General features: G+C 71.6%; 97 protein-coding genes, 1 tRNA gene and 1 pseudogene (2 of these 99 cut by a window edge). 41 read left to right on the top strand and 58 right to left on the bottom strand.

Features of this window, described 5'->3' with window-relative positions; translation table 11 throughout:
- Together NNW99_RS29080 and rpsA are read right to left on the bottom strand one after the other, a co-directional pair.
- Window positions 1-258: the start of a PAC2 family protein gene (locus NNW99_RS29080; protein ID WP_215122130.1), read on the bottom strand. It extends 681 nt beyond the left edge of the window; the window shows 258 of its 939 coding nt (coding positions 1-258); its start codon is at window positions 256-258; the stop codon falls past the left edge of the window.
- Between the two features lie 237 nt (window positions 259-495).
- Window positions 496-1,995 (bottom strand): 30S ribosomal protein S1, encoded by a 1,500-nt coding sequence (gene rpsA, locus NNW99_RS29075; protein ID WP_215122129.1) that lies wholly within the window; start codon window positions 1,993-1,995, stop codon window positions 496-498.
- A 313-nt stretch (window positions 1,996-2,308) separates the two neighbouring features.
- Between rpsA and NNW99_RS29070 the strand changes: the two genes are divergently transcribed.
- Both NNW99_RS29070 and NNW99_RS29065 read left to right on the top strand, forming a co-directional pair.
- A complete protein-coding gene (locus tag NNW99_RS29070) occupies window positions 2,309-3,208 on the top strand; it encodes a class I SAM-dependent methyltransferase (RefSeq protein ID WP_215122128.1) in 900 nt (299 codons plus the stop codon).
- 4 nt (window positions 3,209-3,212) lie between these two features.
- Window positions 3,213-5,334, top strand: a pseudogene (locus NNW99_RS29065) (ATP-dependent RNA helicase).
- Here the strand turns inward: NNW99_RS29065 and NNW99_RS29060 are convergent.
- From NNW99_RS29060 to NNW99_RS29050, 3 genes are all read right to left on the bottom strand, one after another.
- Window positions 5,324-6,316: a DUF3068 domain-containing protein gene (locus NNW99_RS29060; protein ID WP_215122127.1), complete on the bottom strand. Its 993-nt coding sequence runs from the start codon at window positions 6,314-6,316 to the stop codon at window positions 5,324-5,326. The pseudogene NNW99_RS29065 and the gene NNW99_RS29060 overlap by 11 nt on opposite strands.
- Window positions 6,317-6,341: 25 nt before the next feature.
- The gene (locus NNW99_RS29055) at window positions 6,342-6,476 is read right to left on the bottom strand and encodes an SPW_0924 family protein (RefSeq protein ID WP_215122126.1); all 135 of its coding nucleotides are present in this window, start codon (window positions 6,474-6,476) and stop codon (window positions 6,342-6,344) included.
- 138 nt (window positions 6,477-6,614) lie between these two features.
- Window positions 6,615-8,378: a lytic transglycosylase domain-containing protein gene (locus NNW99_RS29050; RefSeq protein ID WP_215122125.1), complete on the bottom strand. Its 1,764-nt coding sequence runs from the start codon at window positions 8,376-8,378 to the stop codon at window positions 6,615-6,617.
- A 315-nt stretch (window positions 8,379-8,693) separates the two neighbouring features.
- Here NNW99_RS29050 and NNW99_RS29045 point away from each other — a divergent pair, with 315 nt between their 5' ends.
- The gene (locus NNW99_RS29045) at window positions 8,694-9,551 is read left to right on the top strand and encodes a DUF4184 family protein (protein WP_215122124.1); all 858 of its coding nucleotides are present in this window, start codon (window positions 8,694-8,696) and stop codon (window positions 9,549-9,551) included.
- Here the strand turns inward: NNW99_RS29045 and NNW99_RS29040 are convergent.
- Window positions 9,469-9,939 carry a hypothetical protein gene (locus tag NNW99_RS29040; protein ID WP_215122123.1) on the bottom strand — a complete coding sequence of 157 codons (471 nt, stop codon included), beginning with the start codon at window positions 9,937-9,939 and terminating at the stop codon, window positions 9,469-9,471. The genes NNW99_RS29045 and NNW99_RS29040 overlap by 83 nt on opposite strands.
- 547 nt (window positions 9,940-10,486) lie before the next feature.
- Window positions 10,487-13,213 carry a DNA polymerase I gene (gene polA / locus NNW99_RS29035; protein ID WP_215122122.1) on the bottom strand — a complete coding sequence of 909 codons (2,727 nt, stop codon included), beginning with the start codon at window positions 13,211-13,213 and terminating at the stop codon, window positions 10,487-10,489.
- Window positions 13,214-13,368: 155 nt separating this feature from the next.
- Here polA and NNW99_RS29030 point away from each other — a divergent pair, with 155 nt between their 5' ends.
- The 7 genes from NNW99_RS29030 to NNW99_RS29000 all read left to right on the top strand — a co-directional run bounded on the left by NNW99_RS29030 (window position 13,369) and on the right by NNW99_RS29000 (window position 22,481).
- On the top strand, window positions 13,369-15,648 hold the full coding sequence (locus tag NNW99_RS29030; protein WP_215122121.1) for an FdhF/YdeP family oxidoreductase: 2,280 nt from the start codon (window positions 13,369-13,371) through the stop codon (window positions 15,646-15,648).
- Between the two features lie 57 nt (window positions 15,649-15,705).
- Window positions 15,706-16,194, top strand: coding sequence for a PaaI family thioesterase (locus tag NNW99_RS29025; protein WP_215122120.1), 489 nt, complete (start codon window positions 15,706-15,708; stop codon window positions 16,192-16,194).
- Between the two features lie 589 nt (window positions 16,195-16,783).
- Window positions 16,784-18,013 carry a branched-chain amino acid ABC transporter substrate-binding protein gene (locus NNW99_RS29020; protein WP_215124504.1) on the top strand — a complete coding sequence of 410 codons (1,230 nt, stop codon included), beginning with the start codon at window positions 16,784-16,786 and terminating at the stop codon, window positions 18,011-18,013.
- 137 nt (window positions 18,014-18,150) lie between these two features.
- The gene (locus tag NNW99_RS29015) at window positions 18,151-19,080 is read left to right on the top strand and encodes a branched-chain amino acid ABC transporter permease (protein ID WP_215122119.1); all 930 of its coding nucleotides are present in this window, start codon (window positions 18,151-18,153) and stop codon (window positions 19,078-19,080) included.
- Between the two features lie 4 nt (window positions 19,081-19,084).
- Complete coding sequence (locus NNW99_RS29010) at window positions 19,085-20,896, top strand: branched-chain amino acid ABC transporter permease (RefSeq protein ID WP_215122118.1); 1,812 nt, start codon at window positions 19,085-19,087, stop codon at window positions 20,894-20,896.
- A 5-nt stretch (window positions 20,897-20,901) separates the two neighbouring features.
- The gene (locus tag NNW99_RS29005; protein ID WP_215122117.1) at window positions 20,902-21,768 is read left to right on the top strand and encodes an ABC transporter ATP-binding protein; all 867 of its coding nucleotides are present in this window, start codon (window positions 20,902-20,904) and stop codon (window positions 21,766-21,768) included.
- Complete coding sequence (locus NNW99_RS29000) at window positions 21,765-22,481, top strand: ABC transporter ATP-binding protein (protein WP_215122116.1); 717 nt, start codon at window positions 21,765-21,767, stop codon at window positions 22,479-22,481. The genes NNW99_RS29005 and NNW99_RS29000 overlap by 4 nt, the downstream gene beginning before the upstream one ends.
- A gap of 69 nt (window positions 22,482-22,550) precedes the next feature.
- Here NNW99_RS29000 and NNW99_RS28995 read toward each other — a convergent pair whose 3' ends face one another.
- Window positions 22,551-23,207, bottom strand: coding sequence for an ANTAR domain-containing response regulator (locus NNW99_RS28995; RefSeq protein ID WP_215122115.1), 657 nt, complete (start codon window positions 23,205-23,207; stop codon window positions 22,551-22,553).
- Window positions 23,208-23,308: 101 nt separating this feature from the next.
- Here NNW99_RS28995 and NNW99_RS28990 point away from each other — a divergent pair.
- A tRNA-Leu gene (locus NNW99_RS28990) sits at window positions 23,309-23,392 on the top strand.
- An 89-nt stretch (window positions 23,393-23,481) separates the two neighbouring features.
- Window positions 23,482-24,261, top strand: coding sequence for a helix-turn-helix domain-containing protein (locus NNW99_RS28985; protein WP_215122114.1), 780 nt, complete (start codon window positions 23,482-23,484; stop codon window positions 24,259-24,261).
- 3 nt (window positions 24,262-24,264) lie between these two features.
- On the opposite strand, the gene pyk is transcribed toward NNW99_RS28985, so the two are convergent.
- Both pyk and NNW99_RS28975 read right to left on the bottom strand, forming a co-directional pair.
- Window positions 24,265-25,686, bottom strand: coding sequence for a pyruvate kinase (pyk, locus tag NNW99_RS28980; protein ID WP_215122113.1), 1,422 nt, complete (start codon window positions 25,684-25,686; stop codon window positions 24,265-24,267).
- Window positions 25,687-25,867: 181 nt separating this feature from the next.
- Complete coding sequence (locus tag NNW99_RS28975; RefSeq protein WP_215122112.1) at window positions 25,868-26,584, bottom strand: SIMPL domain-containing protein; 717 nt, start codon at window positions 26,582-26,584, stop codon at window positions 25,868-25,870.
- Between the two features lie 163 nt (window positions 26,585-26,747).
- On the opposite strand from NNW99_RS28975, the gene NNW99_RS28970 reads away from it, so the two are divergent.
- Entirely contained in the window at window positions 26,748-28,556 is a 1,809-nt protein-coding gene (locus NNW99_RS28970) for a bifunctional UDP-sugar hydrolase/5'-nucleotidase (RefSeq protein ID WP_215122111.1), read from the top strand.
- A gap of 21 nt (window positions 28,557-28,577) precedes the next feature.
- Here NNW99_RS28970 and NNW99_RS28965 read toward each other — a convergent pair whose 3' ends face one another.
- The 6 genes from NNW99_RS28965 to NNW99_RS28940 all read right to left on the bottom strand — a co-directional run bounded on the left by NNW99_RS28965 (window position 28,578) and on the right by NNW99_RS28940 (window position 35,700).
- The gene (locus NNW99_RS28965; RefSeq protein WP_215122110.1) at window positions 28,578-30,017 is read right to left on the bottom strand and encodes a lysine N(6)-hydroxylase/L-ornithine N(5)-oxygenase family protein; all 1,440 of its coding nucleotides are present in this window, start codon (window positions 30,015-30,017) and stop codon (window positions 28,578-28,580) included.
- Entirely contained in the window at window positions 30,014-31,417 is a 1,404-nt protein-coding gene (locus NNW99_RS28960) for an aminotransferase class V-fold PLP-dependent enzyme (protein WP_215122109.1), read from the bottom strand. The genes NNW99_RS28965 and NNW99_RS28960 overlap by 4 nt, the downstream gene beginning before the upstream one ends.
- Window positions 31,418-31,569: 152 nt before the next feature.
- Complete coding sequence (gene pepN / locus NNW99_RS28955; RefSeq protein ID WP_215122108.1) at window positions 31,570-34,062, bottom strand: aminopeptidase N; 2,493 nt, start codon at window positions 34,060-34,062, stop codon at window positions 31,570-31,572.
- A 68-nt stretch (window positions 34,063-34,130) separates the two neighbouring features.
- Entirely contained in the window at window positions 34,131-34,682 is a 552-nt protein-coding gene (locus tag NNW99_RS28950; RefSeq protein ID WP_215122107.1) for a two-component system response regulator, read from the bottom strand.
- Window positions 34,683-34,851: 169 nt separating this feature from the next.
- Entirely contained in the window at window positions 34,852-35,202 is a 351-nt protein-coding gene (locus tag NNW99_RS28945; RefSeq protein WP_215122106.1) for a chorismate mutase, read from the bottom strand.
- Between the two features lie 45 nt (window positions 35,203-35,247).
- Complete coding sequence (locus NNW99_RS28940) at window positions 35,248-35,700, bottom strand: GNAT family N-acetyltransferase (RefSeq protein ID WP_251057971.1); 453 nt, start codon at window positions 35,698-35,700, stop codon at window positions 35,248-35,250.
- Between the two features lie 121 nt (window positions 35,701-35,821).
- Between NNW99_RS28940 and NNW99_RS28935 the strand changes: the two genes are divergently transcribed.
- A complete protein-coding gene (locus tag NNW99_RS28935) occupies window positions 35,822-36,718 on the top strand; it encodes a hypothetical protein (RefSeq protein ID WP_215122105.1) in 897 nt (298 codons plus the stop codon).
- A 132-nt stretch (window positions 36,719-36,850) separates the two neighbouring features.
- Here NNW99_RS28935 and NNW99_RS28930 read toward each other — a convergent pair whose 3' ends face one another.
- On the bottom strand, window positions 36,851-37,774 hold the full coding sequence (locus NNW99_RS28930; RefSeq protein ID WP_215122104.1) for an SDR family oxidoreductase: 924 nt from the start codon (window positions 37,772-37,774) through the stop codon (window positions 36,851-36,853).
- A gap of 1 nt (window position 37,775) precedes the next feature.
- Window positions 37,776-38,516: an SDR family oxidoreductase gene (locus NNW99_RS28925; protein ID WP_215122103.1), complete on the bottom strand. Its 741-nt coding sequence runs from the start codon at window positions 38,514-38,516 to the stop codon at window positions 37,776-37,778.
- Between the two features lie 55 nt (window positions 38,517-38,571).
- On the opposite strand from NNW99_RS28925, the gene NNW99_RS28920 reads away from it, so the two are divergent.
- Genes NNW99_RS28920 through NNW99_RS28905 form a run of 4 tightly spaced genes read left to right on the top strand, consistent with a single transcriptional unit; the run spans window position 38,572 to window position 41,902 of the window.
- Complete coding sequence (locus NNW99_RS28920) at window positions 38,572-39,327, top strand: enoyl-CoA hydratase family protein (RefSeq protein ID WP_215122102.1); 756 nt, start codon at window positions 38,572-38,574, stop codon at window positions 39,325-39,327.
- Window positions 39,328-40,137, top strand: a complete 810-nt coding sequence (locus NNW99_RS28915) for a CoA transferase subunit A (protein WP_215122101.1) — start codon at window positions 39,328-39,330, stop codon at window positions 40,135-40,137.
- Window positions 40,134-40,853, top strand: coding sequence for a CoA-transferase subunit beta (locus NNW99_RS28910; protein ID WP_215122100.1), 720 nt, complete (start codon window positions 40,134-40,136; stop codon window positions 40,851-40,853). The genes NNW99_RS28915 and NNW99_RS28910 overlap by 4 nt, the downstream gene beginning before the upstream one ends.
- Window positions 40,850-41,902 (top strand): nitronate monooxygenase family protein, encoded by a 1,053-nt coding sequence (locus tag NNW99_RS28905; protein WP_215122099.1) that lies wholly within the window; start codon window positions 40,850-40,852, stop codon window positions 41,900-41,902. The genes NNW99_RS28910 and NNW99_RS28905 overlap by 4 nt, the downstream gene beginning before the upstream one ends.
- A gap of 25 nt (window positions 41,903-41,927) precedes the next feature.
- Here the strand turns inward: NNW99_RS28905 and NNW99_RS28900 are convergent, their stop codons facing one another.
- The 3 genes from NNW99_RS28900 to NNW99_RS28890 are packed head-to-tail and all read right to left on the bottom strand — an operon-like array spanning window position 41,928 to window position 44,527.
- Window positions 41,928-43,085 (bottom strand): acetyl-CoA C-acetyltransferase, encoded by a 1,158-nt coding sequence (locus tag NNW99_RS28900; protein ID WP_215122098.1) that lies wholly within the window; start codon window positions 43,083-43,085, stop codon window positions 41,928-41,930.
- A 23-nt stretch (window positions 43,086-43,108) separates the two neighbouring features.
- Window positions 43,109-43,723, bottom strand: a complete 615-nt coding sequence (locus tag NNW99_RS28895; protein WP_215122097.1) for a TetR/AcrR family transcriptional regulator — start codon at window positions 43,721-43,723, stop codon at window positions 43,109-43,111.
- A 15-nt stretch (window positions 43,724-43,738) separates the two neighbouring features.
- Window positions 43,739-44,527, bottom strand: a complete 789-nt coding sequence (locus NNW99_RS28890; RefSeq protein WP_215122096.1) for an SDR family oxidoreductase — start codon at window positions 44,525-44,527, stop codon at window positions 43,739-43,741.
- A gap of 48 nt (window positions 44,528-44,575) precedes the next feature.
- Here NNW99_RS28890 and NNW99_RS28885 point away from each other — a divergent pair, with 48 nt between their 5' ends.
- Window positions 44,576-45,715 carry an acyl-CoA dehydrogenase family protein gene (locus NNW99_RS28885; protein WP_215122095.1) on the top strand — a complete coding sequence of 380 codons (1,140 nt, stop codon included), beginning with the start codon at window positions 44,576-44,578 and terminating at the stop codon, window positions 45,713-45,715.
- The gene (locus NNW99_RS28880) at window positions 45,715-46,677 is read left to right on the top strand and encodes an acyl-CoA dehydrogenase family protein (protein ID WP_215122094.1); all 963 of its coding nucleotides are present in this window, start codon (window positions 45,715-45,717) and stop codon (window positions 46,675-46,677) included. The genes NNW99_RS28885 and NNW99_RS28880 overlap by 1 nt, the downstream gene beginning before the upstream one ends.
- On the opposite strand, the gene NNW99_RS28875 is transcribed toward NNW99_RS28880, so the two are convergent.
- From NNW99_RS28875 to NNW99_RS28865, 3 genes are all read right to left on the bottom strand, one after another.
- Window positions 46,649-48,307 carry a cytochrome bc complex cytochrome b subunit gene (locus tag NNW99_RS28875; protein WP_251057970.1) on the bottom strand — a complete coding sequence of 553 codons (1,659 nt, stop codon included), beginning with the start codon at window positions 48,305-48,307 and terminating at the stop codon, window positions 46,649-46,651. The two genes, NNW99_RS28880 and NNW99_RS28875, sit on opposite strands and share 29 nt — an antisense overlap.
- A 111-nt stretch (window positions 48,308-48,418) precedes the next feature.
- Window positions 48,419-49,162 carry a VWA domain-containing protein gene (locus NNW99_RS28870; RefSeq protein ID WP_215122093.1) on the bottom strand — a complete coding sequence of 248 codons (744 nt, stop codon included), beginning with the start codon at window positions 49,160-49,162 and terminating at the stop codon, window positions 48,419-48,421.
- A 12-nt stretch (window positions 49,163-49,174) separates the two neighbouring features.
- A complete protein-coding gene (locus NNW99_RS28865) occupies window positions 49,175-49,906 on the bottom strand; it encodes an ABC transporter ATP-binding protein (protein ID WP_215122092.1) in 732 nt (243 codons plus the stop codon).
- A 139-nt stretch (window positions 49,907-50,045) separates the two neighbouring features.
- Here NNW99_RS28865 and NNW99_RS28860 point away from each other — a divergent pair, with 139 nt between their 5' ends.
- Genes NNW99_RS28860 through NNW99_RS28850 form a run of 3 tightly spaced genes read left to right on the top strand, consistent with a single transcriptional unit; the run spans window position 50,046 to window position 57,074 of the window.
- Complete coding sequence (locus NNW99_RS28860; protein ID WP_215122091.1) at window positions 50,046-53,381, top strand: FtsX-like permease family protein; 3,336 nt, start codon at window positions 50,046-50,048, stop codon at window positions 53,379-53,381.
- Window position 53,382: 1 nt separating this feature from the next.
- The gene (locus NNW99_RS28855; protein WP_215122090.1) at window positions 53,383-56,121 is read left to right on the top strand and encodes an ABC transporter permease; all 2,739 of its coding nucleotides are present in this window, start codon (window positions 53,383-53,385) and stop codon (window positions 56,119-56,121) included.
- Window positions 56,118-57,074 (top strand): ABC transporter ATP-binding protein, encoded by a 957-nt coding sequence (locus NNW99_RS28850; protein WP_215122089.1) that lies wholly within the window; start codon window positions 56,118-56,120, stop codon window positions 57,072-57,074. Before NNW99_RS28855 ends, NNW99_RS28850 begins: the two co-directional genes overlap by 4 nt.
- A gap of 150 nt (window positions 57,075-57,224) precedes the next feature.
- Here the strand turns inward: NNW99_RS28850 and NNW99_RS28845 are convergent, their stop codons facing one another.
- The 3 genes from NNW99_RS28845 to NNW99_RS28835 all read right to left on the bottom strand — a co-directional run bounded on the left by NNW99_RS28845 (window position 57,225) and on the right by NNW99_RS28835 (window position 64,393).
- Window positions 57,225-58,685 (bottom strand): glutamate synthase subunit beta, encoded by a 1,461-nt coding sequence (locus NNW99_RS28845; protein ID WP_215122088.1) that lies wholly within the window; start codon window positions 58,683-58,685, stop codon window positions 57,225-57,227.
- Window positions 58,678-63,276 carry a glutamate synthase large subunit gene (gene gltB, locus NNW99_RS28840; RefSeq protein ID WP_215124501.1) on the bottom strand — a complete coding sequence of 1,533 codons (4,599 nt, stop codon included), beginning with the start codon at window positions 63,274-63,276 and terminating at the stop codon, window positions 58,678-58,680. Before gltB ends, NNW99_RS28845 begins: the two co-directional genes overlap by 8 nt.
- A gap of 385 nt (window positions 63,277-63,661) precedes the next feature.
- A complete protein-coding gene (locus tag NNW99_RS28835; protein ID WP_215122087.1) occupies window positions 63,662-64,393 on the bottom strand; it encodes a VIT1/CCC1 transporter family protein in 732 nt (243 codons plus the stop codon).
- Between the two features lie 214 nt (window positions 64,394-64,607).
- Between NNW99_RS28835 and NNW99_RS28830 the strand changes: the two genes are divergently transcribed.
- The 6 genes from NNW99_RS28830 to NNW99_RS28805 are packed head-to-tail and all read left to right on the top strand — an operon-like array spanning window position 64,608 to window position 71,483.
- Window positions 64,608-65,624: an ADP-ribosylglycohydrolase family protein gene (locus NNW99_RS28830; protein ID WP_215122086.1), complete on the top strand. Its 1,017-nt coding sequence runs from the start codon at window positions 64,608-64,610 to the stop codon at window positions 65,622-65,624.
- The gene (locus NNW99_RS28825) at window positions 65,621-66,835 is read left to right on the top strand and encodes an ADP-ribosylglycohydrolase family protein (RefSeq protein WP_370869166.1); all 1,215 of its coding nucleotides are present in this window, start codon (window positions 65,621-65,623) and stop codon (window positions 66,833-66,835) included. The genes NNW99_RS28830 and NNW99_RS28825 overlap by 4 nt, the downstream gene beginning before the upstream one ends.
- 7 nt (window positions 66,836-66,842) lie before the next feature.
- Complete coding sequence (locus NNW99_RS28820) at window positions 66,843-68,012, top strand: ADP-ribosylglycohydrolase family protein (protein ID WP_215122084.1); 1,170 nt, start codon at window positions 66,843-66,845, stop codon at window positions 68,010-68,012.
- Window positions 68,000-69,436 carry an ADP-ribosylglycohydrolase family protein gene (locus NNW99_RS28815; protein ID WP_215122083.1) on the top strand — a complete coding sequence of 479 codons (1,437 nt, stop codon included), beginning with the start codon at window positions 68,000-68,002 and terminating at the stop codon, window positions 69,434-69,436. The genes NNW99_RS28820 and NNW99_RS28815 overlap by 13 nt, the downstream gene beginning before the upstream one ends.
- A complete protein-coding gene (locus NNW99_RS28810) occupies window positions 69,433-70,662 on the top strand; it encodes a CaiB/BaiF CoA-transferase family protein (protein WP_215122082.1) in 1,230 nt (409 codons plus the stop codon). The genes NNW99_RS28815 and NNW99_RS28810 overlap by 4 nt, the downstream gene beginning before the upstream one ends.
- Window positions 70,659-71,483, top strand: a complete 825-nt coding sequence (locus tag NNW99_RS28805) for a CoA ester lyase (RefSeq protein WP_215122081.1) — start codon at window positions 70,659-70,661, stop codon at window positions 71,481-71,483. The genes NNW99_RS28810 and NNW99_RS28805 overlap by 4 nt, the downstream gene beginning before the upstream one ends.
- An 83-nt stretch (window positions 71,484-71,566) precedes the next feature.
- On the opposite strand, the gene lgt is transcribed toward NNW99_RS28805, so the two are convergent.
- The 11 genes from lgt to hisI all read right to left on the bottom strand — a co-directional run bounded on the left by lgt (window position 71,567) and on the right by hisI (window position 80,294).
- A complete protein-coding gene (lgt, locus tag NNW99_RS28800; RefSeq protein WP_215122080.1) occupies window positions 71,567-72,541 on the bottom strand; it encodes a prolipoprotein diacylglyceryl transferase in 975 nt (324 codons plus the stop codon).
- Window positions 72,542-72,625: 84 nt separating this feature from the next.
- Window positions 72,626-73,402, bottom strand: coding sequence for a thioredoxin domain-containing protein (locus NNW99_RS28795; protein ID WP_215122079.1), 777 nt, complete (start codon window positions 73,400-73,402; stop codon window positions 72,626-72,628).
- Window positions 73,403-73,488: 86 nt separating this feature from the next.
- Window positions 73,489-74,307 carry a tryptophan synthase subunit alpha gene (gene trpA, locus NNW99_RS28790; RefSeq protein ID WP_215122078.1) on the bottom strand — a complete coding sequence of 273 codons (819 nt, stop codon included), beginning with the start codon at window positions 74,305-74,307 and terminating at the stop codon, window positions 73,489-73,491.
- Window positions 74,304-75,590 (bottom strand): tryptophan synthase subunit beta, encoded by a 1,287-nt coding sequence (trpB, locus tag NNW99_RS28785; RefSeq protein ID WP_215122077.1) that lies wholly within the window; start codon window positions 75,588-75,590, stop codon window positions 74,304-74,306. Before trpB ends, trpA begins: the two co-directional genes overlap by 4 nt.
- A 62-nt stretch (window positions 75,591-75,652) precedes the next feature.
- Entirely contained in the window at window positions 75,653-75,865 is a 213-nt protein-coding gene (trpM, locus tag NNW99_RS28780; protein ID WP_215122076.1) for a tryptophan biosynthesis modulator TrpM, read from the bottom strand.
- A 21-nt stretch (window positions 75,866-75,886) separates the two neighbouring features.
- Window positions 75,887-76,696 (bottom strand): indole-3-glycerol phosphate synthase TrpC, encoded by an 810-nt coding sequence (gene trpC / locus NNW99_RS28775; RefSeq protein WP_184596632.1) that lies wholly within the window; start codon window positions 76,694-76,696, stop codon window positions 75,887-75,889.
- Window positions 76,697-76,835: 139 nt separating this feature from the next.
- Window positions 76,836-77,270 (bottom strand): DUF2752 domain-containing protein, encoded by a 435-nt coding sequence (locus tag NNW99_RS28770; RefSeq protein ID WP_215122075.1) that lies wholly within the window; start codon window positions 77,268-77,270, stop codon window positions 76,836-76,838.
- A gap of 84 nt (window positions 77,271-77,354) precedes the next feature.
- Complete coding sequence (locus NNW99_RS28765) at window positions 77,355-77,606, bottom strand: HGxxPAAW family protein (RefSeq protein ID WP_215122074.1); 252 nt, start codon at window positions 77,604-77,606, stop codon at window positions 77,355-77,357.
- Between the two features lie 125 nt (window positions 77,607-77,731).
- The gene (locus NNW99_RS28760; protein WP_215122073.1) at window positions 77,732-78,373 is read right to left on the bottom strand and encodes a TIGR02234 family membrane protein; all 642 of its coding nucleotides are present in this window, start codon (window positions 78,371-78,373) and stop codon (window positions 77,732-77,734) included.
- Window positions 78,374-78,414: 41 nt separating this feature from the next.
- Complete coding sequence (locus NNW99_RS28755; protein WP_215122072.1) at window positions 78,415-79,896, bottom strand: anthranilate synthase component I; 1,482 nt, start codon at window positions 79,894-79,896, stop codon at window positions 78,415-78,417.
- A gap of 11 nt (window positions 79,897-79,907) precedes the next feature.
- Window positions 79,908-80,294: a phosphoribosyl-AMP cyclohydrolase gene (hisI, locus tag NNW99_RS28750; protein ID WP_215122071.1), complete on the bottom strand. Its 387-nt coding sequence runs from the start codon at window positions 80,292-80,294 to the stop codon at window positions 79,908-79,910.
- An 83-nt stretch (window positions 80,295-80,377) separates the two neighbouring features.
- Between hisI and NNW99_RS28745 the strand changes: the two genes are divergently transcribed.
- Window positions 80,378-81,013 (top strand): TIGR03085 family metal-binding protein, encoded by a 636-nt coding sequence (locus tag NNW99_RS28745; protein WP_215122070.1) that lies wholly within the window; start codon window positions 80,378-80,380, stop codon window positions 81,011-81,013.
- A gap of 61 nt (window positions 81,014-81,074) precedes the next feature.
- Here the strand turns inward: NNW99_RS28745 and hisF are convergent, their stop codons facing one another.
- The 8 genes from hisF to hisD are packed head-to-tail and all read right to left on the bottom strand — an operon-like array spanning window position 81,075 to window position 86,788.
- Window positions 81,075-81,830, bottom strand: a complete 756-nt coding sequence (gene hisF, locus NNW99_RS28740; RefSeq protein WP_215122069.1) for an imidazole glycerol phosphate synthase subunit HisF — start codon at window positions 81,828-81,830, stop codon at window positions 81,075-81,077.
- Window positions 81,827-82,222 (bottom strand): RidA family protein, encoded by a 396-nt coding sequence (locus NNW99_RS28735; RefSeq protein ID WP_215122068.1) that lies wholly within the window; start codon window positions 82,220-82,222, stop codon window positions 81,827-81,829. Before NNW99_RS28735 ends, hisF begins: the two co-directional genes overlap by 4 nt.
- A complete protein-coding gene (gene priA, locus NNW99_RS28730) occupies window positions 82,219-82,959 on the bottom strand; it encodes a bifunctional 1-(5-phosphoribosyl)-5-((5-phosphoribosylamino)methylideneamino)imidazole-4-carboxamide isomerase/phosphoribosylanthranilate isomerase PriA (protein ID WP_215122067.1) in 741 nt (246 codons plus the stop codon). Before priA ends, NNW99_RS28735 begins: the two co-directional genes overlap by 4 nt.
- Window positions 82,959-83,603, bottom strand: coding sequence for an imidazole glycerol phosphate synthase subunit HisH (hisH, locus tag NNW99_RS28725; RefSeq protein WP_370869165.1), 645 nt, complete (start codon window positions 83,601-83,603; stop codon window positions 82,959-82,961). The genes priA and hisH overlap by 1 nt, the downstream gene beginning before the upstream one ends.
- Window positions 83,600-83,764 (bottom strand): hypothetical protein, encoded by a 165-nt coding sequence (locus NNW99_RS28720; protein WP_215122065.1) that lies wholly within the window; start codon window positions 83,762-83,764, stop codon window positions 83,600-83,602. The genes hisH and NNW99_RS28720 overlap by 4 nt, the downstream gene beginning before the upstream one ends.
- A complete protein-coding gene (gene hisB / locus NNW99_RS28715; RefSeq protein WP_215122064.1) occupies window positions 83,761-84,354 on the bottom strand; it encodes an imidazoleglycerol-phosphate dehydratase HisB in 594 nt (197 codons plus the stop codon). The genes NNW99_RS28720 and hisB overlap by 4 nt, the downstream gene beginning before the upstream one ends.
- Window positions 84,351-85,466, bottom strand: a complete 1,116-nt coding sequence (locus NNW99_RS28710; protein ID WP_215122063.1) for a histidinol-phosphate transaminase — start codon at window positions 85,464-85,466, stop codon at window positions 84,351-84,353. Before NNW99_RS28710 ends, hisB begins: the two co-directional genes overlap by 4 nt.
- Window positions 85,463-86,788, bottom strand: coding sequence for a histidinol dehydrogenase (hisD, locus tag NNW99_RS28705; RefSeq protein WP_215122062.1), 1,326 nt, complete (start codon window positions 86,786-86,788; stop codon window positions 85,463-85,465). Before hisD ends, NNW99_RS28710 begins: the two co-directional genes overlap by 4 nt.
- 178 nt (window positions 86,789-86,966) lie before the next feature.
- Between hisD and NNW99_RS28700 the strand changes: the two genes are divergently transcribed.
- The 4 genes from NNW99_RS28700 to ybaK all read left to right on the top strand — a co-directional run bounded on the left by NNW99_RS28700 (window position 86,967) and on the right by ybaK (window position 90,964).
- Window positions 86,967-88,544 carry an oxidoreductase gene (locus NNW99_RS28700; protein WP_215122061.1) on the top strand — a complete coding sequence of 526 codons (1,578 nt, stop codon included), beginning with the start codon at window positions 86,967-86,969 and terminating at the stop codon, window positions 88,542-88,544.
- Between the two features lie 121 nt (window positions 88,545-88,665).
- Window positions 88,666-89,697, top strand: coding sequence for a hypothetical protein (locus NNW99_RS28695; RefSeq protein ID WP_215122060.1), 1,032 nt, complete (start codon window positions 88,666-88,668; stop codon window positions 89,695-89,697).
- An 11-nt stretch (window positions 89,698-89,708) separates the two neighbouring features.
- Window positions 89,709-90,449: an LON peptidase substrate-binding domain-containing protein gene (locus NNW99_RS28690; protein ID WP_215122059.1), complete on the top strand. Its 741-nt coding sequence runs from the start codon at window positions 89,709-89,711 to the stop codon at window positions 90,447-90,449.
- Window positions 90,450-90,460: 11 nt separating this feature from the next.
- The gene (gene ybaK / locus NNW99_RS28685) at window positions 90,461-90,964 is read left to right on the top strand and encodes a Cys-tRNA(Pro) deacylase (protein WP_215122058.1); all 504 of its coding nucleotides are present in this window, start codon (window positions 90,461-90,463) and stop codon (window positions 90,962-90,964) included.
- A gap of 134 nt (window positions 90,965-91,098) precedes the next feature.
- Here the strand turns inward: ybaK and NNW99_RS28680 are convergent, their stop codons facing one another.
- The 4 genes from NNW99_RS28680 to NNW99_RS28665 form a co-directional block, all read right to left on the bottom strand.
- The gene (locus tag NNW99_RS28680) at window positions 91,099-91,812 is read right to left on the bottom strand and encodes a DUF2567 domain-containing protein (protein WP_215122057.1); all 714 of its coding nucleotides are present in this window, start codon (window positions 91,810-91,812) and stop codon (window positions 91,099-91,101) included.
- Window positions 91,813-91,868: 56 nt separating this feature from the next.
- Window positions 91,869-92,690 (bottom strand): ABC transporter permease, encoded by an 822-nt coding sequence (locus NNW99_RS28675; protein WP_215122056.1) that lies wholly within the window; start codon window positions 92,688-92,690, stop codon window positions 91,869-91,871.
- Between the two features lie 107 nt (window positions 92,691-92,797).
- Window positions 92,798-93,772 carry an ABC transporter ATP-binding protein gene (locus tag NNW99_RS28670; protein WP_215122055.1) on the bottom strand — a complete coding sequence of 325 codons (975 nt, stop codon included), beginning with the start codon at window positions 93,770-93,772 and terminating at the stop codon, window positions 92,798-92,800.
- Window positions 93,773-93,894: 122 nt separating this feature from the next.
- Window positions 93,895-95,103, bottom strand: coding sequence for an NYN domain-containing protein (locus tag NNW99_RS28665; protein ID WP_215122054.1), 1,209 nt, complete (start codon window positions 95,101-95,103; stop codon window positions 93,895-93,897).
- Between the two features lie 222 nt (window positions 95,104-95,325).
- Here NNW99_RS28665 and NNW99_RS28660 point away from each other — a divergent pair, with 222 nt between their 5' ends.
- Entirely contained in the window at window positions 95,326-95,493 is a 168-nt protein-coding gene (locus tag NNW99_RS28660; RefSeq protein ID WP_251057969.1) for a hypothetical protein, read from the top strand.
- Between the two features lie 96 nt (window positions 95,494-95,589).
- Here NNW99_RS28660 and dnaE read toward each other — a convergent pair whose 3' ends face one another.
- Window positions 95,590-99,132 (bottom strand): DNA polymerase III subunit alpha, encoded by a 3,543-nt coding sequence (gene dnaE / locus NNW99_RS28655; RefSeq protein ID WP_215124500.1) that lies wholly within the window; start codon window positions 99,130-99,132, stop codon window positions 95,590-95,592.
- Between the two features lie 215 nt (window positions 99,133-99,347).
- Here dnaE and NNW99_RS28650 point away from each other — a divergent pair, with 215 nt between their 5' ends.
- The 4 genes from NNW99_RS28650 to NNW99_RS28635 all read left to right on the top strand — a co-directional run bounded on the left by NNW99_RS28650 (window position 99,348) and on the right by NNW99_RS28635 (window position 104,150).
- Window positions 99,348-100,673 (top strand): DUF2252 domain-containing protein, encoded by a 1,326-nt coding sequence (locus NNW99_RS28650; protein ID WP_215122052.1) that lies wholly within the window; start codon window positions 99,348-99,350, stop codon window positions 100,671-100,673.
- An 81-nt stretch (window positions 100,674-100,754) separates the two neighbouring features.
- Window positions 100,755-101,450 carry a hypothetical protein gene (locus tag NNW99_RS28645; RefSeq protein WP_215122051.1) on the top strand — a complete coding sequence of 232 codons (696 nt, stop codon included), beginning with the start codon at window positions 100,755-100,757 and terminating at the stop codon, window positions 101,448-101,450.
- A gap of 118 nt (window positions 101,451-101,568) precedes the next feature.
- Window positions 101,569-102,387: a thioredoxin domain-containing protein gene (locus NNW99_RS28640; protein WP_215122050.1), complete on the top strand. Its 819-nt coding sequence runs from the start codon at window positions 101,569-101,571 to the stop codon at window positions 102,385-102,387.
- A 92-nt stretch (window positions 102,388-102,479) separates the two neighbouring features.
- Window positions 102,480-104,150 carry an alkaline phosphatase gene (locus NNW99_RS28635; RefSeq protein WP_215122049.1) on the top strand — a complete coding sequence of 557 codons (1,671 nt, stop codon included), beginning with the start codon at window positions 102,480-102,482 and terminating at the stop codon, window positions 104,148-104,150.
- A 4-nt stretch (window positions 104,151-104,154) separates the two neighbouring features.
- Here NNW99_RS28635 and NNW99_RS28630 read toward each other — a convergent pair whose 3' ends face one another.
- On the bottom strand, window positions 104,155-104,724 hold the full coding sequence (locus NNW99_RS28630; RefSeq protein WP_215122048.1) for a dienelactone hydrolase family protein: 570 nt from the start codon (window positions 104,722-104,724) through the stop codon (window positions 104,155-104,157).
- Between the two features lie 107 nt (window positions 104,725-104,831).
- Here NNW99_RS28630 and NNW99_RS28625 point away from each other — a divergent pair, with 107 nt between their 5' ends.
- Window positions 104,832-105,974, top strand: a complete 1,143-nt coding sequence (locus NNW99_RS28625; RefSeq protein ID WP_215122047.1) for a mechanosensitive ion channel family protein — start codon at window positions 104,832-104,834, stop codon at window positions 105,972-105,974.
- Window positions 105,975-106,040: 66 nt separating this feature from the next.
- On the opposite strand, the gene NNW99_RS28620 is transcribed toward NNW99_RS28625, so the two are convergent.
- The 6 genes from NNW99_RS28620 to NNW99_RS28595 form a co-directional block, all read right to left on the bottom strand.
- Window positions 106,041-106,781, bottom strand: a complete 741-nt coding sequence (locus NNW99_RS28620) for an SDR family NAD(P)-dependent oxidoreductase (protein WP_215122046.1) — start codon at window positions 106,779-106,781, stop codon at window positions 106,041-106,043.
- A gap of 56 nt (window positions 106,782-106,837) precedes the next feature.
- Window positions 106,838-108,424, bottom strand: a complete 1,587-nt coding sequence (locus tag NNW99_RS28615; protein ID WP_215122045.1) for a Na+/H+ antiporter — start codon at window positions 108,422-108,424, stop codon at window positions 106,838-106,840.
- A 95-nt stretch (window positions 108,425-108,519) separates the two neighbouring features.
- Entirely contained in the window at window positions 108,520-108,990 is a 471-nt protein-coding gene (locus tag NNW99_RS28610) for a GNAT family N-acetyltransferase (protein WP_215122044.1), read from the bottom strand.
- On the bottom strand, window positions 108,987-109,931 hold the full coding sequence (locus NNW99_RS28605; protein WP_215122043.1) for an RluA family pseudouridine synthase: 945 nt from the start codon (window positions 109,929-109,931) through the stop codon (window positions 108,987-108,989). The genes NNW99_RS28610 and NNW99_RS28605 overlap by 4 nt, the downstream gene beginning before the upstream one ends.
- Before the next feature lie 45 nt (window positions 109,932-109,976).
- Complete coding sequence (gene lspA / locus NNW99_RS28600; protein WP_215122042.1) at window positions 109,977-110,624, bottom strand: signal peptidase II; 648 nt, start codon at window positions 110,622-110,624, stop codon at window positions 109,977-109,979.
- An 88-nt stretch (window positions 110,625-110,712) separates the two neighbouring features.
- On the bottom strand, window positions 110,713-112,185 hold the full coding sequence (locus NNW99_RS28595; RefSeq protein ID WP_215122041.1) for a TraR/DksA family transcriptional regulator: 1,473 nt from the start codon (window positions 112,183-112,185) through the stop codon (window positions 110,713-110,715).
- A 616-nt stretch (window positions 112,186-112,801) separates the two neighbouring features.
- Between NNW99_RS28595 and ileS the strand changes: the two genes are divergently transcribed.
- A protein-coding gene (gene ileS / locus NNW99_RS28590) for an isoleucine--tRNA ligase (protein WP_215122040.1) crosses the window boundary here: on the top strand, window positions 112,802-114,195 show its 5' portion. It continues 1,750 nt past the right edge of the window; only the first 1,394 of its 3,144 coding nucleotides appear in the window; the start codon lies at window positions 112,802-112,804; its stop codon lies off the right edge, out of view.

Here is a 114,195-nt window from a genome sequence, read left to right as displayed (position 1 = left end):
CCAGCGGTCGCGCTTGAAGGTCAGCAGCGGGCGTCGGGCCCGGTAGTCCACGAGCCGGTCGTGGTCGAAGCGGGCGACGACCTGGTGGGGCAGCGAGTCGAGCAGCCGGTCGACGATCTGGTCGCCCGTCTCCCCCGCGTCGATGTATCCGTCGAAGTGGTAGAGCATGACAAGACCGGCCGACTCCTGGGCGAGCGCCATGTCGACGACAGCCAGCCCCTTCGGCTCCCATGCGTACAAACCCTGCGGATCAAGCACAGTGACCGCTCCTCCTCGTGTTCATACTCCACAACACCCTTGCGGCCGTGGGCATTCCCGGAGGAGGAGACTCATGATCTTGCCGGCGGGACGACGCCCTGAAGGGGCGCGGGGAACTGCGCGACCAGCCCCCACCGGGCCGGCAGCCGACATGCGACCGCCGCTCCCGAGCAGCACTGAGGGGCCGCACCTCGAAAGGTACGGCCCCTCAGTCAGGAGCTACAGCTCAGTGGGCGTTCAGCTCTGCCCACCGGCCAGCTTCTCGCGAAGCGCGGCAAGCGCCTCGTCCGAAGCCAGCGCGCCGGAGTTGTCCGGGCCCTCGGAGGAGTACGAACCGCCACCGCTCGCGGCCGGAGCCGCACCCGCGGTGTCGCCGCCCTCGGCCGCGGCAGCGGCGTCGGCCTCGCGGGACTTGATGACCTGCGCCTGGTGCTGCTCGAAGCGGGTCTGCGCCTCGGCGTACTGGCGCTCCCACTCCTCGCGCTGCTTCTCGTAACCCTCGAGCCAGTCGTTGGTCTCGGGGTCGAAGCCCTCGGGGTAGATGTAGTTGCCCTGGTCGTCGTAGGACGCGGCCATGCCGTACAGGGTCGGGTCGAACTCGACCGCGGCCGGGTCGGCACCGAAGGACTCGTTGGCCTGCTTCAGCGAGAGGCTGATGCGACGACGCTCGAGGTCGATGTCGATGACCTTGACGAAGATCTCGTCGTTGACCTGGACGACCTGCTCCGGGATCTCCACGTGGCGCTCGGCCAGCTCGGAGATGTGGACCAGACCCTCGATGCCCTCGTCCACGCGGACGAACGCACCGAACGGAACCAGCTTCGTGACCTTGCCGGGCACGACCTGGCCGATCTGGTGGGTGCGGGCGAACTGCTGCCACGGGTCTTCCTGGGTCGCCTTCAGCGACAGGGAGACACGCTCGCGGTCCATGTCGACGTCGAGGACCTCGACGGTGACTTCCTGGCCGACCTCGACAACCTCGGAGGGGTGGTCGATGTGCTTCCAGGAGAGCTCGGAGACGTGGACCAGACCGTCGACGCCACCCAGGTCCACGAAGGCACCGAAGTTGACGATCGAGGAGACCACACCGGAACGGACCTGACCCTTCTGGAGGGTCGTGAGGAACGTCTGGCGGACCTCGGACTGGGTCTGCTCGAGCCAGGCACGGCGGGACAGGACCACGTTGTTGCGGTTCTTGTCCAGCTCGATGATCTTGGCCTCGAGCTCCTTGCCCACGTAGGGCTGGAGGTCGCGAACGCGGCGCATCTCGACCAGGGAGGCCGGGAGGAAGCCACGGAGGCCGATGTCGAGGATGAGACCACCCTTGACGACCTCGATGACGGTACCGGTGACGATCCCGTCCTCTTCCTTGATCTTCTCGATGGTGCCCCAGGCACGCTCGTACTGGGCGCGCTTCTTCGAGAGGATCAGGCGGCCTTCCTTGTCCTCCTTCTGGAGAACAAGGGCCTCGATCTCGTCACCGACGGCGACGACCTCGTTGGGGTCGACGTCGTGCTTGATCGAGAGCTCGCGGCTCGGGATCACACCTTCGGTCTTGTAACCGATGTCGAGCAGGACCTCGTCCCGGTCGACCTTCACGATGACGCCGTCGACGATGTCGCCGTCGTTGAAGTACTTGATCGTCTCGTCGATCGCGGCGAGGAAGGCTTCCTCGTTACCGATGTCGTTGACCGCAACCTGCGGGGTCGTTGCGGTGGTCTCGGTGCTGCTCGTCATGTGGGAAAGGGCTCCGGTACGGACATTGAAGTCGTAGGTACTGCTACGCCGGAAGCCCGTTTCGCTCTGCAGAAGCCGGACAGCCAAGGAAGCGCCACAGAAAAACGGTGGCGCCTCGAGAACCGAGGGGACATACATACAGATGCGAGCGCAACCTGCTACGTCTGAGGTGCGCAGGCCCGCAGCGCAACTTGTAGCATACGGGGGCAGCCGGGCAGGGTCAATGCGCGAAGCCGCCCACCCGGGGCAGATCGCCGCATAACCGGCACAAGTCCTGTCTTCCGAGGCCACGCGGGCCCTGCAGCACCCCTTCGTGAAGCCACCGGAGCGAGCTGGACGGAAGAGTACGACGAGGGAGCCGATCATCCAAGAGTTCGAAACGTCCGAACCCGAGGCGACCCGGCGTGCCGCCGGGGTCGCGGAGAGCTCCCGCGCCAATCGTGGCTGGTGGGACCGTAACGCGGACGAGTATCAGGTCGAGCACGGCACGTTCCTCGGGGACGACCGGTTCGTGTGGGGCCCCGAGGGGCTCGACGAGGTGGAGGCCGAGCTGCTCGGCCCGCCGGAGGAGCTCAAGGGCAAGGACGTCCTGGAGATCGGCGCGGGCGCGGCGCAGTGCTCGCGCTGGCTGGCCGGCCAGGGTGCCCGGCCGGTCGCCCTGGACATCTCGCACCGGCAGTTGCAGCACGCGCTGCGCATCGGCGGCCCCTTCCCCCTGGTGTGCGCCGACGCCGGTGCGCTGCCCTTCGCGGACGGCTCGTTCGACCTGGTCTGCTCGGCGTACGGGGCGCTGCCCTTCGTGGCCGACCCGCGCCTGGTCCTGCGGGAGGTGCGCCGGGTGCTGCGGCCCGGGGGCCGCCTCGTCTTCTCGGTGACGCACCCGATCCGCTGGGCCTTCCCGGACGAGCCGGGGCCCGAGGGGCTGTCGGTGTCGGGGTCGTACTTCGACCGCACGCCCTATGTCGAGCAGGACGACGAGGGCCGCGCGGTCTACGTCGAGCACCACCGCACGATCGGCGACCGGGTCCGGGACGTCGTGACGTCGGGCCTGCGGCTGGTGGACCTGGTGGAGCCGGAGTGGCCGGCCTGGAACACCTCCGAGTGGGGCGGCTGGTCGCCCCTGCGCGGGAACCTGATCCCGGGGACGGCCGTCTTCGTGTGCGAGCGAAGCGAGATGGGGGCACCCCCGGCCGGAGGCTGGGCGAGAGACTGAGTGCGTGATCCGCTACGACGCTCTGGACGCCCTGCCCGTACGTGGTGCCCTGCCCGCCCTGGACGACGCTCTGGAGGGGCACGGCACCGCCGTCCTCGTGGCGCCGCCCGGCACCGGCAAGACGACCCTGGTGCCGCTGGCCCTCGCGGGACTGCTCGGGGAAGGCACCGAGCGGCGGGTGGTCGTGGCCGAGCCGCGGCGGATCGCGGCCCGGGCGGCGGCGCGGCGGATGGCGTGGCTGCTGGGTGAGAAGCCCGGCGGGAGCATCGGCTACACCGTGCGCGGGGAGCGGGTCGTCGGGCGGCACACGCGCGTGGAGGTCGTCACGACCGGTGTGCTGGTGCAGCGGTTGCAGCGGGACCAGGAGCTGACCGGTGTCGACGTGGTGGTGCTCGACGAGTGCCACGAGCGTCATCTGGACGCGGACACGGCGGCGGCGTTCCTGTGGGACGTGCGGCAGACCCTGAGGCCCGAGCTGCGGCTGGTGGCCGCCTCGGCGACGACCGACGCGCAGGGGTGGGCGGAGTTGCTGGGCGGGGCGCCCGTGGTGGAGGCCCGGGGCGCGGCGTATCCGGTGGAGGCGGTGTGGGCGCCACCGGCGCGGCCCGTACGGCCGCCGCACGGGATGCGTGTCGATCCGGCGCTGCTGACGCATGTGGCGTCGGTGGTACGGCGGGCGCTGGCCGAGCGGGACGGGGACGTGCTGTGTTTTCTGCCGGGCGTGGGCGAGATCGCCCGGGTGGCCGGGCAGCTCGGGGATCTTGGGGGCACTGATGTGCTCCAGGTGCACGGGCGGGCACCGGCCGCGGTGCAGGACGCGGTGCTCGCCCCCGGTGACCGGCGGCGGGTCGTGCTGGCCACGTCGGTGGCGGAGTCGTCGTTGACGGTGCCGGGTGTGCGGGTCGTCGTGGACTCGGGGCTGGCGCGCGAGCCGCGGGTCGACCACGCGCGCGGGTTGAGCGCGCTGACGACGGTACGGGCGTCGCAGGCTGCCGGGCGGCAGCGGGCGGGGCGGGCCGGGCGTGAGGCGCCGGGGGCGGTGTACCGCTGCTGGGCGGAGGCCGAGGATGCGCGTCTGCCGCGTTTTCCTTCGCCGGAGATCAGAGGCAGAGGTAGGGGCAGAGGACGAGGCCCAGGCATGGACGGATGCCGCCGAAGACCGCCAGGTCGGGCTCGTCGCCGCTCTCGCCTTTCCCGAGCGGGTCGCCAGGGTCGACGGTGGGTCGTGCCTCATGGTGTCCGGGACCCGGGCCGAGATGGGCGAGGGCAGCGCGCTGCGAGGGGCGGACTGGGTCGCCGTCGCCGTGGCGGACCGGCCCGTCGGCAAGGGGCACGCGCGCGTGCGGTCGGGGGCCGTGATCGACGAGGGGATCGCCCGGCTCGCGGCGGGGGCGCTGCTGGACGAGCGGGACGAGGTGTGCTGGGACGGTGGGGACGTCGTGGCGCGGAGGGTGGAGCGGCTGGGGGCCGTGGAGTTGACGGTGCGGCCGCTGAAGGACGCCGATCCCGGGCTCGTACGCGGTGCGCTGCTGGACGGGCTGCGGCGGGAAGGGCTCGGGTTGCTGCGGTGGTCGGCGGATGCCGAGGTCCTGCGGCAGCGGCTCGCCTTTCTGCGGCTGCACCTCGGTGAGCCCTGGCCCGATGTCTGCGACGACGCGCTTCACGCGCGCGTGGACGAGTGGCTGGAGCCGGAGCTGAGCCGGGCACGGAAGCGGGCCGATCTGGCGCGGATCGATGCCGGTCAGGCGCTCGCCCGGCTGCTGCCCTGGGCCTCCGGGGAGGCCGGGCGACTCGACGAGCTGGCCCCGGAGCGGATGACCGTGCCGAGCGGGTCGAGGGTCCGTGTCGACTACTCCCGGCCCGAGCAGCCCGTGCTCGCGGTGAAGTTGCAGGAGATGTTCGGGCTGCAGGAGTCGCCCCGGGTCGCGGGGGTGCCGCTGCTCGTGCATCTGCTGTCCCCGGCCGGGCGGCCGGCCGCCGTCACCGCCGACCTCGCCTCGTTCTGGCGGGACGGCTACAAGGGCGTACGGGCGGAGTTGCGCGGGCGGTATCCGAAGCATCCGTGGCCCGAGGACCCGGCGGGTGCCGAGCCGACCCGGTACACCAACGCCCGGCTCAGGCGCTGACCTGCGACGGTTCCTCCGACGCTCTCGGGACCGAGCCGGAGGGGCGGCGGCCGCGGGCCTCCAGGTACAGCGCGAGGGCCAGCAGGAGGACGCCGAGGGTGAGGAAGCCCCAGGGCAGGTACGACGTCATCAGCAGGATGAGCAGGCGCTGGGACTTGACCAGGTCGACCGTGTGCGTGATGTAGTCCTCGCGCATCTTCACGTGGCCGGCGAACGCGGTGACCTTCTCGCGGTCGCCGAGGAGGGAGCCGCCGCGCAGTTCCTCCTTGTGGATCTCCTCGCCGTAGACGGGGGCGCCGGTGAGGGGCTCGACCCAGAACTTGCGGACCGTGGTGTACCAGCGGGTGGTGCCGGTCTGGGCGACCGACTCGGGGGTGAGGCCCTCCACGGGCAGCGTCTTCGGGATCTTCACCTTGGTCCAGGGGATGGTCTGCTCGAAGTAGTAGACCTCCAGGCCGCGGAAGGTGCGGGTGTCCTGGTAGTGGATGGGGGCGGTGACGCGGGCCTGGGCGTCGAAGTACTGGTAGGCCCGTTTCTCCGTGAGGAAGGGCCATTTGAACTCGATGCCCTCGCGGCGCACCGGGTCGCCGTCGACCGATTCGCCGGTGGCGTGGACGGGCTCCTGGGTGTGGGCGTCGAAGATGTAGCGCTCGGGGATCTTCGACACCATCTCGCCGTCGGGGCCGACGACGTAGGACAGGCCGTCCCAGACGACGACGTCCCGGCCCGCCGACTCCTCGATCCGCTCGGAGGCCTCCACGTTGCCCTTGAGGGTCTGCACGATGGTGACCTTGGGGACCTTCTTCGCCCGCATGGTGCCGTAGTCCAGGAGGGTGGCATCGCGGGCCTCCAGGACCATGTCCTGGTACTGGTTCGCTGGGACCTTGGCGAGGCGCGGGAAGGCGTACCAGCGCAGCAGCGGGGACAGTGCCGTGCAGAACACGGCGAGGGCGAGCAGGATCAGAGCGGCCTTGCGGCGCATCTCGGCCTCCGTCCCGGGCGGGCGGTCAGGGGTGTGCGGGCACCGTCGTCAGCAGCGGCTTCGGGGACGTCCCGCCCGAGGGGGTGCCGAGGGCGGTCAGCGTCAGGACCACGGCGAACGCGAGGGCGAGGCCGGTGGCGGCGGCGACGAGGGTGCGCATACGGGGGCCTCCCCACGGTTGAGCTGATACACCGTCAGGTTTGTCCGCACCGTAGCAACGCGAGGCAGAGATGAGAACACGTTGCACACACAACGACGCCCCTCCTGTAAGAGGGGCGTCGTCCGTAGTACCTGAGAGCTACGCGTCGGGGCTCGTGGACGGGCTTGGCGAGGACGTCTCGGCCGCCGCCACGGTCAGTTCGACGGTGAGCGTCGCACCGCCCGCGGTGTTGATGCGGAGCAGGAACGTGCCGGTGGTGTCGTCCGCGTACAGCTTCGGCAGCTTCAGCAGGCCCTTCGAGTCCGTCTTCAGGGCCTTCAGGGTGCGTACGGCCTTGCCGTCGGCGTCCTTGAAGTAGGGGCCCTTGTCGGTGGCGGTCGGGTCGTCCGCCGACTTGATCAGTGTGGCGGTGGCCGCGACGCCGTCGGCGACGGCGCCCTTGTACGTGGCCTTCACCTCGACCTGGTTCGCGAACTCGCCGCCCGGGGCGCAGGTCAGCGCGGCGTCACCGGTGCGGGCGAGGGCGTCGGCGGCGCGTTCGGTGACGGTGGCCTTGTAGTCGAGGCCGGCGACCGTGCGGCCCACGACGGTGGCGCGGACGGTGACCTCACCCGTCTTCTCCCCCGCTTGGAGAGCGGGAGCGACGGCGACGCCGGAGCTGTTGGTGGCGACCGTGGCCACGTTCTCGCCGCCGGTGAAGGTGGTGTCCGTGCTGCCGATGATCGTGAAGCGGACCCTGACCTTGGCGACGGCCTTGCCGGCCTTCGTCTCGGCGCGGGTGCTGATCCGCTTGGTGAACGCGTCCCCGGCCATGGCGGTGAGCTTGGCGGTTCCGGCGTCCTCCAGGTGGTCCACCGTGTCGGTGTTCGTGGGAGGCGTCGAGGGCGGCGGGGTCGGGGTGCCGCCGGGGTCGGTCGGCGGCTTCGGGGTCGTCGCGCCGCCGCCGGGCTTCTCGGGCGGGCTGGGCCTGGGGTCGGGCTTGGGCTTCGAGTTGCCCGGAGCCGGCGTGGTCGGATTGCTCGGGGTCGTCGGCGTGCTCGGTGTGGAGGGCGAAGGGCTCGTCCCGGCTCCGTCGTCGCTGCGGTTGTCGGGCAGTGTGCCGGTGCCGTCGGGGATCTCGTGCGTGCCCTTGCGGTAGTACTCCACCCAGCGCATGACCAGGTTCAGGTACTCCCGCGAGTTGTTGTAGCTGAGGATCGCGCGGTCGAGGTCGTCCTGGTCGGACAGGTCCCAGTCGAAGCGGCACAGGTAGTGCCCGGCGGCGAGCGCCGCGTCGTAGATGTTGTTGGGGTCCTTCTTGCCGTCGGCGTTGCCGTCGCGGCCGGCCCACTGCCAGGTGGACGGGATGAACTGCATGGGGCCGACGGCCTGGTCGTAGGAGCTGTTGCCGTCGTAGGCGCCGTCGTCGGTGTCCCGGATGAGGGCGAAGCCGTTGCCGTCGAGCTGGGGGCCGAGGATGGGCGAGGTCGTCGTGCCGTCGGCGTCGACGCGGCCGCCGCGGGCCTGGCCCGACTCCACCTTGCCGATGGCGGCGAGGAGTTGCCAGGGCAGGTTGCAGCCCGGCTTGGCCTCGTTCAGCGCGGTCTCGGCCTTCTTGTAGGCGTCGAGGACGGTCGCGGGGATGCCCGCCTCGCTGGTTCCGGGGGTCACGGGGCCGGTGCCGGTGCTCGGGGACGGGTTGGGGCTCTTGAGCGGCGGCAGGTCCGTGTAGTACGGCGAGTTGCCGGTGGCACTGCTCTCGGAGGCACTCGCGTCGGGTGAGGGCGTGGCGTCCGCCGCGGTCTGTCTGCCGTGGTCGTTCACGCCCGGAGCCTGGGAGGCGGACAGTGCCGCGACCGCTACCGCGGCCACGGCGGTGGTAGCCGCCCCCTTGCGCAGCCTCCTGCCGAATTGCGCCGCCATAGAGTGAACCCCTCCCGTGGACGCACCGGCGCCCGTCTCTGTCTGTCGCGCACTTCTGTTGCGTTCGCGTTCTTCTGTTGCGTTCGCTCTGTTGTGACGATCGACCGGCCCCAGTGGTTGCCCTCCGACGCGCCTGTCTCTCGCCCCCGGCACGGTGACCCTGGCGACCCTACGGCAACTTCCTTTGCTCGGGCACCCGTTCGTGCCCGATTTTCACCGGTTGGTCATGTGGCGGGCGTGACGGGCGTCCGGTGTTCGGCTTCCCGCATACTGGGCCGTCCGATCCTCCCGCAACGACCGTCACTTGGAGCAGAGTTGCCGTTCACGCTGAGCCACGCGGCAGCCGTACTGCCCGCCGTACGCACCGACGGGACCGGCCGGGGCCGACTGGTGCCGTCGGTCCTCGTGGCGGGGTCCTTCGCGCCCGACATGACCTACTACGCGGCGAGTGTGCAGTCCGGGGCGATGGAGTTCGGTGACGTCACGCACGCGTTCCCCGGGGTGTTCACGGTCGATGTGCTCATCGCCTGGGCGCTGGTGGGGCTGTGGCTGCTGATGCGCGAGCCGCTGGTGGCGTTGCTGCCGCGGGCCCGGCAGGGGCGGGTGGCGGCCCTGGTGCGATGCGGGGCGCCACGCGCGCGGGTGACGCCCTCCCTGGTGGTGCGTTGGTACGTGTCTGCCGTGCTCGGTGCGCTGACGCACGTCGTGTGGGACGCGTTCACGCATCTCGACCGGTGGGGGATGCGGCTGTTCCCGGTGCTGGGCCGTGAGGTGGCGGGCTCGCCGCTGTACTGGTACCTGCAGTACGGCGGTTCTGCGGTGGCCGCGGTGGTGATCGCCGTGTTCGTGGTGCGCGCGCTGCGGCGGATGCCGGTGGGTGAGCCGGTGGGGGTCCCGGTGCTGGCGGTGCGGGACCGTTGGGCGGCCGGTGCCGTGATCGGCGGTTTCCCGCTGGTGGGTGCGGTGCAGCGGGCGGCGGGGTGGTGGGCCTACTGGGGATCGGCCGCGAAGCCGTGGGAGATCATTCCGACGGTGTGCTTCGGCGCGGGGGCGGGGCTCGTCCCCGCGCTGCTGCTGTACGCCGTGGTGGTCAGGGCGCGGCGTCCGGTTCCGGCCCTCGGTGGTTCTGACCGTGCCGGCGATACGGAGCCGAGCCGTCCGGCCGCTCGCTGAGGGGCTCGCTGGTCGCGATGTACACCGTGATGGTGGTGTGCGCGGGGCGCGGCCGTGGGAGCAGGGTGAGGACGAGGCTCAGATAGCCGCGCGCCCGGTCTGCCCAGGTCCGGCGGGTGGTGGTTCCGCCGGTTTCGCCGGGTGTCTCGGGGCTGCCGGGCAGGTCGCCGGTCTCCGAGGGCCCGGTGGTGGGCAAGCCGCCAGGGTCGGTGGAGTCGGTGGGCCGGCGTCCGAAGGTCAGGCGGCTACGGAGATCCGCCTCCGTCCGGCGCAGGGCCATGGCGAGGGTCTCGGGGACGCGGAGCGTGCTGGCGTCGACCGCGTAGACCCGGACCGGCGCAAGCGCCACGCCTGGTGCCGTGCGGCCGAGGAGCGTGCGTATACCCATGCCCGCATCTTTGCGACGGTCGGGGGCGGGGGCGCCTTCACGGGGGCCACGCGAGTGATGGTTTTGGCGGGGGCCGGGGTGGGGCGGGCTCGGCCGGGGCGGGTGCCCGGATGAGATCGGGGCGAGGGTGGGACCGAGTCAGGGCTGGGCCCGACTGAGGCGGGTGCCCGGATGTGAACGGGGCCAGGGTTGGATGGGGCGGGCCGGGCCCGGCTGAGGCAGTGCCCGGACGGGATCGGGGCCAGGGTTGGATGGGGCGGGCCAGGCCCGGCTGAGGCAGTGCCCGGACGGGATCGAGGCCAGGGTGAGACCGGGAGGGCCAGGCCCGACTCGGATGGGATCGAGGCCAGAGTGGGACCGGCCAGGCCAGGGCCGGTACCTAGGCGGAGGCGGGACGGAACCGCGGCGGCCTTCTCCGGCCACCCGACACGCCCCGGCCCCGAAGCACCACCCCGCCCCTGCTCCCCGCCCAGCCCGGCCCAAGCAGCCCAGCCCAAGCAGCCCAGCCCGACCCAAGCAACCCAGCCCGGCCCAAGCAGCGCAGCGCCTAGTGTGCCGCCGACTCCCAGTCCGCCCCCGCGCCCACCGAGACGCCCAGCGGGACGCGGAGGTGCACCGCGTCGGCCATCTCGCGGCGGACGAGTTCCTCGGCGGCCGCGCGCTCGCCCGGGGCGATCTCCAGTACGACTTCGTCGTGCACCTGGAGCAGCATCCGGGACTCCAGCCCGGCCTCCTCCAGAGCGCGGCCCACCTTGAGCATGGCGATCTTCACGATGTCGGCCGCCGTGCCCTGGATGGGCGCGTTGAGGGCCATCCGCTCCGCCGCCTCGCGACGCTGGCGGTTGTCGCTGTTGAGGTCGGGGAGGTAGCGGCGGCGCCCGAAGAGCGTCGCCGTGTAGCCCGTGGCCCGGGCCTCGTCGACCGCGCGGCGCAGATAGTCCCGTACGCCGCCGAACCGCTCGAAGTACGCGTCCATCAGGGCGCGGGCCTCGGCCGCCTCGATGTTCAGCTGCTGGGAGAGGCCGAAGGCGGACAGTCCGTAGGCCAGGCCGTACGACATGGCCTTGATCTTGCGGCGCATCTCGGCGTCCACGGCGGTCGGCTCGACCGCGAAGACCTGGGAGGCGGCCGTGGTGTGCAGGTCCTCGCCCGAGGTGAAGGCCTCGATCAGGCCCTCGTCCTCGGAGAGGTGGGCCATCACGCGCAGTTCGATCTGGCTGTAGTCGGCCGTCATCAGGGACTCGAAGCCCTCGCCGACGACGAAGCCGCGGCGGATGGCGCGGCCCTCGTCGGTGCGGACCGGGATGTTCTGCAGGTTCGGGTCCGTCGAGGACAGGCGGCCGGTGGCGGCGACCGTCTGGTTGAAGGTGGTGTGGATCCGGCCGTCCGCGGCGATCGTCTTGATCAGGCCCTCGACGGTGACCCGGAGCTTGGCCTGCTCGCGGTGGCGGAGCATGATCACCGGCAGCTCGTTGTCCGTCTGGCCGGCGAGCCAGGCGAGGGCGTCGGCGTCCGTGGTGTAGCCGGTCTTGGTGCGCTTGGTCTTGGGCAGGGCCAGCTCACCGAAGAGGACTTCCTGGAGCTGCTTGGGCGAGCCCAGGTTGAACTCGTGCCCGGCTGCCGCGTGGGCCTCCTTCACCGCCTGCTGGACGGCGCCGGCGAACATCTGCTCCATGGCCTCCAGATGGGCCCGGTCGGCCGCGATGCCGTGCCGCTCCATGCGGGCGAGCAGCGCGGACGTGGGCAGCTCCATGTCGCGCAGGAGATCGGCGGCGCCGACCTCCTCCAGGCGGCCCTCGAAGGCCTGGCCCAGGTCGAGGACGGCACGGGCCTGGATCATCAGGGCCTCGGCCTCGGCGCCTTCGTCCGCGCCGAAGGCGAGCTGGCCGTCGGCAGCGGCGGCCGGGGTCAGCTCGCGGTGCAGGTACTCCAGGGACAGCGCGTCCAGGTCGAAGGAGCGGCGGCCCGGCTTGACCAGGTAGGCGGCGAGCGCGGTGTCCATGCGCACGCCCTCGACGCTCCAGCCGTGCTCGGCGAAGACGCGCATGGCGCCCTTGGCGTTGTGGAAGGTCTTGGGCCGCTCGGCGTCGGCGAGCCAGGCGGCGAAGGCCGTCTCGTCGGCCTCGTCGAGCTGGGAGGGGTCGAACCAGGCGGCCGGTCCGCCGGGCGCGGCGAGCGCGATCTCGGCGACGGAGCCGGTGCCGAGCGCCCAGGTGTCGACCGTGGCGATGCCGAGGGGCCCGGTGCCGTGCTCGGTGAGCCAGGCGGTCAGCTCGCCGGTGCCGAGCACCTTGCCGTCCAGCTCCACGCCCTCCGTGCTGACCGGGGTGGTCTCGGCCTCCTCGGCGCCGGGGTCGACGGCGAAGAGCCGCTCGCGCAGCGAGGGGTTGCGGATCTCCAGGGTGTCCAGGACCACCGCGACGGCCGTGCGGTCGTAGGCGGCCCGCTCCAGGTCGGTGACGCCCTTGGGGAGCTCGACCTGCCGCTCCAGCTCGGTGAGGCGGCGGTTGAGCTTGACCGCTTCGAGGTGGTCGCGGAGGTTCTGGCCGGCCTTGCCCTTGACTTCCTCGACGCGCTCGACGAGGTCCGCGAAGGAGCCGAACTGGTTGATCCACTTCGCGGCGGTCTTCTCGCCGACGCCGGGGATGCCGGGGAGGTTGTCGGAGGGGTCGCCGCGCAGGGCCGCGAAGTCGGGGTACTGCGCGGGCGTCAATCCGTACTTCTCGAATACCTTCTCCGGGGTGAAGCGGGTCAGCTCGGAGACGCCCTTGGTCGGGTACAGCACCGTGGTGTGCTCGCTGACGAGCTGGAAGGAATCCCGGTCGCCGGTGACGATCAGCACCTCGAAGCCCTCGGCCTCGGCCTGGGTGGCGAGAGTGGCGATGACGTCGTCCGCCTCGAAGCCGTCCACCGCGAAGCGGGCGGCGCCCATCGCGTCGAGGAGCTCGCCGATCAGCTCGACCTGGCCCTTGAACTCGTCCGGGGTCTTGGAGCGGTTCGCCTTGTACTCCGTGAACTCCTGGGACCGCCAGGTCTTGCGGGAGACGTCGAAGGCGACCGCGAAGTGTGTGGGCTCCTCGTCGCGCAGCGTGTTGGCCAGCATCGACGCGAAGCCGTAGATCGCGTTCGTCGGCTGGCCCGTCGCGGTGGTGAAGTTCTCCGCGGGCAGCGCGAAGAACGCGCGGTAGGCCAGCGAGTGCCCGTCCATGAGCATCAGTCGTGGGCGGCTGCCGCCGGAGGTCTTGTCGGTCGTCTTCGCTGCTGTCTCTGCCACGTCCCCGATCCTGCCACGCCCCACTGACACTCGGCCCCGCCCCCGGCCGCGCGGGCTCCGGGCGGGTTCGGCCCCGAGCCCGCCCGCACGTGTTGTCACCGCCGCGTGCGAGGATCGGAGAGGTAGCTCACAGCGCAGTGGAAGGGGAGCGTGCGATGGCCACGAAGCCGCCCAAGAGTGATCCGGTTCAGGACGCGCCGCAGGTCACCGGGCCGAAGCACGCGGCAGCGGGCCTCCCCGCGATCGGGCACACCCTGCGCATGGCCCAGCAGCAGATGGGCGTGAAGCGCACCGCGCTGACGCTGCTGAGCGTGAACCAGAAGGACGGCTTCGACTGCCCGGGCTGCGCCTGGCCCGAGCCGGAGCACCGGCACAAGGCGGAGTTCTGTGAGAACGGCGCGAAGGCGGTCGCCGAGGAGGCCACGCTGCGCCGGGTCACGCCCGAGTTCTTCGCCGCGCACCCGGTCGCCGATCTCGCCGGCCGCAGCGGCTACTGGCTGGGACAGCAGGGCCGCCTCACCCACCCCATGTATCTCCCCGAGGGGGGCACGCACTACGAGCCGGTCACCTGGGAGCGCGCCTTCGGCATCATCGCCGAGGAGGTCACCGCCCTCGCCTCCCCGGACGAGGCCGTCTTCTACACCTCGGGACGCACCAGCAACGAGGCCGCGTTCCTGTACCAGCTCTTCGCCCGCGAGCTCGGCACGAACAACCTCCCCGACTGCTCGAACATGTGCCACGAGTCGTCCGGCTCGGCCCTGTCGGAGACGATCGGCATCGGCAAGGGCAGCGTCCTGCTGGAGGACCTGCACCAGGCCGACCTGATCATCGTCGCGGGCCAGAACCCGGGGACGAACCACCCGCGCATGCTGTCCGCCCTGGAGAACGCCAAGGCGGGCGGCGCGAAGATCATCAGCGTCAACCCGCTGCCCGAGGCGGGCCTGGAGCGTTTCAAGAACCCGCAGACCCCGCAGGGCATGCTCAAGGGCGCCTCGCTCACCGACCTGTTCCTGCAGATCCGCATCGGCGGCGACCAGGCCCTCTTCCGTCTCCTCAACAAGCTGATCCTCGACACCGAGGGCGCGGTCGACGAGGCGTTCATCGGTGAACACACGCACGGCTACGAGGAGTTCGCCGAGGCCGCCCGCGCCGCCGACTGGGATGAGACGCTCGCGGCCACCGGGCTGACCCGAGGGGAGATCGAGGACGCCCTGCGCATGGTCCTCGCCTCCGAACGCACCATCGTGTGCTGGGCGATGGGCCTCACCCAGCACAAGCACTCGGTCCCCACCATCAGGGAAGTGGTCAACTTCCTCCTCCTGCGCGGCAACATCGGCCGCCCGGGCGCGGGCGTCTGCCCGGTGCGCGGCCATTCGAACGTGCAGGGCGACCGCACGATGGGCATCTTCGAGCGCCCCGCCCCCGCGTTCCTGGACGCCCTGGAGAAGGAGTTCGGCTTCGCCCCGCCGCGCGAGCACGGCTACGACGTCGTACGGGCCATCCGCGCCCTGCGCGACGGCGAGGCGAAGGTCTTCTTCGCCATGGGCGGCAACTTCGTCTCGGCGTCGCCCGACACGGAGGTCACCGAGGCGGCGATGCGGAGGGCCCGGCTGACCGTGCACGTGTCGACGAAGCTGAACCGCTCGCATGTGATCACGGGCGCGCGTGCCCTGATCCTGCCGACGCTCGGCCGTACCGAGCGCGATCTCCAGGGCGGCGGCGAGCAGTTCGTGACGGTCGAGGACTCGATGGGCATGGTGCACGCCTCCCGGGGCCGGCTGGAGCCCGCGAGCACGCACCTGCTGTCGGAGCCGGCGATCGTCTGCCGGCTGGCCCGCGGTGTGCTGGGCGAGAACAGCCCCACGCCCTGGGAGGAGTTCGAGAAGGACTACGCGACGATCCGGGACCGGATCGCCCGCGTGGTCCCCGGCTTCGAGGACTTCAACGCGCGCGTGGCGCACCCAGGTGGCTTCGCCCTCCCCCACGCCCCGCGTGACGAGCGCCGCTTCCCCACCGCCACCGGCAAGGCCAACTTCACCGCCGCGCCCGTGGAGTTCCCGGAGCTGCCCGAGGGCCGCCTGCTGCTCCAGACGCTGCGCTCGCACGACCAGTACAACACCACGATCTACGGCCTCGACGACCGCTACCGGGGCATCAAGAACGGCCGCCGGGTGGTGCTGGTCAACCCCGAGGACGCGCGGACGCTGAAGCTGGCGGACGGCTCCTACGTCGACCTGGTCAGCGAGTGGAAGGACGGCGTGGAGCGCCGCGCTCCGGGCTTCCGGGTCGTGCACTATCCGACGGCCCGGGGCTGCGCCGCCGCGTACTACCCGGAGACCAATGTGCTGGTGCCGCTGGACGCCACCGCGGACACCAGCAACACCCCGGCCAGCAAGTCCGTCGTGGTGCGTCTGGAACAATCGGCGACCGACTGAGCGTTTGCTCAGTCACAGAGGTAGCCGTAGTGACCAGGACGAACGGAGCCCGGCCCCATGGGTGAGCAGCAGCATGTGAAGTTCCCGCAAGAGGTCATCGACGAGTACGCCGCGCTCGGCGTGGACCTCCTGGCCCTGTTCTCCGCGGGCCACCTCGGGACCCGGATGGGCGTCCAGATCCTCGAGGCGTCCGCGGACCGGGTCGTCGGGACGATGCCGGTGGAGGGCAACACCCAGCCCTACGGACTGCTGCACGGCGGGGCCTCCGCGGTGCTGGCCGAGACCCTCGGCTCGGTCGGGTCCATGCTGCACGGCGGCAGCTCCAAGATCGCCGTGGGCGTCGACCTGAACTGCACCCACCACCGCGGGGCACGCTCCGGCCTCGTCACCGGCGTGGCCACGCCCGTGCACCGGGGGCGCTCGACCGCCACCTATGAAATCGTCATCACGGACGAAAGCGACAAAAGGGTGTGTACCGCCCGGCTCACCTGCATGCTGCGCGATGTGAACCCGGGCGACGAGGAACTGATCCGCTCCGCCCGCTGACCCGGCCGCACCACACAGCCCGACTCGACGCCGCCGCGAGGGAACACCCACGCGGCGGCGTACGCGCGTAGACACAAAACCGGACCCGCCAACTCCCCCGCCGAAACAGGCGGGTTCCGGTTCACCGCGGCAGCACGGTGGAATTAACTGTTTCCAATTGTTCGGAACTCCCCCTGGACAGGGGCCGCCCCTTTCCCGGCGTAACGCTCCGTAACGCGCGCGCAATACAGCACCGCGGCTTCCTCTTCGGCCGCGCCCGCCCCCGGAACCTTTCCCGCCCCGCCCCCGTCACCTGCGCCCCGCCGACCGCACGATCTCGGCCATGGCCAACCGGAAGTGCGGGTTCTCAGAATGCGGACTTCGGAGAAAAGCTGCCAAACCCGCCGAGAGGGTCCGCCGGAGAAGCCGGGCATCCACCGCGTCATAACAAGAAAGTCACAAGCCGTCCCACGCCGCTGACCCTGCCTCCACACCGGGCTTAGAGTCACGGCCAGTCACCGCTCCATCGGGAGTTCGGTACCAGCGCGGCACTACCCCCCGACCAAGGGCGGGCCTGCCTGTGAAAGGACTGATCGTGCGACAGCGTTCCTTGGTGATTCTTACCTCCGTTCTGACGACCGGAGCTCTGACTCTCACCGCCTGCGGGTCCCGAGACGACAGCGGCGACAAGGGCGGAGACAGTGGCGGCGGCACCACGCTGACCATCGGCGTCGACGCCCCCCTGTCCGGTGAGAACTCCACCACCGGCCTCGGCATCCAGTACGGCGCCCAGATAGCCGTCGACGACGCCAACAAGAACAACTGGGTCCCGGGCGTGAAGTTCAAGCTCAAGGCCCTGGACGACAAGGCGCAGCCCGCCACCGGCCAGTCCAACGCCACCAGCATCGTCGGCGACAAGACCGCCGTCGGCGCCGTCGGCCCCCTGAACTCCGGCGTCGCCCAGACGATGCAGCAGGTGTTCGCCTCGGCCAACATGGTCCAGATCTCCCCGGCCAACACCAACCCCGAGCTGACCCAGGGCAAGAACTGGCAGACGGACAAGAAGCGTCCCTACAAGACGTACTTCCGCACCGCCACCACCGACGAACTGCAGGGCAGCTTCGCCGCCGGCTACGCGTACAACGGCCTCAAGAAGAAGAAGGCCTTCGTCGTCGACGACAAGCAGACCTACGGCGCCGGCCTCGCGAAGATCTTCGCGGAGCAGTACAAGAAGATGGGCGGCAAGGTCGTCGCCACCGACCACGTCAACACCGGTGACAAGGACTTCGGTTCGCTCGCCACGAAGATCAAGAACTCCGGTGCCGACCTGGTCTACTACGGCGGCCAGTACGACGAGTCCGCGCTGATCACCAAGCAGCTCAAGGACACCGGCGCCAAGATCCCGCTGTTCGGCGGCGACGGCATGTTCGCCTCCACCTACATCGAGGCCGCCGGCAAGTCCTCCGAGGGCGACCTCGCGACCGCCATCGGCGTCCCCGCCGACACCCTGCCCGCCGCCAAGCAGTTCATCCAGACGTACAAGGACAAGGGTTACAAGGGCGACTACGGCGCCTACGGTGCCTACGCCTACGACGCCACCACCGCCATCATCAAGGCCGTCAAGGCCGCGGCCGACGCCAACGGCGGCAAGGTGCCCACCGACATCAACGACCTGCGCTCCAAGGTCGTCGACGGTGTCCAGAAGTCCGACTTCGAAGGCCTCACCGGCAAGATCTCCTTCGACGAGTACGGCGACACCACCAACAAGCAGCTGACGGTCTACCAGGTCGAGAAGGGTGCCTGGAAGGACGTGGAGACCGGCACCGCCGACCTGAAGTAGTCGGCCCGCCACAACGCCGCACCACGGGCCGCGCGGAAGGAAGACCCCGACCGCGCGGCCCGTTTCCACACCCCCCACAGCACACGACCACGCACACATCCAGTGCACACGACCACCAGCGACATGGAGGCCATGCGGTGAACACCCTGCCGCAGCAGCTGGCCAACGGGCTGCTTCTCGGCTCGATGTACGGGCTGATCGCCATCGGCTACACGATGGTGTACGGCATCGTCCAGCTCATCAACTTCGCGCACGGCGAGATCTTCATGACCGGGGCCTTCGGCGCCCTCACGGTCTACTTCTACATCCTGCCCGACGGCACCTCGATGGCCCTCGCCGTACCGCTGATGCTCCTCGGCGGCGCCCTCGTGGCCATCCTCATCGCCGTCGGAGCGGAACGGTTCGCCTACCGGCCACTGCGCGGAGCACCACGCCTGGCACCGCTCATCACCGCCATCGGCCTCTCCCTGGCCCTGCAGGAAGTCGTCCGCAACTTCTACCCCGGCGCCGACCGCGCCCGCGCCTTCCCCGGGCTCGACGCCACCCACGACATCGGCTCCATCACCATCAAGGACGCCGACATCTTCCTGATCCTGGCCGCCGTCGTCTGCATGGCCGCCCTCGCGATCTTCGTGCGCCGCAGCCGTACCGGCCGCGCCATGCAGGCCACCGCGCAGGACCCCGACACCGCGCAGCTCATGGGCATCGACACCAACCGCATCATCGTCATCGCCTTCGCCATCGGCGGTTTCTTCGCCGCCGTCGCCGCCGTCGCCTACGGACTCAAGTACGGCAACGTCGACTACCGCATGGGCTTCCTGATGGGCCTCAAGGCCTTCACCGCGGCCGTCCTCGGCGGCATCGGCAACATCTACGGCGCCATGCTCGGCGGCGTCGTCCTCGGCATCGCCGAGACACTCGCCTCGGCCTACATCGACGAGATCCCGGGCATGCAGCAGCTCGGCGGTCAGAGCTGGGCCAACGTCTGGGCCTTCGGCCTCCTCATCCTCGTGCTCCTCTTCAGGCCACAGGGCCTGCTCGGCGAGCGCGTCGCGGACAGGGCGTGACGACATGACCGAGACGACCAAGACCCCCGCCCCGGACGCCGTCCCCGCCCAGCCCGCACCGCGCGGCCTCGTCCCGCTGCCCGCAGCGGCCGCCCGCGCGCTGATCCTCGCCGGCGGCATCGCCACCACCGCCTCCGCGTACCTCGCCTGGACCTGGACCGCCGAGTTCCCCGGCAAGCTCACCATCAACGGCTACCCCGGCGGCCTGCAATGGCTCACCTTCACCGCCGGCATCCTCACCGCCCTGTTCGCCCTCGCCTCCTACGGCATCCGCGGACTCGGCTGGCTGCTGCCCGCCCGTAACAACGCACCGCTCGTCCTCACCGCCCTCGGCGGCTTCGCCGTCACCTGGTTCACCGTCATCGCCATCAGCGCCAAACTCGGCGGCGTCGTCAACCTCGAACCCGGCGGCTGGATCGCGGCCATCGCCTCCCTCCTGCCCGTCCTCGGCGCCTTCGCCCTCCCCCAGGAGCGCAACGGCACCGACGGCACCAAGGCGGCCCTCAAGGCCTACATCGCCAAGCCCGACCACATCCCCGCCCCCCAGGCCACCGCGCCCTGGGTCCAGCGGGCCGTCATCACGGTCGTCACGATCATCGGCCTCGGTGTCTTCACCTACGGCATCGACACCGAATACGGCGAACTGTTCATCGGCTACCTCTTCGTGGTCACCTTCGCCATGTGGGCCGTGCACACCGCCGGCCTCATGGACCGGTTCTCCCACCTGGTCGCCGGCAACCGCAGCTTCACCCTCGCCATGGGCTTCGCCGCGGCCATCGCCTTCCCCTTCACCCAGACCGACGACCACTACGCCAACATCGGCGTCAACATCCTGATCTTCGGGACGGTCGCCCTCGGCCTGAACATCGTCGTCGGCCTCGCCGGCCTCCTCGACCTCGGATACGTCGCCTTCCTCGGCGTCGGCGCCTACACCGCCGCCCTCGTCTCCGGTTCCGAGTTCTCCACCATCTCCGGCGTCCACCTGCCGTTCTGGGCCTCCGCCCTGGCCGGCGCCGCCGCCTCCCTGGTCTTCGGCGTCCTCATCGGCGCCCCGACCCTGCGCCTGCGCGGCGACTACCTCGCCATCGTGACGCTGGGCTTCGGTGAGATCTTCCGCATCGCCGTCAACAACATGGACGGCGACTCCGGACCCGACGTCACCAACGGGCCCAACGGCATCCCGGCCATCCCGGACCTGAACCTCTTCGGGTTCAACTTCGGCCAGGCGCACGACATCGGCGGATTCACCCTCGGCCGCTTCGCCAACTACTACCTGCTGATGGTGCTGATCATGGCCATCGTGGTCCTGGTCTACACGCGCGCCGCGGACTCCCGCATCGGCCGCTCCTGGATCGCCATCCGCGAGGACGAGACCGCCGCCACCGCCATGGGCATCAACGGCTTCCGCGTCAAGCTCGTCGCCTTCGCCCTCGGCGCCGCCCTCGCCGGCCTCGCCGGAACCGTCAGCGCCCACGTCACCTACAGCGTGGTCCCCACGCCGTACCAGTTCGCCGGCTCCACCCCGCCCAACTCCGCGTTCCTCCTGGCCGCGGTCGTCCTCGGCGGCATGGGCACCGTCGCCGGCCCCCTCCTCGGCGCGGCCCTGCTCTACCTGCTGCCCGAGAAGCTGGTCTTCCTCCAGGACAAGTCGCTGCTCGCCTTCGGTGTCGCGCTCATCCTGCTGATGCGCTTCCGCCCCGAAGGCATCATCGCCAACCGCCGACGCCAGCTCGAATTCCACGAGACCGGCCAACTCGACGTACCGAAACAGACCACGCTGACCGACGAACCGGCCGTCACCAAGGCGGGGGCGTAAGAATCATGACGACACCTGTACTCGAAGCACGCGATGTCACGATGCGCTTCGGCGGCCTCACCGCCGTCCGCTCCGTCGACTTCACGGTCAACGCCGGCGAGATCGTCGGACTCATCGGCCCCAACGGCGCCGGCAAGACCACCTTCTTCAACTGCCTGACCGGCCTCTACGTCCCCACGGAAGGCACCGTCTCCTACAAGGGCACGGTCCTGCCGCCCAAGCCCCACCTGGTCACCCAGGCCGGCATCGCCCGCACCTTCCAGAACATCCGTCTGTTCTCCAACATGACGGTCCTGGAGAACGTCCTCGTCGGCCGCCACACGCGGACCAAGGAGGGCCTGTGGTCCGCCCTGCTGCGCGGCCCCGGCTTCAAGAAGGCCGAACGCGCCAGCGAGGAACGAGCCATGGAACTCCTCGAGTTCATCGGCCTCGCCCACAAGCGGGACCACCTGGCGCGCAACCTCCCCTACGGCGAACAGCGCAAGCTCGAAATCGCGCGGGCGATGGCGAGCGAGCCCGGCCTGCTCCTGCTCGACGAGCCGACCGCCGGCATGAACCCCCAGGAGACCCGGGCGACCGAGGAACTGGTCTTCGCCATCCGCGACAAGGGCATCGCCGTCCTCCTCATCGAGCACGACATGCGCTTCGTCTTCAACCTCAGCGACCGCGTCGCCGTCCTCGTCCAGGGCGAAAAGCTCGTCGAGGGCACCTCCGAGGTCGTCCAGGCCGACGAACGCGTCATCGCCGCCTACCTGGGCGAACCCTTCGAAGGCGACCCCGGTGAGGCCGAAGTCGCGGAGGTCGAGGCCGCCGAAGCCGCCGCGGAGGCGGCGCCCAGCACCACCAGCAGCACCAAGGGAGAAGCCAAGTGACCGCACTCCTCGAGGTCGAGGACCTCCGGGTCTCCTACGGCAAGATCGAAGCCGTCAAAGGCATCTCCTTCAGCGTCGAGGCCGGCCAGGTCGTCACCCTCATCGGCACCAACGGCGCCGGCAAGACGACCACACTGCGCACGCTGTCGGGCCTGCTGCGGCCGACGTCCGGGAAGGTCCTCTTCGACGGCAAGCCGTTGAGCGGGGTCCCCGCCCACAAGATCGTCGCCCTCGGCCTCGCCCACTCCCCCGAAGGCCGGCACATCTTCCCGCGCCTCACCATCGCGGAGAACCTCCAGCTCGGAGCGTTCCTCCGCAAGGACAAGGAAGGCATCGAAAAGGACATCCAGCGCGCCTACGACCTCTTCCCCATCCTGGGCGAACGCCGCAAGCAGGCGGCGGGAACCCTGTCGGGCGGTGAGCAGCAGATGCTCGCCATGGGCCGCGCCCTGATGTCCCAGCCGAAACTGCTCATGCTCGACGAGCCCTCCATGGGCCTCTCCCCGATCATGATGCAGAAGATCATGGCGACGATCTCCGAGCTCAAGTCCCAGGGCACGACGATCCTCCTCGTCGAGCAGAACGCCCAGGCGGCGCTCTCCCTGGCCGACCACGGCCATGTCATGGAGGTCGGCAACATCGTCCTCTCCGGCACGGGGCAGGACCTGCTCCACGACGAGTCCGTCCGCAAGGCCTACCTCGGCGAGGACTGACGGACCGATCACGCGACGAGGCCCGCTCCCCGGGTGGGGTGCGGGTCTCGTGTGGCGTGCGGGGGGGGATCAGCCCTTGTTGGCCTTCTTCTCGTCGGCGTCCTGAATGACCGCCTCCGCGACCTGCTGCATCGACATCCGCCGGTCCATCGACGTCTTCTGGATCCACCGGAACGCGGCCGGCTCGCTCAGCCCGTACTCCGTCTGCAGGACCGACTTCGCCCGGTCCACCAGCTTGCGCGTCTCCAGCCGCAGAGTGAGGTCCGCGACCTCCTTCTCCAGCTCCTTCAGCTCCGTGAAGCGCGAGACGGCCATCTCGATCGCCGGTACGACGTCGGTCTTGCTGAACGGCTTCACCAGGTAGGCCATGGCACCGGCGTCCCGGGCGCGCTCCACGAGGTCGCGCTGCGAGAAGGCGGTCAGCATCAGCACCGGCGCGATGCTCTCCTCGGCGATCTTCTCGGCCGCGGAGATGCCGTCCAGCTTCGGCATCTTCACGTCGAGAATCACGAGGTCGGGCCGGTGCTCGCGGGCCAGCTCCACGGCCTGCTCCCCGTCCCCGGCCTCGCCGACGACGGTGTACCCCTCCTCCTCCAGCATCTCTTTGAGATCGAGCCGGATCAGGGCCTCGTCCTCGGCGATGACGACACGGGTCGTCAGCGGAGGCACGTGCGACTTGTCGTCATCGGGCACGTCAACAGGCTGGGGCGACTCGGGGGCGCTCACGTGGGCTCCTTGGTACGGGGCAGGCCGGTCTGCTCCCAAGAGCGTACCTAGCAGCAAGGGCGCACGGTGAACCGGTACACTGCTGGTCGGTCCCCAGACCTGCCCGGTTGGAGGAACTGGTCAGACTCGCGGCACTCAAAATGCCGTGCCCTTTGGGCATGTGGGTTCGAATCCCACACCGGGCACAACAAGATCAGTAAGCGGAGGATCACGTTCGCGTGGTCCTCCGCTTTTTGCTGCACGCAGTCACGATCAGTGGCGCAGAGTTACCCCCATGGAGCAGCACAGCCCTTCGATTCGAGCTCAAGCCGTCGCACTGATGCGCCAGGGCGTACCGAACCGCACCGTCGCGGAGCGCCTGAACGTCCCGCGAGGCACTGTCGGCTGGTGGCGCAGCGAAGACCGCAGAGCGCGCGGCGAGACCTACGAGCAACCGACCGACTGCCCCCGGTGCACAGGCCGCGGGTTCGACCAGGTCGCGTACTCCTACCTGCTCGGGCTCTACCTCGGCGACGGCCACATCATCTCGAAGCGCAAGCAGCATCACCTGTCCGTCTTCTGCAATGCCATGCAGACCGGCCTGATCTCCGCCGCCGAAGACGCCATGCGCAAGGTGATGGCATTGCCCAGCGTCAAGCAGCGCCACAAGCCCGGCTGTGTCGAGGTGAAGTCGTACACGAAGCACTGGACCTGCATGTTCCCTCAGCACGGCCCCGGCAAGAAGCATGAGCGCCGGATCGTCCTTGAACCCTGGCAGCAGGAAGTCGTCGACGCCCACCCCTGGGAATTCGTCCGTGGCCTCATCCACTCCGACGGCTGCCGCGTCACCAACTGGACGACCCGCATGGTCGCCGGCGAGCGCAAGCGCTACGAGTATCCCCGGTACTTCTTCACCAACGTCTCCGAGGACATCCGACGGCTCTGCACCGACACCCTGGACAAGCTCGGCATCGAGTGGACCCACTGCACCCGCCACGGCAACCCGTACAACATCTCCGTCGCCCGCAAAGCCTCCGTAGCCCTCATGGACGCCCACGTCGGGGCCAAGTACTGAGGGTTACTCGGCGATGTGGTGGACGCGGACCAGGTTGGTGGAGCCGGAGACGCCGGGAGGGGAGCCTGCCGTGATGACCACCGTGTCGCCGGGGCGGCAGCGGCCGTATGTGAGGAGGAGTTCGTCGACCTGGTCGACCATCGCGTCGGTGGAGTCGACGCAGGGGCCGAGGAAGGTTTCCACGCCCCAGGTGAGGCTGAGCTGGGAGCGGGTGGCCTGGTCGGGGGTGAAGGCGAGGAGGGGGATCGGGGAGCGGTAGCGGGAGAGGCGGCGGGCGGTGTCGCCGGACTGGGTGAAGGCGACCAGGAACTTCGCGCCGAGGAAGTCGCCCATCTCCGCCGCCGCTCGGGCCACCGCTCCGCCCTGGGTGCGGGGTTTGTTGCGTTCGGTGAGGGGCGGGAGGCCCTTGGCCAGGATGTCCTCTTCCGCCGCTTCGACGATGCGGGCCATGGTGGCGACCGTTTCGACGGGGTGCTTGCCGACGCTCGTCTCGCCGGACAGCATCACCGCGTCGGTGCCGTCGATGACGGCGTTGGCGACGTCGGAGGCCTCGGCACGGGTCGGGCGGGCGTTGTCGATCATCGAGTCGAGCATCTGGGTGGCGACGATGACGGGTTTGGCGTTGCGCTTGGCCAGTTTGATCGCACGCTTCTGGACGATCGGAACCTGTTCCAGTGGCATTTCGACGCCGAGGTCTCCGCGCGCGACCATGATGCCGTCGAACGCGGCGACGATTTCTTCGATGTTCTCGACGGCCTGGGGTTTTTCGACTTTGGCGATGACGGGGAGGCGGCGGCCTTCCTCGTCCATGATGCGGTGGACGTCCTGGATGTCGCGGCCGGTGCGGACGAAGGAGAGGGCGATGACGTCGGCGCCGGTGCGCAGGGCCCAGCGGAGGTCGTCCTCGTCCTTTTTGGAGAGGGCGGGGACGGAGACGGCGACGCCGGGGAGGTTGAGGCCCTTGTGGTCGGAGATCACGCCCCCTTCGAGGACCTTCGTGTGGACGCGGGGGCCGTCGATCCCGGTGACTTCGAGGCAGACCTTGCCGTCGTCGACGAGGATGCGTTCGCCGGGGGTGACGTCGGCGGCGAGGCCGGCGTAGGTGGTGCCGCAGATGTGGCCGTCGCCTTCGACGCCTTCTTCGACGGTGATGGTGAAGGTGTCGCCGCGTTCAAGGAGTACAGGGCCTTCGGTGAAGCGGCCGAGCCGGATTTTCGGGCCTTGAAGGTCGGCGAGGACGCCGACGCTGCGGCCGGTCTCGTCGGCGGCCTTGCGCACCCGGTGGTAGCGCTCCTCGTGCTCGGCGTGGTCGCCGTGGCTGAGGTTGAATCGGGCGACGTCCATTCCGGCGTCGACCAGGTCTTTGATCTGGTCGTAGGAGTCGGTGGCGGGGCCCAGTGTGCAGACGATCTTTGCTCGGCGCATAAGGGTGAGCCTATGAGTTACCGGCCGGTAGAGAATTGGTCGCGAGTGACTACTCGACAGACTTTGAATGAAGCGCTCTGGCCAAGTGTTGAATTGTGCGGCGGGGTGCTCCGATGAGCGCCGGAAATCGCAGCGACGGGAATCCCTCGGTCGCGTTTTCGAAATGCAGCCGGAATTCCGGCTACAGGCGCGGCGGCACCATCGTGAAGCGGGCGTTGATCTGGGCGTGGACGCGCTGGCGCTGGGGTTCGAGGTCGAGAGGGGCGGCGGCGGTGTCCTCGGCGCCGGCGTAGGCGGCGGAGCGCATGCGGCCGGGGGCCTGGGGGTAGGCCGGCGGGGTGTTCTCCGCGCCGATGTCGGCGAGTTCGACCAGGGCGGAGAGGCTGGTGTCGAGGGCCTCGGCGTACTCGCGGGCGCGTTGGACGGCTTCCCGTACGGCCTTCTTCCTGGCCTCACGGTGGGCGGGTGAGTCGGGGCGCAGGGCCCACCAGGGGCCGTCGACGCGGGTGAGTTCGAGGTCGGCGAGGCGGGTGGTGAGTTCGCCGAGGGCGGTGAAGTCGGTGAGTTCGGCGGTGACATGGACGCGGCCGTGGTAGGTGCGGATGCGTTCGCCCCGTCCGTGCTTGGTGAGTTCGGGCGTGATGGAGAAGGCGCCGGTCTCCAGGCGTTCGACGGCGTCGCCGTAGGACTTGACCAGGTCGAGGACGCCGGTGTTGCGGCGGGTGAGGTCGTCGAGGGCGGAGCGGCGGTCGCGGCCGCGGGCGGCGACGGTGATGCCGATGCGGGCGATCTCCGGGTCGACTTCGAGGCGGGCCTCGCCTCGGACGGCGATGCGGGGAGCGTCGGGTGTTCCGTAGGGGACGGCGGGCTGGGAGGCATCTCCTGTGGGCGCGGTCATACGCCCCACTCTGTCATGTTGTGGCTGGCGGGAGGCGTGGAGTTGGCCGACTGAGTCATCAGATCGCAACCTGCCGGGGCTGTTGCGGCCGGTCATGAGCGGGTCAGAATCTACGCGCGTTATCTACGCGCGTCGTTCACAGATTCCGCAAGGGGAGCCAGACATGCCGTTGAACCGCCGGAAGTTCCTGGAGAAGTCCGCCGTGACCGGGGCGGGGGTGGCGCTGGCCGGTGCGGTCTCGGCGCCGGGTGCGCAGGCGGCCGAGGCGCGGGGCGAGGGCAAGCGGGGCGCGAAGCGGTACTCCTTCACCGTGATGGGGACGACGGACCTGCACGGCAACGTCTTCAACTGGGACTACTTCACGGACAAGGAGTTCGACGACAAGGACCACAACGACATCGGTCTGGCGAAGATCTCCACCCTGGTGAACCGGATCCGCGAGGAGAAGGGCCGCCGCAACACGCTGCTCATCGACGCGGGCGACACCATCCAGGGCACGCAACTGTCGTACTACTACGCCAAGGTCGACCCGATCACCGCCAAGGGCGGCCCGGTGCACCCGATGGCGCAGGCCATGAACGCCATGGACTACGACGCGGCGGCGCTCGGCAACCACGAGTTCAACTACGGCATTCCGGTGCTGCGGAAGTTCGAGCAGCAGTGTCGTTTCCCGTTGCTGGGCGCGAACGCGCTGGACGCGAAGACGCTGCGGCCGGCGTTCGCGCCGTACAGCATGCACCGGCTGCGCACGCCGTTCGGGCGGGATGTGAAGGTGGCGGTGCTGGGGCTGACCAACCCGGGGATCGCGATCTGGGACAAGGCGAACGTGCAGGGCAAGATGACGTTCCCGGGTCTGGAGGAGCAGGCGGCGAAGTGGGTGCCGAAGCTGCGGTCGATGGGCGCGGACGTCGTCATCGTGTCGGCGCACAGTGGTTCGTCGGGGACGTCGTCCTACGGTGATCAGCTGCCGTACATCGAGAACGCGGCGGGTCTGGTGGCGGAGCAGGTGCCGGGGATCGACGCGATCCTGGTCGGGCACGCGCACACGGAGATCGCCGAGTACTTCGTCACCAACAAGAAGACCGGCAAGCAGGTCGTGCTGTCCGAGCCGCTGAAGTGGGGGCAGCGGCTGACGCTGTTCGACTTCGAGCTGGTCTGGGCGAAGGGCTGCTGGAAGGTCGAGAAGGTGGGCGCGAAGGTCCTGAACTCCAACGCGGTGGAGGAGGACCGGAAGATCGTCCGGCTGCTGTCGGACGAGCACGAGAAGGTCGTGGCGTACGTCAACCAGGTCATCGGCACGAACGCGGCGGAGATGACGTCGGCCGAAGCGCCGTACAAGGACGTGCCGATCATCGATCTGATCAACCACATCCAGGCGGACACGGTGAAGCAGGCGCTGGCGGGTACGGAGCACGCCTCGCTGCCGGTGCTGTCGCAGGCGGCGTGCTTCTCGCGCAGTGCCCGGATCCCGGCGGGCGAGGTGACGATCCGGGACGTGGCGGGTCTGTACGTCTTCGAGAACACGCTGGAGGCGCGTCTGATGACGGGTGCGCAGATGAAGGCGTATCTGGAGTTCTCGGCGAACTATTTCGTGCAGACGGCGCCGGGCGCGCAGGTGGATCCGGCGAAGCTGACGAACGCGAACGGCACGCCGGACTACAACTACGACGTGGTGAGCGGTCTGGCGTATGAGATCGACATCGCGAAGCCGGCGGGTTCGCGGGTGACGAATGTGACGTTCGGTGGGCAGCCGCTCGCGGACGATGCGAAGTTCGTGTTCGCGGTGAACAACTACCGGGCCAACGGCGGCGGGAACTTCCCGCATGTCGCGGCCTCGCAGCTGCTGTGGTCGAACTCGGACGAGATCCGCAACACCATGATCGCCTGGGTGAAGGCGAAGGGGTCCGTCGATCCGGCCGAGTTCGCGGCGGTGGACTGGAAGCTCACGCGGAACGGCACGCCCGTCTTCTAGAGCCCGGTCCTCGGGTTGTCATCACCTTCGGTCCACCAGCGGGGTCAGCGCCGGTGCCTGACGGGCCGGCGGGACCTGCTGTCGCTGGGTGAGGCCGAAGGTGGTGAAGGCGGTGCGGCGCGGGAGGGCGTAGGCCTCCCTGCCCGTCAGGGAGTTGAGGATGATCGCGCTGCGCCAGGCGGCGAGGCCGAGGTCCGGGGCGCCGACGCCGTGGGTGTGGGTCTCGGCGTTCTGGACGTAGGCCGTGCCGGTGACGGAGGGGTCGAGGACGAGGCGGTACTCCTCGTCGATGCGCGGGCGTTCACTGCTGTCGCGGCGCAGGTAGGGGTCGAGGCCGGCGAGGACGCGGTCGAGGGGGCGTTCGCGGTAGCCGGTGGCGAGGACGACGGCGTCGGTGGTGAGGCGGGAGCGGCTGTCCTGCGTGCTGTGCTCCAGGTGCAGTTCCACCTTGGTCGTCGCGACGCGGCCCGCGGTGCGGACGTGGACGCCGGGGGTGAGGACGGCGTCGGGCCAGCCGCCGTGCAGGGTGCGGCGGTAGAGCTCGTCGTGGATGGCGGCGACGGTGGCGGTGTCGATGCCCTTGTGGAGCTGCCACTGGTCGGTGACGAGCCGGTCGCGGGCGGATTCGGGCAGGGCGTGGAAGTAGCGGGTGTGGTCGGGGGTGAAGTGCTCCAGGCCGAGCTTGGAGTACTCCATGGGTGCGAAGGCCTCGGTGCGGCCCAGCCAGTGGAGTCTCTCCTGGCCCGCCGGTCTGTTGCGCAGCAGGTCGAGGAAGATCTCGGCGCCGGACTGTCCGATGCCGACGACCGTGACGTGCTCGGCGGCGAGCAGGGTGGCGCGGTGGTCGAGGTAGTCGGCGGCGTGCACGACGGGGACGCCGGGTGCCTGGGCGAGGGGCTTGAGGGGTTCGGGGACGTAGGGCTCGGTGCCGATGCCGAGGACGACGTTGCGGGTGTAGGTGCGGCCGAGGGCCTCGGCTTCTCCGTCGGCGTCGAGCTGGGTGAAGTCGACCTCGAAGACGTCGCGTTCGGGGTTCCAGCGGACGGCGTCGACCTGGTGGCCGAAGTGGAGGTCCGGGAGGCTCTCGCCGACCCAGCGGCAGTAGGCGTCGTACTCGGCGCGCTGGATGTGGAAGCGCTCGGCGAAGTAGAAGGGGAAGAGCCGCTCGCGGGACCTGAGGTAGTTGAGGAAGGTCCAGGGGCTGGTGGGGTCGGCGAGGGACACCAGGTCGGCGAGGAAGGGGACCTGGATGGTGGCGCCCTCGATGAGCAGGCCGGAGTGCCAGCCGAAGGCGGGGCGCTGGTCGTAGAAGACGGTGTCGAGGTCGCCGAGCGGGTGGGCGAGGGCGGCGAGGGAGAGGTTGGCGGGGCCGATGCCGATGCCGACCAGGTCGCGGGGTGCGTCGGGCTGGTGGTACGGGTGGGGCGTCGGGGTGGGGTCGGGGGTGGGTGCGGGGTTCATCGGGGGGTGTGTCCTTCCACGAGGGTGGCTCGGCGCGCTGCCACGAGGTGCAGCAGGGCGGCCAGGTCGTCGGGCCCGGTGGCGGGGTTGAGGAGGGTGGCCTTGAGCCAGAGCCGGCCGTCGAGACGGGTCCGGCCGAGGACGGCACGGCCGTCGGTGAGGAGCGCGCGGCGTACGGCGGCCACCGTGGTGTCCGTGGCGTCCGCGGGGCGGAACAGCACCGTGCTGATGACGGGCGGGGCCTGGAGTTCGAAGCCGGGGTGGTCCCGGACGAGGGCGGCGAACTCGCGGGCCCGGGCGCAGACCTGGTCGACGAGGGTGCCGAGGCCGCTTCGGCCGAGGGTTTTGAGGGTGACGGCGAGCTTGAGGACGTCGGGGCGGCGGGTGGTGCGCAGGGAGCGGCCGAGCAGGTCCGGGAGGCCGGCCTCGGTGTCGTCGGCGGCGTTGAGGTAGTCGGCGCGCTGTCGCAGGGCGGTGAGGTCGCGGGGGTTCTTGACGGCGAGGAGGCCTGCGGCGATGGGCTGCCAGCCGAGTTTGTGCAGGTCGAGGGTGACGGTGTCGGCGGCGTCGAGTCCGGTGAGCGCGGTGCGGTGCCGGGTGCTGAACAGGAGGCCTCCGCCGTAGGCGGCGTCGATGTGCAGCCGGGCGCCGTGGGCCGCGCAGTGGCCGGCGATCTCGGGCAGCGGGTCGATGAGGCCGGCGTCGGTGGTGCCGGCGGTGGCGGCGACGAGCAGCGGGCCGGGCAGGCGGGTGAGGGTCTTGTCGAGCGCGGCGGGGTCGAGGGTCCCGGCGGGGGCGGGCACGACGACGGGTGCGGGCAGTCCGAGCAGCCAGGCGGCCCGGGTGAGCGAGTGGTGGGCGTTGGCCCCGCACACCAGCCGTACGTGCCCGCCGTACGCCTCCCGGGCGAGGAGGAGGGCGAGTTGGTTGGACTCGGTGCCGCCGGTGGTGACGAGGGAGTCGGGGGTGTCGGACCCTTCTTGGCAGCCGTAGATCTCCCTGGCCAGGGCCCCCGTCACCAGTGTCTCCAGTTCCGATGCCGCCGGGGCCTGGTCCCAGGAGTCGAGGGAGGGGTTGAGGGCGGAGGCGGCGAGGTCGGCGGCGGTGGCGACGGCCAGGGGTGGGCAGTGGAGGTGGGCGGCGCACAGGGGGTGTGCGGGGTCGGCGGCGCCTTCGGCGAAGAGGTGGACCAGGGTGCGCAGGGCGTGTGGGTCGCCCTGGTCGGGGAGGATCTCTCCCGCCGTCTCGCGCACGCGGGCCGCGACCGCCTCCGGTCCGCCCGGTGGGAGGGGCCCGCCGCGCGCCCGGGCGCCGGTGTCCAGCGCTTCGAGCACGGTGTCGAGCAACGGCCGCAGGGCGCGTGGGCCTTCGGGACCTGAGGCGAGGTGCGGCGTGCTCATGGGCGTCCTCCGGGGAGCGGGGCGACGCGCCCGTGAAGCCCAACGACCGGACCCGGGTGGAGGTACTTCCCGACGGGGAGAACCTGTTGGGGTCCGGTCGTCTCAGCCCTGGGAGGAGTCGGGCGCCGGGGAGGTGCCCGGCGCCCGGGGCCCTACGGCCGCGGTCCCTGCCGCACCCTCAACGCCCGTGCCAGATCGTCCAGTTGGTCGACGAGCTTGCGGTGCAGTGCCGGGATCGGTTCGGCGTCGCGCAGGGAATCCTCGCCCAGGCGCAGGTTCTCCGCGTCGACGGCGTGGGCGGGGAAGGCCGAGCGGCCGACGGCCGTGGCGATGGCGGGGCCGCGGCGCTCGGCGACGGCCACCGCGTCGGCGTAGTAGCGCGGCACGTACTCGCGGACCAGGTCGGCCTGTTCGGGCTGCCAGAAGCCCGCGGCGGTGGCGGTGAAGAGGTAGTTGGACAGCTCGTCGGAGCCGAACATCGCCTGCCAGGCGCGGGCCTTGGCCTCCGGGTCGGGCAGCGCGGCCCGGCAGTGGGCGGCGCCCTCCCGGCCGGTGGCGCTGGGGTCGCGTTCCAGCTCGGCGGCGATGGCGGCCTCGTCGGTGGCGCCGAGGACGGCGAGCCGGGCGAGGACGCGCCAGCGCAGCTCGGGGTCGAGCTCCGGGCCGCCGGGGACGGTGCCGTCGGCGAGCCAGGCGGCGATGGTGTCGGGGTGGGCCGCGACGTCGATGCGGTGGCGTACGGCGATCAGGCGCAGGCCGGGGTTGTCGCCGTCCTCGGTGCGGCGGATGAGGTCGCGGCACAGGTCGGAGAGGGTGGCGAGCGCGGCGGGGCGCTCCTCGGGGGTGAGGTAGTGGTCGGTGATGTAGGTGGACGCGAAGGCGAGCACTCCCTGGACGACGGCGAGGTCCGTCTCGAGGGGGAGATGGGCCCGGGCGGTCTCCAGGTAGGCGGCGGGGGCCAGTTCGCCGTCGCGGACGGCGTCGCGCAGGGCGTTCCAGACGACCGCGCGGGTGAGCGGTTCGGGCAGGCCGGACAGTTCCTTGCGGATGGTCTCGAAGGACTCGGGGTCGAAGCGGACCTTGGCGTAGGTGAGGTCGCCGTCGTTGAGGAGGAGCAGGGCCGGGCGCTTGCCGAGGGGGTGGGCGTCGTCGCGCGGCAGGTCCAGCTGGAGGCGTTCGCGCAGGGCGAGGTGCCCGCCGTCGTCGCCGAGGTCCCGGTCGTACAGGCCGACGGCGATGTGGTGGGGGCGGCTGCCGGCGTGGTCGACGGTGAGGGCGCAGGTGCCGTTCTCGCCGGGGACGACCTGGGGGGTGAGGGTGTCGACGCCGGTGGTGCGCAGCCAGGCGTCGGCCCAGGCGTGGACGTCGCGTTCGGTGGCGCCGGCGAGGGAGTCGATGAAGTCGGCGAGGGTGGCGTTGGCGAACTTGTGCCGGGCGAAGTGGGTGTTGATGCCGGCGAGGAAGTCCTTCTCGCCGAGCCAGGCGACGAGCTGGCGCAGGGCGCTGGCGCCCTTGGCGTAGGAGATGCCGTCGAAGTTGAGCAGCGCGGAGGCGGTGTCGTCGACGGCCTCGGGGGCGACGGGGTGGGTGGAGGGGCGCTGGTCGGCGTCGTAGCCCCAGGACTTGCGGGCGACGGCGAAGTCGGTCCAGGTGTCCGTGAAGCGAGTCGCCTCGGTGAGGGTCTGGTAGCCCATGTACTCGGCGAAGGACTCGTTCAGCCAGATGTCGTCCCACCACTTGAGGGTGACGAGGTCGCCGAACCACATGTGGGCCATCTCGTGGGCGATGACCATGGCGCGGGTCTGCCGCTCGGTGTCGGTGACGGCGGAGCGGTAGACGAACTCGTCGCGGAAGGTGACGAGGCCGGGGTTCTCCATGGCGCCCGCGTTGAACTCGGGGACGAAGGCCTGGTCGTAGGAGTCGAAGGGGTAGGGCTCGTCGAACTTCTCGTGGTAGCGGTCGTAGCACGCGCGCGTGACGTCGAAGAGTTCGTCGGCGTCGGCGTCCAGGTAGGGGGCGAGGGAGCGGCGGCAGTGCAGGCCGAAGGGCAGGCCGCCGTGCTCGGTGCGTACGGAGTGCCAGGGGCCGGCGGCGACGGCGACGAGGTAGGTGGAGATCAGCGGTGTGGGTGCCGCCTTCCATACGCCGTCGGTCTGTTCGGTGATGCCGTTGGCGAGGACGGTCCAGCCCTCGGGGGCCCGGACGGACAGCTCGAAGACGGACTTGAGGTCGGGCTGGTCGAAGGCGGCGAAGACGCGCTGGACGTCGTCGAGGAAGAGCTGGGTGTAGACGTATGTCTCGCCGTCGGTGGGGTCGGTGAAGCGGTGCATGCCCTCGCCGGTGCGGGAGTAGCGCATGGCCGCGTGCACGCGCAGTTCGTGCTCGCCGGCGGTGAGGTCCTTCAGGGGCAGCCGGTTGTCGTCCAGGGCTTCGGGGTCCAGGGGGTGTCCGTCGAGGGTGACGGAGCGCAGCTCGTCCGGCCTGACCTCGACGAAGGTGTCTCCGTCGGCGCGGGCGCTGAACCTGATCAGGGTGCGGGAGTCGAAGGTCTCGTCGCCGGTGGTCAGGTCGAGTTCGATCGTGTAGCGGTGCACGTCGAGGAGCTCTGCTCGGGTCTGCGCTTCGTCGCGCGTCAGTACGGACATGCGTGACATGCTGCCTGATCGCACTGGCAAGGCACAGAGGCGGATCGGTACGTGCCCAATGTCCGCCTCTAGGTGCGGTCTTTTTCGAGCTCCCCGGCGTGCGCCCCCATGGGTCGCTGGGTCGGTACGCGCGCGTCGGGATGCGGCAGGGCGGGGCGCGCGGGGTGTACGGCGGCCTCGGTGTGCTCCCGTACGAGGGCGCGCAGCCGGCGCACTTCCCGCTCCAGGGCGAGGTGGCGCTGCTGGGCGTCGTAGAGGTAGCGGACCTTGGTGCGCAGGGCCCAGGGGTCCACGGGTTTCATGACGAGGTCGGCGACGCCCAGGCGGAAGGCGGCGGTGGTCAGTTCGTGGTCGGCGCCGAAGCCGGTCAGCAGGATCACGGGGATGTGCTGGGTCTGTTCGACGCGCCGCATGTAGCGCACCACTTCCAGGCCGCTGACGCCGGGCATGCGCACGTCGAGGAGGAGCAGGCCGACCTGGCCGCGGAGCACCTGCTTGAGCGCCTCGTCGCCGCTGGTGGCCCGGCCGAGCAGATAGCCCAGCGGGGCCAGGGCGCTTTCCAGTGCGTAGAGCGTGTCCTCGTGGTCGTCGACGATGAGGATCCTGGTATCCGACGGCATGGCCCGACGCCCCTCCCTCGTGGAGGACCAGAGTAAGTCCGGGACACTGACGCGCAGTGCTTGTCAGCTGACATGCTGTGCACAGCGCAGCATGCCCCGCGCGGGCCGCCGTGTCACTCCCCTGGGAGCGCTCCTGCGGAGGTCTCTCGCCGCCGGACGTCGTCCGAGGTCAGTTGCCGCCGGAGGCGGAGCCGTTGAGTGTCTCGTCGGCGATGCGCTCGTGGTGGCGGATGACCTCGGCGACGATGAAATTCAGGAACTTCTCAGCGAAGGCCGGGTCCAGTTTGGCGTTCTCGGCGAGCGTGCGCAGCCGGTCGATCTGACGGGCCTCACGGGCCGGGTCGGCGGGCGGGAGCTGGTGCCTGGCCTTGAGGTGTCCGACCTGCTGGGTGCACTTGAAGCGCTCGGCGAGCATGTGGACGACGGCCGCGTCGATGTTGTCGATGCTGGCGCGCAGCCGGGCGAGCTCCTCGCGGACGGCGGCGTCGACATCACCGGTACCGGTGTTGCTGGTGGTCATGGGGCGTCAGCCTACGGGGAGGAGGCCCGGCCGCCGCACGCCGTCTCACGCCTCGGCGACGTCGAGACGCTTGTGGAAGTAGACGTCCTCGTGCCCGCCGGGCACGCCCTGGATGCGGGCCCGTTCCCGGTAGCCGAGGCGGGGGTAGAAGCCGGGGGCCTGGAAGCTGTACGTGGAGACGATCATGTCGGTGCAGCCGCGCTGGGCCGCCTCGGCCTCCGCCGCGCGCATCAGCCGGCCGCCCCAGCCGGCGTGCCGCTGGTCCTCCCGCACCCAGAGCATGTCCACGGAGCACAGGCTGCCCCACGTCCAGGCGGTGAGTCCGCCGATCAGCTCGCCGCTGTCGTCGCTGACGCGGACGGAGAGGGGCTCGGTGACGGCGCCGTCGGCGGCAGCGGTGTTGAAGGCCGTCAGCTCCTCGTCGAGCCGCTCTTCGAGGTCGTCGTCCTGGCCGCCCACCCGGAGCTCGGCGGCGACGGTGCGCTGTTCGCTGGTCACGGCCCGGATTCTGCCAGCGGGGCGCGGGCGGGACGACCGGTTTTCGCGGCGGCGGCGCGGGCCCGTGGCGTCACACTTTCGTACAGTGGAACCGGGTTCTGGGGCGTCTTGGGGGTGAGGCGTGGCGAACGACGGGCCGGTCGAGCACGGCTACCCGCATCTGGAGACGGTGCGGGCCGCCATCACGGCGTTGTACAAGCGACTGTCGTACGACACCATCCAGACGTTCGAGACCAGCGTGGTCCCGGCCGATGTGGCGTTCTGCGACACCGACGACCTGCATCTGGGGGCGCAGCGGGTGGCGCACGAGCTGGTGCGGCACTACCGGCTTCCGGACGCCCGGATGATCGTGAGCTTCCGGGAGATGCGGCACGCGGCGAACGTCGAGCTCGCGGCCGGGCCGGAGTACTTCGTGGAGTTGAACGACCGGTTCCGTACGCATCGGCGGGACATCGGGGCGGCGCTCGCGCACGAGGTGATGCATGTGTACCTGCACCGTCTCGACCTGTCCTTCCCGGGCGTCCGTGACAACGAGATCCTTACGGACACGGCGACGACGTACCTGGGGGCGGGCTGGCTGCTGCTGGACGCGTTCCGGGAGGACGCGGCGTCGTCGCAGAAGCTGGGGTATCTGACGCCGGAGGAGTTCGGGTATGTGCTGGCCAAGCGGGCGCTGGTCTTCGGGGAGGACCCGTCGGTGTGGTTCACGAGTGCGCAGGCGTACACGGCGTATGTGAAGGGGATGGAGCTGGCCCGGCGCGATGAGCGGCAGCCGCCGTTGACGGCGGCGGGGTGGGCGGGGCGGCGGCGGTATGCCAGGGACCGGCGGCAGGCGCCGGCGGGGGTGGGGGTGGGGGCGCAGCCGGGGGTGCGGTACCAGTTCTCTCCTGATGGGGGTGGGCGGTTGCGGGTGTCGTTTCCTTGTCCTACGTGTCATCAGCGGATTCGGGTGCCGGTGCGGGGGCGGGTTCGGGCGCGGTGTGGGTTGTGCCGGAGTGTTTTGGAGTGCGATACGTAGGTGTGGGCTGGTGTCCACTGGGGGCTCCGCCCCTCAGACCCCGGCCTATGCCCACCCGCCGCCCGAATCGGTGGGGCAAGAGGAACTCTCGCCAGGCCCGAATCGGTCGGGCGAGAGGTGCCCTCGCGTCCCCTACGCCCCGTAGACGGCCCCGGGCTCTCCCGCCTCCGCCAGCAGCTTCCGCACCCTCTCCCCCGCCTCCGCCGGGCTCCACCGCCCGCCCTTGTCCGCACTCGGCCCCGGCCGCCACCCCTCCATCACCGTGATCCGGCCGCCCTCCGCCTCGAAGACCCGGCCCGTCACCCCGGCGCTCGCCGCCGAGCCCAGCCAGACGACCAGGGGTGAGACGTTCTCCGGGGCCATCGTGTCGAAGCCCGACTCGGGTGCCGTCATGGTGTCGGCGAAGGTGCGTTCCGTCATGCGGGTGCGGGCGGCGGGGGCGATGGCGTTGGTCTGGACGCCGTAGCGGTGCAGTTCGGCCGACGCGACCAGCGTCAGGGCGACGATGCCGGCCTTCGCGGCGCTGTAGTTGCCCTGTCCGACGGAGCCCAGCAGACCGGCGCCGCTGCCGGTGTTGACGATCCGGGCGTCGGGGCGGCGGCCCGCCTTGGCCTCGGTCCGCCAGTGTGCGGCGGCGTGCCGCAGGGGCAGGAAGTGGCCCTTGAGGTGGACGCGTACGACGGCGTCGAAGTCGTCCTCGTCGAGGTTGACCAGCATCCGGTCGCGCAGGAAGCCCGCGTTGTTGACGAGTGTGTCGAGCCGGCCGTACGTCTGAAGGGCGGTTCGGATCAGGGAGGCGGCGCCCTCGGTCGTGGCGATGTCGCCGCCGTGCGGCACGGCCTCGCCGCCTGCCGCGCGGATCTCCTCGGCGACCAGGGCGGCCGGGCTGTCGGGGCCGGGGGTGCCGTCGGTTCCGGGGGTGCCGTCGAGGCCGACGCCGAGGTCGTTGACGACGAGCCGGGCGCCCTCGGCGGCGAACGCGAGGGCGTGCGCGCGGCCGAGCCCCCGTCCGGCGCCGGTGACGACGACGACCCGTCCGTCGCAGAGTGCGCTCATCTCACAGCTCCTTGTTCGCGGTCGCGGCGTCCAGGAAGGCGGGGCGCTCCCCGCCCCCGTGGACGAGCAGGCTCGCCCCGCTGATGTAGGCGGCCGCGTCGGAGGCGAGGAACACCGCCGCCGCGCCGACGTCGGACGGCTCGGCGAGACGGCCGAGGGGGACGGTGCGGGAGACGGCCGAGACGCCGTCCCGGTCGCCGTAGTGGAGGTGGGACAGCTCGGTGCGGACCATGCCCACGACGAGGGTGTTGACCCTGATGCCGGGCGCCCACTCCACGGCCATCGAGCGGGCGAGGCTCTCCAGGCCCGCCTTGGCGGCGCCGTAGGCGGCGGTGCCGGGCGAGGGACGGCCGCCGCTGACACTGCCGATCATGACGATCGACCCCTTGGTGCGCCGCAGATGGTCGTACGCGGCGAGGGACACGGTCAGGGGAGCCAGCAGGTTGAGCTCCACCACGCGCGCGTGCCGCTCGGCGTCGGCCGCGGTGAGCAGCCGGTGCGGTGCGCCGCCCGCGTTGTTGACCAGGACGTCCATCCGGGGCAGGTCGGCGAGGACGCGGCGGACCGCCTCGGGGTCGCGGACGTCCAGCGGCACGAACTCGGTCCCGGGCTGGGGCACTTCCGGGGCCCGGCGGGCGCAGACCACGACCTTCGCGCCCGCCCGTACGAAGGCGCGCGCGATGCCGGCACCGACGCCCCGGGTGCCACCGGTGACGACGGCGACCTTCCCGTCCAGGTCCATACGCTGCTACCTTTCCACCTAACAAACGTTTGGTGGAAAGGTAGCTGATGCGGCCATGGGTGTCTCCACCTCGTGCGTGGAAAAGGGCATCGCCGTTGTCACGGTCGACTTCCCGCCGGTGAACGCGCTGCCGGTGGCCGGCTGGTTCGCGCTGGCCGAGGCGGTGCGGGCGGCCGGACGCGACCCGGAGGTGCGGTGCGTGGTGCTGACGGCCGAGGGGCGGGGGTTCAACGCGGGTGTGGACATCAAGGAGTTGCAGGCGGACGACGCGCGGCACGGGGCGCTGATCGGCGCGAACAGCGGCTGCGCCGAGGCCTTCGCGGCGGTGTACGAGTGCGAGGTGCCGGTCGTGGCGGCCGTGCGGGGCTTCTGTCTGGGCGGCGGCATCGGCCTCGTGGGGAACGCGGACGCGATCGTGGCGAGCGAGGACGCGGTGTTCGGGCTGCCCGAGCTGGACCGGGGCGCCCTGGGCGCGGCCACCCATCTGGCCCGGCTGGTCCCGCAGCACCTGATGCGCGCCCTGTACTACACGTCGCGCACGGCGAGCGCGGCCGAGCTGCACGCGCACGGCTCGGTGTGGCGGGTCGTACCGCGCGAGGAACTGACGTCCGCCGCTCTGGAGTTGGCGCGCGAGATCGCCGCGAAGGACGGAAGGCTGCTGCGCCTGGCCAAGGCCGCCATCAACGGCATCGACCCCGTCGACGTGCGCCGCAGCTACCGCTTCGAGCAGGGCTTCACCTTCGAGGCGAACCTCAGCGGGGTCGCCGACCGGGTGCGGTCCGGCTTCGGGAAGGAGAAGGAGGGTGCGTAGGTGAGCGACAAGACGATGACCGCCGACGAGGTCGTCTCCCGTCTGCACAGCGGCATGACCCTCGGCATCGGCGGCTGGGGCTCGCGCCGCAAGCCGATGGCCCTGGTCAGAGCGCTGCTGCGGTCGGAGGTCAGCGATCTCACCGTCGTCTCGTACGGCGGCCCGGACGTGGGCATGCTGGCCGCCGCAGGGCGGATCCGGAAGCTGGTCACGGCCTTCGTCACCCTCGATTCGATCCCTCTGGAGCCGCACTACCGCGCGGCCCGCGAGCGGGGCGCCTTCGAACTGACGGAGATCGACGAGGCGATGTTCATGTGGGGGCTGCGCGCGGCGGCGAACCGGCTGCCGTTCCTGCCGGTGCGGGCCGGGCTCGGTTCGGACGTGATGCGGGTCAACCCGGGCCTGCGGACGGTCACCTCGCCGTACGAGGACGGGGAGACGTTCGTCGCGATGCCCGCCCTGCGGCTGGACGCGGCCCTGGTCCACGTCAACCGCGCGGACCGGTCGGGCAACGGCCAGTACCTGGGCCCCGACCCCTACTTCGACGACCTGTTCTGCGAGGCGGCGGACACGGCCTACGTCAGCTGCGAACGGATCGTCGACACGGCCGAGCTGACGAAGGCGGGCCCGCCTCAGACCCTGCTGATCAAGCGTCACACGGTCACCGGGGTCGTCGAGGCCCCGCACGGCGCGCATTTCACCTCCTGCGCGCCCGACTACGGCCGGGACGAGGCCGTCCAGAAGACCTACGCCACCACTGCCTGGCCGGAGTTCGCGGCCCGGTTCCTCGCCGCGGAGGAGGGGGCATGAAGGACGTCACCCGCGCCGAATACTGCGTGATCGCCTGCGCCGAGGCCTGGCGGGGCGACGGCGAGGTGCTCGCCAGTCCCATGGGGCTGATCCCCTCCGTCGGCGCCCGGCTGGCCCGGCTCACCTTCGCGCCGGACCTGCTGCTGACCGACGGCGAGGCGACGCTCGTCCGCCCGGACGGGACGGCGGAGGGCTGGCTGCCGTACCGGCAGCATCTGGCCTGGGTCACCGGCGGGCGGCGGCACGTGATGATGGGCGCGAGCCAGATCGACCGGTTCGGCAACCAGAACATCTCCTGCATCGGCGACTGGGAGCGGCCGAAGCGGCAGCTGCTCGGGGTGCGCGGCGCGCCGGTCAACACGCTCAACAACCCGACGAGTTACTGGGTCCCGAGGCACTCCCGGCGGGTCTTCGTCGAGCGGGTCGACATGGTCTGCGGCGTCGGGTACGACCATGCGGCCGGGGCGCGGTACCACCGCATCCCACGGGTCGTCTCCGACCTGGGCGTCTTCGACTTCGCCACCCCCGACCGCTCGATGCGGCTGGCGTCGCTGCACCCGGGTGTCACGGTGGAGCAGGTCAAGGAGGCGACGGGCTTCGAGCTGACCGTCCCGGACGAGGTGCCGGCGACCCGTGAACCGACCGCCGAGGAGCTGCGGCTGATCCGTGAGGTCGTCGACCCGGCCGGGGCCCGTGCCCGGGAGGTCGCCTCGTGAGGGAGACGGCGCTGACCCGGCTGACCGGTGTCCGTCATCCGGTCGTGCAGACCGGGATGGGCTGGGTGGCGGGCCCGCGTCTGGTGAGCGCCACGGCGAACGCGGGCGCCCTCGGCATCCTGGCCTCCGCGACGATGACGCTCGACCAGTTGCGCGCGGCCGTACGGGAGGTCCGGGCCCGGACCGAGGCGCCGTTCGGGGTGAATCTGCGCGCCGACGCGGCGGACGCGGGCGACCGGGTGCGGATCCTGGTCGAGGAGGGTGTCCGGGTCGCCTCCTTCGCCCTGGCCCCGTCCCGGGAGCTGATCGGCGAGCTCAAGGAGGCCGGTGTGGTGGTCATGCCGACCGTGGGGGCGCGGCGGCATGCCGAGAAGGTGGCGGCGTGGGGCGCGGACGCGGTGCTGGTGCAGGGCGCGGAGGGCGGCGGGCACACCGGTGAGGTGGCGACGACGGTGCTGCTGCCGCAGGTGGTCGACGCCGTGGACATACCGGTCGTGGCGGCGGGCGGGTTCTTCGACGGACGGGGGCTGGTCGCGGCCCTCGCCTACGGGGCGGCGGGCGTGGCGATGGGCACGCGGTTCCTGCTCACCTCGGACTCGACCGTGCCGGACGCGGTGAAGGCGCGGTATCTGGCGGCGACCGTACGGGATGTGACGGTCACCCGGGCCGTGGACGGGCTGCCGCACCGCATGCTGCGGACGGAACTGGTCGACGCGCTGGAACGCTCCGGCCGGGTGCGGGGTGCCGTCCAGGCGGTGCGCAGGGCGGCGGGCTACCGGAGGCTGTCCGGCACGAGCTGGCTCCGGCTGCTCCAGGACGGCCGCGCGCTCAAGCACGGCAAGGACCTGACCTGGAGCCAGGTCCTGCTGGCCGCCAACACCCCGATGCTGCTCAAGGCGTCCATGGTGGACGGCCGTACGGATCTGGGGGTGATGGCGTCCGGGCAGGTCGCCGGGGTGATCGACGACCTGCCGTCCTGCGCGGAGCTGGTGGAGCGGATCATGAAGGAGGCCGACGACATCTGCCGAGGGCTCACCGCCCCACGATGACGGCTCACCGTCTCTCGACGACGGCTCAGAGCCTCTCGATGATCGTCACATTGGCCTGTCCGCCGCCCTCGCACATGGTCTGCAGGCCGAACCGGCCACCGGTGCGCTCCAGTTCGTGCAGCAGGGTGGTCATCAGCTTCACGCCCGTCGCGCCGAGCGGATGGCCGAGGGCGATGGCACCGCCGTTGACGTTGACCTTGTCCGGGTCGGCGCCGGTCTCCTTCTGCCAGGCCAGGACGACCGGGGCGAAGGCCTCGTTGATCTCGACGAGGTCGATGTCGTCGATGGCCAAGCCGGTCTTCTTCAGGGCGTGGGCGGTGGCCGGGATCGGGGCGGTGAGCATCCGGATCGGGTCCTCGCCGCGCACCGAGAGATGGTGCACCCGGGCGCGTGGGGTGAGGCCGTGGTCGCGCACGGCCCGCTCGGAGGCCAGCAGCATCGCCGCCGCGCCGTCGGAGACCTGGGAGGAGCAGGCGGCGGTGATCGTGCCGCCGTCGAGGACCGGCTTGAGCCCGGCCATCTTCTCCAGGGAGGTGTCCCTGCGCGGGCCCTCGTCGGCCGTGACCTCCCCGTACGGCACGGTCTCGCGGTCGAAGCGGCCCTCGTCGATCGCCCGGACCGCACGCCGGTGGGAGCGCAGGGCGAACTCCTCCTGGTCCTGCCTGCTGATCCCCCACTTCGCGGCGATCGTCTCGGCGCCCACGAACTGGTTCACGGGCTTGTCCCCGTACCGCGCCCGCCAGCCCGCGCTGCCGGCGAACGGCCCCTGCGTCAGTCCCAGGGGTTCGGCGGCCTGCCGGGTGGCGAAGGCGATGGGGATCATCGACATGTTCTGCACACCGCCGGCGACCACGAGGTCCTGGGTGCCGGACAGTACGGCCTGCGCGGCGAAGTGCACGGCCTGCTGCGAGGAGCCGCACTGCCGGTCGACGGTCACGCCCGGCACCTCCTCGGGCAGCCCGGCCGCCAGCCAGGCGGTCCGGGCGATGTCTCCGGCCTGCGGCCCCACGGCGTCCAGACAGCCGAGGACGACGTCCTCCACGGCGGCGGGGTCGACGCCCGAGCGGCTCATCAGCTCCTTGAGGGCATGCGCGCCGAGGTCGGCCGGATGGACCGCGCTCAGTCCTCCCCCGCGCCGCCCGACGGGCGTTCGCACCGCTTCGACGATGTAGGCCTCGGCCATGGCAACTCCCTGACAGTTGAGGGCTATTCGCGTACGGCGATCCCGTCCAGCACCATCGAGAGGTACTGCCGGGCGATCTCCTCCGGGCTGTGCTGTCCGCCCGGGCGGTACCAGGACGCGGCGACCCAGACCGTGTCGCGCACGAACCGGTAGGTGAGCCGGACGTCGAGGTCGGCGCGGAAGGCGCGCTCGGCGACGCCGCGCTCCAGGGTGGACAGCCACGCCTTCTCGAATCGGCGCTGTGACTCGGCGAGGAACGCGAACCGCTCCTGCGCCACGAGCTGCTTGCTCTCCTTCTGGTAGATCGCGACGGCCGGGCGGTGCCGGTCGATCTCCCGGAACGACTCGGTGACCAGTGCCTGAAGCGTCTCGCGGGGGCCGAGCCCGGCGTCCAGGACGGCGTCGTAGCCGTCCCAGAGCTCGTCGAGGAAGGTGCGCAGGATCTCCTCCAGCATCGATTCCTTGGAGTCGAAGTGGTAGTAGAGGCTGCCCGCGAGCATGCCCGCGTGGTCCGCGATCTTGCGGACGGTGGTGGCGTTGTAGCCCTGCTCGGCGAAGACCTCGGCGGCGGTGCCGAGGAGTTCGCTGCGACGGGCGGGCGCTGCGGTCACCTGGGGCTTCTTCTTCGTAGGAGGCACGGGTCCATTGTCGTCCTAGGCGTGCCGGCTGCTGACGGAGACCACTTCGCCCGTCATGTACGAGGAGTAGCCGGAGGCCAGGAACACGATCACGTTGGCCACCTCCCAGGGCTCGGCGTGGCGCCCGTAGGCCTCGCGTGCGGTCAGTTCGGCGAGCAGTTCGGGCGTGGTCACCTTCACCAGGTGCGGGTGCAGGGCGAGGCTGGGTGCCACGGCGTTGACCCGGACCCCGTAGTCGGCCGCCTCGACGGCCGCGCAGCGGGTCAGCGCCATCACTCCGGCCTTGGCGGCGGCGTAGTGGGCCTGTCCGGCCTGGGCGCGCCAGCCGACGACGGAGGCGTTGTTGACGATCACGCCGCCCCGGGTGTCCTTCATATGGCGGAGGGCGGCCCGCACGCACCGGAAGGTGCCGTTCAGCGTGACGTCCAGGACACGGGACCACTGGTCGTCGGTCATGTCGACGAGCTGTGCGGTGCCGCCCAGTCCGGCGTTGTTGACCACGACGTCGAGGCGTCCGTGCTCCCGTACGGCCGCCTCGAAGAGCGCGCGCACCTGCGTCTCGTCGGTGACGTCGCAGGGCACGGCCGCGACCGAGGCCGCCCCGAACTCGGCGGCCAGTTCCGCCTCGTGGTCCTTGAGCCGCCGCGCGTGCGCGTCGCTGATCAGCACGCGTGCGCCCTCCTCCAGGAGGCGCCGCGCCGTGGCCCCGCCGATCCCCGCGCCCGCCGCCGCGGTGACGACGGCGGTCCGGCCTTTCAGCAGGCCGTGACCGGGCACGTACGTCGGACTCTCGACGTCTGTCATGGGCTCACGCTAACCTACCAAACACTTGTTAGGGAAGGAGGAGCGGTCGTGGACCTCGCGTTGTCCCCCGCGGACGAGGAGTTCCGTACCGAGGTGCGGGAGTGGCTGCACGCGCACGTGCCGCGCGAACCGCTGCCCTCGCTGGAGACGGCGGAGGGTTTCGCCGCGCACCGCGCCTGGGAGGCGGAGCTGGCTGCGGATGGCTGGTCGGTGGTCAACTGGCCGTCGGCGTACGGCGGGCGGGACTCCGGGCTGCTGCGGTGGCTGCTCTTCGAGGAGGAGTACTACGCTGCGGGCGCCCCGGGGCGCGTCAGCCAGAACGGCATCCATCTGCTCGCCCCGACCCTCCTCGACCACGGCACCGGGGAGCAGCGGGCCCGGGTGCTGCCCGCGATGGCCTGCGGCGAGGTGATCTGGGCGCAGGCCTGGTCGGAGCCCGAGGCCGGTTCGGACCTGGCGTCGCTGCGGGCGAAGGCCGTGCGCACCGACGGCGGCTGGCTGCTGAGCGGGCAGAAGACCTGGTCCTCGCGGGCCGCGTTCGCCGACCGCGCGTTCGGCCTGTTCCGCAGCGACCCGGAGGCCCCGAAGCCCCACCAGGGGCTGACGTACCTCATGTTCGGCCTGGACGCCCCCGGTGTCACGGTCCGCCCGATCGCCCGGCTCGACGGCAAGCCGGCGTTCGCGGAGCTGTTCCTGGACGAGGTCTTCGTGCCCGACGAGGACGTGATCGGGGCCCCGGGCCAGGGCTGGCGGATCGCGATGGCGACGGCGGGCAACGAACGCGGGCTGATGCTCCGCTCCCCCGGCCGGTTCCTCGCCGCCGCGCGGCGACTGGAGGTGCTGTGGCGGGAGCGGGGCGCTCCGGTGTCCGCGCGGGACCGGGTGGCCGACACGCTGATCGGCGCCCGGGCCTACCAGCTCTTCACGTACGCGGCGGCCTCCCGCTTCCTGGAGGGCGAGGCGGTCGGCCCGGAGTCGAGTCTCAACAAGGTCTTCTGGTCCGAGCTGGACATCGCGCTGCAGGAGACGGCCCTCGACCTCCTCGGCCCGGAGGGCGAGCTGGCGGACACCGACTGGGCGGAGCGGTACGTCTTCGCGCTCGCCGGTCCCCTCTATGCCGGCACGAACGAGATCCAGCGCGACATCATCGCCGAGCGCCTGCTCGGTCTGCCGAAGGGGCGCCGCTGATGCGCTTTCTCCTCGATCCCGAGCAACGCGCCTTCGCCGCCTCCCTGGACGCCCTGCTGACGGCGGCCGGTACACCGGCGGTGGTGCGGGAATGGAGCCGGGGCGAGCATGCGAGCGGGCGGGCGCTGTGGTCCAGGGTCGCGGAGGCGGGCGTGTTCGCGCTGGCGGTCCCCGAGGCGTACGAGGGGCTGGGGCCGCTTCCCGTCGAACTGGCCGTCGCATTCGTCGAGTTGGGCCGTCACGCGGTGCCCGGCCCGCTGGTCGAGACGATCACGGCGGCGGTGCTGCTCACGGGGGCCGGCCCGGGGATCGCCAAGCGGCTGCTGCCGGGACTCGCGGCCGGGGAGACGATGGCGACGGTGGCGCCAGAGGGTGCTTACGCCCTCGACGGCGACGCCGCCACCCTCCGCCTCGCCCTAACCCCCGACGGCATCCGACTCTCCCCCGGCCACGGCCCCGTCCGCCCCTCACTCGACCCGGCCCGTCGGCTCACCCCCCTCGCCCCCGGCGGCGAAGTCGTCGACGCGGCCACGGACCAGGCCCTCGTCTGGGCCCGGCTCGCCACCGCCGCCCAGGCCCTCGGCGTGGGCCTCGCGCTGCTCGACAGAACCGTCGCGTACGTCAAGCAGCGCCGCCAGTTCGGGGTGCCGGTCGGCTCGTTCCAGGCGGTCGGGCACCGGCTGGCCGACGCGAGGATCGCCCTGGAGTTCGCGCGTCCGCTGGTGTTCGGCGCCGCGCTGACCATGCGCCCCGCCGATGTCGCCGCCGCCAAGGTCACCGCGTGCGAGGCGGCGTACGGCACCGCGCGCACCGCGCTGCAGTTGCACGGCGCGATCGGCTACACGGCGGAGTGCGACCTGTCGCTGTGGCTGACCAAGGCCCGGGCCCTGCGCACCGCCTGGGGCGACCCCGGGGAGTGCCGGGCCCTGGTCGTCAGTGCGGCTGGTGATCGCCGCTGGTGATCTCCCGGTACTCCTCCACCGTCGGCTTCTCGATCCGCGCGTCGGGCCCGAACATGGCCTTCGCGAGCCGGGCCCGCAGCCGCTCGGAGCGTCTGACCTTGCGGCGGACCCCGCCCGCGTCGACCTCGGCCCCGATCTCGTACGGCGGGTTCTGCTCGTGCTGGGTGAGGGTGAACAGCTCGCTCTGCGCGAGGGGCTCGTGCAGTTCGATGTACTCGCCGTTCGCCAGCCGTTTGATCGTGCCCGTCTCCCTGCCGTGCAGGACTTTGGCTCGGTCGCGGCGCTGGAGGCCCATGCAGATCTTCTTCGTGACGATGAAGGCGACGACCGGCAGCACGAACACGCCGATCCGCACGAACCAGGTGATCACATTGATGGACAGATGCAGATGCGTGGCCACGATGTCGTTGCCGCCGCCGATCAGCAGCACCGCGTACAGGGTCAGCCAGGCCACGCCGAGGCCGGTGCGCACGGGCGCGTTGCGCGGCCGGTCCAGGATGTGGTGCTCGCGCTTGTCGCCGGTGATCCACGCCTCGATGAAGGGATAGAGGCCGAGGGCGAGCAGGATCAGCGGGAAGAGCGAGAAGGGGATGAACACGCCGAGGACGAGCGTGTGCCCCCAGAGGTTGATCTCCCATCCCGGCATCACCCGGATCAGGCCCTCGGAGAAGCCGAGGTACCAGTCGGGCTGGGCACCGGTGGTGACTAGGTCGGGGCGGTAGGGGCCGAAGGCCCACACGGGGTTGATCTGGGCGAGCGCGCCCATCACCGTCAGGACGCCGAAGACGAGGAAGAAGAAGCCGCCCGCCTTGGCCATGTAGACCGGCAGGAAGGGCATCCCGACGACGGACCGCTCCTTGCGTCCGGGGCCCGGGAACTGGGTGTGCTTGTGGTAGAAGACCAGGATCAGATGGGCGGTGACCAGGCCCAGCATGATGCCGGGCAGCAGCAGGATGTGGACCGGGTACAGCCGGGAGATGATGTCGTCGCCCGGGAACTCCCCGCCGAAGAGGAAGAACGACAGATACGTCCCGACGATCGGGATCGACAGGATCGCGCCTTGCGCGAAGCGGATGCCGGTGCCGGAGAGCAGGTCGTCGGGGAGCGAGTAGCCGGTCAGGCCGGTGATGATGCCGAGCATCAGCAGGGTCCAGCCGAAGAGCCAGTTGAGCTCGCGCGGCTTGCGGAAGGCGCCCGTGAAGAACACCCGCATCATGTGCACCAGCATGCCGGTGATGAAGACCAGCGCCGCCCAGTGGTGGATCTGGCGGATCAGCAGCCCGCCGCGCACATCGAAGCTGATGTCCAGGGTGGACTCGAAGGCCCTGGACATGAGCACGCCGTTGAGCTCCGTGTAGGAGCCGTTGTAGACGACCTCCTGCATGCTCGGCTCGAAGAACAGGGTGAGGTAGACGCCCGTGAGGATCAGCACGATGAAGCTGTAGAGGGTGACCTCGCCCAGCATGAAGGACCAGTGGTCGGGGAAGACCTTGCGCATGTTGGCCCTGGCCAGCCCGTAGAGCCCGAGCCGCCCGTCCGCCCAGTCGGCGAGATGCTCGCCCTTGCCGGCGGGCGGTCTCCTGCGAGCGGAGGCCGTCCCGTACACCCGTCGTGCGCCGTCGTCGCCCATACGTCGTCGCCTCCCCGTCGGATCCTTCCCAGCGTGGCACGGCATCGCGACGGTGCAAATGGGGCGTAAGGAGGGATAGGCCAAGGGGACGAGCGGGTGACCGCTCCGGGCTCAGACCGGCGGCACGGTCCCCTGGGCCGGCACGATGCCCTGGGCCCGCGCGGCCACCAGCCACTTCGGGAATTCGCCCACCAGCCGGTCGTACAGCTCGGCGTCCGGCACCCTCCGCGGATCCTCACCCGCGTGGAAGAACCCGGCGTTGTCGACGACCCGCTTGCCCGGCACGGCCAGCTCGTCCAGCTTGCGCAGGAAGTCGAACTGCTTGCTGTCCGGGTCGCCGAAGCCGATGAACTGCCAGAACAGCGGAAGCCTCGCCGCCTTGCACAGATACCGCTCGGCGGCGAGCTTGCTGAGGGGGCCGCCGTCGGTCTGGAAGATCACGAGGGCGGGCTCGGTCGCGCCGCTGTCGAGGTAGTGGTCGATGACGGCGTCCATGGCCAGGTGGTAGCTGGTCTTGCCCATGTGCCCGAGCCCGGCCACGATCCGGTCGATCCGCCCCTGGTGGTCGGCCAGGGCGATCGAGGTCTCGGCGTCGACGTCGGTGGAGAAGAACACAACCGGCACGGTGCCGTCGTCGTCCAGGTGCGCCGACAGTCCGAGCACCCGGTCGGCGAGCGCCTGCACGCTGCCGTCCCTGTAGTACGGCCGCATCGAGCCGGAGTGGTCGACCACGAGGTAGACCGCGGCCCGCAGCCCGTCGAGGCCGTGTTTCGTGAGGGACACCCCGGCGCTCTTGTAGAGGTTCACCAGCGCGGGAGCGGTCTGCTGGACCTTGCTCAGACTGATCGCGACCATGGCCCCACCTTCTCACTCCTCGGCGACCACTCCGTCGCTCAGTTCCAGCACCCGGTCGGCCAGGCCGAGGAGTTGGGGGTCGTGGGTGGCGACCAGGGCCGTGACGCCCTCGCTGCGGACCACGGCCCGCAGCAGCTCCATCACCGCCAGGCCGGTCGCGGCGTCGAGCTGGCCGGTCGGCTCGTCGGCGAGCAGCAGGGCCGGGCGGTTGGCGAGGGCCCGGGCGATGGCGACCCGCTGCTGCTGTCCGCCGGAGAGCTCGGCGGGCCGCTGGGTCTCGTGTCCGGCGAGACCGACCAGGGCCAGGAGCAGCGCGACCCGCTTCTCGCGTTCGCGTGGCTCGGCCCGGCGCAGCCGCAGCGGGACGCCCACGTTCTCGGCGGCGGTGAGGATGGGGATCAGCCCGAAGGACTGGAAGACGAAGCCGATCCGGTCCCGGCGCAGTTCCAGCAGCTCGCTCCCGCTCAGCGCGGACAGGTCGGTGCCGCCCACGACGACACGGCCGCTCTGCGGGGAGTCCAGGCCGCCGATCATGTGGAGCAGCGTCGTCTTGCCGGAGCCCGAGCGGCCCTTGAGGGCGACCAGTTCGCCGCGCCGGACGGTGAAGGAGGCGCCGCGCAGCGCGTGCACGGTCGCGGCACCCGTGCCGTAGGAGTGCCGCAGGTCCTCCACCCGCAGCATCTGCTCGGCGGACGTGTCGTCGGCGAGGGCGGCGCCGGAGCCCGGGCTGGTGTTCTCGGTCATCACCGCATCCCATACGGAACCGGTCCGGATGGTCAAGAGTGGAACAACCCGGATTCGAACTCACGTGCCTGGCCGGTAACTCCGTGATATGCATGCCGGGTTGGGGGAAGAGCGGCTGGGCCGACGGGGTGGGGGAAGAGTGACGGGCTTACTGCTGCTGCGCCTGCGTGCGCATCGGCTGCTTCTCGTGGCCGCCCTGCTCGCCGTACTGCTGACCACCTCGGTGCTCGCCGCCCTCGCCGCCTTCTCCGGCTCCGTCGGGGACGCGGCGCTGCGCGGCGCCCTGGACGGACGGGCCGCGGCCTCCGCCTCCCTGGTCGTCGAGGCGGACGTGCCCCGGGAGCGGCGGGAGGCGGCGCGGCGGGCGGTGGAGCAGGGGGCGCGGGAGGCGTTCGGCGGGCTGCCGGTGACCGTGCGGACGCTGGAGCGGTCCGGGCCGTACGCGCTGCCCCGTTCCCTCCAGGCGGCCGACGCCCCCGCCGGGGAGCCCGACCTCACCCACCTCGCCGCCCTCGACCGCTCGCGGATCAGGCTGGTCTCGGGCGGTCTGCCGGGCCCCGCGCCGACGGCACAAGGTGAAGCCGTGCCCGTCGCGCTGCCCGAGGCGGCGGCCGACCGGCTGAAGCTGCGGCCCGGGGCGCGCGTCACGCTCACCGACCGGCTCGGCGGCAAGCCGCTCCGGGTCCGGGTGACCGGCGTGTACCGGGCGGCCGACAGCGCCGATCCCTACTGGCAGGCGGACATCCTCGGCGGCCAGGGCGTGCGGACCGTCGCCTTCACCACGTACGGGCCGCTGCTGGCCGACGCGTCGGCGCTCGCCTCCGGCCGGGTCACGGCGGACGGCACCGGCTGGGTGGCGACGGCCGACTACCGGACCGTCACCACCGACGGCATCGGCGCGCTCCGCGCGGCGGCCGTGCGCGCGACCGGGGCGCTGCGCGAGGACCCGGCGCTCGGGGGCGACGCCGACGTGCGCACCGAGCTGCCCGAGGTGCTCGACCGGACCGGGCGGTCCCTGCTGGTGGCCCGGTCGACGCTGATGATCGTCTCCGTGCAGCTGGTGCTGCTCGCCGGTTACGCGCTGCTGCTGGTGGCCCGGCTGCTGGACGGCGAGCGGGCGGGTGAGACCGAGCTGCTGCGGGCCAGGGGCGGATCACGCGGCCGGATCGCGGGACTCGCCGCGCTGGAGGCGCTGCTGCTCGCGGTCCCGGCCGCCGTCTGTGCCGCGCTGCTGTCCGGCCCGCTGGCCCGGCTGCTCGCCCGGTGGTCCTCCCTGGAGGGGATCGGGCTGCGGCTCGACGCCGTCCCGGCGGGCCGGGTCTGGCTGGTCGCGGGCGGGGTGGCGGCGGCGTGCGCGGTGGCGGTAGTGGCACCCGCGCTGGCCGCCACGGCGGGCACACCCGTACGGCTGCGGCGCGTCCGTGCCACGGCCTCGGCCGCGCCCGTGCGCGCCGGAGCCGATGTCGCGCTGCTGCTGATCGCGGGCGTGGCGTACTGGCAGCTCGACCGGCAGACCGACGCGACCGGCGGCGGGGTGCTGAGCCGGGACCGGGCCGGGGACCTGGGCATCGATCCGCTGCTGGTCGCGGCGCCCGCGCTGGCGCTGCTGGCGGGCACGGTCCTGACGCTGCGTCTGCTGCCGCTCGCGGCCCGGCTCGCGGAGCGCCGGTCGGCGAGCGGGCGGGGGCTGCCGGCGGCGCTGGCCGGGTGGCAGTTCAGCCGGCGTCCGCTGCGCGGGGCGGGTCCGGTGCTGCTGCTCGTCATCGCCGTGGCGACGGGAATGCTGGCGATCGGGCACGGCGCGTCCTGGGACCGGTCGCAGGACGACCAGGCCGACTTCCGGACGGGCGCCGCCGTCCGGGTCCTCGACTACCGGCCCGGCAGCCCCGGGCAGACCGGCCTCTACGCCGCGCTGCCCGGGGCCCGGGACGCCGCCCCCGCGCACCGCGCCGCCCTGGCCCTCTCCGGCGACCGCGAGGCGACGGTCCTCGCCCTGGACACGGCCCACGCCGGGGAGGGGATGCTGATGCGCGGCGATCTCGCCGACGAGCCCCCGGCGACACTGCTGCGGGCCCTCGCACCGCCCGCGCGGGACGCCCGGCGGGCGGTACGGCTCCCCGACGGCACCCGGCGGCTCGCCCTCGACGCGCGGATCACCGACGCGCAGGCCCGGACGGGGCGCTCCCCCTCAGGCCGGGCGCCCCAGCTCACGGTGGTCGTCGAGGACCGGTACGGCATCGGGTACCGGCTGGGCGCCGGGAACGTCCCGGTGGACGGCCGGGTCCACCGCATCACCCTCGACCTGGACGTGACGGCGACGGGCCGCCGCGCCGCCCCGGCCGGACCGTTGCGGCTGACCGGACTTCAGCTCGACGACACCTCTCCCGTCGGCCGCTCCGAGAAGCACCGGTTCACCGTGGAACGGCTGCTCGCCACCGGCCGCGACGGCTCCGCACGGACCGTCCCGGTGCCCGCCGGAACGCGCTGGCAGGGCCAGGAGGTCGTGACGGAGAACGGCGAGGTCGTCAGCCGCGGGGCGGCGAAGCCCGCCGTAGCGGGGGACGCGCCGCTGACCGTGTCGTACGGCACCGGCGCCGGCCGCGACGAGAATTTCATCGCCCCGTCGATCTACACGGTCGGCGTCACCACCGCCGGGGCGAGGGCACCGAAGGAGCTCGCCGCCGTCGCCACCCGGGACTTCCTGCGGGCGGCGGGAGCCGAGCCCGGCGACACCGTCGACGTCCCGCTGTCCGGGGAACAGCTCCGGGTGCGGATCGTACGGGCGGTCGAGGAGCTGCCGACCGCCGCGACCGACCTGGCCGGGGAGACCGTGAACGGCGGGGCGCTGCTGCTCGATCTGCGGGCCGTCGACGCCGTGCTGGCCCAGCGGTCCAGTGCGCCGCTCTCCCCCACCGAGTGGTGGGTGAGCGCCGCCCCGGGCAAGGCCGACGAGGTCGCCGCCGCGCTGCGGGCGCGCCCCGACCTCGGGCCGAACCAGGTGCTGGTGCGGGACGAGACGGCGGCCGAACTGCTGCGGGATCCGCTCGGCGCCGGGCCGCGCTCGGCCCTGACGGCGGTGGCGGTGGCCGCGGCTCTCCTCGCCGCCGGGGGGTTCGCGGTGAGCGCCGCCGGTGCGCGGCGGGAGCGGTCCGCGGAGTTCGCCGTGCTGCGCGCCCTCGGCGCCCCCCGCCGGGATCTCGCCCGGCTGGTCGCGACGGAGCAGAGCCTGCTCATCGGTGTCGGGCTGCTCGCCGGGCTCGGTCTCGGTACCGTCCTGACCCGGGCCGTCGTGCCGCTGATCGTGCTGACGTCCGGTGCGGGGCGGCCGGTCCCGCCCGTCCTCGTCGAACTCCCGCTGTTCCAGGTGGTGCTGCTCCTCGCGGGGGTGGCCGCCCCGCTGCTGCTGATCACCGTCGCGTCGGCGCTGCGCCGCGCCGAACCGGCGGTCGCGCTCCGCCATCAGGGGGAGGACTGAGATGCCGCGGAAGGATCAGGGCGCGCCCTGGGTGCGGACCCGGCTGCGGACCGCGCCGGTGTCCGCCGTCGCCTTCGCGCTGCTGGTGCTGGTCACGGCGTTCCTCGCCGCCCTCCTGCCCCGGGCCGTCGAGGCGTACGAGACGGACGGGCTGCGCGAGGCCCTCGCCGGCGCCTCGCCCGAGTCCACCGTGCTGGAGTTGAAGGCGCCGCAGCCCGGTCTCGAGGAGCCGGACGCGGCCCGGGCGGACGCGGTGCTGCCGGAGGCGCTCCGGGCGGTCGAGGGCTCGGCGCGGGCGCTGCTGCCCGAACCGCTGCGGGCGGACCCGGCCGAATCGGCGTACGGGGTGCGCACCGCGAAGAGCCTGGAGGCGCTGGACGCTTCGCTGCCCCGGCCCGACGGGCTGCCGCCCCGGTTCACCGTGCTCGCGCAGTCGGGAGCGGCCGGCCACGCAGACGTCCGGGAGGGCCGGATGCCCACCGCCGGCACATCGGTGACCGTGGACACCCGACGGGTCGAGGGAGCGGTGACCACCCAGACCGCCCGCGTCCTGCGGCTGCGGGCCGGCTCCGAACTCACCCTGGCCGGCTTCCAGGACCGGCCGCTGACCGTACGGATCACGGGCGTCCTCGAACCCCGGCATCCGCAGCGGAGCTACTGGTCAGCGGAGCCGACCCTGCGCGCTCCGGCCCTGGCGAGCGGCAACGCACGTCCGCCGCAGTTCTACTGGGAGGCGGGTCTCCTGCTGGCGCCCGGGGCCGCTCCCGCGCTCCTCGGCAGCCAGGGCGAGCCGGAGAAGTACTGGCGGTTCGCGCCCGCGACCGGGGGGCTCACCTCGGGGGACACGACGGCGCTCGTCGAGGGGGTCGCGTCCCTGGAGAACGGGCCCGGGCTGGTGCGGATGCGCGGCGCCGCCGGTCCGGTGGCGCAGCTCTCCACCGGCCTGGAACAGGTCGTCGGCTCGTACACGGCGACCCGGGACGCGATCACGCCCGTGGTGGCCGTCGCGGCCTTCGGGATCGCCGCGGTCGCCGTCGTCGTCCTGACGATGAGCGCCGGGGTGGCCGCCGCGCGCCGCGACACCGAACTCGCCCTGCTGCGGGCCCGGGGCGGCTCCCTGCGCGGTATCTCCGGGCGGCTGCTCGCCGAGACCGCGGCCCCGGCGGTGCCCGCCGCGGCCTGCGGGCTGCTGCTCGCCGTGCTCGTCGTGGACGAGGCCCGGTCGCTGCCCGCCGTGCTCGGGGCGGGCGCCGTGGCCCTGCTCGCCTGCGCCGGGCTGCCGGTGCGCGCGGCCCTGGCGCATCGCAGGCCGAGGGCGCACCAGGAGCGGGACGACCTCGCCCACACCAGGCCCGGCCGGCGCCGCACGGTCGCCGAACTGACCTTGCTGGTGCTGGCCGTCGGCTCGGTGGCGGCGCTACGCCGCCGCGGTACGAGCGGCGGGTCGGGCGATCTGCTGGTGAGCGCCGCCCCGGTGCTCGTCGGCCTGGTCGCCGCGCTGGTCCTCGTACGGCTGTATCCCCTGCCCCTGCGGTGGGCCGCCGGCCCGGCCGGGCGGCTGCGCGGTCTGGTCGGGTTCTTGTCGCTGGCCCGTGCGGGCCGCTCGGCGGCGGCGGTCGCCGCGCTGCCGCTGCTCGCCCTGCTGACGGCCCTGACGACGGCCGCGTTCGGCGGATCCGTGCTGGCGGGCGTGGCGGACGCCCGGGACCGTGCCGCTCTGCTGGAGACCGGCGCGGACGCACGGATCTCCACGACCGACGGCACCCCGCTCCCGGCGGGACTCGCCCGGGCGGTGGGGGAAGTGGCGGGCGTACGGCAGGTCACGGCCGTGGGAATCGAGTACGCCGCGGAGCGCGAGACCGACGAGGCGGAGTCGCTGCCGGTGGCCGGGGTCGAGCCGGGCTCCTACGCGGAGCTGGCCCGGCGGACGGGACTCGGCGGTTTCACGGCCGACCGGCTGGGGGCCCGGGGCGGGGTGCTGGACGCCGTCGCCTCCCCCGAGGTCGCGAAGCGGATCGGGCGGTCTCCGCACCGGATCGTGCTGCCGGGCGGAGCCGTGACGGTGCGGATCACCGCGGTGCGCCCCCGCACCCCGGCCGCCCCCGAGGGCGACTTCCTCCTGGTCGACGCGGCGGGCCTGAAGGACTTCGGCGCCCCTTCGGTCCTGCTGGCGACCGGGTCCGGGATCGACGCCGAGGCCCTGCGGACGGCCGTGAACGGCACCGGGGCGGGCCTCTCCGTGACACTGCGCGGCGAGGCACGCGCGGCACTGTCCGACTCGCCGTTGCAGACGGGCGCCGAGCGGATCTACGTCTGGGCCGTCGTGGCGGGCGCGGGGTACGCCCTGCTCGCCCTGGTGCTGGGCCTGCTGCGGTCCGCTCCGGAACGCGCCGCACTGCTGGCCCGGCTGCGCACCCTGGGCCTGACGGCCCGCCAGGGGCGGCGGCTGCTCGGCCTGGAGGCACTGCCCCTGGCGCTGCTCGCGGCCGGCGGGGGCATGGCCGTCGGCTGGGCCACGGTGGGGCTGCTCGCCCCCGGCATCGACCTGGACCGGCTGGCGCTGCCCGACGCGTCCGGCGGGACGGCGCCGGGCGGTGCCGCGCTGCGGGCCGACGTGTGGTCGCTGGCCCTGCCCGCCGCGGCCGCGGTGCTGCTGGCGGGGGCGGTGGCCGTGGCACAGGCCTGGTGGGCGGGCCGCCGGACACCGATCACTCACCTCAGGGCAGGAGACATGCGATGAGCGCTACGACGGAGTCGCTCGCGGAGCTGGAGCGGCGGGCGACGCACCACCGCGACCGGCCCGCCTACGGGCACGACGCCCTGATCGCCTGCGACCGGCTGGTGCGGATCTTCGCCAAGCGCGGGGGCGGGGACGGCATGGAGGTGCAGGCGCTCCAGGGGCTCGATCTCCTGGTGCGGGAGGGCGAGTTGATGGCCCTGGTGGGGGCGTCCGGCAGCGGCAAGTCGACGCTGATGAACATCCTCGCGGGCCTGGACGTCCCGACCGCGGGCGCCGCGAAGGTCGCGGGCCGCGATCTGCTGGCGATGGACGCCAAGGCGCGGCTGCGCTACCGGCGCGAGGTGGTCGGCTTCGTCTGGCAGCAGACGGCCCGCAATCTGCTGCCGTATCTGACGGCCGCGCAGAACGTCGCCCTGCCCATGCAACTGGCGGGCGCGCCGAAGAAGAAGCGGGCCGGACGGGCTGACGAACTGCTGGCCATGCTCGGGGTCGCCGACTGCCGGGACCGGCGTCCCCAGCAGATGTCCGGCGGTCAGCAGCAGCGCGTCGCCATCGCCGTCGGCCTGGCCAACTCCCCCGCCGTCCTGCTCGCCGACGAGCCGACCGGCGAACTGGACTCGGCGACCGGGCAACAGGTCTTCGCGGCGTTCCGCCGGGCCAACGAGGAGCTGGGCACGACGATCGTCATCGTCACGCACGACCAGGCGGTCGCCGGCGAGGTCCGCCGCACGGTCGCGATCCGCGACGGCCGCACCTCGACGGAGGTACTGCGCCGCACGGAGGTCGACGAGGCGGGCCAGGAGTCCCTGGTGGCCCGCGAGTACGCGATGCTCGACCGCGCGGGCCGCCTCCAGTTGCCGGACGAGTACACGACGGCGCTGGGCATGGCGGACCGGGTACTGCTGGAGCTGGAGGAGGACCACATCCAGGTGTGGCCGGACGGACACGGCTGAGAGCAGGCATCCGACGGCATGCGACAGCGCCTGCCCGGTCGTCCGGTCGGGGACTGTAGGGCAGGCGCTGTCTCGGGGGGGCTGGGGGGGAAGCCCCCCCCAGATGACCCGCCCGTACGCCTTTGTACGGGACGTTTCTGGGTGTGCGCGTCAGACCATCAGCGCACGGTCCGTCGGGCGGATCGGAGCCGGCAGCTCGCTGGCGCCCGTGAGGTGGCGGTCCACCCCGCGCGCGGCCGAGCGGCCCTCCGCGATCGCCCAGACGATGAGCGACTGTCCGCGGCCCGCGTCACCGGCGACGAACACGCCCGGCACGTTGGTCTGGTAGTCGCCGTCGCGGGCGATGTTGCCGCGCTCGTCGAGGTCCAGGCCGAACTGGTCCACGAGGCCGTTGTCCCGGTCGGTGCCGGTGAAGCCCATGGCGAGGGTGACGAGCTGGGCGGGGATCTTGCGCTCGCTGCCCGGCTTCGGGGTCAGCTTGCCGTCGATGAACTCCACCTCGGTGAGGTGCAGCCACTGGACGTTGCCGTCCTCGTCGCCCTCGAAGTGGGTCGTCGAGACGGAGTAGACCCGCTCGCCGCCCTCCTCGTGCGCGGAGGTGACCTTGTACAGCATGGGGAAGGTCGGCCACGGCTGGTTCGGGGCACGGTCCTCGCCCGGCTGCGGCATGATCTCCAGCTGCGTGACGGAGGCCGCGCCCTGACGGTGGGCGGTGCCCACGCAGTCCGCGCCGGTGTCGCCGCCGCCGATGACCACGACGTGCTTGCCCTCGGCCGTGATGGGGGGCGCCACGAAGTCGCCCTCCTGGACCTTGTTGGACAGGGGCAGGTACTCCATGGCCTGGTGGATGCCCTTGAGCTCGCGGCCGGGCACCGGCAGATCACGGGCCGTGGTCGCGCCGACGGCCAGGACCACCGCGTCGTACCGCTTCTTCAGGTCCGTCGCCTTGAGGTCGCGGCCGATCTCGATGCCCGTACGGAAGCGGGTGCCCTCCGCGCGCATCTGCTCGATACGGCGGTTGATGTGCCGCTTCTCCATCTTGAACTCGGGGATGCCGTAGCGCAGGAGGCCTCCGATACGGTCCGCGCGCTCGTAGACGGCGACGGTGTGACCGGCGCGGGTGAGCTGCTGGGCGGCGGCCAGACCGGCCGGGCCCGAGCCGATGACCGCGACCGTCTTGCCCGACAGGCGCTCGGGCGCCTGGGGTTCGACGTCACCGGTCTCCCACGCCTTGTCGATGATCGAGACCTCGACGTTCTTGATGGTGACGGCCGGCTGGTTGATGCCGAGCACACACGCCGACTCGCACGGAGCGGGGCACAGCCGGCCCGTGAACTCCGGGAAGTTGTTCGTCGCGTGCAGCCGCTCCGAGGCGGCCGCCCAGTCCTCGCGGTAGGCGTAGTCGTTCCACTCGGGGATGAGGTTCCCGAGCGGACAGCCGTTGTGGCAGAACGGGATGCCGCAGTCCATGCAGCGGCTGGCCTGCTTGCTGATGATGGGCAGCAGGGAGCCGGGGACGTAGACCTCGTTCCAGTCCTTGAGGCGCTCCTCGACCGGACGGGACTTGGCGACCTCGCGGCCGTGGTTCAGAAAGCCCTTCGGGTCAGCCATTGATCGCCGCCTCCATCATCTTCTCGTGGGTCTCGGTCTCGGAGAGACCGGCTCGCTCGGCGGCGTCCTTGGCGGCGAGCACTGCCTTGTACGTGCTGGGGATGATCCTGCTGAAGCGCTCGACGGCGGTGTCCCACTCGGCCAGGAGCTTCTCGGCGACGGTCGAGCCCGTCTCCTCCTGGTGGCGGCGGACCACGTCGTGCAGCCACTGCTTGTCGGTGTCGTCCAGCGGCTCCACGGCGTCCACGTTGCCGACGTTGACGTTGTCGCGGTCGAGGTCGATGACGTACGCGATACCGCCGGACATACCGGCCGCGAAGTTGCGGCCCGTCTCGCCGAGCACCACCGCGTGACCGCCGGTCATGTACTCGCAGCCGTGGTCGCCCACACCCTCGGAGACGACGGTGGCGCCGGAGTTGCGGACGCAGAACCGCTCGCCGGTGCGACCGCGCAGGAACAGCTCGCCGCCGGTCGCGCCGTAGGCGATGGTGTTGCCCGCGATCGTCGAGTACTCGGCGAGGTGGTCGGCGCCGCGGTCCGGGCGGACGATGACACGGCCGCCGGAGAGGCCCTTGCCGACGTAGTCGTTGGCGTCGCCCTCCAGGCGCAGCGTGACACCGCGCGGCACGAACGCGCCGAAGGACTGGCCGGCGGAGCCGGTGAAGGTGATGTCGACGGTGTCCTCGGGCAGGCCCGCGCCGCCGAACTTCTTCGTCACCTCGTGGCCGAGCATGGTGCCGACCGTGCGGTTGATGTTGCGGATCTGCACCTGGGCGCGCACCGGCTGGGCCTCGGTGGCGTCCGTGGCGGACAGGGCGTCGGCGGCCAGCTTGATGAGCTGGTTGTCGAGCGCCTTCTCCAGACCGTGGTCCTGGGCGATGAGCTGGTGGCGGACGGCGCCCTCGGGCAGCTCGGGCACGTGGAACAGCGGCTCCAGGTCCAGGCCCTGCGCCTTCCAGTGGTCGACCGCGCGGGTGACGTCGAGGGTCTCGGCGTGGCCGACGGCCTCCTCGATGGAGCGGTAGCCCAGCTCGGCGAGGATCTCGCGGACCTCTTCGGCGATGTACTTGAAGAAGTTCACGACGTACTCGGCCTGGCCGGAGTAGCGCTCGCGCAGCGTCGGGTTCTGGGTGGCGATGCCGACCGGGCAGGTGTCCAGGTGGCAGACGCGCATCATGACGCAGCCGGAGACGACGAGCGGCGCGGTCGCGAAACCGAACTCCTCGGCGCCGAGCAGCGCGGCGATGACCACGTCACGGCCGGTCTTGAGCTGGCCGTCGGTCTGCACGACGATGCGGTCGCGCAGGCCGTTGAGCAGCAGCGTCTGCTGGGTCTCGGCGAGGCCGAGCTCCCAGGGGCCGCCGGCGTGCTTGAGCGACGTCAGCGGCGAGGCGCCCGTGCCACCGTCGTGGCCGGAGATCAGGACGACGTCCGCGTGCGCCTTCGAGACACCCGCGGCGACCGTGCCGACGCCGACCTCCGAGACCAGCTTGACGTGAATCCGCGCCTGCGGGTTCGCGTTCTTCAGGTCGTGGATGAGCTGGGCCAGGTCCTCGATGGAGTAGATGTCGTGGTGCGGGGGCGGCGAGATGAGGCCGACGCCCGGCGTCGAGTGACGCGTCTTGGCGACCCACGGGTAGACCTTGTGGCCGGGCAGCTGACCGCCCTCGCCGGGCTTGGCGCCCTGGGCCATCTTGATCTGGATGTCGTCCGCGTTGACCAGGTACTCGGAGGTCACACCGAAGCGGCCGGAGGCGACCTGCTTGATGGACGACCGGCGGGCCGGGTCGTACAGCCGCTCCGGGTCCTCGCCGCCCTCACCGGTGTTGGACTTGCCGCCCAGCTGGTTCATGGCGATGGCGAGGGTCTCGTGCGCCTCCTGGGAGATGGAGCCGTACGACATGGCGCCCGTGGAGAACCGCTTGACGATCTCGGAGACCGGCTCGACCTCGTCGATGGAGATCGGCTCGCGGTCCGACTTGAAGCCGAACAGGCCGCGCAGCGTCATCAGCCGCTCGGACTGCTCGTTCACGCGCTCGGTGTACTTCTTGAAGATGTCGTAGCGGCCGGAGCGCGTGGAGTGCTGCAGGCGGAAGACCGTGTCCGGGTCGAAGAGGTGCGGCTCGCCCTCGCGGCGCCACTGGTACTCGCCGCCTATCTCCAGCGCGCGGTGCGCCGGGGCGATGCCGGAGGCCGGGTAGGCCTTGGCGTGGCGGGCGGCGACCTCCTTGGCGACGACGTCGATGCCGACGCCGCCGATCTTGGTGGCGGTGCCGTTGAAGTACTTCTCGACGAAGGTCTCGTCCAGGCCGACGGCCTCGAAGACCTGGGCGCCGCGGTAGGAGGCGACGGTCGAGATGCCCATCTTGGACATGACCTTCAGCACGCCCTTGCCGAGGGCGTAGATGAGGTTGCGGATGGCCTTCTCGGCCTCGATGCCGGGCAGGAAGGTGCCGGCGCGGACCAGGTCCTCGACGGACTCCATCGCCAGGTACGGGTTGACGGCGGCGGCGCCGTAGCCGATGAGCAGGGCGACGTGGTGGACCTCGCGGACGTCGCCGGCCTCGACCAGCAGGCCCACCTGGGTGCGCTGCTTGGTGCGGATGAGGTGGTGGTGGACGGCCGCGGTGAGCAGCAGCGAGGGGATCGGCGCGTGCTCGGCGTCGGAGTGGCGGTCCGACAGGACGATCAGCCGGGCGCCGTTCTCTATGGCGGCGTCGGCCTCGGCGCAGATCTCCTCGATGCGCGCGGCCAGCGTGTCACCGCCGCCGTGCACCCGGTACAGGCCGGAGAGCGTCGCGGCCTTGAAGCCGGGCATGTCGCCGTCGGCGTTGATGTGGATGAGCTTGGCCAGCTCGTCGTTGTCGATGACCGGGAAGGGCAGCAGGACGCTGCGGCAGGAGGCCGCGTTCGGGTCGAGCAGGTTGCCCTGCGGGCCCAGCGCGGAGCGCAGCGAGGTGACGAGCTCCTCGCGGATCGCGTCCAGCGGCGGGTTGGTGACCTGCGCGAAGAGCTGGGTGAAGTAGTCGAAGAGCAGCCGCGGGCGGTCCGAGAGCGCCGCGATCGGCGAGTCGGTGCCCATCGAGCCGATCGGCTCGGCACCGGCCTTGGCCATCGGCGCGACGAGGACGCGCAGCTCCTCCTCGGTGTAGCCGAAGGTCTGCTGGCGGCGGGTGACCGAGGCGTGGGTGTGGACGATGTGCTCGCGCTCGGGCAGGTCGCCCAGCTCGATCTCGCCGGCTTCCAGCCACTCCGCGTACGGGTTCTCGGCGGCGAGCTCGGCCTTGATCTCGTCGTCCTCGATGATGCGGTGCTCGGCGGTGTCGACGAGGAACATGCGGCCGGGCTGGAGGCGGCCCTTGCGGACGACCTTGGCCGGGTCGATGTCCAGGACGCCGACCTCGGAGCCGAGGACGACGAGGCCGTCGTCGGTGACCCAGTAGCGGCCGGGGCGCAGGCCGTTGCGGTCGAGCACGGCGCCGACCTGGACGCCGTCGGTGAAGGTGACACAGGCCGGGCCGTCCCAGGGCTCCATCATCGTGGAGTGGTACTGGTAGAAGGCGCGCCGGGCCGGGTCCATGGAGTCGTGGTTCTCCCACGCCTCCGGGATCATCATCAGCACGGAGTGCGGCAGGGAGCGGCCGCCCAGGTGCAGGAGTTCGAGGACCTCGTCGAAGGAGGCGGAGTCGGAGGCGTCCGGCGTACAGACCGGGAAGATCCGCTCTATGGCCTTGTCATCGGCACCGAACAGGTCCGACACCAGCTGCGACTCGCGGGCGACCATCCAGTTGCGGTTGCCCTTGACGGTGTTGATCTCACCGTTGTGGGCGACGAAGCGGTAGGGGTGCGCCAGCGGCCACGACGGGAACGTGTTCGTCGAGAACCGGGAGTGCACGAGCGCGACCGCGGAGGCGAAGCGGCGGTCGGACAGGTCCGGGAAGAAGGGCTCGAGCTGGCCGGTGGTCAGCATGCCCTTGTAGACGATGGTCCGCGCGGACAGCGACGGGAAGTACACGCCGGCCTCGCGCTCGGCGCGCTTGCGCAGCACGAACGCCTTGCGGTCGAGGTCGATGCCCGTCGAGGAGCCGTCCCCGACGAAGATCTGGCGGAAGACCGGCATGGTCGACCGGGCGGTGGCGCCCAGGAGCTGGGGAGCGACCGGCACCTCGCGCCAGCCGAGCACCGTGAGGCCCTCCTCGGACGCGATTGTCTCGATCTTCGAGACGGCGTCGGCGGTGGAGTCCTCCGGCAGGAAGGCGATACCGACGGCGTAGCCGCCGGCCTCGGGCAGCTCGAATTCGGCCACCTCACGGAAGAAGGCGTCCGGGACCTGCGACAGGATCCCCGCGCCGTCGCCGGAGTCGGGCTCGGAGCCGGTGGCACCGCGGTGTTCGAGGTTGCGCAGGACGGTCAGAGCCTGCTCGACCAGCGTGTGGGACGCCTCGCCTGTGAGGGTGGCGACGAAGCCGACGCCGCAGGCGTCGTGCTCGTTGCGGGGGTCGTACATACCCTGCGCAGCAGGGCGAGCATCCATGAAGGACCAGTTCTGGCCATTCGCGGAGTGCTGGGACGGCTGGCGCGGCGTACGCATCGGCTCTCCCGTCGTCGTCATGTGGCATATACAAGGTGCCGAGGGACGACGTTGGCCCTCTGCGTGATCGCAAAATTTCGTGCAGGTTACATGATGGAGCGGTTCTCGGAAAGCAAGATAATCCGTTCCAACATGCGGACACCGTAGGGGTGCGACAGGGGTTCCGCGCCGACGGTGGAAGCTATGGGGGGCCAGTACGGAACGACCGGGTGAGATCGATGCCCGTCGGGCCCGATGGCGGGAACAGGCGCCTTCGCCCGTCCCGCTGGGGGTGCGCGGCGAGCGTCGTTGCCCGCAGCGCTTACGGCTCATGCCCGGTGATTGCGGATCCGAAACCAGCGAGTAACGGCTATTTATACGGCCTCACGCATAAGTCCGAGCCGAGCTATCCTACGGCCGTTCCGAACAGGGTGCCCAGGGCGTACGTCACACCGGCCGCCGCGCCTCCCAGGAAAAGCTGCCGCAGCCCGCTGTACCACCAGGTGCGGGCCGTCACCTTGGCCACGACCGCGCCGCACAGGAAGAGCCCCAGCAGCGCCAGCAGCACCGCGGGCCACAGGGTGCTCGCGCCCAGCAGATACGGCAGCACGGGGATCAGCGCGCCCAGCGCGAAGGAGCCGAAGCTCGACACCGCGGCGACGGTGGGCGAGGGCAGATCGCCGGGGTCGATGCCCAGCTCCTCGCGTGCATGGATCTCCAGCGCCTGCTCCGGGTCCTTCGACAGCTGCCGGGCGACCTCCCGGGCCAGCTTCGGCTCGACGCCTCTCCCCTCGTAGAGCGAGGCGAGCTCGGCCTCCTCGTCCTTCGGGTGCTTGCGCAGCTCGCGCCGCTCCACGTTCAGCTCGGCCTCGACGAGCTCGCGCTGCGAGGCCACGGAGGTGTACTCGCCGGCGGCCATGGAGAAGGCGCCGGCGGCCAGCCCCGCGAGTCCGCTGATGACCACGGTCTGCTGACCGACGGCCCCGCCGGCGACACCGGTCATCAGGGCCAGATTGGAGACGAGGCCGTCCATCGCGCCGAACACCGCGGGACGCAGCCAGCCGCCGTTCACGTCCCGGTGCGTGTGATTGTCCCGGTGCGCCTCGTGCAGCGTCGCCTCGGTCTCGATGATGGCCATGAAAGATCCCCACTCCCCTTACTTGGACACGTTCCAGTTTTTTACAACACCCAAAGTACGCTCCGAATTCCGCCCTCGCCAGCAAGGAAAGGCTGCGCTAACCTGCGGGTTTACCTTCTTTTGCTCACTTGATAACGATCTTGCACAGATGTCGACCGGGTGATGCTGAGGTTCCTGAGGCTCGGGGGGATCGTCGAAGTGGGACACATCCCGTATGGCATCGATCGCCTGCATCCCCTCCGCCCCGGCGCCCGGGGACGCCGCCGAGCTCCGCGAACGGGCACGGGGCGCACTGCTGGGCCTGGCCGTGGGTGACGCCCTCGGGGCCCCCGCCGAGAACATGAAGCCGTCCGAGATCCGCGCCCGGTGGGGCCGTATCACCGGCTACGTCAGCGACAACCCGTCCGGCACGGACGACACCGAGTACGCGATCTTCTCCGGTCTCCTCCTGGCCCGGCACGGCTGCGCACTCACCCCCGCCCATGTGGAGGCGGCCTGGCACGAGTGGATCGCCGACCGCGACGAGGGCCCCTTCCGGGGCGCCGGCTTCAGCGAACGCGGCACGCTGGAGAACCTCCGCCGTGGACTTGCCGCGCCCATCTCCGCCCAGCACCGGCACGCCTGGAGCGACGGCCTGGCCATGCGCGCGGCCCCCTTCGGGGTGTTCGCGGCGGGCCGCCCGGCGGAAGCGGCCCGTCTGGTCGCCATCGACGGCTCGGTGAGCCACGACGGCGAGGGCATCTACGGCGGCCAGGCGGTGGCGGCGGGTGTGGCGGCGGCGATGGCGGGCGCCCCGGCGATCGCGGTGGTGGCCGCCGCCCTCGCGGTCGTGCCCGACGACTCGTGGACGGCCCGCTCCCTGCGCCGCGCGGTGGCGGTGGCCCACCGCGGCGAGCGCGCGGTCCGCTCCGCCGTCGTCATCGGCGGCTACCCCTGGACCGACCTCGCCCCCGAGGCGGTCGCCCTCGCCTTCGGCGCGTACGCGGCGGCCGACGGCGACTTCGAGCAGTCCGTCCTGACCGCGGTGAACATGGGCCGCGACGCGGACACGACGGCGGCGGTGGCGGGTGCCCTGGCGGGCGCGACGCGGGGCGTCTCGGCGATCCCGGAGGCCTGGGCCACCCCCATCGGCCCGGTCCGCGGCCGCTGCCTCCCGGCGATGGCGGGCTACCACGTACGGGACGTGGCGGACCTGCTGACGGCGAACCGTGAGACGGAGGCACGAGCATGAGCCCTCTACAGGGGCCACCCGCGGCCACCGACGGTGAGAGCGCCCCACGGGAGACCAGGACTCCTTGGGTGACAGTTACGGGCGGTGCGCGGGTGGGAGACAGAAAGGCCGAAGGCCTCCTGCTCGGACTGGCCGCCGGCGACGCCGCCGGCTGGCCCGCCGCCCGCCACAGAGCCGCCCGCATGCCCGACTGGACGCGCCGCCTCACCCGCGAACTGGACACCTTCGCCGAACACAACGCCACCACCACCCTCCCCGTCCCCATCGCCCTGAACCAGCCCCCCGAGCCCCTCCGTCTCGGCCCCTCCGACGACGCCGAATGGGCGGCCTTCGCCGCCGAGGCCCTCCTGCGCGCCGGCGACGACACCGTCCTGAACGACCTCAGCCGGGAACGCCGCACCCGAGCCGCGATCGACCTCACCTGGAACGCCATCGCCAGCGAGGTGGCCGCCGCGGCGGACCGCGCCCCCGAGATCGAGTCCGCCGTCCTCCCCCTGCGCGCCCGCATCTCCGTCCGCGCCGGCCTCGGCAACCTCGCCACCGGCCTGCGACCGCCCGCCACCGGCCACGACAACCCGCACTACTTCGACGACGCGGCCTGCGTACGCGCCTGCGTCCTGGCCATGGCCCACCCGGGCGACCCGGGCCGCGCCGCCGCACTCGCCGAGTTCGACGCCCGCTACACCCAGGACGGCGACGGCGTGCACGGCGCCCGCGCGATGGCCGCCGCCCTCGCTCTCGCCCTGGCCGGCGCGAACGTCGACGCCTGCGTCACAGCGGCCCTCGCCGAACTCCCCGAGGAGACGGAGATCGGCCGCAACGCCCGGCACGCCCTGCACCTCGCCGCCGCCTCGGACAGCGCCTTCGCCCTGGTCCCGCCCCTGGAGCACCAGATCGTCGACCACGTCTACAGCTACGGCATCGCCGCCGCCGAAACGGTCCCGGTCGCCCTCGCCCTGGCCACCGCCGCCCGCGGCCGTATCGCGGAGGCGGTCCCGGCGGCGGCCTGTCTGTCCCGGGTCGCGGACTCCGCCCCGGCCCTGGCGGGCGCCCTCACCGGCGCGCTGGGCGGCGGCGCCTCGATCCCGGCCTCCTGGCGGGAGACCTGCCGCACGCTCTCCGGCTGCGTCCTCCCCCGGCTCACCGGCACCGACCTCGTGGAACTCGCCGAACTCCTCGAAGCCGCACTGCCGGCCCGCCCAGGTGGATGATGCGCCCATGGAGCCCAAACCACACCAAAACGCCCCTCTGGACGAGCGGATCGCCGGTGCCCTGGTCGGCGCGGCCGTGGGCGACGCCCTCGGCGGCCCGGTCGAGGGCTACTCCCCCGAGCAGATCCTCGAACGCCACGGCGGCCGCGTCCACGGCATCGTCGGCCCCTGGCACGGCGACGCCTGGCGCACGGCCCGCCCCCTCGCCCCGTACCACAAGGGCGACGGCCACGTCACCGACGACACCTTGATGACCCACGCCCTGGTCCGCGTCTACGCCACGGTCCGCGACCACCTGGACGCCTACGCGGTCGCCGACCACCTGGTCCCCGACCTGATGACCGAACCGCGCTGGATCCCGGAACTGGAGACCGAGGCCCTCCCCCTCCAGCGGATCTTCCTGGCCGAGAAATGGCTCGTGACGAGGATCCACTACGGCCATGCCGACCCACGCGAGGCCGGCACCGGCAACATCGTCAACTGCGGCGCGGCGATGTACATGGCCCCGGTGGGCCTGGTCAACGCGGCCGACCCCCGTGCCGCCTACGCCGAGGCCCTCGACATCGCGGGCGCGCACCAGTCCTCGTACGGCCGTGAGGCGGCGGGCGTCCTGGCCGCGGCGGTCGCGGCGGCGTGCACGCCCGGGGCGACCCCGGACTCGGTCGTCTCGGCATGCCTCTCCCTCGCGAAGGACGGCACCCGTACCGCCATCGAGCGGGTCTGCGAGGAGGCCTCCCGGCACACGGACTTCGAGTCGGCACTGCGCCCCCTGCGCGAGGCGGTCGCCCCCTACGACACGGTGGGCCCCGACTACCGTTCCCCTTCCCTCGGCGCCCGCCGCCCGTCCCGCCTCCACGCGATCGAGGAACTCCCCGTAGCGCTGGGCCTGTTGCTCGTGGCCCGGGGCGACTATCGCCACGCGGTCCTCGGCGCGGTGAACTACGGCCGCGACTGCGACTCCATCGCCACGATGGCCGGCGCGGTGGCCGGGGCCCTCGGCTCGCCGGTCCCCGAGGACTGGTCCAAGACGGTCGCGGAGGCCAGCCGCCTGGACCTCTGGGAACCGGCCACGACCCTCACGGCCGTCACCCGCGAGATCTTCGCCCGGGACGTGTCCCGCCGCCGCACCCACGAACAGGCCTTCGCCTCCCTCGGAGGCCCGGCATGCTCCGTCTGACCTGGGTCCAGCCGGAGGACCTGATCGGCCACGAACTCCGCCAGGCCTCCCAGGACGGCCGCGAACCGAAGGCGATCGCGGCCCGCTGGAAGGCGGCGGGCGGCCAGGAGGCTCCTCTGACCGCAGGCGCGTCCCCGACTCCCGCGTCCCGCTACCTCCGCCGGTTGGCGATGGACCTCCTGGACGAACTGGCTGACCTGCCGAGCACCTTGACGGACGATGAGCCAACTGACCTGGAGGGAATCAAGGCGACCTGCGCGAACTGGCCGCTGTCTGCGGGCAGTCGTGCCGCTGGGGCGGCTCCCGACCCAAAGAAAGGCAGCACCCCGCCAGCGCGGGCGAGCGCCCCCACCCCGCCCTCAGCAACAACCCCGCAGCACCTCGAAGCCGCCTGGCTGGGCCGAGCCGTGGGCTGCCTCCTGGGCAAACCAGTAGAGAAACTCCCCCTAGAAGCCATCCGCCACTTGGCCAAGTCCACCGGCAACTGGCCCCTCACCACCTACTTCACGGCGAGAGGCGTCCCCGAACAACTCCTCACCACACACCCCTGGAACCGCCGCTCGGCGACCACCTCCCTCGCCGAGAACATCGACGGCATGCCCGAGGACGACGACCTCAACTACCCCCTCCTCAACCTCCTCGTCCGCCAGCGCCACGGCAGCACCTTCACCACCACGGACGTGGCCCGCACCTGGCTCGACGAACTCCCCGCCGGCCGCACCTTCACCGCCGAGCGCATCGCCTACCGCAACCTCCTCTCCGGCCTGGAACCCCCGCACACCGCCCGCCACCGCAACCCGTTCCGCGAATGGATCGGCGCCCTGATCCGCGCCGACGTCCACGGCTGGACCAACCCCGGCGACCCGGCCGCCGCCGCGGAACAGGCCCACCGCGACGCCACGCTCACCCACACCGCCAACGGCGTCTACGCGGCGATGTTCACGGCGGCCACCCTCGCGACCGCAGCGACCGGCGACCACGACATCCACGCCTGCCTGCGCACCGGCCTCACCGTCGTCCCCCCGCGCTCCCGCCTCGCCCGAGCCGTCCGCCACGCCGTCCATCTGGCGGGCGAGCACGACGACTTCGACAGGGTCGTGGACGAACTCCACGCCATCCACTCCCCCACGTACCACTGGGTGCACGCCGTCCCCAACACCGCCCTGATCGCCGCCGCCCTCACCCACGCGAACGGCGATTTCCCCGGCTCCGTCTGCCGTGCCGTGAGCGGCGGCTGGGACACCGACTCCAACGGCGCGACGGCCGGGAGCGTCGCCGGGCTGCTGGCCGGACACCCGGCGGCCCTCCCCGACCGCTGGACGGCTCCGTTGAAGAACCGTCTCGCCACCTCCATCGGCGACTTCGACGGCATCGGCTTCGACGCCCTCGCCCACCTCACGCACCGGGAGACCCACCGCCCATGACCGCTGCCCCGCCCCCGCCCGCACCCATCACCGCGCCCACGACCGCTCCCCTCTCCGGCCTCCGCGTCCTCGACCTCGCCACCCTCTTCGCCGGCCCGCTCGCCGCCACCCTGCTGGGCGACTTCGGCGCCGAGGTCGTCAAGGTCGAGCACCCGTCGAAACCGGACCCCTCCCGCGGCCACGGACCGTCGAAGGACGGCGTCGGCCTGTGGTGGAAGACGCTCGGCCGCAACAAGCGCACCATCACCCTGGACCTGTCGAAGCCCGGCGGCCGCACCACCCTCCTGCGCCTCGCCGCCACCGCCGACGTGGTCATCGAGAACTTCCGCCCCGGTACCCTGGAGAAGTGGGACCTCGGCTGGCCGGAGCTGTCGGCCGTCAACCCCCGCCTGGTCCTGGCCCGGGTCACCGCCTTCGGCCAGTTCGGCCCCTACGCACACCGCCCCGGCTTCGGCACCCTCGCCGAGGCGATGAGCGGCTTCGCCGCGATCACCGGCGAACCCGACGCACCCCCGACCCTGCCGCCCTTCGGCCTGGCCGACTCCATCGCGGGCCTGACGACGGCGTACGCGGTGATGACGGCGCTGGCGGCCCGCGAGCGCACCGGCGAGGGCCAGGTCGTCGACATGGCCCTGATCGAACCGATCCTGGCCGCCCTCGGCCCCCAGCCCCTCTGGTACGACCAGCTCGGCCACGTCCAGCCCCGCACCGGCAACCGCTCCCCCAACAACGCCCCGCGCGGCGTCTACCGCACCGCCGACGGCACCTGGGTCGCGGTCTCCACGTCGGCCCAGTCGGTCGCGGAACGCGTGATGCACCTGGTGGGCCGCCCGGAACTGATCGACGAACCGTGGTTCGCCACCGGCGCCGACCGCGCCCGCCACGCCGACCTCCTGGACGAGGCGGTCGGCTCCTGGATCGCCGCGCGCACCCGCGTGGACGTCCTGGCGGCCTTCGAGAAGGCGGAGGCGGCCGTCGCCCCGGTCCAGGACGTCCGGGACGTGATGGCGGACCCGCAGTACCAGGCCCTCAACACCATCACCACGGTCGACGACCCGGAACTGGGCCCCCTGCGCATGCAGAACGTCCTCTTCCGCCTCTCCGCCACCCCCGGCGCGATCCGCTGGGCCGGCCGCCCGCACGGCGCCGACACCGACGAGGTCCTGACCGAGCTGGGCCTCACCCCGGCCGACCTCACGGCGCTGCGCGCGGAGGGCGCCCTGTGACGGCGGCCTACCCGCTCACCTGGCTGTACGCCCCGGGCGACCGCCCGCACGTGGTGGCGAAGGCCCTCACCTCCGGCGCCGACATCGTCGTCGTGGACCTGGAGGACGCGGTCGACCCGGACCGCAAGGCCTACGCCCGCGCCGCCACCGCCGATCTGCTCGGCGAGCTGCCGCCGATCCCGGTCCACGTCCGCGTCAACGCCCTGGACACCCCTTGGGCCGCCCCGGACATCGCGGCCGTGGCCCGCGCCCCCGGCCTCTGTGCCCTGCGGCTCCCCAAGATCACCTCACCCGCCGAGGTCGTCCGGATCGCCGAGCGCGCCGTCCCTCCGGGGCTGCCGCTGTACGCCCTGCTGGAGTCGGCCCTCGGAGTGGAACACGCGTACGCCGTCGCAAGCGCCCACCCGTCGCTGCGGGGTATCGCGCTCGGGGAGGCGGACCTACGGGCCGACCTGGGCGTACGGGACGACGCGGGTCTCGACTGGTCCCGCTCCCGGGTGATCGTGGCCGCCCGGGCGGCGGGCCTGCCCCCTCCGGCGCAGTCGGTCCATCCGGACGTCCGCGACCTGGCGGGCCTGGCGACCTCCTGCGCCCATGGCCGCGCCCTGGGCTTTCTGGGCCGCGCCGCGATCCACCCCCGTCAGCTGGCGGTCATCGAACGTGCCTTTCTGCCCACCGAGGCGGAGATCGAACACGCGGAGACGATCCTCAAGGCGGCGACGACGCAGCAGGGCGCCCAAGCCCTTCCGGACGGCTGCTTCGTCGACGCGGCGGTGGTGACGGCGGCCCAGCGCACCCTGTCCCTGGCCCGCCGCCGCTGAGACACACCGAGGGCGCCCGGAGATCTCCGGGCGCCCTCGGTCATGTATACGGCTACGGCTACGGCTACGGCTACGGCAGACGGTCAGGTCTTCTTCGCCGACCCGGCCCCGTCCTTGGCCTCGTCGTCCTCGGCCTCTTCGTCCTTGGACTCGGCCTCGGCCTCGTCGTCCTTGTCGGCGTCAGCGGCGGCCTTGGCCTTCTCGCCACCGTCGGCTTCGTCGGCTTCAATGCCGGAGGCGTCCGCGCCGGGCTCCACGACCTCTTCCCGGCCGGGGCTCTTCTTCGCCGAGATCACCAGGTAGGCGACCGCGAGCAGGAACACCAGGATCGCGGTCCACACGTTCAGCCGGAGGCCCAGGATGTGGTGGGCGTCGTCGACACGCATGTACTCGATCCACCCGCGCCCCGCGCAGTACGCGGCGACGTACAGCGCGAACGCCCGCCCGTGTCCGAGCCGGAAGCGGCGGTCGGCCCAGATGACCAGCACGGCGACGCCGATGCACCAGAGCGACTCGTACAGGAACGTCGGGTGGTAGGTGCCCGGCACCCGCCCGTCCGCCGAGGACGTGATCTCCAGGGCCCACGGCAGATCGGTCGGCTTGCCGTACAGCTCCTGGTTGAACCAGTTGCCCCAGCGGCCGATGGCCTGGGCGAGGGCGATGCCCGGGGCGACGGCGTCGGCGTAGGCCGGCATCGGGATGCCCCGGCGGCGGCAGCCGATCCACGCGCCCAGCGCGCCCAGCGCGATCGCGCCCCAGATGCCGAGACCGCCCTCCCAGATCTTGAAGGCGTCCACCCAGTCACGGCCCTCGCTGAAGTACAGCTCGTAGTCCGTGATCACGTGGTAGAGCCGGCCGCCGACGAGGCCGAAGGGCACGGCCCAGACCGCGATGTCGGCCACCGTGCCGGCCCGCCCGCCGCGGGCGATCCAGCGCTTGTTGCCGAGCCAGACGGCAACGAAGACGCCGATGATGATGCAGAACGCGTAGCCGCGCAGCGGAATGGGGCCGAGGTACAGCACCCCGCGCGACGGGCTGGGAATGAAGGCAAGTTCCATGGCAAGGTCGACGCTACCCTGCCGCACCGGGCCCACGGCAGGCAGCCCGGCTACGGGTCCATAACGGGGGCGTGAGAAACGCCTTTACCCCTTGTTCGCCTCCAGCACCATCTGCTTCAGCTTCGCCGGGGTCATCGCCCGGTCCTGGTAGATGTTCTCGCCCTTGAACAGCACGGTCGGCGTGCCCGAGAAACCGCCCTTGTTGAATGCCTGATGCGACTTGGCGACCCAGCCGTTGTGCGTGCCGTTCTGCACGCACTTGCGGAAGGCGGGCGTGTCCAGGCCGTCGACCTTGCCGGCCAGCTCGATCAGCTTGTCGTTGTCGGCGTAGGCGTCGTCGACCTCGGGGGGCTGGTTGTCGAAGAGCACGTCGTGGTACGCGGGGTACTTCCCGGCGTCCTGGGCGCAGGCCGCGGCGTTGGCCGCGTTGCGCGAGCCCGTGCCGCGCATGTTGCCGTCGATGAGGGTGACCAGGTGGTACTCCACCTTCAGCTCGCCGGCCTTCGTCAGCTCGTGGATCACCGGCCGGTACGTCGTCTCGAAGGACTTGCAGGCCGGGCAGCGGAAGTCCTCCCACACCGTGAGCGTGGACTTGGCGCTGTCCTTGCCGACCGGGATGGCGAGGCCGTCCTTGCCCTGCGCTCCCGAGGGAGCGACGACCGGACCCGACGCCTCGCTGTCGTCCTCCTTGCCGGCGTTGGCGGCGACGACGCCGATCACCGCCGCGAGACCCAGGACGGCGACGACGGCCCCGCCCACGATCAGCGCGCGCCGGCGCTTGTCCGCGGACTTCTGCTTCTCACGCTCGACCGCCAGCTTCTCCCGGGCGGTGCGCTTTCCCTCACGGTTCTTGTCGCTCACACCCCGGAAACGAACCGGGGAGGCGCAGCGCGCCTCCCCAGCCCCAGGTCCACCCGTACGAGGGACCGGTATGACTTCCCGTTTTCTTACGCCTGTCGGCGCACGCCCTTCGCGAGGTCGCCGGCGAGCGCGCGGACGGCCTCGACACCGGCCGCGTCGTCCGGCGCGTCCAGCATGGCCTTGACGAACGCCGAGCCGACGATCACGCCGTCGGCGAAGCGGGCGACCTCGGCGGCCTGGGTGGCGTCGGAGACGCCAAGCCCCACACAGACCGGCAGGCCGGTGCCGGTGGCGCGGGTGCGTGCCACCAGGTTCTCGGCCTGCGAGCTGACGGTCGCGCGGGTGCCGGTGACGCCCATGAGGGAGGCGGCGTAGACGAAGCCGCTGCCCGCGGCGGTGATGTCCGCGAGCCGCGCGTCCTTGCTGCTGGGGGCGACGACGAAGACCGTGGCGAGCCCGTGCTTCTCCGCGTGCTCCCTCCACAGCGCCGACTCCTGCACGGGCAGGTCGGGCAGGATGCACCCGGCGCCGCCCGCCTCGGCGAGTTCGGCGGTGAACCGCTCGACGCCGTAGCGGTCGATGGGGTTCCAGTACGTCATGACCAGGATGGGCTTGCCGGTGGCCCGGTGGGCCTCGCGGACCGTGCGCATCACATCGGCGATCTTCACGCCGCCGCGCAGGGCGATGTCGTCGGCGGTCTGGATGACGGGGCCGTCGAGGACGGGGTCGCTGTGCGGCAGACCGACCTCGACGACGTCGGCGCCGCCGTCGATGACGGCCTTGATGGCCTCGATGCCGCCGTCCACGGTCGGGAACCCGGCCGGGAGGTAGGCGATGAGGGCGGACCGGCCCTCGGACTTCGCCGCTGCCAGGGTGTCGCTCAACAGCTGGATGTTGCCGCTCACTTGGCGTCCCCCTCGATCTCTGCGGTGTCGGTGTCCGCGTCGGCGGCGACCTCGGCGTCGGTGTCGTAGAGGCCGAAGTAGCGGGCGGCGGTGTCCATGTCCTTGTCGCCGCGGCCGGACAGGTTGACCACGATCAGCCCGTCCTTGCCCAGTTCCCTGCCGACCTCCAGGGCGCCGGCCAGCGCGTGGGCGCTCTCGATGGCCGGGATGATGCCCTCGGTGCGGGACAGCAGGCGCAGGGCCTGCATGGCCGCGTCGTCCGTGACCGCGCGGTACTCGCCGCGGCCGGAGTCCTTGAGGTAGGAGTGCTCGGGGCCGATGCCCGGGTAGTCCAGACCGGCCGAGATCGAGTACGGCTCGGTGATCTGGCCCTCGTCGTCCTGGAGGACGTACGAGCGCGAACCGTGCAGGATGCCGGGCTCGCCCGCCGTCAGGGTGGCCGCGTGCTCGCCGGTCTCGACGCCGTGGCCCGCCGGCTCGCAGCCGATGAGGCGAACGTCCGTGTCCGGGATGAAGGCGTGGAAGAGGCCGATGGCGTTGGAGCCGCCGCCGACGCAGGCGATCGCCGCGTCGGGGAGGCGCCCGGCGCGCTCCAGGAGCTGGCGGCGGGTCTCGACGCCGATGACCCGGTGGAAGTCGCGGACCATGGCCGGGAAGGGGTGCGGGCCGGCGACCGTACCGAAGAGGTAGTGGGTGTGGTCGACGTTGGCGACCCAGTCGCGGAAGGCCTCGTTGATGGCGTCCTTCAGCGTGCGGCTGCCGGACTTCACGGCGATGACCTCGGCGCCGAGCATGCGCATGCGGGCGACGTTGAGGGCCTGGCGCTGGGTGTCGATCTCGCCCATGTAGATCGTGCACTCGAGGCCGAAGAGCGCGCAGGCGGTGGCCGTGGCGACGCCGTGCTGGCCGGCGCCCGTCTCGGCGATGACGCGGGTCTTGCCCATGCGCTTGGTGAGCAGGGCCTGGCCGAGGACGTTGTTGATCTTGTGGGAGCCGGTGTGGTTGAGGTCTTCCCGCTTCAGGAAGATCCTTGCGCCGCCCGCTTCGGCGGCGAAGCGGGGGACCTCGGTGAGTGCCGAGGGGCGGCCGGTGTAGTTGACCAGGAGGTCGTCGAGTTCCTTGGCGAACTCGGGGTCGTGCTTGGCCTTGTCGTACTCGACGGCCACCTCGTCCACGGCGGCGACGAGGGCCTCCGGGATGAACTTGCCGCCGAAGGCCCCGAAGTAGCCTTCGGGGTTCGGGGTTTGACCCTCCGGGTCGGGGATGAAGAACTGACTGGGCATGCGGAAACCTTCACGGTGAGTTGTGTGTGGAATGCACTAATCGCCGTGGGGGCGGGGATCCGTCAGGCGGCTGCGGGCCGGACGTGGCTGGTCGCGCAGTTCCCCGCGCCCCTGAAGTCCTGCCATCGCATGCCGTTGACCTGCCCGGGCTCGTCACCGATGACGTACCGCACGCGGCGGCCGTGGACCCGGCGGGCCGGGGCTCGGCAGCCGCGGGGGCGGCAGCCGCGCGCGAGGCGGGCGTACCGGTCCACGGTCGTCATGGTGAGAGTCATCGGGGCAAGCCTAGCGGGAGATCAGCTTCGGCCGTGCCGGAGTGCGGGGTGTTCGCCCGCTGCCACCAGGTCGGAGACCGCCGTCTTGGGGTCCTTGCCGGTGACGAGGGACTCGCCGACCAGGACTGCGTCGGCGCCGGCGTTGGCGTAGGCGATGAGGTCGTGGGGACCGCGGACGCCCGACTCTGCGATCTTGATGATGTGGTCGGGGATCTCGGGGGCCAGACGCTCGAAGGTGCCGCGGTCGACCTCGAGGGTCTTGAGGTTGCGCGCGTTGACGCCGATCACCCGGGCACCCGCGTCGACCGCCCGCTCGACCTCGTCCTCGTCGTGCACCTCGACGAGCGGGGTGAGCCCGATGGACTCGGCGCGCTCGATGAGGGACTCCAGGGCGGGCTGGTCGAGGGCCGCGACGATCAGCAGGACGACGTCCGCGCCGTAGGCCCGGGCCTCCCAGAGCTGGTACGACGTGACGACGAAGTCCTTGCGCAGGACCGGGATGTCGACACGGGCGCGGACCGCCTCGAGGTCGGCGAGCGAGCCGCCGAAGCGCCGCTGTTCCGTGAGGACCGAGATGACGGCCGCGCCGCCCGCCTCGTAGTCGGCGGCGAGCCCGGCCGGGTCGGCGATCGCGGCCAGCGCGCCCTTGGACGGGCTGGAGCGCTTGACCTCGCAGATGACCTTGACGCCGTCGCCGCGCAGGGCCGCCGCGCCGTCCTTGGCCGCGGGAGCCTTCGCCGCGCGCTCCTTGAGCTCGTCGAGGCTGACGCGCGCCTGCCGCTCCGCGAGGTCGGCACGGACTCCGTCGATGATCTCGTCGAGCACACTCACGCGAGCGGCCCCCTTCCAGACGGTTGACAGTTCCAGCGACCAGTCGAAAACCGATGGTCACTGCGATGGTATCCGCAGTAAGGCGTAGGCCTCACATCCGGTTGACGCAGGTCCCACTACCTGGACGTCCGCCGCCGGATCAAGGGTGGAGCCAGCCACCGAAGGGCAGGTTCCGGACAACCGTGAAGACCAGCAGCAACGCGCCGAGGCTCCACACCTGCGCCGGCCGGGGATCGAACCGCAGGGGGCGCCCGCGGACCGCGTGGACCACCCATACGGTCCACAGTACGGCGAAGCCCAGATAGCCGAGGACGGCGAGCGCGTTGTCCTGGAGCGCCGCCGCGAGGTCGCCGTGGACGAAGGCGTGCGCGCTGCGCAGTCCGCCGCAGCCGGGGCAGTACAGGCCGGTGTAGCGCAGCAGCGGGCAGACGGGGTAGTGGCCCGGTTCGTTGGGGTCCACCGTGCCCACGTAGGCGAAGGCGGCGGCGACGGCGGCCAGCACCCCGGCGGGGACGGCCAGGCGGCTCGCGACGCCGCGCGTCACCCTTCGGCTGTCGGTGTTCACGGTACGCATTGTGCCCCGCACGCGCGTGAGGGGCGGTTCCGGCATCCCAGTGCCGGCCGCCCCTCACGCGACAAACGCGGTGTGTTCCGGGGTTCAGCCCTCGGCGCGCGCCGGCTCGCGGTCGCCCGTCATCGCGTGCGGCTGGTGCAGGTCCTTGGGCTGGCCCATGCCCATCGCCCGCATGGCCGCGCCGACGACACCGCCGAGCAGCACGACGACCATGCCCGCCCAGAAGCCCAGCGGCTGGTCCAACACCATGAACGCGCCCGCGACGCAGAAACCGATGAAGGCGATCGTGACACCGGTCCAGGCGGCCGGGGTGTGACCGTGGCTGCTGCCCGCCATTGCTTGCTCCTCGTTGCTGTGTACGTGTCTGAGCAGGACGCTCGCGCCCATTGTCCCGCACGCGCGCGCCTCCGGTGAGCGGGGGTGCTCCCTCCGCTTCCCCGTGCCCCGCCCCCGGGGCGGGGTTACGCCCCGGTCGGGTCCTCGCCCCGGTCGAGTGCCTTCCACAGGTCCTCGGGCCGGTCGGGGTCGACCGCGGGGGCCTTGCGGCGCGGCCGGGGCGTGCCGTCCCGCTCGTAGCGGCCGGACATCGCGGGCCACAGCCTGCCGTAGCGCAGGGCGAGCAGCCCGGCCAGCAGGAGCAGGACGCCGCCGACGGCCGCGACGTAGGGCCAGGCGGTGTGGCTGAGGGCCCCCACCGTGGCGGAGGTGTCGCCGGAGGCCTCGGCGGCCTTCTCGTCGAGTGCGGAGCTGTCGGAGGCACCGAGCAGGGCGGCGGCGACGGTGCCCGCGCCGGAGAGGGCCAGCAGGGCGGCCACGACGACGCGGCCGCTCCGGCGGACGGCGAAGACGGCGACGAGCGCGGCGAGGCCCACCACGGCGAGCGCCGCGGGCACACCGGTGACGTCGCTGCCCGTGGCGGTCAGCGGGAAGGCGCCACCGGCCACCGTCGTGGTGCCCTCCGACCAGCTCTGCCGGGTGGCGAGCAACGCCACGGCCGCGCCGAGCGCGCCGCACAGCAGGGCGACGGCGAGGCTCAGGCGACCGGCCCGGGCGGATCCGGAGGCTTGGGAACGTGGGTGCGGTACGGCAGTCACGTACCCCACTATCGCCTGAACCCCGGGCGAACCGTCAGCCGGGGTTCATCTCAGGCCTTTCCCAGCCGGTTCGCCGTGTGGACGGCCCGCAGGACCGCCGCCGCCTTGTTGCGGCACTCGGTGTCCTCGGCGACCGGGTCGGAGTCGGCGACGATACCGGCGCCGGCCTGGACGTATGCGGTGCCGTCGCGCAGCAGGGCCGTGCGGATGGCGATGGCGGTGTCGGAGTCGCCCGCGAAGTCGAGATAGCCGACGCAGCCGCCGTAGAGCCCGCGCCGGGAGGGTTCGAGTTCGTCGATGATCTGCATGGCGCGGGGCTTCGGGGCGCCGGAGAGGGTGCCGGCCGGGAAGCAGGCGGTGAGGACGTCGAAGGCGGTGCGGCCCGGGGCGACGCGGCCCGTCACCGTCGAGACGATGTGCATGACGTGCGAGTACTTCTCGATGGACATGAAGTCGACGACCTCGACCGAGCCGGGCTCGCAGACCCGCCCCAGGTCGTTGCGGCCGAGGTCGACGAGCATGAGGTGCTCGGCGCGCTCCTTGGGGTCGGCGAGGAGTTCGTCGGCGAGGGCCTGGTCCTCCTGCGGGGTGGCGCCGCGCCAGCGGGTGCCGGCGATGGGGTGGACCATGGCCCGCCCGTCCTCGACCTTGACCAGGGCCTCGGGGGACGAGCCGACGACGTCGAACCCGTCGAAGCGGAACAGGTACATGTACGGCGACGGGTTGGTGGCCCGCAGGACCCGGTAGACGTCCAGCGCGCTCGCGGTGCACGGCGTCTCGAAGCGCTGGGAGGGCACCACCTGGAAGGCCTCGCCGGCCCGGATGCGCTCCTTGATGTCCTCGACGGCCTCCTGGAAGTCGGGGCCGCCCCAGAGCGCGGAGTACTCGGGGACCTCGGAGGGCGGCAGGACTGCGGGCGGCTGGGCCACCGCGCGCGAGAGGTCGGCCTCCATGGCGTCGAGGCGGGCGATGGCGTCCGTGTACGCCTCGTCGACGCCGGTGTCGAGGTCGTTGTGGTTGATCGCGTTGGCGATCAGCAGGACCGAGCCCTCCCAGTGGTCCATGACGGCGAGGTCGCTGGTGAGGAGCATGGTCAGCTCGGGCAGCTTCAGGTCGTCGCGCTCGCCGGGGCCGATCTTCTCCAGGCGGCGGACGATGTCGTAGCCGAGGTAGCCGACCATGCCGCCGGTGAAGGGCGGCATGCCCTCCTGGTGCGGGGTGTGCAGGGCCTCGATGGTGGCGCGCAGGGCGGCGAGCGGGTCGCCGTCGGTGGGGACGCCGACGGGCGGGGTGCCCAGCCAGTGCGCCTGTCCGTCACGCGTGGTCAGGGCGCCGGCGCTGCGGACTCCGACGAAGGAGTACCGGGACCAGGAGCGGCCGTTCTCGGCGGACTCCAGCAGGAAGGTGCCGGGGCGCTCGGCGGCGAGCTTGCGGTAGAGCGCGACCGGGGTGTCGCCGTCGGCGAGGAGCTTGCGGGTGACGGGGATGACCCGCCGGTCGGTGGCGAGCTTGCGGAACGTCTCGAGGTCCATGGCGGCTGACCCTACTGATCCGCGGCGGCGGCGTCCGAACCGCCGTCCTTGAGCAGGACGTCCTCGTCGAAGCAGGTGCGGGCTCCGGTGTGGCAGGCGGCGCCGACCTGGTCGACCTTGACGAGCACGGTGTCGGCGTCGCAGTCGAGGGCGACGGACTTGACCCACTGGAAGTGGCCGGAGGTGTCGCCCTTGACCCAGTACTCCCGGCGGCTGCGGGACCAGTACGTGCAGCGGCCGGTGGTCAGGGTGCGATGCAGTGCCTCGTCGTCCATCCAGCCGAGCATGAGCACCTCTCCGGTGTCGTACTGCTGGGCGATGGCGGGCAGGAGGCCGTCGGCGCTGTGCTTGAGGCGCGCGGCGAGCTCCGGGTCGAGGCGGCTGGGCTTGCTGGTCATGTGGTCCATTGTGCCGGGCGCCACCGACAGTGCCGGTGGAGTGTCCACTGTCCGGACCAGGTGCGCGGTCGTAGGCTGGCCGCATGTCGACCCATGCCAAGCGTGAACGACTTCTCCTCGCCGATCTGTTGGAGACCGCGGGCCCGGACGCGCCCACTCTGTGCGAGGGCTGGACGACGCGGGACCTCGCCGCGCACGTGGTGGTGCGCGAGCGCCGCCCGGACGCCGCGGGCGGGATACTGATCAAGCAGCTCGCGTCGCGTCTGGACCGGGTGATGGCCGAGTACACCGGCAAGCCGTACGAGGAGCTGATCCAGCTCATCCGTACGGGCCCGCCGCGCTTCTCGCCCTTCTCCCTCAAGCCGGTCGACGAGATGTCGAACATCGTCGAGTTCTACGTCCATACGGAGGACGTCCGGCGCGCCCAGCCCGACTGGTCGGTGCGCGAGCTCGACGCGGTCTTCCAGGACGCCCTGTGGTCGCGTCTGGAGCGCACCGCCCGGCTGATGGGCCGCGGCGTCCCGACGGGCCTGGTCCTGCGCCGCCCCGACGGCCAGACGACGGTCGCGCAGCGCGGTACGCCGGTGGTCACGGTGACGGGCGAGCCGTCGGAGCTGGTCCTGTTCTCCTACGGCCGGCAGAGCGCGGCCAAGGTCGACCTGGACGGCGACGAGGACGCCATCGCCAAGCTGCACGAGACGAAGCAGCTCGGCATCTGAGGCGGGGCAGGAGAGAGCCCCGGCCGCGCGGCCGGGGCTCCGACGGAGCACGGAAAGGTCGTCACCGCACCGGGTGACCCGCCTCCCGCAGCGTGTCCTTGACCTCGCCGATGCGCAGGTCCCCGAAGTGGAAGACCGAGGCGGCCAGCACCGCGTCCGCGCCCGCCTCGACGGCCGGCGGGAAGTCGGTCAGCTTGCCGGCGCCGCCGGAGGCGATGACGGGGACGGTGACGTGGCCCCGTACGGCCCGGATCATCTCCAGGTCGTAGCCGTCCTTCGTGCCGTCCGCGTCCATGGAGTTGAGCAGGATCTCGCCCGCGCCCAGCTCGGCGGCCCGGTGTGCCCACTCGACGGCGTCGATGCCGGTGCCGCGACGGCCGCCGTGGGTGGTGACCTCGAAGGAGCCCGACTCGGTGCGTCGGGCGTCCACCGAGAGGACCAGGACCTGCCGGCCGAAGCGCTCGGCGATCTCGCGGATCAGCTCGGGGCGGGCGATCGCCGCCGTGTTGACGCCGACCTTGTCCGCGCCCGCGCGCAGCAGCTTGTCCACGTCCTCGGCGGTGCGGACGCCGCCGCCGACCGTGAGCGGGATGAAGACCTGCTCGGCGGTGCGGCGCACCACGTCGTACGTCGTCTCGCGGTTGCCCGACGAGGCGGTGATGTCCAGGAACGTCAACTCGTCGGCGCCCTCGGCGTCGTACACCTTGGCCATCTCGACGGGGTCGCCCGCGTCGCGCAGGTTCTGGAAGTTGACGCCCTTGACGACCCGGCCGTTGTCCACGTCCAGGCAGGGGATGACTCGGACCGCCAGGGTCATGAATCCACGGCTCCTCTATACGCTTCCACTTCGACCGACACCAGGACCCGGGAGTCGATGAACCCCTCCACGACCAGCAGGGTCGTGACCGGTCGCACGGTGTCGAACAGTTCCTTGTGGGCCCGGCCCGCCGCGTCGACGTCCCGCGCGTGGGCCAGATACATCCGGGTGCGGATCACGGAGTCGGGGGTGAGTCCGAACTCGGCGATCGCCTCCAGGGCGGTGGTGAAGGCCACCTTGGCCTGCTCGTAGGGATCGCCCTCGCCGTAGAGCACATCGCCCTTGAAGGCGGTCGTACCCGCGACCAGCACCCGGTCGCCCGCCTCGACGGCACGTGCAAAACCGAAGGACTCTTCCCAGGGACTTCCGCTCCGCACGCGCCGGGGGGTCATGACGACACAGCCTCCAAGGCCTCTTCCAGGGTGAACGCCTTCGCGTACAGCGCCTTCCCTACGATCGCTCCCTCGACACCGAGGGGGACGAGCTCGGCGATGGCCCGCAGGTCGTCCAGCGAGGACACGCCGCCGGAGGCCACGACCGGGCGGTCGGTGGCGGCGCAGACGTTGCGCAGCAGCTCCAGGTTGGGGCCCTGGAGGGTGCCGTCCTTGGCGATGTCCGTGACGACGTACCGGGCGCAGCCCTCCTGGTCGAGGCGCGCCAGCGTCTCGTAGAGGTCGCCGCCGTCGCGGGTCCAGCCCCGGCCGCGCAGGGTGGTGCCGCGTACGTCGAGGCCGACGGCGATCTTCTCGCCGTGCTCGGCGATGACCTTGGCGACCCACTCGGGGGTCTCCAGGGCGGCCGTGCCGAGGTTCACCCGCTTGCAGCCGGTGGCCAGGGCGGCGGCGAGGGTGTCGTCGTCGCGGATGCCGCCGGACAGCTCCACCTTGATGTCCATGGCGCTGGCGACCTCGGCGATCAGCTCGCGGTTGTTCCCGGTGCCGAACGCGGCGTCCAGGTCGACCAGGTGCAGCCACTCGGCGCCGGAACGCTGCCAGGCGAGGGCGGCCTCCAGGGGGGAGCCGTAGGAGGTCTCCGAACCGGACTCGCCGTGCACCAGTCGGACGGCCTGGCCGTCGCGGACGTCGACGGCGGGGAGGAGTTCGAGCTTCGGGGAGGACTTCGGGGACATCAGAGGGTTCCGATCCAGTTGTTCAGCAGCTGCGCTCCGGCGTCGCCGGACTTCTCGGGGTGGAACTGCGTGGCCCACAGGGCGCCGTTCTCGACGGCCGCGACGAACGGCTTGCCGTGCGTCGACCAGGTCACCTTGGGGGGTTCGAGGGTCGGGTTGTGGGTCTCCAGCGACCAGTCGTGGACGGCGTAGGAGTGCACAAAGTAGTAGCGGGCGTCCGCGTCCAGGCCGTCGAAGAGCCGCGAGCCGGGCGCGGCCTCCACGGTGTTCCAGCCCATGTGGGGCACGACGTCGGCCTGGAGCGGCTCGACCGAGCCGGGCCACTCGTCGAGGCCGTCGGTCTCCACGCCGTGCTCGATGCCGCGCGCGAAGAGGATCTGCATGCCGACGCAGATGCCCATGACCGGGCGGCCGCCGGAGAGCCTGCGGTCGACGATCCAGTCGCCGCGCGCCTCGCGCAGGCCCTTCATGCAGGAGGCGAAGGCGCCGACGCCGGGGACGAGCAGCCCGTCGGCGTTCATGGCCTTGTCGTAGTCACGGGTGATCTCGACGTCGGCTCCCGCGCGGGCGAGGGCACGCTCGGCGGAGCGGACGTTGCCGAAGCCGTAGTCGAAGACGACCACCCTTTTCTGAGGGGCGCTCAATTCCACACCTCCAGCCGCATCACACCGGCCACCAGGCACATCGCGGCGCCGATCGACAGCAGCACGATCAGGCCCTTGGGCATCTTCTGCTTGACGAAGGAGTAGATCCCGCCCGCGAGGAACAGGCCGACGACGATCAGCAGGGTCGAGATGCCGTTCACAGGGCGCCCTTCGTGGACGGGAGGATGCCGGCCGCGCGCGGGTCACGCTCGGACGCGTAGCGCAGGGCCCGGGCCAGGGCCTTGAACTGGCACTCCACGATGTGGTGCGCGTTGCGCCCGTAGGGCACGTGCACGTGCAGCGCGATCTGGGCCTGGGCCACGAAGGACTCCAGGATGTGCCGCGTCATCGTGGTGTCGTACTCGCCGATCATCGGCGCCATCTTCTCGGGCTCGGTGTGCACGAGGTAGGGGCGGCCGGACAGGTCGACGGTGACCTGCGCGAGGGACTCGTCCAGCGGGACCGTGCAGTTGCCGAAGCGGTAGATCCCCACCTTGTCGCCGAGGGCCTGCTTGAAGGCGGCGCCCAGCGCGAGGGCGGTGTCCTCGATGGTGTGGTGCGAGTCGATGTGCAGATCGCCCTGGGTCTTCACGGTCAGGTCGAACAGACCGTGCCGGCCGAGCTGGTCGAGCATGTGGTCGTAGAAGCCGACGCCGGTGGAGATCTCCGTCTTGCCGGTGCCGTCGAGGTCTATCTCGACGAGGACCGTGGTCTCCTTGGTCGTCCGCTCCACGCGTCCGGTGCGGCTCATTGACTCTGCTCCTTCTTCAGTGCACGGACCGCGTCGAGGAACGCGTCGTTCTCTTCGGGGGTCCCGGCTGACACCCGCAGCCACCCGGGGATGCCGTTGTCCCGGACCAGGACGCCCTGGTCGAGGATCTTCTGCCAGGCCGTGTGCGAGCCGCCCTCGCCGTCGAATCGCCCGAACTGCACGAAGTTGGCATCGGACTCGACGACCTCGTAGCCGGTCGCGCGCAGTTCGCGCACCAGCCGGTCCCGCTCGGCCTTGAGCTGCTCGACGTAGCCCAGCAGCGTCTCGGTGTGCTCCAGGGCGGCCAGGGCGGTCGCCTGGGTGACGGCGGAGAGGTGGTACGGCAGGCGGACGAGCTGGACGGCGTCCACGACGGCCGGGTGCGCGGCGAGGTAGCCGAGGCGCAGGCCCGCCGCGCCGAACGCCTTCGACATGGTGCGGGAGACGACGAGGTTCGGGCGGCCCTCGATCAGCGGCAGCAGCGAGTCGCCGTGGCTGAACTCGATGTAGGCCTCGTCGACCACGACCATCGACGGCTTGGCCGCCTGCGCGGCCTCGTACAGCGCGAGGACCGTCTCGGGCGGGACCGCGTTGCCCGTGGGGTTGTTGGGGGTGGTGATGAAGACGACGTCGGGCCGGTGCTCGGCGATCGCCTTCTCGGCGGCCGCCAGGTCGATCGTGAAGTCCTCGTTACGGGGCCCGGAGATCCAGCCCGTGCCCGTGCCGCGCGAGATGAGCCCGTGCATCGAGTACGACGGCTCGAAGCCGATCGCGGTGCGGCCCGGCCCGCCGAAGGTCTGCAGCAGCTGCTGGATGACCTCGTTGGAGCCGTTGGCCGCCCAGACGTCGGCCAGGCCGACCTCGTGGCCGGACGTCTCCGTGAGGTACGCGGCGAGCTTGGTGCGCAGCTCGACCGCGTCCCGGTCCGGGTAGCGGTTGAGGTTCCTGGCCGCCTCACGGACCCGCTCGGCGATGCGCTCGACCAGCGGCTCGGGCAGCGGGTAGGGGTTCTCGTTGGTGTTCAGCCGTACGGGGACGGCCAGCTGGGGCGCGCCGTAGGGGGACTTGCCGCGCAGCTCGTCCCGTACGGGGAGATCGTCGATGCCTGTCACTTGCCTTCTGGAACCTTCCACCCGAACCGTGCCTTGATCGCCGCGCCGTGCGCGGGCAGGTCCTCCGCCTCCGCCAGCGTCACCACATGGTGCGCGACCTCGGCCAGCGCGTCCTCGGTGTAGTCGACGATGTGGATGCCGCGCAGGAAGGACTGGACGGACAGGCCCGAGGAGTGGCAGGCGCAGCCGCCGGTGGGCAGGACGTGGTTGGAGCCGGCCGCGTAGTCGCCGAGGGAGACGGGGGCCCAGGGGCCGATGAAGATCGCGCCGGCGTTGCGGACCCGGTCGGCCACCGCGGCGGCGTCGGCCGTCTGGATCTCCAGGTGCTCGGCGCCGTACGCGTCGACGACCCTCAGGCCCTCGTCGATGCCGTCGACCAGGACGATCGCGGACTGCTTGCCGGACAGGGCGGGGACGATCCGGTCGTCGACGTGCCGGGTGGCCGCGATCTGCGGCTCCAGCTCCTTCTCCACGGCGTCCGCGAGCTCGACGGAGTCGGTGACGAGGACGGCGGCGGCCAGCGGGTCGTGCTCGGCCTGGCTGATCAGGTCGGAGGCGACGTGCGCCGGGTCGGCCGTGTCGTCGGCGAGGACGGCGATCTCGGTCGGGCCGGCCTCCGCGTCGATGCCGATCTTTCCGGTGAAGTAGCGCTTGGCGGCGGCGACCCAGATGTTGCCGGGGCCGGTGACCATGTTCGCGGGCGCGCAGGACTCGGTGCCGTAGGCGAACATCGCGACGGCGGTGGCACCGCCGGCCGCGTACACCTCGTCGACGCCGAGCAGCGCGCAGGCGGCGAGGATGGTGGGGTGCGGCAGGCCGTCGAACTCGGCCTGGGCGGGAGAGGCGAGCGCGATGGACTCGACGCCGGCCTCCTGCGCGGGCACCACGTTCATGATCACGGAGGACGGGTACACCGAGCGGCCGCCGGGCGCGTAGAGCCCGACCCGCTCGACCGGCACCCACTTCTCGGTCACGGCGCCGCCGGGCACGACCTGGGTGGTGTGCGTGGAGCGGCGCTGGGCGCGGTGGACGGTCCGGGCGCGGCGGATGGACTCCTCCAGGGCCGCGCGCACGGCCGGGTCGAGCTCCTCCAGCGCGGAGGTGAGCGCGGCGGCGGGCACCCGCACCCGGTCGAGCCTGACCCCGTCGAACCGCTCGGCGAAGTCGATCAGCGCCGCGTCGCCCCGATGATGCACGTCCTCGCAGATGGGACGCACCTTTTCCAGGGCGGCCGCTACGTCGAATTCGGCTCGGGGCAGCAGGTCACGCAGGGCGGTGCCCTCGGGGAGGGCGTCGCCGCGCAGATCGATTCGGGAGATCACGTGCTCAATTCTCTCAGACCTGGGTGAGGCGTCGTCCGCGCGTATCAATGGCTGATACAGAACGGCGCGGGAAGCCGGACGATCCCCTTCACTTTTCGCGTTCGGTGCGTCACTCAGCGGGCATGAACTGTTGTACGAAGAAACCAACCCGCGAGTACCCGGGGAGGAAGGGAAGAGCGTGACCGAGGGGGCCGGCATGCGTGCCGGGGATGTGCCCGAGGACCTGACCGCGGCCGAGGCCGGCATGTGGCAGGCCTTCCGCAACGGCAGCGTCTACGACCTGAGCAGCGGCGATCCGCTGGTGGACGATCCGCACGGCGGCAGCCCGTGGGGCGAGGAGCGGACCGTGCGGGCCCGGATCGTCTGCTGGCTGCTTCTCGACGGCCCGCCCGCCCTGGCCGGCCGGGTGTCGGCGCTGAAGCTGGCCGGCATACGCATCAGCGGCTCGCTGGATCTCGCGGGGGGCACGGTGGTGCCGTACGTGGAGATGCGCCAGTGCCGGTTCGAGCAGGACGTGCTGCTGCCGGAGGCCCGCTTCACGACCCTGCGGATGGTGGACTGCTCGGTGCCGCGCCTGGAGGCGGCCAGGGTGCACACCGAGGGCGATCTGCATCTGCCGCGCTGCCGGTTCCACCGCGGCATCCGGATCACGGACGCGCAGATCGGCACGGATCTGATGCTCAACCAGTCGATCGTGCACCGGGACCGCAGCGGCCGGTCGATCGCCGCGGACGGCCTGACCGTCGGCCAGGACTTACAGGCCGAGCTGCTGGAGTCGCACGGCGAGCTGAGCCTGCGCGCCGCCACCGTCGGCGTCTCGCTGAGCCTGCGCGGCGCGCGGCTGGTCAACCCCTACGAGCGGCTCGCGCTGAACGCCCCGCAGCTGACCGTCGAGCGCAGTCTGTATCTGACCCCGGCGGGGGTCGGCGCCCAGGCGATGAGCGGGATGACCCCGGCGCGCGGCACCCGGATCCAGCGGTTCGAGTGCGAGGGCGGGATCCGGCTGGACGACGGGCGGTTCGGCGACGCCGTCGACTTCGAGCGGGCCCGGTTCGCCCTCGGCGAGGACCAGGAGCTGTCGCTGCGCCGGGTGCAGACGCCCGAGCTGCGCTTCCTCGGGGAGCATCCGGCGCGCGGGCGGGTGGTGCTGTCCGGGGCGAAGATCATCAACCTGATGGACCGGGCGGACGCCTGGCCGGGCCCCGGGCGGCTGCACATGGGCGGCTTCGCCTACGAGAATCTCGTGCCGCGCGGCCCGTTCCCACCGGCCGAGCGGCTGGAGTGGGTGGCGGCGGCGACCGCCGAGTACAACCCGGAGCCGTACGAGCGTCTCGCGTCCGTGCTGCGGGCCGGCGGGGAGGACCAGGAGGCCCGTGAGGTGCTGCTCGCCAAGCAGCGCCGGCACCGCGAGAGCCTGCCGCCGGCGGCCAAGCTGTGGGGCTATGTGCAGGACTGGACGGTCGCCTACGGGTACCGGCCGGGCCGGGCCGCCGTATGGATGGCGGTGCTGTGGGCGGCGGGCTCGTTCGCCTTCGCGCAGGCCGGCCATCCGCCGCTGAAGCGGGGCGAGCATCCGGAGTGGAGTCCCACGCTCTTCACGCTCGATCTGCTGCTGCCGGTCATCGACCTGGGCCAGGTGGGGTTCTGGCAGTTGCGCGGGGGCTGGCAGTGGCTGGCGACGGCGATGATCCTGCTGGGCTGGATCCTGGCGACGACGGTGGCGGCGGGGGCCACACGGCTGCTGCGGCGCAACTGATGGTGCCGGTGTGACCCATGTTGTTGAACTGTCACACCTTTACCTTCTCTTGACCATCGGGCGTACAACTTTCGGCGAGTTCACCGAACCATCTGGCGCCGCTGTGACCAGCGGTCTTTCAATGGTCGACACCATGGCTCTGCAGCTCCCGTTCATCCGCGCGAGCCGGATGACAAGGACCGCCCCCCACCCCGTCGGCAGACCGAGCGCCGACGACGAGGTGCTGCTCGACGCGCCCGACGCCCGGCTGAGTCCGGCCCTGGTCGCCGCCGCCCGCGGCGACCACGGACCGGCCGCCGGGCTGCTCCAGGCCACCCGCGCGGCGGCCGAGTGGGAGCGACGCGACCGGTACGTGACCCGGCTGGCCGCCTTCGCCCGCTCCCGCCCCGAATGGCTGGACGCCTGGCTCGCCACCGCCCCGCACGACCCCGACGCGCTGCTGGTCGGGGCCCAGCTCGCGGTGGACCGCGCCTGGCTCTCCCCGGCCCGCGCCGAGCTGCTGCGCGAGGTGAGCCCGCTGCTCACGGCCGCGGCCCGGGGCGAGACGCGGGACCCGGTGCCGTGGCGGCTCGCGCTCGACCACGCACGGGGCGCGCAGGCCGGGCACAAGTACTTCGAGGAGCTGTGGGCGGCGGCCGTACGCCGTGCCCCGCACCACTACGGCTGCCATGTGGCGGCCCTGCGCTATCTGGCCGCCTTCTGGCACGGTTCGCACCAGGAGTGCTTCGACTTCGCCGACCGGGCCGCGCAGGACGCCCCCGCCGACGCGCTCGCCCAGGCGCTCCCGCTGCGGGCGGCCTTCGGCTATCTGACCGACGGCTGCGGACCCGAGGTGCCCCGCGCGCGGCTGGACGCCGCCGCCGACCGCGCGATCGCGCTGTCCCCGCTGCTGCCGGCGGCCGACCCCTGGCCCGCCCGGATGCGGAACATGCTGATCTTCGTCCTGGTGTGCCTGGAGCGCCGGCCGGACGCGGCCGAGCAACTGCGGCTGAACGGCCCGTACGCCACCTCCTTCCCCTGGGACCAGGTGTCGGACGACCCGCTCGGACACTTCCTGCGGGTACGCGACGACATCCGGGCCGGGGCGGCGGGCCGGCCCTCCTGGCATCCACGGAGTGACCGGGGCGGACGAGTCCGCTCCGGCGACCATTAGGCTTTTGCGTCGTGACCACCGTCCGGCTCCCCCTCTTCCCCCTGAACTCGGTCCTGTTCCCGGGGCTCGTGCTCCCGCTCAACGTCTTCGAGGAGCGGTATCGCGCCATGATGCGCGAGCTGCTGAAGACCCCGGAGGACGAGCCGCGCCGGTTCGCCGTCGTGGCGATCCGCGACGGCCACGAGGTGGCCCCGAGCGAGCCCGGCATGCCCGACCCGACGGCGCTGCCCGACAAGGGCCCGCTGGCCGGTTTCGGCGCGGACCCGGTCAGGGCGTTCCACAAGGTGGGCTGTGTGGCGGACGCGGCGACGATCCGGGAGCGGACCGACGGCTCCTTCGAGGTGCTGGCGACCGGCACCTCCCGGGTGCGGCTGCTGTCCGTCGACGCCTCCGGCCCCTTTCTGACGGCCGAACTGGAGACGCTGCCCGAGGATCCCGGCGACGAGGCCGCGCCGCTGGCCGAAGGAGTGCTGCGGTCCTTCCGCCAGTACCAGAAGCGGCTGGCCGGCGCGCGGGAACGCTCCCTGGCGACCGGTGCGGAGCTGCCCGACGAGCCGGGCGTGGTGTCGTATCTGGTGGCGGCGGCGATGATGCTGGACACCCCGTCCAAGCAGCGCCTGCTCCAGGCCCCCGACACGGCGTCCCGCCTGCGCGACGAGCTGAAACTCCTTCGCTCGGAGACGGCCATCATCCGTAATCTGCCGTCGTTGCCGGCGTCGGAACTGACGCGCGGCCCGATGAGCCTCAACTGAAGCGGACCGGCATGGCGAAGAAGTCGAAGAAGCAACAGCAGCAGGGCGGCACGCCCGCGACGGTCGCCCTCACGACGGCGGGCGTGGACTTCACCGTCCACTCCTACGACCACGACCCCGCCCACCCGTCCTACGGCGAGGAGGCGGCCGAGGCGATGGGCGTCTCACCCGACCGGGTCTTCAAGACCCTGGTGGCGGACGTCGACGGCACCCTGACGGTCGCCGTGGTCCCGGTCGCGGGCCAACTGGACCTCAAGTCCCTGGCGGCAGCGGTCGGCGGCAAACGCGCCACGATGGCCGACCCGACCCTGGCCGAACGCACCACGGGCTACGTCCGCGGCGGCATCTCCCCCTTGGGCCAGCGCAAGAAACTCCCCACGGTCCTCGACGCGTCGGCCTCGACCCACCCGACGATCTGCGTCTCGGCGGGGAGGAGGGGGCTGGAGGTGGAGCTGTCACCGGAGTCCCTGGCCACACTGACGGAGGCGGTCCTGGCACCGGTCAGCCGGGCCTAGAGCCTGCGGGCAGTCGAGCCTCCTGCCCCAGCTGCGGGCATGCGTGCCGCTAGGGGCGGCACGGGTGGGCGCAGACGGCGCCCCGCTCCGCCGGGCTGCGGACCCACCCGCGCCCCAGCCCCGACGCCGAGCACCTACGCGGCAGGCGGCGCCTCGTACGCCCCCTCGGGAAACTCCGGCTCAGGATCCCGAGGCCCGAACAACCCCGTAAGCCCCAGATGCAACACCAGCGCGGCCAACGGCCAGGCCAGCAACGCCCCCTTCGCCCCCAACTTCAACGGCGCGGAGAACGTCACCCCCCGCCCCACATCCCTCGCCCGCGCGATGACATCCTCCGCGGGCCCGAGCCACACCCCGAGCCGCCACGCCAGCAACGACCCGAGCAGCCCGCCGACGGCCAGCCCCACCACCAGCGGCACACCCCCACGCCGCCGCAGCAGGAAGACGACCAGCGCGCTGACGACCCCGAAGCCCAGCCCGAGCAGCGTGAACGTCCCGTCGACCCCGACGGCCTGCTCGCCCTCGGTGTCCTTGAGGTAGACGACCCAGTTGCCCTCCACCACGTCACCGACCAGCGGCACGTGCGGCGCGAGCCACCACCACAGCGCCCCGAGCAGCACCCCGCCGAGCGCGACGGCCAGCGAGATCACGGCGGCTTCCCGTACTTCGGTCTTCATGCCGGGGCCGTCCTGTCCGTACCAGCCGTGCCCGGCGCCCTCGGCGTACTCGGCGTGCTGAGACCCGGGAGCCTGGGGCCCGTTCGCCCCGGGCCCGGCGGCCGGCGGCTGCCACGCGTCCTGCGCGGAACGTTCATGCGGTGGCGGTGGCGGAGTCAGTGGTGCGGTCACCCTGCCATCGTGCCAGTCCCGCCTGTGCGCCGCGTCACCGGACGACCGCTCCGCGCTCACCGGACGGCCGCCCGGCGGTACGCCCAGGTCGCCACGGCCAGCGAGACGACGCCCACCACCCCGCACACCGCGAGGTCACCGAGCACGAAGGCCCAGTCGGGATGCGGCTCGAACGTCCGCGCGAAGGCCTCGACCCCATAGGTCGACGGCAGCAGATCCCGCGCGAAGCGCACGACCTCCGGCATCCGGTCCGCCGGCAGCACGCCCAGCAGCAGCGCCGCCGACATGCCCAGCTGCCCGAGCAGCGTGGCCAGCTCCGGCCGGGGCGCGAGCAGCCCCAGCGCCGCCCCCAGTCCGGCGAGCGCGGCGCCCGCGAGCGGGATCACGGCCAGGAGGACCCACAGATGGGCCAGCGGCAGCCCGAACAGCGCGCAGCCGAAGATCGCCGTCACGATGGTCCCCGGCACGGTGAACGAGGCGTACGCGCCCGCCGCGCCCAGCACCACCGCCGCCGGCGGCACCGGCAGGGTCGCGTAGTGGTCGAGTCCGCCGCTCGCCCGAAGCTGCCCGAAATACTGCGCGAGCAGGTTCAGCGCGACGAAGGCCACGACCAGGACCGAAGAGCCGGCGACGACCGCCTGCGCCTCCGCCCCGTCGTCCACGACCCCGCGCATCAGGATCATGATGCCGATCGACTGGAAGGTCGCCACGAACAGCAGCGGGATCCGCGCGACCCGCGCCCGGGACAGCTGCGCCCGGTACACGGCCGCCAGCGAGGGCCACAGCCGCGCCCTGGGCCCGAGCTCGGCCGCGCACGCGGCGGGCTCCTCCACGGCCAGGGCACTGCCCGGCAGGACATCGGCGGGTACGACACTCACGTCGCGCTGCTCCCCTTCGCTCGGGTCCACTGCGGCAGTCGCCCTGTTCGGTACGTATGCGGCGGCCTGTGTACTCAAGCCCCCCGCACTCAAGGCCCCGGTGCTCCTCACGCCTTCACCAGCCCCTGCTGCACGGCACCGCCCAGGGCCAGATAGACGTCCTCCAGGCTGGGCGTGGCCAGCGTGAAGTCGTCCAGGGCGGCGAAGGCGGCCCCGCCGGTGACGGTGGCGACGACCGCCCGGGCCTCCTCGGGCCCGAGCCGGAGCGTCCAGCGGCGGCCCGACTCCACGACGCGGTCCCGCAGCGCGGCGACCTCCGGGACGTGCAGCGGCGGCGCGTCGCGCCAGACCAGCTCCACCCGCACCTCACCGGCGACCTGCTCCTTGAGCCCGGCCGGGGTGTCGCAGGCGATCACCTTCCCCCGGTCGAGGACGGCCACCCGGTCCAGCACGGTCTCGGCCTCGATGACGTTGTGGGTGACGAGCAGCACCGTCGTCCCCCGTTCGGCCCGTCGCCGGTCGACGGCGGACCACACGGCCCGTCGCGCCACCGGGTCCATGCCGGAGGTCGGCTCGTCGAGCACGAGGAGCGAGCGCTCCCCCACCAGTGCCGCGGCGAAGCACGCAAGACGCCGCTGGCCCCCGGAGAGCTTCTTCAGGGGCCGCCCGGCGAGGGCCGAGAGCCCCAGCTCGTCGAGTACGTCGTCCCGCTCGGCCCGCGCGGCCCGTACGTCCAGGCCGCGCAGCCGTCCGGTGGTCTCGGCGGCGAGCGACACGGTCAGCTCGTCGAGGGCGGTCGACTCCTGACCGAGGTAGGCGAGGATGCGCGCGGCCCGTTCCGGGTGGCGCACGATGTCGTGCCCGAGGATCTCCACACAGCCGCGGTCGGGCCGCATCAGCCCGGTGAGCTGTCGTACGAGGGTGGACTTGCCGGCGCCGTTCGGCCCGAGCAGGCCGAAGATCTCGCCGCGCCGGATGTCCAGCGTCACGTCGTCCGTGGCCCGGACCTCGGGTGTTCCCGGCGCGCCGCGCCGGCCCCGGACCGCCGGATAGGTCTTGGTCAGCCCGCGGACCGCGCACACGACGTCACCATCGTGCCGAAATGCCTGTGCCGCGCGCTTACTCACAAGGGACGAGACTACGGGGTCGGGAACCCCGGCCGGCTCTCGGGTCGGTCGATTCCGGGAAATCCGCTCGCGAGGACTCAGTCGTCGACGGGCGTGTGTTCCACGCCCGTGCGCACGCCGATCTCCCGCCAGAAACCGGCCCGGATGGCGTAACGGTCCCGCTCGTCGATCTGGTCGTCCTTGTGGGCGAGCAGGCCGAAGCGGGCGGCGTAGCGCAGCAGCTCCCCGTCGACGCGGTGCGGGATGCGCGGGTACATCCCGGACAGTTTCGGCAGCTGGCTCTGGTCGCCGAGGCGCTCAACCCAGCGCCGCGCGAAGACCTGCCCCACCTCGTAGGGGTCGCCGCCGACCGTGGTGATGTCCTCCTCGCGGTCGGCCCACCGCTGCTCGGCCGTGGTCAGCTGGGCGAGCGTCGGCATCGAGGCGGCCTCGGGGGGCTCGGCCGTGGGCCGGTCGACCCAGCCCTTGTCGGAGGACCAGCGAAGGGTGGCGGAGGCGGGGGGCTGGGCGGGCTGGGTTCCAGGGGCGCGCAGGGCCGCCAGGTCTTTGGGCGTGGGGACGCCTTTGGAGGCGGGGACCCGCTCCTCGGTGCCGTTCGGCCCGGGGCCGGCCGCCGGGTGCGGGGGCGGCGGGGCGGGCCGCTCGGCCGTGGCGAGCGAGGACTCGGGCAGCGGCGCGGAGAGGATCGCGGCGATCTCGGGCCGGGGCACGGGCTGCGGGGCGCACACACCGGTGTACTCCTTGGCGCGGACCGCCTTGGTGATCCACGTGCGGTCCAGGACGCGCCGCTCGTCGGCCTCGGCGACCAGGTCCTCGGACTGGTTGTAGTCGCCGTCGGCGGCCTGGACGGCCCACAGGTGGACGGCGACGCCGTGCTCCTTGGCGGCCATCATGCCGGGCAGCAGGTCGCCGTCGCCGGTGACGAGGACGATGTCGGAGCAGGCGCGGTTGCGGGCCAGCTCGGTGAGCTCGGCGTGCATCGCGGCGTCCACGCCCTTCTGCGCCCAGCGGCCGTCGCTGCGGGTCAGCGCGCCGAGCCGGACGGTGACCCGGGGCATCACGCGCAGCCGGCGGTGTTCGGGCTGCGGGACGCGGTCGGGGGCGCCGTCGAACCAGTAGATGCGCAGCAGGGGCTGCTGCGTATCGGACTCGGCGCGTTCGCGCAGCCCCTGGATGAGGGCCGTGTGGTCGACGGTGATGCGGGATCGTGAGGGCTCCCCGGCGAGGAGACTCGCCGCCGCTCCCAGCAGATACCCGGCGTCCACCAGGACGATGCAGCGGTCCACACGACTCACCCTCTTCCCAGGAGGTTTGCTTCGGGCTTGCTTCGAGTCTGCCCGACGGTGCGGAGGTTAACGGCCGGAACTCGATCTTCGGCGTGGCGTTTCGGGCCTTCCCGCTCCGACCAGCCCTGTCACGCACGGTAATTGTCCGACATGCGATCGTTGTCGGCCTGTGTGAATCTGGTCCCGGCCCTGGCCCCTAGATCCCCCACAGGAGGCATCACCATGGCCAAGAACAAGAACCGTGACCGTAAGCAGCAGCGTCCCACCGAGCGTGGCCAGCGGGCGGACCGCAGCCCCGCGGCGCAGACGGAACCCCAGCCCGAGGTCGAGGTGGCCGCCCCCGGCGACATCGCGACCCGCAAGCGGAAGCGCAGCTTCGGCCACAACTGACATCTGCGTGACGGGTCGTTGAGACCCACTCGTATGCGCATACGCGTGAGGGGCGTACCCGGTACCGGGTACGCCCCTCACGCGCGTCGAGATCCCTCAGCCGGCCAGGCAGGCCGGCCCGAGGAGCACCTTCAGGTCACCGAAGAGCGCCGGGTCCGGCTTCACCCGGTGCCGGTCCAGGCGCAGCACGGTGGTCTTGGTCGGCCCCTGGAGCTTGATCCGGACCTCGCTGTCGCCCTTGTGGTGGCTGAGGACCTCGCCGAGGCGGCTGACCAGCGGCGGGGTGACCCGGGTGGCCGGGATGGTGAGGATCACGGGCGCGTTGGTGCCCGCGTTCGACAGGTCCGGCACCATCAGCTCCATCGCGACGAGCCGCGGCACGTCCTCCCGCTTGTCGAGACGGCCCTTGACGAACACCACGGCGTCCTCGACCAGTTGGGTCGAGACGAGCTGGTAGGTCGCGGGGAAGAACATGCACTCGATCGAGCCGGCGAGGTCCTCGACGGTGGCGATGGCCCAGGCGTTGCCCTGCTTGGTCATCTTGCGCTGGAGGCCCGAGATGATGCCGCCGATGGTCACCACGGAGCCATCGGAGTAGTCACCTCCGGTGAGCTGGGAGATGCCCGCGTCGGCCTTGTCGGACAGGATGTGCTCCAGGCCGAACAGCGGGTGGTCGGAGACGTACAGACCGAGCATCTCCCGCTCCTGGGCGAGCAGATAGGTCTTGTCCCACTCGTCGGGGGAGAACTCCACGTCGAGCCCGAAGCCCGGCTCGCTGGTCTCGGCCGCCTCGCCCATGCCGCCGAAGAGGTCGAACTGTCCCTCGGCCTCCTTGCGCTTGACCGCGACCACGTTGTCGATCATCGGTTCGTAGTGCGCGGTCAGGCCCTTGCGGGTGTGGTTCATGGCGTCGAAGGCGCCGGCCTTGATCAGCGATTCGGTGGTGCGCTTGTTGCAGACCACCGCCTCCACCTTGTCGAGGTAGTCCGGGAAGGAGACGTACTTCCCCTTGGCCTTGCGGCACCTGATGATCGACTCGACGACGTTCGTGCCGACGTTGCGGACGGCGGAGAGGCCGAAGAGGATCACGTCGTCGCCCTGGGCCGCGAAGTTGGACATCGACTCGTTGACGTCCGGCGGGAGCACCTTGATGCCCATGCGGCGGCACTCGTTGAGGTAGACGGCCGACTTGTCCTTGTCGTCCTTCACCGAGGTGAGCAGGGCGGCCATGTACTCGGCGGGGTGGTTCGCCTTGAGGTACGCCGTCCAGTACGAGACCAGGCCGTACGCGGCGGAGTGGGCCTTGTTGAACGCGTAACCGGCGAAGGGGACCAGCACGTCCCACAGGGCCTGGATGGCCTCGTCGCTGAAGCCCTTCTTGCGGGCGCCCTCCTGGAAGAGGACGAAGTTCTTCGCCAGTTCCTCGGGCTTCTTCTTGCCCATGACGCGGCGGAGGATGTCGGCCTCGCCGAGCGAGTACCCGGCGATGATCTGGGCGGCCTTCTGCACCTGCTCCTGGTACACGATCAGGCCGTGGGTGACGTCCAGGACCTCCTTGAGGGGCTCTTCGAGCTCCTTGTGGATGGGCGTGATCTCCTGCTGGCCGTTCTTTCGAAGGGCGTAGTTCGTGTGGGAGTTCATGCCCATCGGGCCCGGGCGGTACAGGGCCGACACGGCGGAGATGTCTTCGAAGTTGTCCGGCTTCATCAGCCGGAGCAGGGAGCGCATCGGGCCGCCGTCGAACTGGAAGACGCCGAGGGTGTCGCCGCGCTGGAGCAGCTCGAAGGTCGTGGGGTCGTCGAGCGGGAGGCTCAGGAGGTCGATGTCGACCCCCTTGTTGGACTTCACCATCTTGACGGCGTCGTCCATGATCGTGAGGTTGCGCAGGCCGAGGAAGTCCATCTTCAGCAGGCCGAGCGACTCGCAGCTCGGGTAGTCCCACTGGGTGATGGTGACCTTGTCCGTGTGCCTGACCCAGACGGGGACGTGGTCGGTGATCGTCTCGCTGGACATGATCACGCCGGCGGCGTGCACACCCATCTGGCGGACCAGGCCCTCGACGCCCTTGGCGGTGTCGATGACCTTCTTCACGTCCGGCTCGTTCTCGTACATCCCCCGGATCTCGCCCGCCTCCGAGTAGCGGGGGTGCTCGGGGTTGGTGATGCCGTCGAGGTTGATGCCCTTGCCGAGGACGTCGGCGGGCATGGCCTTGGTGAGGCGGTCGCCCATCGCGTACGGGTAGCCCAGCACGCGCGCGGAGTCCTTGATCGCGTTCTTGGCCTTGATGGTGCCGTAGGTGCCGATCATGGCGACCTTGTCGGCGCCGTACTTCTCCGTCACGTACCGGATCACCTCGACGCGCCGGCGCTCGTCGAAGTCGATGTCGACATCGGGCATGGAGACGCGCTCGGGGTTGAGGAACCGCTCGAAGATCAGGCCGTGCGGGATGGGGTCGAGGTCGGTGATGCCCATCGCGTAGGCGACGATCGAGCCGGCCGCGGAGCCTCGGCCGGGGCCGACCGCGATGCCCTGCTTCTTGGCCCACATGATGAAGTCGGCGACCACGAGGAAGTAGCCCGGGAAGCCCATCGAGATGATGGTGTCCATCTCGTACTCCGCCTGCTTCTGGCGGTCCTCGGGGACGCCGCCGGGGAAGCGGCGCTCCATGCCGCGGCGCACCTCCTCCTTGAACCAGGTGACCTCGGTGTACCCCTCCGGGATGTCGAACTTGGGCATGAGGTCGCGCTTCTCGAACATGCCCGTGGTGTCGACCATCTCGGCGATCAGCCGGGTGTTGGCGCAGCCCTCCTGCCAGGCGTCCGAGGAGTCGATGGCGTACATCTCGTCGGTGGACTTCAGGTAGTAGCCGGTGCCGTCGAACCGGAAGCGGTCGGGGTCGGAGAGGTTCTTGCCGGTCTGGATGCACAGCAGGGCGTCGTGGGCGGACGCCTCGTGCGAGTAGGTGTAGTGCGAGTCGTTGGTGACCAGCGGGGGGATGCCGAGCTTCTTGGAGATCTCCAGCAGGCCGTCGCGGACCCGGCGCTCGATCTCGATGCCGTGGTCCATCAGCTCCAGGAAGTAGCGGTCCTTGCCGAAGATGTCCTGGTAGTCGGCGGCGGCCTTGAGGGCCTCGTCGAAGTGGCCGAGGCGCAGCCGGGTCTGGACCTCGCCGGAGGGGCAGCCGGTGGAGGCGACGATGCCCTCGGACCACTGGGCGATGGTCTCCTTGTCCATCCGGGGCCACTTCTGGAGCCAGCCCTCCGCGTACGCGTCGGAGGACAGCCGGAAGATGTTGTGCAGGCCGGTGCTGTTCACCGCCCACATCGTCTTGTGGGTGTATCCACCGGAACCGGAGACGTCGTCCCGCTTCTGGTGCGGCTGGCCCCACTGGATCTTGCGCTTGTTGCGGCGGGACTCGGGCGCGACGTACGCCTCGATGCCGATGATCGGCGTGACCCCGGCCTTCTGCGCGGTGTGGAAGAAGTCGTACGCCCCGTGGAGGTTGCCGTGGTCGGACATGGCGATGTGCGACATGCCCATCTCGTTGCACGCGTTGAACATGTCCTTCAGCCGCGCGGCACCGTCCAGCAGCGAGTACTGGGTGTGGACGTGCAGGTGCGTGAACGGCGGCTTTGACACGGCTTCGGCCTCCAGGGAGAACATCGGTCGAATGGGGTCCGACAGGCTGCGCACAGTCTGGGGGACAGCGTCGAAGTCTATGCCTCGGCACTGACACTCCGAGGGCTGACCCGCGTACCTTCGGGCGAGGGTCGCGGGCACTCCCGCGACCCGCCGCACGTTAGTCAAGGGGCGGACCTGCCGCCCCGAACATCTGCACCAGGAGGCACCCAGCGATGTCGTTCCCGCCGCTCGACGACGAGCACCGCGGCGAAGAAATCCTCGCCGTCTTCGACACCGCCTTCGGCCAGCTGCTGGCCGCCGACCCGGCCGCGTTCCGGGTGAAGTTCCGGAAGATGGCGGCCTCGGCCTTCGCCTTCTACCGGGGCACGGCGTGCCTCTTCTACAACGACCTCGAGGCGGAGAAGCGGGGCGGGCCGTACCTGGACGAGCGCACCTCGCGCGTGTGGATCCACGGCGACCTGCACGCGGAGAACTTCGGCACGTACATGGACGCCAACGGCCGGCTGATCTTCAACGTCAACGACTTCGACGAGGCCTACGTCGGCCCCTTCACCTGGGACCTGAAGCGCTTCGCCGCGTCCATCGCGCTGATCGGGTACGCGAAGGCGCTCAGCGACGAGCAGATCTCCGAGCTGGTGACGATCTACGCGGTGGCCTACCGCGAGCGGATCCACGCCCTGGCCACGGGTGCGAAGAGCGACGAGGTGCCGCCGTTCACGCTGGACACCGCGCAGGGCCCGCTGCTGGACGCGCTGCGGGACGCCCGCTCGCTGACCCGGTTCAGCCTGCTGGAGTCGATGACGGAGATCCGCGACTTCGAGCGCCGCTTCGCCCCGGGCGGCGGCTCCGTCGAGCTGGACGCGGCCACGCGCTACAAGGTCCTCGCCGCCTTCGACGGCTATCTGGAGACGCTGCCGGACAGCTCGCTGGCCCGCCCGGACTCCTACCGCGTGAAGGACGTCGTCGGCCGGCGCGGCATCGGCATCGGCTCGGCGGGGCTGCCGTCGTACAACATCCTTCTGGAGGGCCACAGCGACGCCCTGGAGAACGATGTCGTGATCTACATCAAGCAGGCCCAGACCCCGGCCGTCTCCCGGCACATCACGGACCAGGCGATCCGTGACTACTTCCAGCACGAGGGGCACCGCACGGTCATCTCCCAGCGCGCCCTCCAGGCCCACGCCGACCCGTGGCTGGGCTGGACGGAGCTGGACGGCTCGGGCCAGCTGGTCGCCGAGGTCTCGCCGTACGCGGTGGATCTCGACTGGGGCGACATCGACGACCCGGAGGAGATCGCCCAGGTGGTGGCCGACCTCGGCCGGGCGACGGCGACCATGCACTCGGCGGCGGACGACCAGTCCGGGGAGTCGCTGGTGCCGTTCTCCACGGAGCGGGCCATCGACGCGGCGATCGCGGCCGACGAGGACGGCTTCCCGCCGCTGCTGGTCGACTTCGCGCACACCTACGGCGCACGCGCGCGCGGCGACCACCAGACCTTCGTGGACCTGTTCCGCAACGGCCGGATCCCGGGCCTGTAGCCGGGGCTTTCGCCGTCCGCTCCCCCACAGGCATCCTTTAGGGGTCTCTTACCGGCCCCCATGACAGACTCTCCTTTCGCTATGGACATATCCGGGATCCAGCTCAGAGCCGTACGCGCGGCGCTGTTCACGGCAGTGGTCGTGACACTCAGCACCGCGTCGCACGTGCTGCTGTCCCAGGTCCCGCTCCCGATGGGCACGGTGGCCGCGGTCGCCGCCGCCGTGTTCGTGATCGCGTACGCCCTGGCGGGCCGCGAGCGCTCCTTCGGGCGGATCGCGGCCCTGCTGATCCCGCTGGAACTGGCCGCCGACACGGTGTTCACCGCAGGTCAGCACGCCTGCTACGGCCGGGCCGGCGGCCCGGTCGCCGGTCCGCTGCGTTCGGTCGGTCTGGACGTGCTGTGCGGGGGCGGCGAGGTGGGCACCCCGCTGGCGCGGATGGCCGGGGCCACCGGCACCGACCGGCTCGCGGCCGCGGTCGCGCACGCCGACCCGGCCACCGCCTGGCTGCTGCTCGGGGCGCACATCGGCGTGGGCCTGGTCGCCGCCGTCTGGCTGCGCCGCGGCGAGCGGGCCCTGGCCCAGCTGCTGCGGGCCGTGGCGGCCACGACGTTCCGGCCGCTGCTGCTGGCCGTCGCCGCGGTCGCGGTGGAGCGGTCCCCGGCCGGGCGGTGTCTGCCGTCGCGCGCCGCCGACCGCACGCCCACCGCCCGAGACCTGATCCTCGCGTACACCTTGGGGCGGCGTGGACCGCCGTGCTCGCCCGCCTTCGTCTGAGGCGCTCCGGCACTTTTCACTCCTCGGGCTTTCGAGCTCTTGAGCTTTCGAGCACAGGCAGTCCCCCTACGCATTCCGCACACCCACGTGTGCGCGTCCCCTTACGGAGAACATCACCATGAGCAAGCGGAACACCCAGGCGGCGAAGACGGCGGCCCGCGAGCGGCTGCGCGCCGAGCGCGAGCGCGAGGCCAAGCGCGCCAAGGCCAAGCGGCAGATCGTCGTCGCCTGCTCCATCGTCGGCGTCCTGGCGATAGCCGGCGGCATCGGCTACGCGGTCGTCCAGGCCAACAAGCCCAGCTACTGGGAGGGCCAGAAGGACGCCAAGGTCGTCACGCCCGCCAACACCACGGGCACCAAGGGCACCACGGTCGTCATCGGCAAGGACTCGGCCAAGAAGACCCTGAAGGTCTACGAGGACGCGCGCTGCCCCGTGTGCGCCCAGTTCGAGCAGACCGTCGGTCCGACCGTGAAGAAGGACATCGACGACGGCAAGTACAAGATGCAGTTCGTCGGTGCCACGTTCATCGACAACAAGGACAACGGCGAGGGCTCCAAGAACGCGCTGAGCGCGATGGGCGCCGCGCTGAACGTGAGCGACGCCGCGTTCCTCGACTACAAGGCCGCGCTGTACTCGGCGAAGTTCCACCCGGAGGAGACGACCGACAAGTTCAAGGACGACAGCTACCTCATCAAGGTCGCGAACACCGTCCCCGAGCTGAAGGACAACAAGAAGTTCCAGGACGCGGTCAAGAAGGGCACCTACGACGCCTGGGCGATGGCCATGTCCAAGAGCTTCGACGACAACAAGGACGGGGTGACGGGCACCCCGGGCTTCGTCATGGACGGCAAGCAGCTCACCGCCGACAACCAGGGCACGCCGCTGATGACCGTGGCCGACTTCAACAGGGTGGTCGGCGAGGCCCTCAAGAAGTGACGGCGGGTCCGGTCCGGGCCACCGCGTGAAGAGCGGGCGAACTTCCGGAGTTCGCCCGCTCTGGTGCATACTGATCAGTAACCTGATCGACCGTGACCAGTCGATACAGATCATCGAAGACATCCGAGGGCCTCAACTTCCTCCACCCGCGCCGGCGTACGGTCGTCAAGGCCGCGGCGGCGACCGCTGTCCTGGCCGGGCCGCTCGCCGCCTCCCTGCCCGCGCGCGCCGCCGACCAGGCCCCCGCCTTCCTGCACGGCGTGGCCTCCGGTGACCCTCTGCCCGACGGTGTCCTGCTGTGGACCCGCGTGACCCCCGTGCCGGAGGCGGTCGCCGGCTCCGGTCTGGGCCCGGACACCGAGGTGAGCTGGGTCGTCGCCGAGGACCGGGCGTTCACCACGATCGTCGCCAAGGGCTCCACCACGGCGAAGGCCGCCTCCGACCACACGGTGAAGGCCGACATCCGGGGCCTCAGGCCGGCCACCGACTACTGGTTCCGCTTCTCCAGTGGCGGCACCGACTCCCCCGCCGCGCGCACCCGCACCGCCCCGGCGGCCGACGCGGCCGTCGCGAACCTCCGCTTCGGCGTGGTCTCCTGCGCCAACTGGGAGGCCGGTTACTTCTCCTCGTACCGCCATCTCGCGGCCCGCGGCGACCTGGACGCCTGGCTGCATCTCGGCGACTACATCTACGAGTACGGCACCGGCGAGTACGGCACGCGCGGCACGGTCGTACGGCCGCACGCCCCGGCCCACGAGATCGTCACGCTCGCCGACTACCGCATACGGCACGCGCGCTACAAGACCGACCCGGACCTCCAGGCCCTGCACACCGCGGCTCCGGTCGTGGCGATCTGGGACGACCACGAGTTCGCCAACGACGCCTGGCCGGGCGGTGCCGAGAACCACACGGAGGGCGCGGAGGGCGCCTGGTCCGCGCGTCAGGCCGCCGCCAAGCAGGCCTACTTCGAGTGGATGCCGGTGCGTCCGGCGATCGCGGGCACCACCTACCGCCGGCTGCGTTTCGGCAAGCTGGCCGATCTCTCGCTGCTGGACCTGAGGTCCTTCCGCTCGCAGCAGGTCAAGGTGGGCAACGGCGAGGTCGACGACCCGGACCGCACGCTCACCGGCCGCGCCCAGCTCGACTGGCTCAAGGCGGGGCTGACGGCGTCCGACACCACCTGGCGGCTGGTCGGCAACTCGGTGATGATCTCGCCGTTCGCCATAGGCTCGCTCTCCGCCGATCTGCTGAAGCCCCTCGCCAAGCTGCTCGGCCTGCCGCAGGAGGGCCTGGCCCTCAACACCGACCAGTGGGACGGCTACACCGACGACCGCCGCGAGATCCTGGCCCATCTGCGCGCGGGCGCGATCCGCAACACGGTCTTCCTGACCGGCGACATCCACATGGCCTGGGCCAACGACGTACCGGTGAACGCCGGCACCTACCCGCTGTCCCCGTCCGCCGCCACGGAGTTCGTCGTCACCTCGGTCACCTCCGACAACCTCGACGACATCGTCAAAGTCCCCGAGGGCACGGTCTCCGCGGTCGCCTCACCCGTCATCCGCGCCGCCAACCGCCACGTCCACTGGGTCGACACCGACCGCCACGGCTACGGCGTCCTGGACATCACGGCCGAGCGGGCGCAGATGGACTACTACGTCCTCTCCGGCCGCGCGACCCGCGACGCGACCGCCAAGTGGGCCCGCTCCTACCGCACCCGCAGCGGCACCCAGAAGCTCGAGCGGGTCCACGACCCGGTGTAAGCGTTCACAGGCTCTCAAGGAAGCCGAGCGCCACCCGCCAGGTGGCCTCGGCGGCCTCCTCGTCGTAGTCCGGCAGGTCGGGGTCGGTGTAGAGGTGACCGGCCCCGGCGTAGCGGTACACCTCGACGTCCGCGCCGGTCCGGCCCATCTGGAGATACCAGGCGCTGAGCCAGTCGTCCGTCTCGAAGGGGTCCGGCTCCGCCACGTGCAGCTGGACCGGGAGGTCGTCCGCCGTGGCGTCCGGCGCGATGTCCGACGTGCCGTGCAGGAGCAGCAGCCCGCGCGCCTTGTCGTCGCCGAGGGCGAGGGTCTGGGCGATCGAGGCGCCGAGCGAGAATCCCGCGTACACCAGCCCGCGCTCGGAGTAGGGCGCGGCCGCCAGTACGGCCCGCTTCAGCAGCTCGTCCTTACCGATCTTCTCCTGGTGCTCCATGCCCTCCTCGACCGCCTCGAAGGTGCGCCCCTCGAAGAGGTCGGGCGTCCACACCTCGTGTCCGGCCGTGCGCAGCCGGTCAGCGGCCCGGAGCACCGCGGGCCGCAGCCCCTGGGTCGAGTGAAAGAGCATGATGTTCATGAAGCCCATGGTGCCAGCCGGGTGTGACACCGCGAGATCGCGGCAGTACCCAGGACCGGACGGAAGTCACATGTTCATGCCTGCCGGTGCCGGTTAGGTTCGGGGGCATGGAGAACCTGCTACGACCGCTGATCGTGGTCGGTGGCTCGGTCGTGCTCACGCTCGTGATCGGCTGGGCCACCGACTTCCTGCTGCGCAAGGCCGACGAACGGCACCACGAGACCCAGCTCTGGGGTCTGCTCCGCCGCGGCCGTATCCCCTACCAGCTCGTGCTCTTCGCGGCCCTCCTGAGAGGGTCGTACGACGAGGCGGACCTGCTGGAAGACCACCGCGAGGGCCTCGGCCAGGGGCTGACGCTGCTGCTCATCGGCTCGGCCGCCTGGCTGGTGATCCGTATCGCGGGGGCGATCGTCGAGACGTCCTACAGCCGGTACGCCAGCGCCCGCGCCCACCGTGATCCGGCCAGGGTCCGCCGGGTGCGCACCCAGGTGACGCTGATCATGCGGGTGGTGTCCGCGGTCGTCGGCGTGGTGGCCACGGCGAGCATGCTGCTGACGTTCCCGGCGTTCCGGGCGGCGGGCGCCTCGCTGCTGGCCTCGGCCGGCATCCTCGGCATCGTCGCCGGTGTCGCCGCCCAGTCCACGCTGAGCAACATGTTCGCGGGGTTCCAGATCGCCTTCGGCGACATGGTGCGCATCGGGGACACCGTGGTGGTGGACGGCGAGTGGGGCACGGTCGAGGAGATCACGCTGACGTTCCTGACCGTCCACACCTGGGACGAGCGCCGGATCACCATGCCGGTCTCGTACTTCACGTCCAAGCCGTTCGAGAACTGGTCGCGCGGCACCCCGCAGATGACCGGCATCGTCTTCTGGCACCTCGATCACACGGCCCCCGTGGAGGCGATGCGCGAGAAGCTCCGCGACATCCTGCGCGAGTGCCCGGCCTGGGACGGCCGCGCCTACAACCTGTGCGTCACGGACACCACCCCGAGCACGATGCAGGTGCGGGCCCTGGTGACGGCCAAGGACGCGGACGACATCTGGACGGTGCGGGTCACGGTCCGCGAGGAGATGCTCCGCTGGCTGACCGAGGAGCACCCGTACGCCCTCCCCCGGGTCAACACGGCGGACGCGCTCCTGCCGCCGTCCTGGAACGGCAACGGGAGCGGGAACGGCCACCGCCCGTCGCAGGACGGCGTCCCGCCCCAGCAGCGCCGCTACCACGGCTCGGCGAGGCCGGAGCGCTGACGGCACCGGAGCCGGAAAAAAGCGGGCTGCCCGTACCGCGGGCGGCCCCCTTCTCCTTGCTGGCTCTCAGTGACCGCGTTCGGCGCCGCCGTTGACCTGGATGATCTGGGACGTGATGTGCCCGGCCCCCTGGGAGGCCAGCCAGTGCAGGGTCTCGACGACGTCACCGGGGGTCCCGGCCCGCTTGGTCGAGGTCTCCTCGACGAGCCGCGCCCGCCGCTCCTCGCTCATCGCGTCCCCGAAGAACTCGGTGTCCTCGACATAGCCGGGCGCGACCACGTTCACGGTGATGCCGCGCGGCCCCAGCTGCCGGGCCAGATCATGGGCGTATGGGTGCAGACCCGCCTTGGCCGCCGCGTACGCCCCGCTCCCGGACCCCCGGTAGGCGGCGATGGAGCCGAGGAACAGCACCCGCCCGCCGGGCTCGGCGAGGCGCGGCTTCAGTGCCTCGGTGAGCAGGACGGCGGTCAGGGTGTTGAGCCGGAAGTTCACGGTCCAGTCGTGCGCGACGGCCTCGAGCGGGTCGTCGTGCCCGGCGTCCGGTTCGAGCAGTCCGTTGCCCCCGGCGCTGTGCACGAGGACGTCCACGGCCCCGAACTCCCGCTCCACGAAGGCGGCGACACCCCGTACGTCCGCCGGTTCGGTGAGATCCGCCGCGTACGTCCGCGCCCCCGGCACCCCGGCCTTCTCCAGCACGTCGACCCGCCGCCCGAGCAACAGCACCTGATCCCCGCCCGCGGCGAACGCCCGCGCCGCCGCGAGCCCGATCCCGGTCCCTCCACCACTGATCACCACATTCCGAGCCATACGACGACCCTACGACCCGTCAGCCGCCGACGTCGAAGACCCCGCCGGGAAGCCGGTCACCGCATCGACCGCACATCGAGATGCCGCAACACCCGGTCCACGACCTCGGGATCGGCCCCCGGCTCGCTGCGCGCCGCCAGCACCTCGTGCCGCGCCGCACTCAGCATCTCCTGCTGGATCCGCCGCACCTGCTTCAGCCGCCGCGCCCGCTCCCGGGAGGCCTCCCGCCGCTCGTCCTCCGCGACCTCGGGACTGATGCGCACCCCGATGTCGAAGGCCCGCCGCAGCATCTGCTCGGACAACTCCTCGGGGAGCTCCTCTTCCTCCTCGATCTCGCGCAGCCGGCGCTTCGCCGCCTTGGACGCCCGGATCGCCAGTTCCTTCGCGAGTTCCTTCTCGTGGTCCGTGTCGGCCTTCACGCCCAGCCGCCGCACCAGCCACGGCAGGGTCAGCCCCTGCACCACCAGCGTCGCCACGATCACCCCGAACGCGATGAAGATGAGCTCGTCCCGGTTGGGGAAGGGCGCCCCCGCGTCCGTCTCCAGCGGAATGGCCAGCACCAACGCCACCGAGGCGACCCCGCGCATCCCCGACCACCACATGACGACGGTCTCGCGCCAGCTCACCGGGATGTCCTCGTCGTAGTCCCGCCGCGCGTGCAGCCGTTTGGTCAGCCAGGTCGCCGGCAGCAGCCACAGCAGCCGGACGAGCACGACGACGGCCACCACCACGGCCGCCCAGCCGAGCAGTTCGCCCCAGCGGCCGGACGCGGTGCGGATGGCGTTGTGCAGTTCGAGACCGACCAGCCCGAAGGCGACGCCGGTGACGAGGGTGTCGACGATGTTCCAGAAGGTGTGCCCGGCCAGCCGTGTCATGACGTCGTCGGCGTCGGACCCGTACTCCGCGAGGAACACGGCGGTGGTGAGCACGGCGAGCACTCCGGAGCCGTGCAGTTCCTCGGCCATGACGTACGAGGCGTACGGCACCAGCAGGGTCAGCCCGATCTGCAGGGTCGCGTCCCCGAGCAGTTCCATCAGCTTGTTGGCGCCCCAGCCCAGCCCGATGCCCACGGCCGCCCCCACCACGGCCGACAGCACCAGATCGAGCCCGGCCTGCCAGGGCGAGAACGTCCCGCTGACGGCGGCGGCGATCGCCACGTGGTACAGGACGATGGCCGTCACGTCGTTGAAGAGCCCCTCGCCCTCCAGGATCGACACCAGCCGGCGCGGCAGCCCCAGCTGCCCGGCGACGGCGGTGGCCGCGACCGGGTCCGGCGGCGCGACCAGCGCTCCGAGCGCGAACGCCGCGGCCAGCGGCAGCCCCGGCACGATCGCGTCGGCCGTGGCGGCCACACAGGCCATGGTGACGAACACCAGCGCCACGGCCAGCAGGAAGATGGGTCTCTTGTTCGCGGCGAACTGCCGCCATGACGTGCGCCGCACGGCGGCGTACAGCAGGGGCGGCAGCAGCAGCGGCAGGATGAGGTCCGGCGGGATCTCGACGTTCGGTACGAACTCGAGCAGCGCGAGGACTATGCCCAGGAGCGTCATCAGCACCGGCGCGGGCATCCCCAGCCGGTCCCCGACCGGGACGCTGATCACGGCCCCGAGCAGCAGCACGAACAACAGGGCCAACTGATCCACGGTCAGCGCTCCGGGAGGTCAGACGGTCATACGACTGAACTCAAGCCTGCCACGCAACTCCACGGACAAACCGTTTCGGCACCCGCGGCGAACGGCTAGAGCGGACGCCGCATCCCCTGGTGCGGGATGCCCGCCTCCAAGTACTCCGGCCCGTACGCCTCGTAGCCCAGCCGCGCGTAGAAGCCGAGCGCGTGCGTCTGGGCGTGCAGGTCCACGGCCGTGAGACCACGCGCGCGTGCGGCCTCCTCGATGGCCCGCACCAGGGCGACCCCGACACCGAGCCCGCGCGCCCCGCCCGTCACGGCGAGCCGGCCCAGCGAGCCCACGGAGGGGCCGGCCCCGGTCTGCGCCTCGGCCGCCTCGCCGTACAGCAGCCGCCCGGTGCCGAGCGGCTCGCCGTCCTCCCGGACGGCCAGCACATGCACGGCCCCCGCGTCGTACGCGTCGTACTCGAGGTCCTCAGGCACGCCCTGCTCGCCGACGAAGACCTCCTTGCGCACCGCGAAGCACGCCTCACGGTCGGCGGGGTCCTCCGCGACACGCACCGCATACCGCGCGGTGCTCATGCGTACGTCTCCTCCCGGACCTGGTCCAGGGCCTTCTGCAGGTCCTCCGGGTAGTCGCAGGAGAACTCCGCCCACTGCCCGTCCCCGGGGTGCTCGAAGCCGAGGCGCACCGCGTGCAGCCACTGCCGCGTCAGGCCGAGGCGCTTGGCCAGCGTCGGGTCGGCGCCGTAGGTCAGGTCGCCGACGCAGGGGTGCCGGTGGGCGGCCATGTGGACGCGGATCTGGTGGGTGCGGCCGGTCTCCAGCTTCACATCGAGGAGCGATGCCGCGCGGAAGGCCTCGATGAGGTCGTAGTGCGTGACGGACGCCTTGCCCTCGGCGGTGACCGCCCACTTGTAGTCGTGGTGGGGGTGGCGGCCGATGGGCGCGTCGATGGTGCCGCTGGTCGGGTCGGGGTGGCCCTGGACGAGCGTGTGGTACCGCTTGTCGACCGTGCGCTCCTTGAACTGGCGCTTCAGCGACGTGTACGCGTACTCCGACTTGGCGACGACCATCAGCCCCGACGTGCCGACGTCGAGGCGGTGCACGATGCCCTGGCGCTCGGCGGCGCCGGAGGTGGAGATGCGGTACCCGGCGGCGGCCAGGCCCCCGATGACGGTCGGCCCGGTCCAGCCCGGCGACGGGTGCGCGGCGACGCCCACGGGCTTGACGATCACGACCACGTCATCGTCGTCGTGCACGATCTCCATGCCCTCGACCGGCTCGGCCACGACCTGCACCGGCGCGGGCGCCTGGGGCATCTCGACCTCCAGCCAGGCGCCGCCGTGCACACGCTCCGACTTTCCGACCACCGACCCGTCGACCGTGACCTTCCCCGCGGCGGCGAGTTCGGCCGCCTTGGTCCGGGAGAAGCCGAACATCCGGGAGATGGCGGCGTCGACGCGCTCGCCCTCCAGGCCGTCGGGCACGGGCAGGGTGCGGATCTCGGGAATCGTGCTCACCCGTCGAGTATGCCGGACGGGTCCGACAGTCCCGTACGGCGCCTGTCAGTCCTTGTGGACGGTGCCGTCCGGGTCGAGCCCCTTGAAGGACAGCAGCACGATCAGGATGCCGCCGCACACGATCGCCGAGTCGGCCAGGTTGAAGACGGCGAAGTGCTTGGGCGCGATGAAGTCCACGACCGCGCCCTCGAAGACACCCGGCGCCCGGAAGATCCGGTCGGTGAGGTTGCCCAGCGCACCGCCGAGCAGCAGCCCGAGCGCGAGCGCCCAGGGCAGGCTGTAGAGCTTGCGGGCGAGCCGGGCGATCACCACGATCACCGCCGCCGCGATCATGGTGAAGATCACCGTGAAGGCTTCGCCGAAGCCGAAGGCCGCGCCCGCGTTGCGGATCGCCTCGAACTTCAGCCAGTCCCCGATGATCTCGATCGGCGGGTGGTGCTCCAGCTTGGCCACCACGATCATCTTGGTGCTCAGATCGAGGGCGTACGCGAACAGGGCCACGACGAACAGGACCGCGATACGCCGCTTGCCCCGGGGCGGCGCGGCCGCGTCACCCGTGCCGGACTCCCCGGCGGGCCGGGTGCCCTCGGAGTCGGCGCGCTCGCCCGCCGCCGCGTCCTCGGGCCGCTCCTGCCCGTCCCCGGCAGCGTCCGGTGTGTCCGGCGTACCGATGATGCGCTCCGCCTCTGCCACGTGAGTCCCTCAACCTAGGTGCCTGACTGAGCACGAGGGTACGACACGCCCGGTGCCCCCATGTGCTCAGGCGGCATTCGGCCGCCGGTCAGTACCTGCGCTCCTGCTTCTGCTTGCACTCCACGCACAGCGTGGCCCGGGAGAAGGCCTGCATCCGGGCCTTGCCGATGGGGTTGCCGCAGTTCTCGCACAGGCCGTAGGTGCCCGAGTGGAGACGGTCCAGGGCGCGCTCGGTCTGGAGGAGCATCTCGCGCGCGTTGGCGGCCAGGGCCAGCTCGTGCTCGCGGGTGATGTTCTTGGTGCCGGTGTCCGCCTGGTCGTCGCCCGCGCCGTCCCCGGAGTCGCGCATCAGACCGGCGAGCGAGCGCTCCGACGACGTGATCTCCTCCCGCAGCCGGGTCTCCTCGGAGGTCAGCTCGGCACGCGCGTCCTCGACCTCCGCCTCCGTCCAGGGGTCCTCCCCAGGGCGTACCGCGAGCTCACCGGGCTCCGCCGCGGCGACCCGTGCCTTCGGGACGGCGGTCTTGGCCGCCGTCGCCGCGCCAGGAGTCTTCTTCGCACCCACCGTGGTCGCTCCCGTCTGCGTCGCGGCCTCGACCGCGTCCGCCTTCTCGGCCGTGCTCTTCCCGGCCTTGTCCTGTGTGACCGCGCCGCTTTGGGCAGTGCCCTTCGCGGCCGCGCTCTTCGTGGTGGTGCTCTTGCCTCCGGCGCGCACGCCCTCGGCCCCGACGCCCTTCTCGGCGGCGACGGCCTTGGCCGCCTTCGCCCTCTTCACCGCGGCCTTCTTCTCCGCGACCTCACCGACAGCGGCCTTCTTGGCCGTGGCCTTCTTACCCGCGGTCCGGCCGGCTGCGGCCGTCTTCTCCGCGGTCCGGCCGACTGCGGCCTTCTCCCCCGCTGGCCCGCCGACAGCGGCCTCCTTGCCCGCGGCTTTCCCAGCCGCAGCCTTCTGCCCCGCGGCCTCACCGACAGCGGCTTTCCTGCTCGCGGCCTTCCCGGCCGCAGCCTTCGCGCCCGACGCCTTCCCGGCTGCGGCCTTCTTGGCCGTGGCCTTCCGGACAGCGGTCTTCTTGGTCGCCGCCTTCTTGGCAGCAGCCCGCTCGGCCTCGGTCTTCTCGGTCTCGGTCTTCTCGGTCTCGGTCTTCTCAGCGCCGGTCTTCTCAGCCCCGGCATTCCCGGCCGCGGTTCTCTCGACCCCAGCCTCCTCGGCCGCAGGCCCCCCGGCCCCAGTCTTGCCGACCTCAGCCTCTTCGACCTCAGCTTTTTCACCGGCCCCCTTGGCCCCGGCTCCCTCGGCCCCGGCCGCCTTGCCCGCGACCCTCCTCGCCACGGCCTTTCCCGCCGCCGCCTTCTTGGCCGTCACCTTCTTGACCGCCGCCCTGGTCCTGGTGACCGCCGCCTTCGTCCCCTCGGTCGCCTTCTCGGTCGCCCCCTTCGCCGCCCGCCCCGCCGAGCCTCCCTGGGTGGTCTTCTTCCCACCCGGGTCCTTGGGCGCACCACCGGAGGCCTCCGCGGACCTGCCGGACGCCGGCTGCTGTACGGCGGTCTTCTTCGCCACCATGGCCGCGGCCCCTTCACATATTGTGATCTTGCTCGCGAATCGTGCTGGGACGATAAATCGACTTGAGTCCCGCGGCAACGGGGCACACCGCCCGATTCGCCCGCCTCGCGCACGCCGCGCGGCGAACCTGCATCCGTTGTGCCCAGCTCCCCGCCCGGTAATCCGCCGAGCCGGACGTCCCAGGATCCGAACACCCATACCACTCCATTCGGGTCATCAAACCCAAACACCACCCTTTACGCCACCCCTTCCCCCGCGGCCCCGAAAATGCGGTCGGCCGCTGTCCGCCCGGCGCCGTACACTGGGCGGAGCGAAAAGCGTGGATGGGGACGAGTAGCGGCGTACGCAGCCCAGAGCGACCCGGGGACGGTGGAAGCCCGGGGGCGAGCGCGACGTGAAGATCACCCCGGAGCCGCCGGAAGAAAGCCGCAGCCGAACAGCAGCGGCCGGTAGACCCGGCATCGCGACCCCAATGAGGGGGCTCACCGGCGCACACCCCGCACCGGAGGGCCAAGGAGGGTGGTACCGCGGGAGCGCGCCGAAGTCGGCGCAGGCAATGACGTAGCTCTCGTCCCTCCGGACGGAAGGCAGCAAGTCCGCCGGAGGAAGCCCGCTGATGACATCGCCGACGTACCGCCAGGTACCCGCCCAGGTAGACCTGCCCGCGCTCGAGCACGCGGTGCTCGAGTTCTGGCGCGAGCAGAAGATCTTCGCCAAGAGCCTGGAGCAGTCCGAGGGCCGCCCCGAGTGGGTGTTCTACGAGGGCCCGCCCACCGCCAACGGCATGCCCGGCGCCCACCACATCGAGGCCCGCGTCTTCAAGGACGTCTTCCCCCGCTTCCGCACCATGCGCGGCTACCACGTGGCCCGCAAGGCCGGCTGGGACTGCCACGGCCTCCCGGTCGAGCTGGCGGTGGAGAAGGAGCTCGGCTTCTCCGGCAAGCAGGACATCGAGGCGTACGGCATCGCCGAGTTCAACGCCAAGTGCCGCGAGTCGGTGACCCGGCACACGGACGCCTTCGAGGCGCTCACGACCCGCATGGGCTACTGGACCGACCTCCAGGACCCGTACCGCACCATGGACCCCGAGTACATCGAGTCGGTCTGGTGGTCGCTCAAGGAGATCTTCAACAAGGGCCTGCTGGCCCAGGACCACCGCGTCGCCCCCTGGTGCCCCCGCTGCGGCACGGGCCTGTCCGACCACGAGCTGGCGCAGGGCTACGAGACGGTCGTCGACCCGTCCGTGTTCGTCCGCTTCCCGCTCACCTCAGGCCCGCTGGCCGGCGAGGCGGCGCTCCTGGTGTGGACGACGACCCCGTGGACCCTGGTGTCCAACACGGCGGTCGCCGCGCACCCCGAGGTCACCTACGTCGTCGCGACCGACGGCGAGGAGAAGCTCGTCGTCGCCGAGCCGCTCGTCGCCAAGGCCCTCGGCGAGGGCTGGGAGACCACCGGCCAGACCTTCACGGGCGCCGAGATGGAGCGCTGGACGTACCAGCGCCCGTTCGAGCTGGTGGAGTTCCCGGAGCCGGCCCACTACGTGGTCAACGCCGACTACGTCACGACCGAGGACGGCACGGGTCTGGTCCACCAGTCCCCCGCCTTCGGTGAGGACGACCTCAAGGTCTGCCGCTCCTACGGCCTCCCGGTCGTGAACCCGGTCCGCCCGGACGGCACCTTCGAGGAGGACGTCCCCCTCGTCGGCGGCGTCTTCTTCAAGAAGGCCGACGAGAAGCTCACCGAGGACCTCGACAGCCGCGGCCTGCTCTTCCGGCACATCCCGTACGAGCACAGCTACCCGCACTGCTGGCGCTGCCACACCGCGCTGCTCTACTACGCGCAGCCCTCCTGGTACATCCGCACCACGGAGATCAAGAACCGTCTCCTCGCGGAGAACGAGAACACCAACTGGTTCCCGGACACGGTCAAGCACGGCCGCTACGGCGACTGGCTGGACAACAACATCGACTGGGCGCTCTCCCGCAACCGCTACTGGGGCACGCCGCTGCC

Origin of the sequence: Streptomyces sp. CRCS-T-1 (assembly GCF_024442335.1) — a bacterium.
Lineage (GTDB): Bacteria > Actinomycetota > Actinomycetes > Streptomycetales > Streptomycetaceae > Streptomyces > Streptomyces koelreuteriae.
Note: the sequence above shows the minus strand (reverse complement) of the source record. Positions and strands in the feature narration are given on the sequence as shown.

What these genes read in the sequence shown, in the direction of transcription:
- rpsA (WP_215122129.1), bottom strand. Translation starts at nt 1,995, where the DNA reads ATGACGAGCAGCACCGAGACCACCGCAACGACCCCGCAGGTTGCGGTC.
- NNW99_RS29060 (WP_215122127.1), bottom strand. Translation starts at nt 6,316, where the DNA reads ATGCGCCGCAAGGCCGCTCTGATCCTGCTCGCCCTCGCCGTGTTCTGC.
- NNW99_RS29055 (WP_215122126.1), bottom strand. Translation starts at nt 6,476, where the DNA reads ATGCGCACCCTCGTCGCCGCCGCCACCGGCCTCGCCCTCGCGTTCGCC.
- NNW99_RS29050 (WP_215122125.1), bottom strand. Translation starts at nt 8,378, where the DNA reads ATGGCGGCGCAATTCGGCAGGAGGCTGCGCAAGGGGGCGGCTACCACC.
- NNW99_RS29040 (WP_215122123.1), bottom strand. Translation starts at nt 9,939, where the DNA reads ATGGGTATACGCACGCTCCTCGGCCGCACGGCACCAGGCGTGGCGCTT.
- NNW99_RS29030 (WP_215122121.1), top strand. Translation starts at nt 13,369, where the DNA reads ATGGCCACGAAGCCGCCCAAGAGTGATCCGGTTCAGGACGCGCCGCAG.
- NNW99_RS29025 (WP_215122120.1), top strand. Translation starts at nt 15,706, where the DNA reads ATGGGTGAGCAGCAGCATGTGAAGTTCCCGCAAGAGGTCATCGACGAG.
- NNW99_RS29010 (WP_215122118.1), top strand. Translation starts at nt 19,085, where the DNA reads ATGACCGAGACGACCAAGACCCCCGCCCCGGACGCCGTCCCCGCCCAG.
- NNW99_RS29005 (WP_215122117.1), top strand. Translation starts at nt 20,902, where the DNA reads ATGACGACACCTGTACTCGAAGCACGCGATGTCACGATGCGCTTCGGC.
- NNW99_RS28985 (WP_215122114.1), top strand. Translation starts at nt 23,482, where the DNA reads ATGGAGCAGCACAGCCCTTCGATTCGAGCTCAAGCCGTCGCACTGATG.
- pyk (WP_215122113.1), bottom strand. Translation starts at nt 25,686, where the DNA reads ATGCGCCGAGCAAAGATCGTCTGCACACTGGGCCCCGCCACCGACTCC.
- NNW99_RS28975 (WP_215122112.1), bottom strand. Translation starts at nt 26,584, where the DNA reads ATGACCGCGCCCACAGGAGATGCCTCCCAGCCCGCCGTCCCCTACGGA.
- NNW99_RS28970 (WP_215122111.1), top strand. Translation starts at nt 26,748, where the DNA reads ATGCCGTTGAACCGCCGGAAGTTCCTGGAGAAGTCCGCCGTGACCGGG.
- NNW99_RS28965 (WP_215122110.1), bottom strand. Translation starts at nt 30,017, where the DNA reads ATGAACCCCGCACCCACCCCCGACCCCACCCCGACGCCCCACCCGTAC.
- NNW99_RS28960 (WP_215122109.1), bottom strand. Translation starts at nt 31,417, where the DNA reads ATGAGCACGCCGCACCTCGCCTCAGGTCCCGAAGGCCCACGCGCCCTG.
- pepN (WP_215122108.1), bottom strand. Translation starts at nt 34,062, where the DNA reads ATGTCCGTACTGACGCGCGACGAAGCGCAGACCCGAGCAGAGCTCCTC.
- NNW99_RS28950 (WP_215122107.1), bottom strand. Translation starts at nt 34,682, where the DNA reads ATGCCGTCGGATACCAGGATCCTCATCGTCGACGACCACGAGGACACG.
- NNW99_RS28945 (WP_215122106.1), bottom strand. Translation starts at nt 35,202, where the DNA reads ATGACCACCAGCAACACCGGTACCGGTGATGTCGACGCCGCCGTCCGC.
- NNW99_RS28930 (WP_215122104.1), bottom strand. Translation starts at nt 37,774, where the DNA reads ATGAGCGCACTCTGCGACGGACGGGTCGTCGTCGTCACCGGCGCCGGA.
- NNW99_RS28925 (WP_215122103.1), bottom strand. Translation starts at nt 38,516, where the DNA reads ATGGACCTGGACGGGAAGGTCGCCGTCGTCACCGGTGGCACCCGGGGC.
- NNW99_RS28920 (WP_215122102.1), top strand. Translation starts at nt 38,572, where the DNA reads ATGGGTGTCTCCACCTCGTGCGTGGAAAAGGGCATCGCCGTTGTCACG.
- NNW99_RS28910 (WP_215122100.1), top strand. Translation starts at nt 40,134, where the DNA reads ATGAAGGACGTCACCCGCGCCGAATACTGCGTGATCGCCTGCGCCGAG.
- NNW99_RS28900 (WP_215122098.1), bottom strand. Translation starts at nt 43,085, where the DNA reads ATGGCCGAGGCCTACATCGTCGAAGCGGTGCGAACGCCCGTCGGGCGG.
- NNW99_RS28890 (WP_215122096.1), bottom strand. Translation starts at nt 44,527, where the DNA reads ATGACAGACGTCGAGAGTCCGACGTACGTGCCCGGTCACGGCCTGCTG.
- NNW99_RS28880 (WP_215122094.1), top strand. Translation starts at nt 45,715, where the DNA reads ATGCGCTTTCTCCTCGATCCCGAGCAACGCGCCTTCGCCGCCTCCCTG.
- NNW99_RS28875 (WP_251057970.1), bottom strand. Translation starts at nt 48,307, where the DNA reads ATGGGCGACGACGGCGCACGACGGGTGTACGGGACGGCCTCCGCTCGC.
- NNW99_RS28870 (WP_215122093.1), bottom strand. Translation starts at nt 49,162, where the DNA reads ATGGTCGCGATCAGTCTGAGCAAGGTCCAGCAGACCGCTCCCGCGCTG.
- NNW99_RS28865 (WP_215122092.1), bottom strand. Translation starts at nt 49,906, where the DNA reads ATGACCGAGAACACCAGCCCGGGCTCCGGCGCCGCCCTCGCCGACGAC.
- NNW99_RS28855 (WP_215122090.1), top strand. Translation starts at nt 53,383, where the DNA reads ATGCCGCGGAAGGATCAGGGCGCGCCCTGGGTGCGGACCCGGCTGCGG.
- NNW99_RS28850 (WP_215122089.1), top strand. Translation starts at nt 56,118, where the DNA reads ATGAGCGCTACGACGGAGTCGCTCGCGGAGCTGGAGCGGCGGGCGACG.
- NNW99_RS28845 (WP_215122088.1), bottom strand. Translation starts at nt 58,685, where the DNA reads ATGGCTGACCCGAAGGGCTTTCTGAACCACGGCCGCGAGGTCGCCAAG.
- gltB (WP_215124501.1), bottom strand. Translation starts at nt 63,276, where the DNA reads ATGCGTACGCCGCGCCAGCCGTCCCAGCACTCCGCGAATGGCCAGAAC.
- NNW99_RS28835 (WP_215122087.1), bottom strand. Translation starts at nt 64,393, where the DNA reads ATGGCCATCATCGAGACCGAGGCGACGCTGCACGAGGCGCACCGGGAC.
- NNW99_RS28830 (WP_215122086.1), top strand. Translation starts at nt 64,608, where the DNA reads ATGGCATCGATCGCCTGCATCCCCTCCGCCCCGGCGCCCGGGGACGCC.
- NNW99_RS28825 (WP_370869166.1), top strand. Translation starts at nt 65,621, where the DNA reads ATGAGCCCTCTACAGGGGCCACCCGCGGCCACCGACGGTGAGAGCGCC.
- NNW99_RS28820 (WP_215122084.1), top strand. Translation starts at nt 66,843, where the DNA reads ATGGAGCCCAAACCACACCAAAACGCCCCTCTGGACGAGCGGATCGCC.
- NNW99_RS28815 (WP_215122083.1), top strand. Translation starts at nt 68,000, where the DNA reads ATGCTCCGTCTGACCTGGGTCCAGCCGGAGGACCTGATCGGCCACGAA.
- NNW99_RS28810 (WP_215122082.1), top strand. Translation starts at nt 69,433, where the DNA reads ATGACCGCTGCCCCGCCCCCGCCCGCACCCATCACCGCGCCCACGACC.
- lgt (WP_215122080.1), bottom strand. Translation starts at nt 72,541, where the DNA reads ATGGAACTTGCCTTCATTCCCAGCCCGTCGCGCGGGGTGCTGTACCTC.
- trpB (WP_215122077.1), bottom strand. Translation starts at nt 75,590, where the DNA reads ATGCCCAGTCAGTTCTTCATCCCCGACCCGGAGGGTCAAACCCCGAAC.
- trpM (WP_215122076.1), bottom strand. Translation starts at nt 75,865, where the DNA reads ATGACTCTCACCATGACGACCGTGGACCGGTACGCCCGCCTCGCGCGC.
- NNW99_RS28770 (WP_215122075.1), bottom strand. Translation starts at nt 77,270, where the DNA reads ATGCGTACCGTGAACACCGACAGCCGAAGGGTGACGCGCGGCGTCGCG.
- NNW99_RS28765 (WP_215122074.1), bottom strand. Translation starts at nt 77,606, where the DNA reads ATGGCGGGCAGCAGCCACGGTCACACCCCGGCCGCCTGGACCGGTGTC.
- NNW99_RS28755 (WP_215122072.1), bottom strand. Translation starts at nt 79,896, where the DNA reads ATGGACCTCGAGACGTTCCGCAAGCTCGCCACCGACCGGCGGGTCATC.
- hisI (WP_215122071.1), bottom strand. Translation starts at nt 80,294, where the DNA reads ATGACCAGCAAGCCCAGCCGCCTCGACCCGGAGCTCGCCGCGCGCCTC.
- NNW99_RS28745 (WP_215122070.1), top strand. Translation starts at nt 80,378, where the DNA reads ATGTCGACCCATGCCAAGCGTGAACGACTTCTCCTCGCCGATCTGTTG.
- hisF (WP_215122069.1), bottom strand. Translation starts at nt 81,830, where the DNA reads ATGACCCTGGCGGTCCGAGTCATCCCCTGCCTGGACGTGGACAACGGC.
- NNW99_RS28735 (WP_215122068.1), bottom strand. Translation starts at nt 82,222, where the DNA reads ATGACCCCCCGGCGCGTGCGGAGCGGAAGTCCCTGGGAAGAGTCCTTC.
- priA (WP_215122067.1), bottom strand. Translation starts at nt 82,959, where the DNA reads ATGTCCCCGAAGTCCTCCCCGAAGCTCGAACTCCTCCCCGCCGTCGAC.
- hisB (WP_215122064.1), bottom strand. Translation starts at nt 84,354, where the DNA reads ATGAGCCGCACCGGACGCGTGGAGCGGACGACCAAGGAGACCACGGTC.
- NNW99_RS28695 (WP_215122060.1), top strand. Translation starts at nt 88,666, where the DNA reads ATGGTCGACACCATGGCTCTGCAGCTCCCGTTCATCCGCGCGAGCCGG.
- ybaK (WP_215122058.1), top strand. Translation starts at nt 90,461, where the DNA reads ATGGCGAAGAAGTCGAAGAAGCAACAGCAGCAGGGCGGCACGCCCGCG.
- NNW99_RS28660 (WP_251057969.1), top strand. Translation starts at nt 95,326, where the DNA reads ATGGCCAAGAACAAGAACCGTGACCGTAAGCAGCAGCGTCCCACCGAG.
- NNW99_RS28650 (WP_215122052.1), top strand. Translation starts at nt 99,348, where the DNA reads ATGTCGTTCCCGCCGCTCGACGACGAGCACCGCGGCGAAGAAATCCTC.
- NNW99_RS28645 (WP_215122051.1), top strand. Translation starts at nt 100,755, where the DNA reads ATGGACATATCCGGGATCCAGCTCAGAGCCGTACGCGCGGCGCTGTTC.
- NNW99_RS28640 (WP_215122050.1), top strand. Translation starts at nt 101,569, where the DNA reads ATGAGCAAGCGGAACACCCAGGCGGCGAAGACGGCGGCCCGCGAGCGG.
- NNW99_RS28630 (WP_215122048.1), bottom strand. Translation starts at nt 104,724, where the DNA reads ATGAACATCATGCTCTTTCACTCGACCCAGGGGCTGCGGCCCGCGGTG.
- NNW99_RS28625 (WP_215122047.1), top strand. Translation starts at nt 104,832, where the DNA reads ATGGAGAACCTGCTACGACCGCTGATCGTGGTCGGTGGCTCGGTCGTG.
- NNW99_RS28620 (WP_215122046.1), bottom strand. Translation starts at nt 106,781, where the DNA reads ATGGCTCGGAATGTGGTGATCAGTGGTGGAGGGACCGGGATCGGGCTC.
- NNW99_RS28610 (WP_215122044.1), bottom strand. Translation starts at nt 108,990, where the DNA reads ATGAGCACCGCGCGGTATGCGGTGCGTGTCGCGGAGGACCCCGCCGAC.
- NNW99_RS28595 (WP_215122041.1), bottom strand. Translation starts at nt 112,185, where the DNA reads ATGGTGGCGAAGAAGACCGCCGTACAGCAGCCGGCGTCCGGCAGGTCC.